Annotated in this window: 100 protein-coding genes and 1 pseudogene (2 of these 101 cut by a window edge); 37 read left to right on the forward strand and 64 right to left on the reverse strand. The window is 66.8% G+C overall.

Features of this window, described 5'->3' with window-relative positions; translation table 11 throughout:
• A protein-coding gene (locus K5K93_RS12335; protein WP_025875432.1) for a 5'-nucleotidase, lipoprotein e(P4) family crosses the window boundary here: on the reverse strand, positions 1 to 387 show its start. Its footprint begins 534 nt before the window's first position; 387 of the gene's 921 nt are visible here — the first part of the coding sequence; its start codon is at positions 385 to 387; its stop codon lies beyond the left edge, outside the window.
• 100 nt (positions 388 to 487) lie between these two features.
• Here K5K93_RS12335 and K5K93_RS12340 point away from each other — a divergent pair, with 100 nt between their 5' ends.
• A complete protein-coding gene (locus K5K93_RS12340) occupies positions 488 to 1,141 on the forward strand; it encodes a DUF480 domain-containing protein (RefSeq protein WP_222388037.1) in 654 nt (217 codons plus the stop codon).
• Between the two features lie 72 nt (positions 1,142 to 1,213).
• Here K5K93_RS12340 and K5K93_RS12345 read toward each other — a convergent pair whose 3' ends face one another.
• From K5K93_RS12345 to K5K93_RS12360, 4 genes are all read right to left on the reverse strand, one after another.
• Positions 1,214 to 1,741, reverse strand: coding sequence for a GNAT family N-acetyltransferase (locus K5K93_RS12345; RefSeq protein ID WP_222388038.1), 528 nt, complete (start codon positions 1,739 to 1,741; stop codon positions 1,214 to 1,216).
• A 91-nt stretch (positions 1,742 to 1,832) separates the two neighbouring features.
• Positions 1,833 to 2,300: a DUF3592 domain-containing protein gene (locus tag K5K93_RS12350; RefSeq protein WP_222388039.1), complete on the reverse strand. Its 468-nt coding sequence runs from the start codon at positions 2,298 to 2,300 to the stop codon at positions 1,833 to 1,835.
• 38 nt (positions 2,301 to 2,338) lie between these two features.
• Positions 2,339 to 3,079 (reverse strand): DUF3592 domain-containing protein, encoded by a 741-nt coding sequence (locus K5K93_RS12355; protein ID WP_222388040.1) that lies wholly within the window; start codon positions 3,077 to 3,079, stop codon positions 2,339 to 2,341.
• Positions 3,080 to 3,186: 107 nt separating this feature from the next.
• Complete coding sequence (locus K5K93_RS12360; RefSeq protein WP_222388041.1) at positions 3,187 to 5,163, reverse strand: UvrD-helicase domain-containing protein; 1,977 nt, start codon at positions 5,161 to 5,163, stop codon at positions 3,187 to 3,189.
• Between the two features lie 102 nt (positions 5,164 to 5,265).
• On the opposite strand from K5K93_RS12360, the gene K5K93_RS12365 reads away from it, so the two are divergent.
• Together K5K93_RS12365 and K5K93_RS12370 are read left to right on the forward strand one after the other, a co-directional pair.
• The gene (locus tag K5K93_RS12365; protein ID WP_025875442.1) at positions 5,266 to 5,886 is read left to right on the forward strand and encodes a thymidine kinase; all 621 of its coding nucleotides are present in this window, start codon (positions 5,266 to 5,268) and stop codon (positions 5,884 to 5,886) included.
• A 98-nt stretch (positions 5,887 to 5,984) separates the two neighbouring features.
• Positions 5,985 to 6,689, forward strand: a complete 705-nt coding sequence (locus tag K5K93_RS12370) for a sel1 repeat family protein (protein ID WP_093820291.1) — start codon at positions 5,985 to 5,987, stop codon at positions 6,687 to 6,689.
• A gap of 37 nt (positions 6,690 to 6,726) precedes the next feature.
• Here the strand turns inward: K5K93_RS12370 and K5K93_RS12375 are convergent, their stop codons facing one another.
• From K5K93_RS12375 to K5K93_RS12400, 6 genes are all read right to left on the reverse strand, one after another.
• The gene (locus tag K5K93_RS12375; protein ID WP_222388042.1) at positions 6,727 to 8,331 is read right to left on the reverse strand and encodes a glucan biosynthesis protein D; all 1,605 of its coding nucleotides are present in this window, start codon (positions 8,329 to 8,331) and stop codon (positions 6,727 to 6,729) included.
• A 48-nt stretch (positions 8,332 to 8,379) separates the two neighbouring features.
• A complete protein-coding gene (locus K5K93_RS12380; RefSeq protein WP_222388043.1) occupies positions 8,380 to 10,845 on the reverse strand; it encodes a serine/threonine-protein kinase in 2,466 nt (821 codons plus the stop codon).
• A 19-nt stretch (positions 10,846 to 10,864) separates the two neighbouring features.
• Complete coding sequence (locus K5K93_RS12385; protein ID WP_222388044.1) at positions 10,865 to 11,431, reverse strand: ECF-type sigma factor; 567 nt, start codon at positions 11,429 to 11,431, stop codon at positions 10,865 to 10,867.
• A gap of 69 nt (positions 11,432 to 11,500) precedes the next feature.
• The gene (gene mutM / locus K5K93_RS12390; RefSeq protein ID WP_222388045.1) at positions 11,501 to 12,313 is read right to left on the reverse strand and encodes a bifunctional DNA-formamidopyrimidine glycosylase/DNA-(apurinic or apyrimidinic site) lyase; all 813 of its coding nucleotides are present in this window, start codon (positions 12,311 to 12,313) and stop codon (positions 11,501 to 11,503) included.
• Positions 12,314 to 12,332: 19 nt separating this feature from the next.
• Entirely contained in the window at positions 12,333 to 12,668 is a 336-nt protein-coding gene (locus K5K93_RS12395) for a hypothetical protein (RefSeq protein WP_222388046.1), read from the reverse strand.
• Positions 12,665 to 13,867, reverse strand: coding sequence for a fatty acid desaturase (locus K5K93_RS12400; RefSeq protein ID WP_222388047.1), 1,203 nt, complete (start codon positions 13,865 to 13,867; stop codon positions 12,665 to 12,667). The genes K5K93_RS12395 and K5K93_RS12400 overlap by 4 nt, the downstream gene beginning before the upstream one ends.
• Before the next feature lie 209 nt (positions 13,868 to 14,076).
• Here K5K93_RS12400 and K5K93_RS12405 point away from each other — a divergent pair, with 209 nt between their 5' ends.
• On the forward strand, positions 14,077 to 14,835 hold the full coding sequence (locus K5K93_RS12405; protein WP_258954377.1) for an ATP-binding cassette domain-containing protein: 759 nt from the start codon (positions 14,077 to 14,079) through the stop codon (positions 14,833 to 14,835).
• 46 nt (positions 14,836 to 14,881) lie between these two features.
• On the opposite strand, the gene K5K93_RS12410 is transcribed toward K5K93_RS12405, so the two are convergent.
• Complete coding sequence (locus K5K93_RS12410; protein WP_222388048.1) at positions 14,882 to 16,081, reverse strand: DUF4785 family protein; 1,200 nt, start codon at positions 16,079 to 16,081, stop codon at positions 14,882 to 14,884.
• An 11-nt stretch (positions 16,082 to 16,092) separates the two neighbouring features.
• Positions 16,093 to 16,971 carry a hypothetical protein gene (locus K5K93_RS12415; protein ID WP_222388049.1) on the reverse strand — a complete coding sequence of 293 codons (879 nt, stop codon included), beginning with the start codon at positions 16,969 to 16,971 and terminating at the stop codon, positions 16,093 to 16,095.
• Between the two features lie 233 nt (positions 16,972 to 17,204).
• Here K5K93_RS12415 and K5K93_RS12420 point away from each other — a divergent pair, with 233 nt between their 5' ends.
• Entirely contained in the window at positions 17,205 to 18,047 is an 843-nt protein-coding gene (locus K5K93_RS12420; RefSeq protein ID WP_222388050.1) for a phosphatase PAP2 family protein, read from the forward strand.
• 145 nt (positions 18,048 to 18,192) lie between these two features.
• Here K5K93_RS12420 and K5K93_RS12425 read toward each other — a convergent pair whose 3' ends face one another.
• On the reverse strand, positions 18,193 to 20,463 hold the full coding sequence (locus tag K5K93_RS12425; protein ID WP_032978438.1) for a TonB-dependent receptor: 2,271 nt from the start codon (positions 20,461 to 20,463) through the stop codon (positions 18,193 to 18,195).
• 160 nt (positions 20,464 to 20,623) lie between these two features.
• Here K5K93_RS12425 and K5K93_RS12430 point away from each other — a divergent pair, with 160 nt between their 5' ends.
• Positions 20,624 to 21,628: a TIGR00266 family protein gene (locus tag K5K93_RS12430; protein WP_222388051.1), complete on the forward strand. Its 1,005-nt coding sequence runs from the start codon at positions 20,624 to 20,626 to the stop codon at positions 21,626 to 21,628.
• A gap of 164 nt (positions 21,629 to 21,792) precedes the next feature.
• The gene (locus K5K93_RS12435) at positions 21,793 to 22,785 is read left to right on the forward strand and encodes a patatin-like phospholipase family protein (protein WP_025875469.1); all 993 of its coding nucleotides are present in this window, start codon (positions 21,793 to 21,795) and stop codon (positions 22,783 to 22,785) included.
• 27 nt (positions 22,786 to 22,812) lie between these two features.
• Here the strand turns inward: K5K93_RS12435 and K5K93_RS12440 are convergent, their stop codons facing one another.
• Positions 22,813 to 24,816, reverse strand: a complete 2,004-nt coding sequence (locus K5K93_RS12440; RefSeq protein ID WP_222388052.1) for a hypothetical protein — start codon at positions 24,814 to 24,816, stop codon at positions 22,813 to 22,815.
• 107 nt (positions 24,817 to 24,923) lie between these two features.
• On the reverse strand, positions 24,924 to 25,406 hold the full coding sequence (locus K5K93_RS12445; RefSeq protein ID WP_025875473.1) for an Lrp/AsnC family transcriptional regulator: 483 nt from the start codon (positions 25,404 to 25,406) through the stop codon (positions 24,924 to 24,926).
• A gap of 125 nt (positions 25,407 to 25,531) precedes the next feature.
• Here K5K93_RS12445 and phhA point away from each other — a divergent pair, with 125 nt between their 5' ends.
• Together phhA and K5K93_RS12455 are read left to right on the forward strand one after the other, a co-directional pair.
• Positions 25,532 to 26,425 carry a phenylalanine 4-monooxygenase gene (gene phhA, locus K5K93_RS12450; RefSeq protein ID WP_059063088.1) on the forward strand — a complete coding sequence of 298 codons (894 nt, stop codon included), beginning with the start codon at positions 25,532 to 25,534 and terminating at the stop codon, positions 26,423 to 26,425.
• 54 nt (positions 26,426 to 26,479) lie between these two features.
• Positions 26,480 to 27,130, forward strand: a complete 651-nt coding sequence (locus tag K5K93_RS12455; RefSeq protein ID WP_222388053.1) for a DUF4375 domain-containing protein — start codon at positions 26,480 to 26,482, stop codon at positions 27,128 to 27,130.
• A gap of 29 nt (positions 27,131 to 27,159) precedes the next feature.
• Here K5K93_RS12455 and K5K93_RS12460 read toward each other — a convergent pair whose 3' ends face one another.
• Positions 27,160 to 28,257 carry a GDSL-type esterase/lipase family protein gene (locus K5K93_RS12460; RefSeq protein WP_222388054.1) on the reverse strand — a complete coding sequence of 366 codons (1,098 nt, stop codon included), beginning with the start codon at positions 28,255 to 28,257 and terminating at the stop codon, positions 27,160 to 27,162.
• Here K5K93_RS12460 and K5K93_RS12465 point away from each other — a divergent pair.
• Entirely contained in the window at positions 28,187 to 28,411 is a 225-nt protein-coding gene (locus K5K93_RS12465) for a hypothetical protein (protein WP_222391143.1), read from the forward strand. The two genes, K5K93_RS12460 and K5K93_RS12465, sit on opposite strands and share 71 nt — an antisense overlap.
• Here K5K93_RS12465 and kduD read toward each other — a convergent pair.
• From kduD to K5K93_RS12505, 8 genes are all read right to left on the reverse strand, one after another.
• The gene (gene kduD / locus K5K93_RS12470; protein WP_033832661.1) at positions 28,360 to 29,115 is read right to left on the reverse strand and encodes a 2-dehydro-3-deoxy-D-gluconate 5-dehydrogenase KduD; all 756 of its coding nucleotides are present in this window, start codon (positions 29,113 to 29,115) and stop codon (positions 28,360 to 28,362) included. The genes K5K93_RS12465 and kduD overlap by 52 nt on opposite strands.
• Before the next feature lie 82 nt (positions 29,116 to 29,197).
• On the reverse strand, positions 29,198 to 30,046 hold the full coding sequence (gene kduI / locus K5K93_RS12475) for a 5-dehydro-4-deoxy-D-glucuronate isomerase (RefSeq protein WP_025875483.1): 849 nt from the start codon (positions 30,044 to 30,046) through the stop codon (positions 29,198 to 29,200).
• 187 nt (positions 30,047 to 30,233) lie between these two features.
• The gene (locus tag K5K93_RS12480; RefSeq protein WP_093820319.1) at positions 30,234 to 31,292 is read right to left on the reverse strand and encodes a LacI family DNA-binding transcriptional regulator; all 1,059 of its coding nucleotides are present in this window, start codon (positions 31,290 to 31,292) and stop codon (positions 30,234 to 30,236) included.
• 38 nt (positions 31,293 to 31,330) lie between these two features.
• Positions 31,331 to 32,929, reverse strand: a complete 1,599-nt coding sequence (locus tag K5K93_RS12485) for a family 43 glycosylhydrolase (RefSeq protein WP_261311842.1) — start codon at positions 32,927 to 32,929, stop codon at positions 31,331 to 31,333.
• Between the two features lie 17 nt (positions 32,930 to 32,946).
• Positions 32,947 to 34,230 (reverse strand): TRAP transporter large permease, encoded by a 1,284-nt coding sequence (locus K5K93_RS12490; RefSeq protein WP_025875489.1) that lies wholly within the window; start codon positions 34,228 to 34,230, stop codon positions 32,947 to 32,949.
• 3 nt (positions 34,231 to 34,233) lie between these two features.
• Entirely contained in the window at positions 34,234 to 34,767 is a 534-nt protein-coding gene (locus K5K93_RS12495; RefSeq protein ID WP_222388055.1) for a TRAP transporter small permease, read from the reverse strand.
• 10 nt (positions 34,768 to 34,777) lie between these two features.
• Entirely contained in the window at positions 34,778 to 35,782 is a 1,005-nt protein-coding gene (locus K5K93_RS12500) for a TRAP transporter substrate-binding protein (protein ID WP_093820323.1), read from the reverse strand.
• 39 nt (positions 35,783 to 35,821) lie between these two features.
• A complete protein-coding gene (locus K5K93_RS12505; protein WP_222391064.1) occupies positions 35,822 to 36,631 on the reverse strand; it encodes a 2-keto-4-pentenoate hydratase in 810 nt (269 codons plus the stop codon).
• Positions 36,632 to 36,806: 175 nt separating this feature from the next.
• On the opposite strand from K5K93_RS12505, the gene K5K93_RS12510 reads away from it, so the two are divergent.
• From K5K93_RS12510 to K5K93_RS12520, 3 genes are read left to right on the forward strand one after another with little or no spacing between them, the layout of a single operon-like run.
• On the forward strand, positions 36,807 to 37,790 hold the full coding sequence (locus tag K5K93_RS12510) for an alpha/beta hydrolase (RefSeq protein ID WP_222388056.1): 984 nt from the start codon (positions 36,807 to 36,809) through the stop codon (positions 37,788 to 37,790).
• Complete coding sequence (locus K5K93_RS12515) at positions 37,787 to 39,409, forward strand: carboxylesterase family protein (RefSeq protein WP_222388057.1); 1,623 nt, start codon at positions 37,787 to 37,789, stop codon at positions 39,407 to 39,409. The genes K5K93_RS12510 and K5K93_RS12515 overlap by 4 nt, the downstream gene beginning before the upstream one ends.
• A 51-nt stretch (positions 39,410 to 39,460) precedes the next feature.
• Positions 39,461 to 40,048 carry a cysteine dioxygenase family protein gene (locus K5K93_RS12520; protein ID WP_222388058.1) on the forward strand — a complete coding sequence of 196 codons (588 nt, stop codon included), beginning with the start codon at positions 39,461 to 39,463 and terminating at the stop codon, positions 40,046 to 40,048.
• 92 nt (positions 40,049 to 40,140) lie between these two features.
• Here K5K93_RS12520 and K5K93_RS12525 read toward each other — a convergent pair whose 3' ends face one another.
• Together K5K93_RS12525 and K5K93_RS12530 are read right to left on the reverse strand one after the other, a co-directional pair.
• Complete coding sequence (locus K5K93_RS12525) at positions 40,141 to 43,944, reverse strand: LamG-like jellyroll fold domain-containing protein (RefSeq protein ID WP_222388059.1); 3,804 nt, start codon at positions 43,942 to 43,944, stop codon at positions 40,141 to 40,143.
• A gap of 136 nt (positions 43,945 to 44,080) precedes the next feature.
• Positions 44,081 to 46,843, reverse strand: coding sequence for a TonB-dependent receptor (locus tag K5K93_RS12530; protein ID WP_222388060.1), 2,763 nt, complete (start codon positions 46,841 to 46,843; stop codon positions 44,081 to 44,083).
• Positions 46,844 to 47,127: 284 nt separating this feature from the next.
• On the opposite strand from K5K93_RS12530, the gene K5K93_RS12535 reads away from it, so the two are divergent.
• Positions 47,128 to 48,147, forward strand: coding sequence for a sugar kinase (locus tag K5K93_RS12535; RefSeq protein WP_222388061.1), 1,020 nt, complete (start codon positions 47,128 to 47,130; stop codon positions 48,145 to 48,147).
• Positions 48,134 to 48,772 carry a bifunctional 4-hydroxy-2-oxoglutarate aldolase/2-dehydro-3-deoxy-phosphogluconate aldolase gene (gene eda, locus K5K93_RS12540; protein WP_208082060.1) on the forward strand — a complete coding sequence of 213 codons (639 nt, stop codon included), beginning with the start codon at positions 48,134 to 48,136 and terminating at the stop codon, positions 48,770 to 48,772. Before K5K93_RS12535 ends, eda begins: the two co-directional genes overlap by 14 nt.
• Before the next feature lie 51 nt (positions 48,773 to 48,823).
• On the opposite strand, the gene K5K93_RS12545 is transcribed toward eda, so the two are convergent.
• Positions 48,824 to 50,674 carry a sigma-54-dependent Fis family transcriptional regulator gene (locus tag K5K93_RS12545; protein WP_261311844.1) on the reverse strand — a complete coding sequence of 617 codons (1,851 nt, stop codon included), beginning with the start codon at positions 50,672 to 50,674 and terminating at the stop codon, positions 48,824 to 48,826.
• A 222-nt stretch (positions 50,675 to 50,896) separates the two neighbouring features.
• On the opposite strand from K5K93_RS12545, the gene adh reads away from it, so the two are divergent.
• The 3 genes from adh to K5K93_RS12560 all read left to right on the forward strand — a co-directional run bounded on the left by adh (position 50,897) and on the right by K5K93_RS12560 (position 54,023).
• Entirely contained in the window at positions 50,897 to 52,426 is a 1,530-nt protein-coding gene (gene adh / locus K5K93_RS12550) for an aldehyde dehydrogenase (protein WP_222388063.1), read from the forward strand.
• A 74-nt stretch (positions 52,427 to 52,500) separates the two neighbouring features.
• Entirely contained in the window at positions 52,501 to 53,529 is a 1,029-nt protein-coding gene (gene adhP / locus K5K93_RS12555; protein ID WP_093820343.1) for an alcohol dehydrogenase AdhP, read from the forward strand.
• A gap of 104 nt (positions 53,530 to 53,633) precedes the next feature.
• The gene (locus tag K5K93_RS12560) at positions 53,634 to 54,023 is read left to right on the forward strand and encodes a hypothetical protein (protein WP_222391066.1); all 390 of its coding nucleotides are present in this window, start codon (positions 53,634 to 53,636) and stop codon (positions 54,021 to 54,023) included.
• 32 nt (positions 54,024 to 54,055) lie between these two features.
• On the opposite strand, the gene ligD is transcribed toward K5K93_RS12560, so the two are convergent.
• The 3 genes from ligD to K5K93_RS12575 all read right to left on the reverse strand — a co-directional run bounded on the left by ligD (position 54,056) and on the right by K5K93_RS12575 (position 58,007).
• Entirely contained in the window at positions 54,056 to 56,533 is a 2,478-nt protein-coding gene (gene ligD, locus K5K93_RS12565) for a DNA ligase D (protein ID WP_222388064.1), read from the reverse strand.
• Positions 56,534 to 56,536: 3 nt separating this feature from the next.
• Positions 56,537 to 57,463: a Ku protein gene (locus tag K5K93_RS12570; protein WP_222388065.1), complete on the reverse strand. Its 927-nt coding sequence runs from the start codon at positions 57,461 to 57,463 to the stop codon at positions 56,537 to 56,539.
• 145 nt (positions 57,464 to 57,608) lie between these two features.
• Complete coding sequence (locus K5K93_RS12575) at positions 57,609 to 58,007, reverse strand: hypothetical protein (protein WP_025875521.1); 399 nt, start codon at positions 58,005 to 58,007, stop codon at positions 57,609 to 57,611.
• A gap of 141 nt (positions 58,008 to 58,148) precedes the next feature.
• On the opposite strand from K5K93_RS12575, the gene K5K93_RS12580 reads away from it, so the two are divergent.
• Positions 58,149 to 58,475, forward strand: coding sequence for a hypothetical protein (locus tag K5K93_RS12580; RefSeq protein ID WP_222388066.1), 327 nt, complete (start codon positions 58,149 to 58,151; stop codon positions 58,473 to 58,475).
• Positions 58,476 to 58,560: 85 nt separating this feature from the next.
• Here the strand turns inward: K5K93_RS12580 and K5K93_RS12585 are convergent, their stop codons facing one another.
• The gene (locus K5K93_RS12585; protein ID WP_222388067.1) at positions 58,561 to 60,675 is read right to left on the reverse strand and encodes a TonB-dependent receptor; all 2,115 of its coding nucleotides are present in this window, start codon (positions 60,673 to 60,675) and stop codon (positions 58,561 to 58,563) included.
• A 171-nt stretch (positions 60,676 to 60,846) separates the two neighbouring features.
• On the opposite strand from K5K93_RS12585, the gene K5K93_RS12590 reads away from it, so the two are divergent.
• The 3 genes from K5K93_RS12590 (at position 60,847) to K5K93_RS12600 (ending at position 64,165) form a co-directional block, all read left to right on the forward strand.
• Complete coding sequence (locus tag K5K93_RS12590) at positions 60,847 to 62,049, forward strand: amino acid aminotransferase (protein ID WP_222388068.1); 1,203 nt, start codon at positions 60,847 to 60,849, stop codon at positions 62,047 to 62,049.
• Between the two features lie 280 nt (positions 62,050 to 62,329).
• Positions 62,330 to 63,346, forward strand: coding sequence for a class 1 fructose-bisphosphatase (locus tag K5K93_RS12595; protein ID WP_093820351.1), 1,017 nt, complete (start codon positions 62,330 to 62,332; stop codon positions 63,344 to 63,346).
• A gap of 108 nt (positions 63,347 to 63,454) precedes the next feature.
• On the forward strand, positions 63,455 to 64,165 hold the full coding sequence (locus tag K5K93_RS12600; RefSeq protein WP_222388069.1) for a 2OG-Fe(II) oxygenase: 711 nt from the start codon (positions 63,455 to 63,457) through the stop codon (positions 64,163 to 64,165).
• A gap of 30 nt (positions 64,166 to 64,195) precedes the next feature.
• Here the strand turns inward: K5K93_RS12600 and K5K93_RS12605 are convergent, their stop codons facing one another.
• From K5K93_RS12605 to dnaA, 15 genes are all read right to left on the reverse strand, one after another.
• A complete protein-coding gene (locus K5K93_RS12605; protein ID WP_222388070.1) occupies positions 64,196 to 65,308 on the reverse strand; it encodes a PA0069 family radical SAM protein in 1,113 nt (370 codons plus the stop codon).
• Between the two features lie 301 nt (positions 65,309 to 65,609).
• Entirely contained in the window at positions 65,610 to 66,353 is a 744-nt protein-coding gene (locus K5K93_RS12610) for a pyridoxine 5'-phosphate synthase (protein ID WP_222388071.1), read from the reverse strand.
• Positions 66,354 to 66,362: 9 nt separating this feature from the next.
• Positions 66,363 to 66,623: a hypothetical protein gene (locus K5K93_RS12615; RefSeq protein ID WP_093820363.1), complete on the reverse strand. Its 261-nt coding sequence runs from the start codon at positions 66,621 to 66,623 to the stop codon at positions 66,363 to 66,365.
• A 40-nt stretch (positions 66,624 to 66,663) separates the two neighbouring features.
• Entirely contained in the window at positions 66,664 to 68,124 is a 1,461-nt protein-coding gene (gene cls, locus K5K93_RS12620; protein WP_093820366.1) for a cardiolipin synthase, read from the reverse strand.
• A gap of 150 nt (positions 68,125 to 68,274) precedes the next feature.
• On the reverse strand, positions 68,275 to 68,688 hold the full coding sequence (locus K5K93_RS12625) for a biopolymer transporter ExbD (protein WP_025875547.1): 414 nt from the start codon (positions 68,686 to 68,688) through the stop codon (positions 68,275 to 68,277).
• Positions 68,689 to 68,691: 3 nt separating this feature from the next.
• On the reverse strand, positions 68,692 to 69,117 hold the full coding sequence (locus K5K93_RS12630) for a biopolymer transporter ExbD (RefSeq protein ID WP_025875550.1): 426 nt from the start codon (positions 69,115 to 69,117) through the stop codon (positions 68,692 to 68,694).
• Between the two features lie 56 nt (positions 69,118 to 69,173).
• Entirely contained in the window at positions 69,174 to 69,935 is a 762-nt protein-coding gene (exbB, locus tag K5K93_RS12635) for a TonB-system energizer ExbB (RefSeq protein ID WP_093820368.1), read from the reverse strand.
• Between the two features lie 94 nt (positions 69,936 to 70,029).
• Complete coding sequence (locus K5K93_RS12640) at positions 70,030 to 70,587, reverse strand: energy transducer TonB (protein WP_025875553.1); 558 nt, start codon at positions 70,585 to 70,587, stop codon at positions 70,030 to 70,032.
• A 254-nt stretch (positions 70,588 to 70,841) separates the two neighbouring features.
• On the reverse strand, positions 70,842 to 72,029 hold the full coding sequence (locus tag K5K93_RS12645; protein ID WP_222388072.1) for a tetratricopeptide repeat protein: 1,188 nt from the start codon (positions 72,027 to 72,029) through the stop codon (positions 70,842 to 70,844).
• 131 nt (positions 72,030 to 72,160) lie between these two features.
• Positions 72,161 to 72,967, reverse strand: coding sequence for a M48 family metallopeptidase (locus K5K93_RS12650; protein ID WP_099786346.1), 807 nt, complete (start codon positions 72,965 to 72,967; stop codon positions 72,161 to 72,163).
• Between the two features lie 71 nt (positions 72,968 to 73,038).
• Positions 73,039 to 73,884 carry a CPBP family intramembrane glutamic endopeptidase gene (locus K5K93_RS12655; RefSeq protein WP_032978482.1) on the reverse strand — a complete coding sequence of 282 codons (846 nt, stop codon included), beginning with the start codon at positions 73,882 to 73,884 and terminating at the stop codon, positions 73,039 to 73,041.
• Between the two features lie 67 nt (positions 73,885 to 73,951).
• On the reverse strand, positions 73,952 to 76,411 hold the full coding sequence (gene gyrB, locus K5K93_RS12660) for a DNA topoisomerase (ATP-hydrolyzing) subunit B (RefSeq protein WP_093820374.1): 2,460 nt from the start codon (positions 76,409 to 76,411) through the stop codon (positions 73,952 to 73,954).
• 112 nt (positions 76,412 to 76,523) lie between these two features.
• A complete protein-coding gene (gene recF / locus K5K93_RS12665; protein WP_222388073.1) occupies positions 76,524 to 77,618 on the reverse strand; it encodes a DNA replication/repair protein RecF in 1,095 nt (364 codons plus the stop codon).
• A 931-nt stretch (positions 77,619 to 78,549) separates the two neighbouring features.
• Positions 78,550 to 79,650 carry a DNA polymerase III subunit beta gene (dnaN, locus tag K5K93_RS12670; RefSeq protein ID WP_005411731.1) on the reverse strand — a complete coding sequence of 367 codons (1,101 nt, stop codon included), beginning with the start codon at positions 79,648 to 79,650 and terminating at the stop codon, positions 78,550 to 78,552.
• Between the two features lie 276 nt (positions 79,651 to 79,926).
• Positions 79,927 to 81,258 carry a chromosomal replication initiator protein DnaA gene (gene dnaA / locus K5K93_RS12675; RefSeq protein ID WP_025875573.1) on the reverse strand — a complete coding sequence of 444 codons (1,332 nt, stop codon included), beginning with the start codon at positions 81,256 to 81,258 and terminating at the stop codon, positions 79,927 to 79,929.
• Positions 81,259 to 81,512: 254 nt separating this feature from the next.
• Here dnaA and rpmH point away from each other — a divergent pair, with 254 nt between their 5' ends.
• From rpmH to K5K93_RS12705, 6 genes are all read left to right on the forward strand, one after another.
• Positions 81,513 to 81,653 (forward strand): 50S ribosomal protein L34, encoded by a 141-nt coding sequence (rpmH, locus tag K5K93_RS12680; RefSeq protein ID WP_006404565.1) that lies wholly within the window; start codon positions 81,513 to 81,515, stop codon positions 81,651 to 81,653.
• 5 nt (positions 81,654 to 81,658) lie between these two features.
• On the forward strand, positions 81,659 to 82,153 hold the full coding sequence (rnpA, locus tag K5K93_RS12685; protein WP_025875580.1) for a ribonuclease P protein component: 495 nt from the start codon (positions 81,659 to 81,661) through the stop codon (positions 82,151 to 82,153).
• Entirely contained in the window at positions 82,153 to 83,868 is a 1,716-nt protein-coding gene (gene yidC / locus K5K93_RS12690) for a membrane protein insertase YidC (RefSeq protein ID WP_093820380.1), read from the forward strand. The genes rnpA and yidC overlap by 1 nt, the downstream gene beginning before the upstream one ends.
• A 129-nt stretch (positions 83,869 to 83,997) precedes the next feature.
• On the forward strand, positions 83,998 to 86,667 hold the full coding sequence (locus tag K5K93_RS12695) for a polysaccharide deacetylase family protein (protein ID WP_222388074.1): 2,670 nt from the start codon (positions 83,998 to 84,000) through the stop codon (positions 86,665 to 86,667).
• Between the two features lie 3 nt (positions 86,668 to 86,670).
• On the forward strand, positions 86,671 to 88,020 hold the full coding sequence (gene mnmE / locus K5K93_RS12700; RefSeq protein WP_222388075.1) for a tRNA uridine-5-carboxymethylaminomethyl(34) synthesis GTPase MnmE: 1,350 nt from the start codon (positions 86,671 to 86,673) through the stop codon (positions 88,018 to 88,020).
• A 69-nt stretch (positions 88,021 to 88,089) separates the two neighbouring features.
• Positions 88,090 to 88,677 carry a sce7726 family protein gene (locus tag K5K93_RS12705; protein WP_222388076.1) on the forward strand — a complete coding sequence of 196 codons (588 nt, stop codon included), beginning with the start codon at positions 88,090 to 88,092 and terminating at the stop codon, positions 88,675 to 88,677.
• Here the strand turns inward: K5K93_RS12705 and K5K93_RS12710 are convergent.
• A complete protein-coding gene (locus tag K5K93_RS12710; protein WP_222388077.1) occupies positions 88,625 to 89,719 on the reverse strand; it encodes a beta family protein in 1,095 nt (364 codons plus the stop codon). The genes K5K93_RS12705 and K5K93_RS12710 overlap by 53 nt on opposite strands.
• A gap of 208 nt (positions 89,720 to 89,927) precedes the next feature.
• On the opposite strand from K5K93_RS12710, the gene K5K93_RS12715 reads away from it, so the two are divergent.
• Entirely contained in the window at positions 89,928 to 91,043 is a 1,116-nt protein-coding gene (locus K5K93_RS12715; protein ID WP_222388078.1) for a glycerophosphodiester phosphodiesterase, read from the forward strand.
• An 87-nt stretch (positions 91,044 to 91,130) separates the two neighbouring features.
• Here K5K93_RS12715 and K5K93_RS12720 read toward each other — a convergent pair whose 3' ends face one another.
• Positions 91,131 to 91,901, reverse strand: a complete 771-nt coding sequence (locus K5K93_RS12720; protein ID WP_093820386.1) for a rhomboid family intramembrane serine protease — start codon at positions 91,899 to 91,901, stop codon at positions 91,131 to 91,133.
• 106 nt (positions 91,902 to 92,007) lie between these two features.
• On the reverse strand, positions 92,008 to 92,964 hold the full coding sequence (locus K5K93_RS12725; protein ID WP_025875596.1) for a TerC family protein: 957 nt from the start codon (positions 92,962 to 92,964) through the stop codon (positions 92,008 to 92,010).
• 350 nt (positions 92,965 to 93,314) lie between these two features.
• Here K5K93_RS12725 and K5K93_RS12730 point away from each other — a divergent pair, with 350 nt between their 5' ends.
• Entirely contained in the window at positions 93,315 to 94,484 is a 1,170-nt protein-coding gene (locus K5K93_RS12730; RefSeq protein ID WP_093820390.1) for a class I SAM-dependent rRNA methyltransferase, read from the forward strand.
• A gap of 72 nt (positions 94,485 to 94,556) precedes the next feature.
• On the opposite strand, the gene K5K93_RS12735 is transcribed toward K5K93_RS12730, so the two are convergent.
• Both K5K93_RS12735 and K5K93_RS12740 read right to left on the reverse strand, forming a co-directional pair.
• Positions 94,557 to 95,423: a hypothetical protein gene (locus tag K5K93_RS12735; RefSeq protein WP_222388079.1), complete on the reverse strand. Its 867-nt coding sequence runs from the start codon at positions 95,421 to 95,423 to the stop codon at positions 94,557 to 94,559.
• On the reverse strand, positions 95,420 to 96,238 hold the full coding sequence (locus tag K5K93_RS12740) for a protein klaA (RefSeq protein ID WP_222388080.1): 819 nt from the start codon (positions 96,236 to 96,238) through the stop codon (positions 95,420 to 95,422). The genes K5K93_RS12735 and K5K93_RS12740 overlap by 4 nt, the downstream gene beginning before the upstream one ends.
• Before the next feature lie 156 nt (positions 96,239 to 96,394).
• Here K5K93_RS12740 and K5K93_RS12745 point away from each other — a divergent pair, with 156 nt between their 5' ends.
• Positions 96,395 to 97,636, forward strand: a complete 1,242-nt coding sequence (locus K5K93_RS12745; protein WP_222388081.1) for a dipeptidase — start codon at positions 96,395 to 96,397, stop codon at positions 97,634 to 97,636.
• A 58-nt stretch (positions 97,637 to 97,694) separates the two neighbouring features.
• Here K5K93_RS12745 and K5K93_RS12750 read toward each other — a convergent pair whose 3' ends face one another.
• From K5K93_RS12750 to K5K93_RS12760, 3 genes are all read right to left on the reverse strand, one after another.
• On the reverse strand, positions 97,695 to 99,122 hold the full coding sequence (locus tag K5K93_RS12750) for an amino acid permease (RefSeq protein WP_093820395.1): 1,428 nt from the start codon (positions 99,120 to 99,122) through the stop codon (positions 97,695 to 97,697).
• 154 nt (positions 99,123 to 99,276) lie between these two features.
• Positions 99,277 to 99,690: a hypothetical protein gene (locus K5K93_RS12755; protein ID WP_222388082.1), complete on the reverse strand. Its 414-nt coding sequence runs from the start codon at positions 99,688 to 99,690 to the stop codon at positions 99,277 to 99,279.
• Between the two features lie 46 nt (positions 99,691 to 99,736).
• Positions 99,737 to 100,825 carry an aldo/keto reductase gene (locus K5K93_RS12760; protein WP_222391068.1) on the reverse strand — a complete coding sequence of 363 codons (1,089 nt, stop codon included), beginning with the start codon at positions 100,823 to 100,825 and terminating at the stop codon, positions 99,737 to 99,739.
• A 99-nt stretch (positions 100,826 to 100,924) separates the two neighbouring features.
• Here K5K93_RS12760 and K5K93_RS12765 point away from each other — a divergent pair, with 99 nt between their 5' ends.
• Positions 100,925 to 101,893, forward strand: a complete 969-nt coding sequence (locus K5K93_RS12765) for a LysR family transcriptional regulator (RefSeq protein ID WP_222388083.1) — start codon at positions 100,925 to 100,927, stop codon at positions 101,891 to 101,893.
• Here the strand turns inward: K5K93_RS12765 and leuE are convergent.
• Both leuE and K5K93_RS12775 read right to left on the reverse strand, forming a co-directional pair.
• The gene (leuE, locus tag K5K93_RS12770) at positions 101,831 to 102,460 is read right to left on the reverse strand and encodes a leucine efflux protein LeuE (RefSeq protein WP_025875614.1); all 630 of its coding nucleotides are present in this window, start codon (positions 102,458 to 102,460) and stop codon (positions 101,831 to 101,833) included. The two genes, K5K93_RS12765 and leuE, sit on opposite strands and share 63 nt — an antisense overlap.
• 12 nt (positions 102,461 to 102,472) lie before the next feature.
• On the reverse strand, positions 102,473 to 103,447 hold the full coding sequence (locus K5K93_RS12775; protein ID WP_222388084.1) for a LysR family transcriptional regulator: 975 nt from the start codon (positions 103,445 to 103,447) through the stop codon (positions 102,473 to 102,475).
• 90 nt (positions 103,448 to 103,537) lie between these two features.
• Between K5K93_RS12775 and K5K93_RS12780 the strand changes: the two genes are divergently transcribed.
• Positions 103,538 to 104,545 carry a zinc-binding alcohol dehydrogenase family protein gene (locus K5K93_RS12780; RefSeq protein WP_222388085.1) on the forward strand — a complete coding sequence of 336 codons (1,008 nt, stop codon included), beginning with the start codon at positions 103,538 to 103,540 and terminating at the stop codon, positions 104,543 to 104,545.
• A 342-nt stretch (positions 104,546 to 104,887) separates the two neighbouring features.
• Here the strand turns inward: K5K93_RS12780 and K5K93_RS12785 are convergent, their stop codons facing one another.
• Entirely contained in the window at positions 104,888 to 105,493 is a 606-nt protein-coding gene (locus K5K93_RS12785; RefSeq protein WP_222388086.1) for a glutathione S-transferase N-terminal domain-containing protein, read from the reverse strand.
• Positions 105,494 to 105,538: 45 nt separating this feature from the next.
• On the opposite strand from K5K93_RS12785, the gene rmuC reads away from it, so the two are divergent.
• From rmuC to K5K93_RS12800, 3 genes are all read left to right on the forward strand, one after another.
• Positions 105,539 to 107,086, forward strand: coding sequence for a DNA recombination protein RmuC (gene rmuC, locus K5K93_RS12790; protein ID WP_222388087.1), 1,548 nt, complete (start codon positions 105,539 to 105,541; stop codon positions 107,084 to 107,086).
• 71 nt (positions 107,087 to 107,157) lie between these two features.
• The gene (locus K5K93_RS12795; protein WP_033832628.1) at positions 107,158 to 107,559 is read left to right on the forward strand and encodes a hypothetical protein; all 402 of its coding nucleotides are present in this window, start codon (positions 107,158 to 107,160) and stop codon (positions 107,557 to 107,559) included.
• Positions 107,560 to 107,695: 136 nt separating this feature from the next.
• Positions 107,696 to 108,241: a glutathione peroxidase gene (locus K5K93_RS12800; RefSeq protein ID WP_093820410.1), complete on the forward strand. Its 546-nt coding sequence runs from the start codon at positions 107,696 to 107,698 to the stop codon at positions 108,239 to 108,241.
• A gap of 87 nt (positions 108,242 to 108,328) precedes the next feature.
• Here the strand turns inward: K5K93_RS12800 and K5K93_RS12805 are convergent, their stop codons facing one another.
• From K5K93_RS12805 to K5K93_RS12830, 6 genes and pseudogenes are all read right to left on the reverse strand, one after another.
• A complete protein-coding gene (locus tag K5K93_RS12805; RefSeq protein WP_222388088.1) occupies positions 108,329 to 109,330 on the reverse strand; it encodes a VacJ family lipoprotein in 1,002 nt (333 codons plus the stop codon).
• Position 109,331: 1 nt separating this feature from the next.
• Positions 109,332 to 109,643: an STAS domain-containing protein gene (locus K5K93_RS12810; protein ID WP_093820414.1), complete on the reverse strand. Its 312-nt coding sequence runs from the start codon at positions 109,641 to 109,643 to the stop codon at positions 109,332 to 109,334.
• Complete coding sequence (locus tag K5K93_RS12815; protein ID WP_222388089.1) at positions 109,633 to 110,295, reverse strand: ABC transporter substrate-binding protein; 663 nt, start codon at positions 110,293 to 110,295, stop codon at positions 109,633 to 109,635. Before K5K93_RS12815 ends, K5K93_RS12810 begins: the two co-directional genes overlap by 11 nt.
• Positions 110,296 to 110,351: 56 nt before the next feature.
• Positions 110,352 to 110,816: pseudogene (mlaD, locus tag K5K93_RS12820) on the reverse strand (outer membrane lipid asymmetry maintenance protein MlaD); the annotation flags it as partial.
• A gap of 58 nt (positions 110,817 to 110,874) precedes the next feature.
• Positions 110,875 to 111,624 (reverse strand): MlaE family lipid ABC transporter permease subunit, encoded by a 750-nt coding sequence (locus tag K5K93_RS12825; protein WP_006404088.1) that lies wholly within the window; start codon positions 111,622 to 111,624, stop codon positions 110,875 to 110,877.
• Positions 111,624 to 112,412, reverse strand: a complete 789-nt coding sequence (locus K5K93_RS12830; protein WP_025875633.1) for an ATP-binding cassette domain-containing protein — start codon at positions 112,410 to 112,412, stop codon at positions 111,624 to 111,626. Before K5K93_RS12830 ends, K5K93_RS12825 begins: the two co-directional genes overlap by 1 nt.
• 194 nt (positions 112,413 to 112,606) lie before the next feature.
• Between K5K93_RS12830 and recC the strand changes: the two genes are divergently transcribed.
• On the forward strand, positions 112,607 to 113,596 hold the beginning of the coding sequence (gene recC / locus K5K93_RS12835; RefSeq protein WP_222388090.1) for an exodeoxyribonuclease V subunit gamma. 2,352 nt of this gene lie beyond the right edge of the window; the window shows 990 of its 3,342 coding nt (coding positions 1-990); the start codon lies at positions 112,607 to 112,609; its stop codon lies off the right edge, out of view.

The following is a 113,596-nucleotide window of genomic DNA, read 5'->3' on the forward strand; positions in this document are numbered from 1 at the left end:
CACCAGGCGGGCCTGGTAGGGCGAGTTGTCCAGCACGGTCTCGTCCACGTCCAGCACCACGGCCGGCTTCAGGCCCTTGGCTTCGTTGCCGCGCTCTTCCGGTACCAGCGCGTCCCAGTGGGCTTCCTTCAGCGCAACGTCCAGATGGTCGGCGGCGGCACGGTAGGTCTGCTCGGTGATCGCCCTGTATTCCTGCGCGCGCTGCATCCACAGCACGGCATTGAGGTTGTCGTTGGCGGTCGCGTCGAGGGCACCGTCGGCCTTGGCGGCGGCGGCCGGGGCTTGCGGTGTGGCGGCTTCGGCAGGCGCTTCCACGCGCTTGCAGGCGGACAGGCCCAGCACCGCGGTGGCGAGCAGGGTCAGGGACAGGGAAACGGGACGACGCATGGATTCACCGGCAATCAGATATACCGGCCCATTTTACCGGCAAAGGCGCCGCAGGGACGGCTATGCTTGGCGGTTGACACGTTGTCTTCCGGAAGCCGCCATGACCGACCCTGCCCAGACCCCCGACGTTCCGCTGCTGGATGCCGTACAGGCGCGCCTGCTGGGCTGCCTGGTGGAGAAGGAAGCCACCACCCCGGATACCTACCCGCTGACCGTCAACGCCGCACAATCGGCGGCCAACCAGAAGACCGCCCGCGAGCCGGTGATGAACGTGAGCGCCGGCGGGGTGGAGCATGCGCTGCGCCAGCTGGAGACCCTGGGCCTGGCGCGCCAGCACTTCTCCTCGCGCGCCGACCGCTACGAGCACCGCCTGCAGGCCGCGCTGGACCTGACCCGGCAGCAGACCGTGCTGCTGGCCCTGCTGCTGCTGCGCGGCCCACAGACCCTGGGCGAGCTGGTGTCGCGCAGCGAGCGTCTGTACCGGTTTGCGGATATCGACGAAGCCCGCCACGCCGTCGAGCGCCTGCAGCAGCGCGCGCTGCTGGTGGTGCTGCCGCGCGCCAGCGGCCAGCGCGAAGACCGCTACATGCACCTGCTGTGCGGTGAAGTGGACGGCGCGGCGTTGGCAGCAAAGTACGCCAGCAGTGGCGGTGGCAGCGGCGATGCGGCCGATCCGGGCCTGGCCGAGCGCGTGGCCCAGCTGGAAGCGGCCGTGGCCGAGCTGCAGGCGCAGCTGGACGAACTGCGCGGCTGAGCGTCCGCATGCGGTAGTGCCGGCCGCTGGCCGGCAACCCGGTGATGCCTGGATGCCGGCCAGCGGCCGGCACTACCCGACCTGCGCCGCCCCCGGCGTGGCATACAAGCGGCTGGCGCTTTCGATGCCCGGCAACTGGATCACCCCGCGCTCCTGCATGCCCAGGCCCAGCAGGATCTTCCCGGACACCACGTTGTCCAGGTCGGTGATGCCGTACAGATCGTGCAGGCCCAGCGCTCCGCGTGCATGCGCGAACACCGCCCGTGCCGCCTCGCTGGCATAGCCCTGCCCCGCGTATGCGGACAGCACCGCGTAGCCGATATCCGGTGCCGGCAGGCCATCACGCCGCACCAGGCCGGCATTGCCCAGCCAGGCGCCATCGGACAGCCGCTCGATGGCGTACATGCCGAACCCGTTCAAGGCATAGCTGTGCAGCACGCGCAGCGCGATGTACTCCCGCGCCTGTTCCTCGCTGTGCACGTTGCGGTCGCCGATGAAGCGCACGAAGCCTGGATCATTGAGCAATGCCAGCATCGGCGCAGCATCCCGGTCTGGTTCCAGGCGGCGCAGCCGCAGGCGTTCGCTTTCGATGGGATGCATGGGTGGGCTCCGGAAGGAATACCTCGATTTTGCAACGCCAGCGCCCGCCGTGCAGCACGCTCAGGCCAAGTGGGCCACTACGATGCCCAGCCTAGCCACATGCCCCGTCACGCTGGCCGAACAGGATCGGCCAGTAGCGCACGCACAGGCGATGGACGCATGCGGCGATCAGGCAGAACCCCATGCCCATCAGCGCCAACAGCAGCGGTGCGCCCCAGCGCAATCCCGGGTGCTGGATACGAGCCTTGGAAGGCATGCCGCCGGGATATAGCACCTGTACCTGTTCGCCGACCACGTACAGTGGTGCCCCGGTAGCAAAGGACGCAGTGAACTGAATCATCTGCCCCTGTGCGGTCTGGAACCTCACCACCGGGCGATGCAGGGTGATGTCACGTGTGGGCATCCCCTCCATTTCCGACCGGGCATCCTCTGCCTGGACGGCCACCACCGTTCCGGTTACGGAAACGGCCTTGCGCGCGAAACGCTGGACGTCCACGAACAGCCAGGCGGCGGCCAGAAGGATCAGCAGGCCCACGGCAAAGAAAACAGCAAAAAACATCTGAGGAGGGTGGGCATGGTGCTGGCCGGGTTGATCGATCAGCGTGCAGGTGCCGGCGCTGATCGAATGAAGGAGATATCGACATGGTAGTAGCGCGGATTGCCCGGCATGACATGGACATCCAGTTCACGCCCACTCACCTGTGCACGGGGATCGGCCCAGAGATACGCGCTGTGGAAGACATGCCATCGAGTGGTTTCAGGATCGCGCCAGGCGCAGACGATGACGAACGGATGCCTTCCCCCCGAGAATACTCCGCGATCGCGCTTGATCGCCCGGACCTTGGCTTGCACCCGTGTCCCGTGGCGAAGGAGCTGCCTGCGCCGCCATGCCCTCGCCGCCTGCGGCAGGTGCAGAATTCCCACCCCCAGCAAGAATGGGCCGCCGGTCACTCCCAGTATGACGCTCAGGCCCCAGGGTGATGAGAGCGAACGCACCAGGGCCTTGTCCGGGCGGTCCGGCAGGTACAGCACATCTACATGATCGCCCGTCATGTAGGCACGATGGCGGGTACGACCTGCGAAGAACCGCATCACTTGCCCGCTGCTGGTAGTGAAGTCCACCCAGTACAGGAACTTCACCCCTGAAGTGCGCGAACCACCGCGATCAACGCTGACGGCATCCACATGGGTGATCCTGCCATCGGCAATGACCGCCCCATCGAGGAAGCGCCTGGCACCAACGTAGGCCAGAAGCGCTGAAACAAGCAGGACCAGGCCCAGCCCGAGGAAGGTATGAGTGAGAACAGCAGGGATGTCGTTGGACACGATGAAGGACACGGCGCGCACTTCGGGTGCGCTCACACTAGGCCTTAACCCGATGCAGGCTCAAGGCCAGAAGCGTCAATCGGACGGATTGGAATACCGCTTTAGTGGCTTTTCGATCCTCAATCGAACAACGCCTCGATCGCCGCCAACCCCGCCGTCGCCCGCTCCTTCTTGCGCGCCGCATCCGCCACCGGATCGGCGCCATCGCGCTGGATCTCCTCGGCCGGGATCTCCTCGAAGAAGCGGCTCGGCTTCAGCCGCACGTGCTCGCCGAACTTTCGGGTCAGCTTGCTGTAGCTCATCCACAACTGGATCTTGGCGCGGGTGATGCCCACGTACAGCAGGCGCCGCTCTTCCTGCAGATTGCCCTCGTCCAGGCTGACCTGGTGCGGCAGCACGCCATCCTCGCAGCCGACGATGAACACATAGGGGAATTCCAGGCCCTTGGAGGCGTGCATGGTCATCATCCGCACCTGGTTGCCGCCTTCGTCCTTGTCGCTGCGCGACAACAGCGCCAACTGGCCGGCCAGATCGGCAGCGGTGGCACCACGCGGGCCACCCTCGAACCACTGCGCCAGTTCTTCGATGTTGTTGGCGCGACGCTGGTAGCTGGCTTCTTCCTTGGCCTGCTGCCGCAGCTCGCTGAGCAGGCCCGATTCCTTGGCGACCTTGCGGATCATGTCGCCGGAGCTGATCTGCCGCGTCTGCGCGCGCAGGTCGCGCAGGATGTCGGTGAAGCGCGCCAGGCTGTTGGCCGCGCGCGGTGGCAGCTGCTGCAGCGCGCCGATCGCCTCGGCGGCCTGCGCCATCGGCATGTCCTTTTCCGAGGCCAGTTCGGCCAGCTTGGCCAGGGTGCCGGCGCCGACCTCGCGCTTGGGCGACTGCACCGCACGCAGGAACGCGGTGTCGTCGTCCGGGTTCACCAGCAGCCGCAGCCAGGCCAGCGTGTCCTTCACTTCCTGGCGCTCCAGGAACATGGTGCCGCCGGTCAGGTGATAGGGGATGCGCAGCAGCTGCATCGCCTTTTCCAGCGGACGCGACTGGAAGTTGCCGCGGAACAGGATGCAGAAATCGCTCCACGGCACGTTGCGCGTCTGCGCTACGAACGCGATCTCGGCGGCGACCTTCTCGGCCTCGTGCTCGCTGTTGCGGCACTCCCACACACGGATGCGCTCGCCGTCGGCCTGGTCGCTCCACAGCTTCTTCAGGTGTTCGTGCGGATTGTTGGCGATCAGCGCGTTGGCCGCGCGCAGCACGCGGTTGGAACACCGGTAGTTCTGCTCCAGCTTGATGATTTCCAGCGCCGGGTAATCGCGCCCCATCTGCTGCAGGTTTTCCGGGTTGGCACCGCGCCAGGCGTAGATCGACTGGTCGTCATCGCCCACGCACGTGAAGTTGCCCTTGTCACCGGCCAGCTGCTTGAGCAGGCGGTACTGCGCATCGTTGGTGTCCTGGCATTCGTCGACCAGCAGGTAGCCGATGCGCTCGCGCCAGGCCAGCGCGATCTCCGGGTTCTCTTCCAGGATCTGCACCGGCAACCGGATCAGGTCGTCGAAGTCCACTGCGTTGAACGCGCTCAGGCGCAACTGGTAGCGCTCGTAGATGCCGGCCGCTTCCTTCTCGCGGTTGCTGCGCGCAGCGGCCATCGCCTGCTCCGGCGACAGGCCGGCGTTCTTGGCGCGCGACACCAGGTTCTTCATGTCCTCGATGTCGTCCGGTTTGGCGCCGTACATCAGGTCCTTGATCTGCGCGGCCGCGTCATCGGCATCGAAGATCGAGAAACCGCGCTTGAGCCCGACGGCGGCATGCTCGATCTGCAGGAACTTCAGGCCCAGCGCATGGAAGGTGCAGATGGTCACTTCATCGGCATCCTGCTCGCGCAGGCGCTTGGCCACGCGCTCGCGCATTTCCTTGGCCGACTTGTTGGTGAAGGTGATCGCGGCGATGCGCTTGGCCGGGTAGCGGCCACAGCTGATCAGGTGGGCGATCTTTTCCACGATCACGCGTGTCTTGCCGCTGCCGGCGCCGGCGAGCACCAGCAGCGGTCCTTCAATGTGGAGGACGGCGGCAGCTTGGGGGGGATTGAGACCGTGCATTGGGGTGCGATTGTAGCGGGCGTTGGTGGCGGCCACAGCCGCCGGCCGGTGGGCTTGCTGAACGGCTTCGGCCGGCGCCGGGTGGCGTCGTACAATCGGCCGATGGCCAAGCTCTATTTCTACTATTCGGCGATGAACGCCGGCAAGACCACCACCCTGCTGCAGAGCGCGCACAACTACCGCGAGCGCGGCATGCGCGTGGCGATCCTGACCCCGCGCCTGGACGACCGTGCCGGCGCGGGCGTGGTCGCCTCGCGGATCGGCCTGCGCGCCGACGGCATGGCCTTCGAACGCGACACCGACCTGCAGCAGTGGGTCAGCCAGGATCTGCAGGCCAACGGGCCGCTGGGCTGCGTGCTGGTGGACGAGGCGCAGTTCCTCAGCCGCAGCCAGGTCTGGCAGCTCAGCGAGGTGGTCGACCAGCTGCGCATCCCGGTGCTGTGCTACGGCCTGCGCACCGATTTCCGCGGCGAGCTGTTCGAGGGCAGCCAGTACCTGCTGGCCTGGGCCGACGAGATGCAGGAGATCAAGACGATCTGCCACAGTGGCAAGAAGGCGACCATGACCGTGCGCGTGGACGAACATGGCCATGCGGTGCAGGACGGCCCGCAGGTGGAGATCGGCGGCAACGAGCGCTACGTGTCGGTCAGCCGCGCCGAGTTCAAGAAGATCACCCGTGGCGAGGGGCGGATCGATCCGGCGCAGGCACCGCTGCCGCTGTAGGGCATGGCCCTTCACGGGCCATGACGTCCTGCGGTTTACAAGGCCGCGTGGTCGGGCCTAGGCTGCGGCACTACCTGCTGCCGAACTGGATGTCCGTCATGCGCCCCGCCCTGCTGTTGCTTTCCGTGTTGTTCCTGCCCCTGTTGGCCACTGCGGCCGAGCGCCCGTCCGGTGAAGAGGATGCGGCCGTGATCGGCGCCGGTTTCATGGACAGCCATCCGGACATGATGTACCGGCAGTGGGGCGTCAACGCCCTGCGCCGCAACGACGTCAATGGCGCGATGGACAACTTCCGGCTGGCCGCACGCTATGCCGACAAACCCGCGCAGGGCTACCTGGGCGAGATGTACTGGTATGGCGTTGAACAGCCGCGCAATCCGGTCATGGCCTATGCGTGGATGGAAGTGGCAGCCGAGCGCGGCTACCCGCTGTTCGTGGACCTGCGCAACGAGTACTGGGCGACCCTGCCGCTGGAACAGCACGACGCCGCACGGGCGCAGGTGAGCGCGCTGCGTGCAGAGTATGGCGATGAGGTCGCCCGCCCGCGCATGGCCGAAGTGTTGAGGAAGGGACGGCGCGAGATGACCGGCAGCCGCGTAGGCTCGATGTCCAACAACGTGGACATCGTCTACATGGACGGCGGCATCTCCCGCACGATCAAGGCCGACCGCCTGTATGACCCCAAGTACTGGGATCCGAAGCAGTACGAGCGCTGGCAGGACGAAACCTGGATGAAGATCCGCCGTGGCACGGTGGAAGTGGGCGTGCCGACCCAGTCGCACGCGACCGACAGCAAGCCCTGAATCAAGGGTGCCGGCGCTTGTCCGGCACCGCTCTGCGTCAGTACAGCGTGCGCTCCGGCGCACCAGCCGGCGGCGGGCTGTACTGGTACAGCCAGGTTTCGGTGAGGGTCTTGCCGCCACTGCGCAGGTACAGGCGGATGTCGATCTGCTCGCTGCTGCCCTCCGGCGGCACCAGGTCGAACATCGCGCGGTAACCCTTGATCTCGCGCAGCGGCCGCGCCGAGACGATCTCCACCCGGCCACGGCTGGTTTCGACAACCGCTTCGACGTCGGCCTTGTCGATCAGGCTGGCCAGTTCGCCGCCTTCGAAATCAACCGCAAAGCGCCACGAGAAGTACTCGCGCTTCTTGCCGATCACCCCGCCCAGGCCGGTGCGGCTTGCCACGCAGTGGGCCAGCGGCGTGTGCGCCGGCGGCTGCGCGCCCCAGTACAGGCGGTAGCCGACCAGCAGTTCCTGGCCCGGCTGCGGCTTGTCCTTCGGATTCCAGAAGGCCACGATGTTGTCGAAGGTTTCGTCGACGGTGGGAATCTCCACCAGCTGCACCGAGCCCTCGCCCCAGTCGCCCTTCGGTTCCACCCACAGGCACGGACGCTTCTCGTAGAACACGCCGTCGTCCTGGTAATGGTCGAAGTTGCGGTCACGCTGCAGAAGGCCGAAGCCACGCGGATTGCGGTCGACGAACATGTTGAAGCGCAGGTTGCGCGGGTTCACCAGCGGCCGCCAGATCCATTCGCCAGCGCCGGTCCACAGCGACAGGCCGTCGGTATCGTGGATTTCCGGGCGCCAGTCCCAACCCATGCGGCGGTCGTTTTCGCCCACCTGGTACATGCTGGTGCAGGGGGCGATGCCCAGCCGCTCGATGGTCTTGCGCGGGTACAACGCGCTGTCGATGTCCATCAGCAGCACATCGCCGTTGGTGACGGCGAAGCGATAGGCGCCGGCCACGCTGGGCGAGTCCAGCAGCGCATAGACGATGATGGTGTCCGAGTCGGCCGCAGGCTGTTCCAGGTAATAGGCGATGAAGTCGGGGAATTCCTCCGGCTTGCCCATGCCGGTGTCGATGGCCAGGCCCCGCGCGGACTGGCCGTACTGGCCTTCCTTGCCCACTGCGCGGAAGTAGCTGGCGCCCAGGAACGCGGCGAAATCGCGGTCGGTGTCCTTGCGCGTGTTCAGCCGGAAGCCGGCAAAGCCGAGATCTGCCGGCAGCTCACCGTTCTTCAACCCGCTCTTGCCGTAGTTGAACGCGGCACCGTCGTAGGCCAGCTCCTGCGCCTTGCCGTCGACCACGTCGAACATGCGCACCGGCGAATGGAAATACAGGCCCAGGTGGAAGAACTTTGCCTGGAATTTTCCCGGCTGGTCGGCCCACAGGGCATGGTCCTGGCGGTAGCCGATCGACTGGTACTGATCCCAGTCCAGCGCCTCCAGCTTGCCCGGCAGCACCCGCTTGTGGCTCTGGTAGGGCGCCTGTGCCAGCGCGCGCGCCTGGCCCTTCAGGGTGGCGAAATCGAACGGCTGCGGCTGGCCAAGCCGGCGCAGCCCAAGCTGGCCACTCTTGCTGGCCGCGCAGGCCGGCAGTGACGGCAGGCCGAAGGCGGCCAGGGCCAGGGAGGCATTGCGGATGAAGTCGCGTCGTTGCATGCAGGCGCGGGAGCAAAGGGAAGGTCGGCCATCATAGGCAGACAAACGTTAACGGGCAGCGGTGGACTCGATACCTTGTTCAGCCTGCGCCAATGCCGCAAGGCGGGCATCAAGCTCCTGCAGGGCCGGTGCCTGCGGACCACGCTGGGCCAGCAGCAACTGCCGTGCCTCGGCCAGCACGGTGCGTGCCTGCGCGATCTGGCCGGCCTGCTGCAGGACCTGCCCCTGTGCCAGCAGCGCCTGCGGCAGCAGGGCGACGTGATCCGGTTGGCGCCAGATCGCCACCGCGCGGGCATAGTGCGCTGCTGCTGCCGAGGGATCGCCGCTGGCGCTGGCCCACTTCCCCAGGGCGAACTCGCCGTAGCCGATCTCGCGATGATCCGGGCCCAGGACGCCGAGGAGCTGTGCCTGCACCTGCCGCAGTTCCTGGCCGGCCAGCGCGTGCTGGCCGCGCTGCAGGGCCAGCAGCGCGCGTGCGCGGCGGACCACCAGTGCCTCCGGGTGGCGCGGCCCCCATGCATCCTGTGCCGCCTGCCAGGCCAGCTCCAGCTCGGCCGCTGCCGCCTGCGTGTCGCCCTGCCGGGCCAGCACATCGCCCAGCTGGCGATGCAGGCTGATCACCTGCGGGCTGCTGGCATCGGCGCGTTGGCCGAGCAGGGCCAGCGCCTGCCGGTACCCGGCCAGCGCGGCCGGCAGGCGCCCGGCAGTAGCGTCCAAGGCGGCCAGATCGGCCAGTGACTCAGCACGCCCGAAGCGCTCGACCATTCCCTGGTGGCGCAGCGCCAGCGCCTGCTGGAACGAACGTCGCGCCGCATCGGCGTCACCCAGCTGGGCCTGGCACCGCCCAAGCTGGCTGTGGAATTCGGCAACGGCCGCCGGCAATACCGCCGCCTGGCTGGCCGCCAGCGGTTGCAGTGGCTGCAGGTGCGCCAGGCACTCGCGTCCGCGCCCGAGCATGCGCAGTGCGCGCCCGCGCTGGGTCACCGCCTCGATCTGCAGCGCCGGCGGCACCTCGCCCACCTCCTGCAGCAGCTGGCGCTGCTGGTCCAGGGTCTGCAGCGCCAGCTGGTAGTCGCCCAGGCCGATGCGCAGGCGGCCAATCACCCCTTGCAGCTCGGCCAGCGCCAGCGGCTGGTCAGCCAGTTCGGCTTCGCCCCGTTGCTGGCCGGTGGCCAGCAGCTGCGGCACGTCAAAATGACCGTGGCGCTGGCTGGCCGCCTTGTCGAACAGGCCGACGGTGAAATCCTGCATGGCCTGCGCACGCGCCATTTCCGCCCGCGCCTGGCGCAACTGCCACAGTGCGAAGGACGTGGTCCCCAGCAGGGCCAGGGCAGCCAGCCCGGCCAGCGCCACGCCCCAGCGATGGCGGCCGATGTACTTGTGCACCCGGTAACCCACGCCCGGCGGTCGCGCCTGGATCGGCTGCCCCTGCAGGTAGCGGCGCAGGTCGCCGGCCAGTGCTTCGGCCGAGCTGTAGCGCTGCTCCGGGTCTTTCTGCAGGGCCTTTTCCAGCAGCAGGTCCAGATCGCCACGCAGTCGCTTTGCCTGCCGCAGCAGCGCCCGTCTCGGTGCCCCCGGCTCGGCGGCCAGCCGTTGCAGCAGCGCCGAGGCACGCGGTGCCTGCACATCCAGGATCGAGCGCTCCCATTCCGCATCGCTGTGCCGGCGCAGGCGATAGGGCTTGTGCCCGGTGACCACCTCGAACAGCACCACGCCCAGCGAATAGACATCGGTCAGGGTCGTCACCGCCTCGCCACGCACCTGCTCCGGCGCGGCGTAGTGCAGGGTGAACGCGCGGATTTCGGTAGCCGGATGGGCCGCGTTCGGATCGTCGTGGTCGAGCAGCTTGGCGATGCCGAAGTCGAGCAGTTTCACCGTGCCATCGGCGCGTACCAGGATGTTGGAGGGCTTGAGGTCGCGGTGCACCACCAGGTTGGCATGCGCATGGCTGACCACCGCGCAGACCTGCAGCATCAGCTGCAGCCGTGTTTCCAGCGGCGGTTGCAGGCGCCGGCAGTAGTCGCTGATCGGCTCGCCTTCCACGTAGTCCAGCGCCAGGTAGGGCTGCCCGTGCTGGTCCACCCCGGCGTCCAGCAGCTGTGCCAGGTGTGGGTGCTGCAGGCGGGCCAGGATCTGCCGCTCGCGGCCGAAGCGCTGGCGCAGGCCCGGATCGGCCACGCCACTGCGCAGCAGCTTCAGCGCAACCTGGCGCTGGTACAGGCCATCGCAGCGCTCGGCCAGCCAGACCTCGCCCATGCCGCCTTCGCCGAGCGGATGCAGCAGCCGATACGGCCCGACCTCGCTTCCGGCGCGGCCTGGCGGTGTAGCGGTCCACAAGGGCTGGGCCATGAACTCGTGGCTGTCGGCCTCCTGCTGCAGCAGGTATTCCAGCTCGCGGCCCAGCGTCGGGTCCTGCGCACTCAAGCGCTGCAGGCGCAGCTGGCGGGCGGCGGGTGCCAGCTCGAGCAGCTGGTCCAGCCAGGACGACAATTGCTGCCAGCGGGCGGCGTCCATCGTGGGGTTCGGCCCGGGGTCAGTCGCTGCGCATCGCGGCCAGCAGGAACAGCCGCGCTTTCTGCCAGTCGCGGCGGATGCTGCGCTCCGAGCGCTGGCTCAGTTCGGCGATCTCCAGTTCGGACAAGCCGGCGAAGTAGCGCAGCTCCACCACCCTGGCCAGGTGCGCATCGACGGCCTGCAGGCGTTCCAATGCAACATCGAGGGCCAGCAGATCCTCGTCCAGGCGCACGCCGCTGCTGCTGTTCTCGGGAATCTCGGCCACCCGCTTGAGGTCGCCACCGCGCTTGCGCGCCAGCCGGTTGCGCGCGTAATCGACGACCACGCTGCGCATCGCCGACGCCGCATAGGCGAAGAAGTGCGCACGGTCCTCGAAGCGCGCCGCACCGCGGCTGCCCAGCAGTTTCAGGTAGGACTCGTGGACCAGCGAGGTCGCATCCAGGGTGCGTCCCTGCTGCCCGGCCAGCTGGCGCCGGGCCATGCTGTGCAGTTCCTGGTACAGGGTGGTCAGCACGCGGTCGAGCGCGGCGCGGTCGCCACCGCGCGCAGCATCCAGCCATACGGTGATATCCGGGCCTTCGTCCATCGCCAACGCTCCCCCGCAGCGGATGTCGGCTGGACTATAGCGCTGCGCGTGTGCAGCGCATGAAGACGTTCAGCGCTGGCAGCGGCTGCACCACACGCTTGCCCGCTGGCCGATCATGGCGTGCTTGAGCGGGCGGCCGCAGCCGGGGCACGGCAGGCCATCGCGGCCATAGACCAGCAGTTCCTGCTCGAAGTAGCCCGGCGCGCCGTCGGGGCTGATGAAATCGCGCAGGGTGGTGCCGCCGCGGGTGATGGCGTAGTCCAGCGTTTGCTTCACTGCCGTGGCCAGCCGCCGATAGCGCTCGCGGGTGACCTTGCCGGCCTCGCGCAGCGGGCTGATCCCCGCCTTGTACAGGCTCTCGGCGGCATAGATGTTGCCCACCCCGACCACCACCGCCTGGTCCATCAGGAAAGTCTTCACCGGTGCGCTGCGGCCGCGGCTGCGGGCAAACAGGTAGTCGCCGTCGAAGGCATCGTCCAGCGGCTCCGGGCCCAGCCCCTGCAGCAGCGGGTGGATCTCGCCGGCCGGCTGCCAGAGCAGGCTGCCGAAGCGGCGCGGGTCGTTGAAGCGCAGCAGGCGGCCGTTGTCCAGGCTGATGTCCACATGATCATGCGCGCGCAACGGGGTGTCGCCGGGCAGCACGCGCAGGCTGCCGGACATGCCCAGGTGCAGCACGGCGCTGCCGATGGCGGTATCCAGCAGCAGGTACTTTGCGCGGCGGCGCACCTCTTCGATGCGCTGGCCGGGTAGCAGCTCGGCCACTTCCGCTGGAATCGGCCAACGCAGGTCGGCACGGCGCAGGATCACCCCGTGCACGCGGCGGCCCTGCAGGTGTGGCGCCAGGCCACGGCGGGTGGTTTCTACTTCGGGCAGTTCGGGCATGGGACGATTCTATGCCCGCTCAGCGCGGCGGTGCAGCCAGTTCCCGTGCATCCAGGAACCCGTCACCGTTGGCGTCCTGCTTGTGGAAGCGCTGCATGATCACCTGCCGCTGCTGCTGGCGGGTGATGTCCCTGCCCTTGCCGCCGGGCAGTTCGTCGGCGGTCAGCACGCCATCGCCATTGCGGTCCATGCGATCGAAGGCGTACAGCATCCACTGCAGGTACTCGGCTTCACTGACCCTGCCGTCGCCATCGCTGTCCATGCGCTGCAGGTAGCTGGCAGTGTCGCTGACCTGGGCCTGCACGGCAGGTGCGCACACGGCGGCCAGCAGCAATGCCGTCAGCGCAGCCCTCATCCGCCCACCAGGGTGTAGCCCTTCAGTCGCGCGGCATAGGCCTGCAGCGCGGCAATGCCGCTTTCCTCGGCCTCGCGGCACCAGGCCTGCAGTTGACGCAGGCGCTCGGCGGCATCGTGGCCGCGTGCTTCCAGCAGCGTCGCCAGGCGTGCGCGGTAGTCCACCAGGGTGCGGATGCGCGGGCGCTGGGCGACCCATTCGCTGAGCTGGGCGCGGCTGTCCGGCTTCAACCAGCGGCCGTCGTTGACCAGGCCACGGCGCAGCCGGCGCGGCAGCAACCGGCGCAGCTTGGCACCCGCGTATCGCGCTTCTTCGCGCAGTGCGGGCATGAACACGTTGCGCTGGTAGTCGGTCATCGCCTGGAAGCGATGCGACAGCAGTGCCTTCAGGGTATCGGCGTCGGGCACGGCGATGTTCGGGCGCACGTCCATGGCCGGCGCGACACGCAGGACCTTGGCCAGGCGCAATGCCTGCAGCAGGCGGATCGCACTCCAGCCGATGTCGAATTCCCAGCGCCGCATCGCAAAGCGCGCCGAGCTGGGGAACGCATGGTGGTTGTTGTGCAGTTCCTCGCCACCAATCCAGAACGCCCACGGCGTCAGGTTGGTGGAGGTGTCGGCCGACTCGTAGTTGCGATAGCCCCACCAGTGGCCCAGGCCATTGACCACGCCGGCGGCCCAGAACGGGATCCACGCCATCTGGATCGCCCACAGGGCGACGCCCGGCAGGCCGAACAGCACCGTGTTGATGGCAAACAGCAGCACCGGGCCGAGGGTTGCATACGGGGTGTAGAGGCGGCGCTCGATCGCGTCGTCCGGGGTGCCGCGGCCGTACTGTTCGATGTCCTCACGCATGCCGCGTGCTTGGCGGTAAAGCTCCACGCCGCGCCAGAACACCTGGCCGATCCCGCGGGTAACCGGGCTGTGCGGGTCGTCCTCGGTTTCCACCTTGGCGTGGTGCTTGCGATGGATCGCCACCCACTCCTTGGTGATCATCGAGGTGGTCAGCCAGGTCCAGAAGCGGAAGAAGTGCGCGACCACCGGGTGGAAGTCCACGCCCCGGTGCGCCTGGCTGCGGTGCAGGTAGAGGGTGACCGAGAAGATCGTGAGCTGGGTGAAGACCAGCAGCACCAGGGCCAGCTGCCACCAGCCCAGGCCCAGTACGCCACCGGTCAGCAAGGACATCAGGGCATCAGGCATGGCGGCGCTCCAGAGCAACACGGGTATGGAAGACATCATGGGCGCTTGCGTTGCAAACTGCACCTCGCACCGCCGGATTGGCAGCGCCATTCCGTGGCTTCGTTCACAGTTGGGGACCCGTGTTGTCGAGCCTTGATCCGCGCACCCGCGCCGCAGCCCCGTCCGCCGGGGACCTGCCACCCTTGATCGAACTGGACCGCGCCAGCGTGATGCGCGGGCAGGTGAAAGTCCTGCACGGGCTGAGCCTGCGCATCGCGCAGGGCCAGCACACCGCCCTGCTCGGCCCCAATGGCTGTGGCAAGTCCACCTTCATCAAGCTGATCACCCGCGAGCTGTACCCGCTGGCGCAGGCCGACGGCACGGTGGCGGTGAAGGTGCTGGGGCAGAACCGCTGGCAGGTCGACCGGCTGCGTTCGCAGCTGGGCATCGTCACCGGCGACCTCAGCAGCAACCTGGCCGACATGCCAGGGCTGACGGTGGAGCAGGCGGTGCTGTCGGGGTTCTTCGCCAGCTACGTGGTGCCGGCCTTCCGCGAAGTCACCGCCGATATGCGCACGCGGGTGGACGAGACGCTGGCGATGACCGGTGCGTCGGGCCTGCGCGAACGTGCCTACGCCGAGTTGTCGGCCGGCGAGACCCGCCGCGTGCTGATCGCCCGCGCGCTGGTCAACCGGCCGCAGGCGCTGTTGCTGGATGAACCCTCCACCGGGCTGGACCTGGTGGCCCGCCAGCAGTTGATCGCCACCATGCGCGTGCTTGCGCAGCAGGGCATCACCCTGGTGCTGGTCACCCACCACATCGAGGAAGTGATTCCCGAGATCGAGCGGGTGGTGCTGCTGCGCGACGGTCGGGTGCTGGCCGATGGTCCACGGGCCGAACTGCTGCGCGATGCGCCCCTGTCGGCGGTGTTCGGCGGTGCGATCACGGTGGTGGAACAGGAAGGCCGGCTGACGGCATACGCAGGGTGACAACGCACCTGTGGCGGGCCGGACATCCGGCCCGCCACGCCTTCCTTCAGAATCGCAACGCCAGCGCGCGCGACTCGATCGGTGCCATCCGGCTCTGGTCCTGCAGCTGCAGGTCGCGAAGTTCATACGGCGCGCCGAAACCGGCAGGCAACGCGGCCTGGTCGAAGGGCAGCACCAGCGCGCCGCGGCCCGGGCCATCGAACCACGCTGCGGCATGCGCCTGCGCCACCGGCTGCAACTGGCCGTTGGCTGCGGTGGCATACAGGGTGCCGCGCGCCTCGTAGCGGCCGGCGGCGGCCACCTGCAACGGCAGGCTGACCTGGCGGCTGGAGGGATCGGGCATGGCCTGGCCGACGAAGCGGGCAGTCGGCCTGGCCACTGCGAAGGCGACCTTGCCATCGCGCAGCACGCCGTCAGCCTGGGCGAACACCTGCAGTTCCCACAAACCCTGCGAGTTGCTGGCCTCGGCCGGAATCCTTACCTGTGCACGCAGACTGCCATCGGTGGTGCGCAGCAGGCGCTGCGGCCAGCTGCGCCCATCGGGTGCGACCAGCAGCGCTTCACCGCCGAGGCTGCCACGCCGCGCGCGCAACGTCGCCGCGCTGGCACCGTCTTCCAGCAGATGCGCCTGCAGCTGCACGTAGCCACCGGCCAGCACCTGCGTCTGGCTGGCCTGCACTTCCAATCGCAGCGGGCTGTTGGGCTCCAGCACCTGCACCACATAGCGGCCCTGCGCCTGCGCGCTCTGCAGGCGGTAAACACCGGCCGCGCTGGTGGTACCGGTGCGCAGCATGCTGCTGCCATCGCCGACCGGCATGCCCGCATCCTGCAGCTGGCGTGCATCGACACTGCGCGCGACGCTGCTGCGCCCCGCCGGGTCACGTACCTGCAGCGAGCTTGCCGGCAGCGCGCGGGCGCCCGGCGCCGGGCTGAGCTGGATCACCGCATCCGGTGCGCTCAGGGGCAGTTCCAGGCCGCGCTGCAGATCGGCAGCGTCGACCTGCTGCCAGTAGCTGCGGCTGATCGCAGCCTGGGGACCGGGAGTTTGCAGTGGCTGTGCCGGGTCCAGTGCCCAGGCGAAGGCCAGCGGCGCGTGCTCGCTTTCATCGGCAGGCAGCGGCGCGGCAACCAGGCCGGCGGGAATCTGGTCGCCAGCGGCAACACGCAGCGGCTGCGCGGCCTGCGCCGATGCAGTGGAAAGGACCGTCAGCACGGCGGCAGCCAGCAAGGTGGAATGGATCGTCATGGTCATCTCCCTCACTGGGTCAGGTCGTTGCGCAGGATGCCGCCGAGGCCGAAGCACTCACGGCGGCTCTGGTTGTGGCTGAGCGGCTCGGCGCCCTGGGTACGCGCCTTGTCGGTGAACCACAGGGTGCCGGCCGCCTTCTGGCTGCTGCACTCCAGGAAACCGTCCGAGCACGACGACAGCCAGTTCTGGGTGAACTCCAGGCCGACATTGGCGGAATAGCCGCCGCAGTAGCTGTTGCTGTCCCATACCGCCGATTCGACATCGCTGCCGACCACTGCGCGGAACGGCCTGGGCAGGGCCGGACGGCCGGCGGTGCCGTACAGGTTCTGCGCGTTGTAGGTGGCCATGTGTCCCACCTGCTGCATGCGCACGGCATCGTTCTTGTAGCCCAGCAGCCAGCCCAGCGAGGTCTCGAAGGTGTTGCCGTTGAGCACGGCGTCGGCCAGCGGCGTACCTGCCGAGGAGGGCGCCAGCGCAGTGACCTTGCGCAGCCGGTTGATGATCTTCGGGTAGCGGCTGTCGTAGGTGGGATTGGACAGGATCCAGCGCATCACGTTGCCGCCGTTGGAATGGGTGATCACCACCAGCTGGGTGATGCCCCGGCTGTCGATGAAGCCGGTGAGCTGGTTGGCCAGGCAGCCGGCCGCTTCCGGCTTCCACATGTACTGGGTGAAGTCGCAGTTGATGACCACGTAGTTGCTGCTGTTCGGCAGGCCCTGGCGGACGGTGTCGATGATCGCCGGCTGCCAGTAGTCCTGCGTGGCATTGGTCTGCGCGCCGGTGCCGTGGACGAAGGCGACGCCGTACACATCGGCGGCCTGCGCCGGTACGGTCGCCACCCCAAGGAGCAGGCCCAGAACGGTACTTCCTGTTGCGGTGCTGCGCATCGCGTCTCTCCCTTTCAGCGGATCCCCCCGGCCCGGCTGTGACCTGATGCTCATGGCGGCAGCGCGTGAAAGTCCGTGCGCTGCGCCCGGATTCAGCAGATTGCCGACAATTGATGACCGTTTTCATCCAGTGCAGCGGGACCATGCCGGGTCTGGCCGTATGACCGATGGACGCTGCGGCCGGCAAGCGAGGCTGCGATCATGGCCGGCGAGTTCCCTGCCCGAGTCTGCCCATGTCGTCGATCCTCCCCCCTGCCCGGCCGCTGCTGGGCCTGGCCATCGCGTTGTCGCTGGCCGGCTGCGCCACCACCACCGCCAGCAAACCGACCGCCGTCGAAGCCAACGTCACCACCAAGGCCGTGGGCTACCTGGACAAGACCGCGGTGCCGGCCAGCATCGATCTGGTGCCGGCACCACCGGCCGCTGGCTCGGCGGCCTTTGCGCTGGACGAGCAGGTCAGCCGCGAGGCACGTGCGCTGCGCGGCAGCCCGCGTTTCGCCCAGGCCGGCGTCGATGCCGAACTTGGCTTTCCGGAAGGTGCCAACCATTTTTCCTGCGCCGCCGACATCGACGTGGATGCAGTGAAGACCCCGGCCCTGTATCGCCTGCTGGAGCGCAGCCGGATCGACGCCAGTGCTGCCACCAAGGCTGCCAAGAACACGTACCAGCGCCCGCGTCCGTTCATGGTCAACGGCGAGCCGACCTGCTCGCCGAAGGATGAGGAGGGGCTGCGCAGCAACGGCTCCTATCCGTCCGGCCACACCTCGATCGGCTGGGCATGGGCATTGATCCTGTCGGAGATCGCACCGGACCGCGCCGATGCCATCCAGGCGCGCGGCCGCAACTACGGCGAGAGCCGCCTGGTGTGCAACGTGCACTGGCAGAGCGACATCCTCGAAGGCCGCTTCATGGGCGCCGCCGCCGTGGCCCGCCTGCATGACAACGCGGCGTTCAACAGCGACCTGCTTGCCGCGCGCAGGGAGATCGCTGCTGCGCGCAAGGCCGGCCTGCATTCCAGCCACGACTGCGCCACCGAGAACGCCGTGCTGAAGGTGCGCCCGCAGAGCGCCTTGTAATCCACCGCCGCTGCGCTCGCCGGGCATGGCCCGGCGCTACCGGGCGCGACGCATGGGTAGCGCCGGGCCATGCCCGGCGGACGCGAAATACAGAAGGGCCGGCATTGCGCCGGCCCTTCGTCATTGCATTACTGCTGCAACCGCATCAGAACTTCGCGGTGAACTCCACGCCCCAGGTACGGGGCTCGTTGAGGAAGCCGGTCAGGTTGTTGAAGTCGATCGCGCCGACCACCCGGGTCTGGTTGGTCAGGTTGCGGCCGAACACGGCCACGTCGTACTGGCCGTAATCCCAGTTGTAACCCAGGCGCAGGCCACCTTCCAGCGAACTGCGGCCGCGGAATTCCGGCGACTCGTAGATGAAGAAGTTGACCGCACTGCGGTAGGCCCAGTCGGTGTAGGCATACAGCTCGCTGCCATCGCTGAGCGGGAAGCCCACGCGCAGGGTCGCGTTGTGGATCCACTTCGGTGCCTGCGGCAGCGGATTGCCGTTGACCAGCGCGTAGGTGCCGCCATTGATGACCGTGGTCGGGTCGGTGATGGTGCAGCCGCCGCCACAGACCGCCACCGCCAGGTTCTTGTCCTTGATCTCGGTGTCGTTGTAGCTGCTGCCGAAGGTCAGCAGCACGTTGTCGGCCAGGTAGGCTTCCAGGTCCAGCTCCACGCCCTGGCCGATGGTCTTGTCGGCGTTGAGCAGGGTGGCGGTGTTGTTGGTGCCACCGACGGCGATCAGCTGCTGGCCGTCCACGTCATAGCGGAACACGCTGAAGCCCAGGCGCGCACGACGTTCAAACAGGTCGGCCTTGATGCCGGCTTCGTACGAAATCACCTTCTCCGAATCGGCCTGCGACAGGCCCGGTGCGAACGCCAGGCGACCCTGGATCGACGGTGCGCGGAAGCCCTTGGCCACGCGTGCGTAGGCATTGACGTTGTCGGTCAGCTTGTACACGCCGCTGACATCCCAGCTGACGTCGTTGACGTCGGTGTTGGCCAGGTACGGACCGCTGACCGGGGTGCCGAACGGCACGGCCTGCAGCACGCTGGCGCTGAAGTCCTTCTTGTCCTGCGTATAGCGCACGCCGGCACGCAGCTTGAAGCGGTCGGTGACATCGAAGTCGCCCGAGGCGAACACCGCCCATGCCTTGTTGCGCTGCTGCTGCACGACGTGGCCGGTCTGCGGGTTGCCCGGGGTCAGCGAGTCGTAGTTGAAGTTGTTGATGGTGACGTCTTCATCGAAGTAGAAGACGCCGGCCTGCCAGTCGAAGCGGCCCCATTCGTTGGATTCCACGCGGAATTCCTGGGTCCACTGGCGGTGGTGCGGCAGGCCGTCGGCCGACTCGGACGAGAACGGAATCAGGCCCGGGCCGGAGTTGCCTGCACCCAGGAACGCGGCGCCGTAGCCACCGTCGATGTCGCCGCGGTTGAGCGATTCGGCGGTCTCGTAGCCGGTGATCGAATGCAGGGTCACCGAACCGAGGTTCCACTGCAGGCGCGCGCTGCCGCCCCAGGTTTCCAGGTCGGAGAAATTGACGCCGTCGTTGGCGACCTTGTCGCGGTCGAAGTTCTCGACCAGCGCGTTGCCGCCCTTCTCGATGATGTTGGCGCGGAACAGGCGCGCGGTGCCGTTGAGCTTGCGCTTGTGCAGGTTGAACAGCGCTTCGAAGTCATCGCCTTCGTACAGGAACTGCACGCGGCCGGCAGCTTCGTCATAGCCTTCGAAACCGCTGTTGGGCGCACCGGCACGGGTGTTGTCGACCCAGTCGTCTCGACGCTGGTAGATGGCCGACACGCGTGCGGACCAGCGGTCGGTCAGCGGGCCGCCGTAGGCGCCCTGCACGTTCCAGCTGTTGTAGCTGCCGTAGCCCACGCGCACGTAGCCATCGGCATCCTGCGACGGCCGCGCCGAATCGAACTTGACCACGCCAGCCGGGGTGTTGCGCCCGAACAGGGTGCCCTGCGGGCCGCGCAGCACTTCCACGCCGGCCAGGTCGAACAGCGGGAAGCCCTTCAGCAGCGGGCTTTCCTGCACCACATCGTCGTACACCAGCGAGACCGGCTGCGATGCATTGAGGTCGAAATCGGTATTGCCCAGGCCGCGGATGTAGAAGCGCGGGAAGGCACGGCCGTAGGACGACTCGATGTTGAGGCTCGGCACGCGCGCAGCAAGGAAGCGGATGTCATCGCCCGCCGAACCGAGCACATCGAGCTTTTCGCCCTGGATCGCGCTGATCGCAACCGGCACGTCCTTGGCGTTCTCGACACGACGCTGTGCCGTCACCTGCAGCGCATCGAGGGCGACCGGATCCTTGGCGGCGGGGGTTTCCTGGGCGGCTGCTACCAGCGGCAGCAGGGCGGAAAGAGCGACAACGAGCGGGCGCGCGACCGGAGAGCGGCCACGGGAAGTACGGGTCGGAGACATGGCGGTAGGCTGTGTTTGGAGGGGTGGTAAAACGGCGCTACCAGATAATTGTTGCAATACAGCACCTCCCTCGCAAATGCCGATCGTTCATGGCCGCCTCGCGCGCCGCCGGACGCTGCCGCTAGACTCGGGGTTTTCCCCCCGCAACGGACCTGCTGCGATGACCCAGTGGTACTTCCATGCTCCCGGCCAGGCCGACCGTGTAGGTCCGTTCGACGAGGAGGCTGCGCGCCGCTTCGCCCAGGCCAATCCGCGCGCGCTGGCCTGGTGCCAGGGCATGACAGGGTGGACATCGGTGTCCGAAATCGCCGCGATGCAGCAGGCCGGCACCGGCACCGCGGCTCCGCCGCCGATGCCTGCAGTCACCCCTGCAGCCGCAGCAGCGTCAACCGGTGGCCGCGCCGACCGCATCGACTTCCGCATCGTCGGCCATGAAATGCAGTTCGTGGAAATCGAGCTGGATCCCGGCGAAGGCGCGGTGGCCGAGGCCGGCGCGCTGATGTTCAAGGATGCCTCGGTGCAGATGGACACCGTCTTCGGCGGCGGCGCGCGCAGCGGCCAGAGTGGCGGTTTCATGGACAAGGTGATGGCGGCCGGCAAGCGCGTGCTGACCGGTGAAAGCCTGTTTGCCACCGTCTACACGCAGACCGGCCAGGGCCGCGGCAAGGTCGCTTTCGCCGCGCCCTATCCCGGCACCGTGCTGGCGATGAAGCTGGACCAGCACGGCGGGCGCCTGATCTGCCAGAAGGACAGCTTCCTGGCGGGCGCGCGCGGCGTGCAGATCGGCGTGCAGTTCCAGCGCAAGATCATGACCGGCCTGTTCGGCGGCGAGGGCTTCATCATGCAGAAGCTTGAAGGCGATGGCTGGGTGTTCATCCATGCCGGCGGCTGCGTGGTCGAGCGTGAGCTGGCCGCCGGCGAACGCCTGGACGTCGATACCGGCTGCATCGTCGCCTACCACCCGACCGTGGACATGGACGTGCGCCGGGTCAAAGGCATCCGAAGCGTGCTGTTCGGTGGCGAGGGCGTGTTCCTGGCCACCCTGACCGGGCCAGGCAAGGTCTGGCTGCAGTCGCTGCCGTTCTCGCGCCTGGCCGGCCGCATGTGGATGGCCGCGCCGCAGGGTGGCGGCAAGAGCCGCGGCGAGAGCTCGCTGCTGGGCTGACCAGCCGTCGGTATCCCACATCGCATCGGTAGTGCCGGGCCATGCCCGGCGAGCACAGCGGCAGCTGAACCATCCGCCGGGCATGGCCCGGCGCTACCCACGAATTTTGTGCGTTCGGTATGCTGGCGCCCTTTCCTGAATCCGGCGCCGCGAGCGCACTGCCGATGAGCCTGTTCCGCCCCCGCGTGCTGCTGTCCGTCGCCCTGCTCGGCCTGCTGGCCGGTTGTGGTGGTGAAGAAGTCCGCCCCACCCCGCCCGCGCAGCCCACCGTGGTTCCGCAGGCCAAGCCGGTGAAGATCGGCATCGCGCTCGGCGGCGGCGCGGCCAAGGGCTTTGCGCACATCGGCGTGATCAAGATGCTCGAGGCCAACGGCTTCGAACCGGTGGTGGTGTCCGGCACCAGTGCCGGCAGCGTGGTCGGCGCCCTGTATGCCAGCGGCATGGACGCCTTCCAGATGCAGAGCAAGGCGGTGGCGCTGGATGAAGCCAGCATCCGCGACGTGCGCCTGTTCTCCGGTGGCCTGGTGCAGGGCCAGAAGCTGCAGGACTACGTCAATGAACAGGTGGCCAACCGCCCGGCCGAGCGCCTGAAGAAGCCGTTCGCCGCCGTCGCCACCCAGCTGGAAACCGGCGAGCGTTCGATCTTCGTGCGCGGCAACGTCGGTCAGGCGGTGCGCGCGTCCAGCAGCATCCCCGGCGTGTTCGAGCCGGTGAAGATCGGTGGCCGCAACTACATCGACGGCGGCGTGGTCAGCCCGGTGCCGGTGGATGCCGCACGACAGCTCGGTGCCGAGTTCGTGATCGCCGTGGACATCTCCAGCAAGGCCAGCGGCAAGGCACCGACCGGCATGCTCGGCATCGTCAACCAGTCGATTTCGATCATGGGCCAGCGCTTGGGCGAGCAGGAACTGGCACGCGCCGACATCGTGATCCGGCCGAAGGTGCTGGACATCGGTGCTGCCGATTTCAGCCAGCGTGGCACGGCCATCCTGGAAGGCGAGAAGGCCGCGATGGCGGCGATGCCGCAGATCCGCGCCAAGATCCAGCAGCTGCAGAAGGCCCGCGCCGCCGCATTGGCACCGGCACCGGTGGCTGCGCCCAAGTGCGACGAGCCTTCGCGCCTGGGCAAGCTGATGGGCCGCAAGGAAAAGTGCTGACGCGCGGCGCTTGAACGGCCGCCGCGGTCAGCGCCGCGGTGGTGGGTAACCACTGGCCAGGCGTCGCTGCCGGCGCCGCTCATCCACCGCCCGGTCATGCCGCTGTGCGCTCAGCTGCAACTGCTCCATCGCGTCCCCCGGCAGCCACAGCTGTTGCCGGGCACGGGTGATCGCCACGTAGGCCGCGCGCACCGGGCTGTGCAGCGCGCGCGCATCATGGCCGCTGTCGAAGCAGCACGGCGCCATGGACACGGTAGCGAACTGCAGGTTCTTGGCGTGCTGGGCCAGGCACAGCACGACGCTGGCCTCGTCCGCATCGACCAGTTGCCCGAGCAGGCGCTGCAGCGCCGCAGCATCGAAGCCACCGGCAAACAGCGCGGGGATGTCCGCCTGTCCACGCTTGGCACAGACCTGCACGAAGCTTTCCCAGCGTTGTCCGGGGCCGCCAGCGGCGGCGCTGCGCCAGGCGTCGATCGGACCGTCCACCTCTTTCAACAGCGCCTGCCGCGACGCAGGATGCAGATGCACGCGCGCGCCGCGCGCGACCAGCGCGTTGGCTTCCAGCAGCATCCGCCACAGGCTGCCGTACAGGCGGGCGCCGGTGCTGGGCACCGCCGACCAGTCGTCATAGCGGCGCAGGCCGGTGGCGCGGTCGCTGGCCCCCACGAAAGGCGCCGGCTCACCGAGATCGTCCAGCGCCAGTGACTGGTTGACCAGCGCATCGACCTGCCGCCCCTGCCGCACCGACTGGTGCATCTCCAGCGTTTTCGCCGATGACCAACGCTGTACGCGTCCGCTCAGCCGCTGATGCGGATCGCCCAGGCTGACCACGCCGGGCGCGTGGGTGGCCAGCAGCTGTTTCCATGCAGGGCTGAGATCGTGCGCCTCATCGACCAGCACCATGCCCAGCGACACCGGCAGCGGCACAGCACGCAGGGCCAGCCATTTGCCGATGTGTCCGGCATCCAGGCGCAGGCAGCCACCCTTCTGCACCACCGGATCGAACATGCAGCGCCAGACGAACTCCGCAGCCGCGATGAACGGCGTGGCTTCCAGCTGCGCTGCGCCCAGCGAGCGCTGGAAGTGCCAGGCCTGCAGGTTCGGCGCTGACGACGCGCACCACCGGTTGATGGCGTCCAGGGCGATCATCAGGACCTGGTCCGGCCGGCGTGCACCGATGGCCGGCAGGCCGAGGCGGGCAGCCGCCTCGCGCAGGGTCAGCGTGCTCTGCCGGTAGGTCGGTACGAAGCCACCGGTCAGGCCGTTGGCGGCGGCATGACGGGCGATCGCATTGGCGAACTCGATCTGGGTCAGCAGGCGCGTGCCGGCGTCGGCCGGCAGCCGCGCGCGGAATGCCTCGACCTGGCCACGCGTGGGCGCCACGTAGGTATAACGGCCCGGGCGAGCCTGCAGCAGCGCCAGCACCAGATGGCCCTTGCCGGTGCCGGCATAGGCCTGCAGGTCGATCAATTCATCGGGATTGGCCGCGATCGCACGCAGCACGCGTGCCTGTTCGGAAGTGAACAGGCCGTTGTGCTGGGTTGCATGCGTTGTCTGTTCGTCATCGCCGGTGTCTTCGTCATCGCCTTCGGCCAGCGATGTCGCCGGAAAGTGGATCGTGTGCTCTTCCAGGGTGATCCTGCACGCCGCCTGGAAGTCCGCGCCGGGATACGCATCCGGCGATACAGCCAGCACCGCCTCCATCACCTCGTCCGGTGCCAGCAGCACGTCCTGCGCGGCCAGCACGCCCAGCCACGCCTCCAGCGCCCGCGCGTCCTGTCCAGCGCTGGCCGCCAGCTGCGCCTGCGCAGCAGGGCCATCATCGGCGGCGAACAGCGCACAGGCGTCGTGCAGCAACCGCTGCAGCTGGGTGGCCGGTGGCCTCTGCCGGCGGCACAGCATGGCCACCAGCAGGCCGGCCTGCTCCAGCGGTGTGTCCGGCGGCGTGCCTTCGCTCAGGTGCCGCAGCAGGCTCTGCTCGCGCAGCGGAAGGAACAACGGGGAAGACGTCGGGGATGGGGTATCAGACATGCCGGAGCCAGAGGGAATCACTGCGCGGCCTGCATGTGCACGGCCGCCGCGGGCCACGATGCTCGGCCAGCGCACGCGCGCCGTCAAACATCACCGCGGCCGCCGGTTCATTCCAGCTGCGACAACGGCAACGCCTGGAAACCCTTCACCGTACGCAGCACGAAGCTGGAATTGGCATCGGCCACGCCACCGGCGTTGAGCAGCCTGTCCAGCAGGAAACGCGAGAAGTGCTCCAGATCGCGCACATACACATGCAGCAGATAGTCCATGTCGCCGGTCAGGGCGTGGCAGGCCACCACTTCATCCCAGGCCTGCACGCTGTCGACGAAGTGCCCGATCGCGGCCTGGTCATGCTTTTCCAGCTGGACGCGCACGAACGCCTGCAGCCCCAGACCGAGCCGGCGTGGCTCCAGGCGCGCGCCATAGCCGACGATCACTCCTTCGCTTTCCAGCCGCTGCAGGCGGCGCAGGCAGGCCGACGGCGACAGGTTCACCCGCGTCGCCAGCTCCGCGTTGGTGGCGCGACCATCACGCTGGATTTCAGCCAGCAGACGTATATCCGTGCGATCGAACTGGACTTCTCCGGCCATTGTTGCCCCGCAACATGGTGAGTACGCAAGGATATTGCGCCAACAAGGTCAATCCGCGCAACTTTTGCAACCCTGTTGCGCGCCCCCTGCCCTAGCATCGTGGGTATCCCGTCAAGGAGTCTTCCATGGACCTCGCCCAGCCCCGCCGCGTCGAACACCAGCAGACCGACAAGGGCTACGTGCCGGTGTACACCACCGCGCTCGTCGAGCAGCCGTGGGACACCTATACCGCCGACGACCACGCCACCTGGAGCACGCTGTACCAGCGCCAGCGCGAACTGCTGGTCGGCCGCGCCTGCCAGGAGTTCCTGGATGCGCAGGACGAGATGGGCATGAGCGCGCACATGATCCCGCGCTTCGACCAGCTCAATGAAGTGTTGGGCGCGGCCACCGGCTGGACCCTGGTCGGCGTGGAAGGCCTGCTGCCGGAACTGGATTTCTTCGACCACCTGGCCAACCGCCGCTTCCCGGTGACGTGGTGGATCCGCCGCCCCGACCAGATCGACTACATCGCCGAACCGGACCTGTTCCACGACCTGTTCGGCCACGTGCCGCTGCTGATGAACCCGGTGTTCGCCAACTACATGGAGGCCTACGGCCGCGGCGGCGTCAAAGCACATGCGATCGGCCCGGAGGCGCTGCAGAACCTGACCCGTCTGTACTGGTACACGGTGGAGTTCGGCCTGATCGACACGCCCGAAGGCATGCGCATCTACGGTGCCGGCATCGTCTCGTCGAAGGGCGAATCGCTGTACTCGCTTGAGTCCGCCGCACCGAACCGCATCGGTTTCGACCTGCAGCGGATCATGCGCACGCGCTACCGCATCGACACCTTCCAGAAGACCTACTTCGTCATCGACAGTTTCGAGCAGCTGATGCAGGCGACGTCGCCGGACTTCACCCCGATCTATGCCGCGCTGGCCGACCAGGCGCACCTGCCGGCGGGCGATGTGCAGGCTGAGGATCGCGTGTTCCAGGCCGGCACGGGCGAGGGCTGGGCCGACGGCGGCGACGTGTGAGCCCACAGGCGGGTCCGCTATCCTGACCCGCATGACCGACGCTTTCGCTTCCCCATGACCGACGCTTTCGCTTCCCTGCGTGTCATCGACATCAGCTTCGATGACGACTTCATCCTGTTGACCCTGGCCGACGGCCGCCGCACCCGGCAGCCGTTGCGCTGGGCGCCTGCGCTGTTCGAGGCCACGGCTGAACAGCGCGCGCAGTGGGTGCTCACGACCGATGGGCTGGGCGTGAACTGGCCCGCGCTGCTGCCGGCGCAGGAACGCGGCGTGGTCGATGTTCCGAACCAGGTGTGGGATGACCGCTATGAAGCCGCGCTGGCGCGCCTGAAGGCGGCCGCATGGTCGCTCGATGCGCTGTCCGATGAAGACCAGCAGCTGGTGGCGCTGTGGCGGATGGAAGCGGACATCAACAACGGCGGCTTCATGCAGTTCCTGTGCAACTGGGGCGACCCCACCTGCCAGCTGGCACTGCGTGCATTGCAGGCGATGGGGGCAGTGCAGACGCACGCGATCCTGGCCGGCATGCGCGGGCTGCTCGATCGACTGGAAGACGACCCGGCGATCAAGGAACTGACCGACCTGTATGGCGCGATGAGCGAGGACGAGCAGCAGGCGCTGGAGGCGTTCGATGACGACTATTACGCCCGCCCGGAAGATCTGGCCCGACTGGGTTTGAAGCATTTCGGCCCGGAGCCGTTGTAGAGCCGAGCGCACGCTCGGCTGCGTTTCAGCTACCGCGGATACGCCAGCAGCACCACCAGATCCTCATCACCCACCTGCTGCAGCGCATGGCTGCTGCCCTTGCGCGTCAGCAACGCATGCCCCGCACGCACGTCGTGCTGTTTTCCATCCAGCACATAGCTGCCCTGCCCGCTCACGATGTAGTAGATCTCATCCTTGTGCTGCGGATGCAGGCCGATGCCCGCGCCCTTGTGCAGCACGCGCTTGCGCAGCACGAACGGCAGGCCCTGCGCATCGGCGAAGAACGGGTACGCCGTGGTCGGCCCGGCGCCGCCATGTGGGCCCGGTTGCGCGCGCGCCAGCGTGTCTTCGTGCACCACCTGCGAGGCACGCGCAGGATCGCCGCCCTGCCCCACCCCCATCACATCACAGTCGATATCGCGCACCAGTGCAGGCTGCAGCGCCGGCAGAACCTGCACCGCCTCGCGCAGCACCAGGCACGCCACCGCGTTGGCGCCGGCCACGCTGAAGTGGGTGCCGTCGGCCTTGTGCTGTTCCGGCACGAACAGGAAGTACGGGCGTGCACCCTGCTCGCCCAGCGCCCGGATCCAGCGCATGCTGCGGTCATTGAGATCGATCAGTGCAACGTGCTCGCGTGTGGCCAGCTGCTGCATCGCCAACGTGTAGCGCGCGTGCGTATCCAGCAGCGAACCGAAGTCGTACAGCAGCCGTGCCACCGGCGTGACCAGCACCGGCGTGGCACCCTTGTCACGCGCCACCTGCACGTAGCGCATCAGCATCCGCGGGTAGTCACTGTCCGGATCGGTGTAGCGCGTTCGATCTTCGAACTTCGCATCGTTATGGCCGAACTGGATCAGCAGCACATCGCCACGACGCAGTTCGCGCCCAATGGCATCCAGGCGTCCTTCGTCGATGAAGCTGCGCGTGCTGCGCCCCCCCTTGGCGTGGTTCCGCACTTCCAAGCGCGCCGGATCCAGGTAGCTCTGCAGCGCCTGGCCCCACCCCGCCTGCGGCGCACGCTCGGGCCCGTATTCGGCCGCAGTGGAGTCACCGGCAATGAACAATCGCACCGGCGCCGCATGCGCGGCGGCGCTCGACAGCAGCAACAGCAACAACAGCTTCCGCATGGCCGGGCCCTGGTGGTGCCGGCCGCTGGCCGGCAACTTCATGGATGCGTTGAGCGTCGGTGGAAATGCCGGCCAGTGGCCGGCACTACCGAAAACCAAGCATTACCGCGCCAGCCAGCCACCATCGACCGGCAGCACCGCGCCGTTGATGTAATCCGACGCCGACGAGGCCAGGAACACCGCCGCGCCGGCCAGATCTTCCGGCGTACCCCAACGGCCGGCCGGAATGCGCTCGAGGATCGCCTTGTTGCGGTCCTGGTCGGCGCGCAGCGCGGCGGTGTTGTCGGTGGCCATGTAGCCAGGTGCGATCGCGTTGATGTTCACGCCCTTGCCCGCCCACTCGTTGGCCAGCAGGCGGGTGATGCCGGCGATGCCGCTCTTGCTGGCGGTGTACGACGGTACGCGGATGCCGCCCTGGAACGACAGCATCGAGGCGATGTTGATGATCTTGCCGCTGCCCTGGGCGATGAAATGGCGGCCGGCGGCCTGCGAGATGAAGAAGGCCGACTTGATGTTGACGTTCATCACGTCGTCCCAGTCCTGCTCGCTGAAGTCCACTGCGTCGGCGCGGCGGATCAGGCCGGCGTTGTTGACCAGGATGTCCAGCCCGCCCAGGCCCTCAAGGGTTTCGCGCACCACGCGCTCGACCGGTTCGATGCTGATCAGGTTGGCTTCCACCGCCAGGCAGCGGCGGCCCAGCGCGGTGATCTTCTCGATGGTTTCGGTGGGCGGGGCGATGCCGGCCACGGCGACATCGGCGCCTGCGGCAGCCAGCGCCACTGCGATGCCCTGGCCCAGGCCGGTATTGCCACCGGTTACCAGAGCGACTTTTCCTTCCAGGCTGAAGGGATTGGTCATTGCGTATGCGTTCCTTGGTAGAGGCGTGCGTGATGCGGGGCAGGTGGCCACCGGCACGGCGTGCGCGGTGGCCGCCCGGCGCTTACTTGAGCTGGCAGATGTCCAGCACGTGCATGTCGGTGTAATCCAGGTTCTCGCCACCCATCGCCCAGATGAAGGCGTAGTTGCTGGTGCCGGCGCCCATGTGGATCGACCATGGCGGCGACACCACCGCTTCGTTGTTCTGGATGACGATGTGGCGCTGTGCGTCCGGCTCGCCCATGAAGTGGTAGACGCGGTCGCTGTCGCCCAGGTCGAAGTAGAAGTAGACCTCGCTGCGGCGGTCGTGCAGGTGCGGCGGCATGGTGTTCCAGACGCTGCCCGGCTTGAGCACGGTCAGGCCCAGCAGCAGCTGCGAGGACTGGCAGGTGGCCGGCACGATGTACTGGTAGATGGTGCGCTCGTTGCTGGTTTCCAGCGCGCCGCGATCCAGTGCCACCGCGTCCTTGATCGACAGCTGCCTGGTTTCAAAGCGCGCATGCGCCGGGGTCGAGGCCAGGTAGAACTGCGCCGGGTTGGCGGCGTCCTGCGAGGCGAAGACGACGTCCTTGCTGCCCATCGCCACGTACAGGCCATCCTTCGGCCCCAGCGTGTACACGGTGCCATCGACGGTGACCGTACCGGTGCCGCTGCCGACGTTGATGATGCCCAGCTCGCGACGCTCCAGGAACGGATGGCCTGCGGCCGACGCCGGTTCGGTCTGCGCCGGCAGCGACAGCGGGCCATTGACCGGCGCCGCACCGCCCAGCACGAAGCGCTCGTAGTGGGTGTACTTCAGGGTCACCGCGTCGGCGTTGAACAGGCCATCGAGCAGGTACAGCTCGCGCAGCTGATCGTTGCTGGCGCCCTTGATGGCGTCGGGATGGGTGGCGTAATGGGTCTTGCAGTACATGGCTTCTCCAGAGCAGGGGGCGGGCCGATGGGTTCGGCCCCGGCACGGTTCACGGTCGATTCTAGCCAGACAGGAAACCGGTGTCATTTTGCGCTGCACGATGCGGGTCGGACGGCATCGGCAGGGGGGGCAACGTGAAAGGTGTCACGACCAACGGTCGTGACCTGCAGGATTGATCCCTGCGGGATCAATCCTCGGGAGGTTGGCAGGAATCGCGCACGATCAGGTGCGGGCGCACGCTGGCGATCTGCAGCGCCGGCTGGCCTTCGGGCTGGATCAGCATGGCCGCAGCGGTGCGGCCGGTGTCGCGGGTATGCCGCCGCACCGAGGTCAGCGACGGCCACAGGCGCGAGGCCAGCGGGCTGTCGTCGTAGCCGACGATCGACAGCTGGCGCGGAATGTTGATGCCCGCACGCAGCGCGACCTTGTAGATGCCGGCGGCCATTTCATCGTTGCCGGTGAAGATCGCCGTCGGCCGGCGCTTGCCCAGCAGCAGTTTCTCGGCGGCGGCCACACCCGATTCGAAGGTGTAGCCGGCCTCGATGATGCGATCCTTCGGCAGCTCGATGCCGCGCTGCGACAGCGCCTCGATGAAGCCGGCGGTGCGTTCGTGCGCCGAGCGGTATGCACTGGGGCCGGTCACCAGGGCGATGTCACGGTGGCCCAGCGAAAGCAAGTAGTCGGCCGCTTCGGCGGCGCCATCGCGGTCGTGGGTGACCACCATCTGCGAGGTTTCATCCAGCGGCAGCGCAGCCACGCGGGTGAAGCGGCAGCCGATCTCGTCCAGCATGTCCGCCAGCGCCTGGTCCTCGGATGCACGCGGCACCAGGATCACCCCATGCAGCTTCTGCTGCTGGGCGAAGCGGCGCACGCCATCGATGTAGCCCGGGCTGCGGCTGTCGCAGGGGTGCACCACCAGTTCGAAGCTGGAGCCACGCAGCGCATCCAGCGCGCCGTACTGCATGTCCACGATGTACTGCGCGGTGGGGTTGTCGTAGACCATGCCGATCAGGAACGAGCGGCGGAAGGCCAGGCCACGGGCCAGCGGGTCGGGGCTGTAGCCGACTTCGCGCATCAACGCTTCCACCTTGTCGCGCGTGTCCTTGCGCACCAGCGGCGAGTTGTTGATGATCCTTGAAACCGTTTTCTTGGATACACCCGACAGTCGCGCGATGTCGTTGATCGTGGCTGCCTTGCCCTTTGCCAATGCCGGCGTAGCGGCATCGTTCTTGTTGCGCACTGACATGTAGTGAACCCGATAAGCCTGGGGATTCCAGCGCGCGCTCAGTCCAGCGCGCGATAGCGGAAGCTGCGGAAGGTTACCGCACCGTTGCCGGCCGCATACAGGGCCGGTTTCAGTGCCAGGAACTTGCCGGCCACATTGTGATGGTAACCGGACACTTCCATCTGAACCGGATACTTCTGCCAGGTCTGGCCATCGGCACTGGAATGGATGGTGACGATGTGGCGGTTGTTGGTCACCCGCAGCCAGAGCCGGCCGCCCTTGGCGCTGGCCGCCAGCCGGGTGGGGCGTTCCTCGCCGTAGCGGTGCATGACGAACTGCTCGCCGTTGCTGCCCACGCCCACATACAGGCGGTCGCTGTAGAACAGCAGGGCACCGCCCACCGCGCCGGGGGCGATCTCCATCTGCACCTCGAACTGGTAGGCCGGGTCACCGGCAATGGTGGTCAGCGGCGAGGCGTCGCGCGGCGTGCTGCCCTTGCCCTGCAGCACCAGGCCGTCGCCGCTGAAGCGCAGGCGCCGGTATTCATCCAGCGCCGGGTTGAAGAACGCCCACTGCGGGCCCAGCGTACGGCCGCTGAAAGCATCGGACAGGGCCATGCCGTGCGGTGCCAGCGCGCTGCCCGATGGCTTGCGCAGCGGCTGCCCGAGATCGCCGCCCTTGGCCACGAACCAGCCATCGGCGGTCCATTCGATCGGTTCCAGCAGCGCCTGCCGGCCCAGCGTCCAGAAGCCGTTCTCGTAGCCGTGGTACATCATCCACCAGCGGCCGTCGGTGCCTTCGATCACCGTGGCGTGGCCACGCGACCACCATGGTTCAGCGGCCGACCGGGTGCGCATGATCGGGTTGTTCGGCGCGTTCACCCACGGGCCGTGGATCGAGCGCGAGCGCGCGGTGATCACCATGTGCCCGGTCGGCGGGCCGGCGGTGCCGCCCACCGCAGTGGTCATGTAGTACCAGCCATCGCGGAAGTGGATCTTCGGGCCTTCCTGCGCGTAGGCCTCCACGTCCCAGCTTTCCGGGTAGCGCCAGCCGTCGTACACATGCTTGGGCGTACCCGCCACGCTCAGGCCGTCATCGGCCAGCTGCACGTAGTCGCCGCCGCTGAGGAACAGGTAGCGCTTGCCGTCCTCGCCAACCGCGTGGCCGGGGTCGATGTAGCCGCCCAGGCCGATGTCGATCGGCGCACTCCACGGGCCCTTGATGTCATCGGCCCAGACCACGAAGTTGCTGCGGCGCTCACCGGTGCGCGCCGGGAAGTAGATGAAGTAGCGGCCCTGGTGCCTGACGATGTCCGGCGCCCAGATCGCACCTACGTTCTGCGTGATCGCATGGCCGAGCGGCTGCCAGTTGACCAGGTCGCGCGAGTGCCAGATCGGCAGGCCGGGGTAGGCGTCGAACGAAGACAGGGTGAGGTAGTAATCCTCGCCGTCCTTCAGCACCGACGGATCGGGCCTGTCACCGGCCAGCACCGGGTTGAGGAAGGTACCGTTGCCAAGGTCGCCCTGGCGCTGGTGCTCGATGCCGCGCTTCCACTGCGCGGGCGCGGGCTCGGCAGCCAGGGCAGCCAGGGCAGGCAGCGCGGCCAGCAGCAGGCCGAGCAGGACGGTTGCAGCAGTGCGGTGCAGCGTCGGTGTCATGGGATTTCCTCCGGTCATCAGGCGCGCAGCGCGGCGGGCAGCCACAGCGACAGCGACGGGAAGAAGGTGACGATCAGCAGCACGCCCAGCGCGGCAAACCAGAACGGCCAGATCGTGCGCATGCTCTGGCCGACGCTGATCTTGCCGATGGCGGTACCGATGAACAGCACCGAGCCCACCGGCGGTGTGACCAGGCCGAGGCCACCGGTCAGCACCAGCACCAGGCCGAAGTGGATCGGATCGATGCCATAGGCCTTGGCCACCGGCAGGAAGATCGGCGTGCAGATCAGGATCATCGGTGCCAGGTCCATGAAGGTGCCCAGCAGCAGCAGCATCACCACGATCATCAGCAGCACCATGAACTGGCTGTGCGCGAACGACTGCAGGAAGTCCACCGCCGCCGCAGGCACCTGCAGGTAGGCCAGCAGCCAGCCGAACACCGCCGCGGTGGCGATCACGAACAGGATCACGCCGGTGCTGCGCGCGGCATGGATGACGGTGTCGAAGAACTCACGCCAGCGCAGCTGCCGGTACAGCACGGTGGTGACCAGCAGGGCGTAGACCACGGCGATGGCCGCGCTTTCCACCGCAGTGAAGATGCCGGCGCGGATACCCACGAAGATCAGCGCCACCAGGCCCAGGCCGGGCAGGGCGGAGACGATGCGCAGCAGTACCGCGCGCCAGCCCGGGAACACTTCCACGCCATAACCACGGCGACGCGCGACCACGTAGCCGGTGATCATCAACGCCAGGGTCATCAACAGCGCCGGTACGATGCCGGCAGCGAACAGGTCGGCGATCGACAGGCCACCACCGGCGGCGGCCGAGAACAGGATCAGGTTGTGCGACGGCGGCACCAGCAGCGCCACCAGCGCAGCGGTGATGCTGACGTTGACCGCGAAATCGCGGTCGTAGCCACGCTTGACCATCTGCGGAATCATCGTGCCGCCCACCGCCGACACATCGGCGATGGCCGAGCCGGATACACCGCCGAAGAACAGCGAGGACAGGATCGAGACCTGGCCCAGGCCGCCGCGCATGCGCCCGACCAGCGATGACGCCAGGGCGATCAGGCGTTCGGAGATGCCGCCGCGCATCATGATCTCGCCAGCGAAGATGAAAAGTGGAATGGCGATCAGCGAGGCCGAACCGGTACCGGCGGAGATCTGCTGGACCAGCACGATGCTGGGAATGTCCAGGTAGAGCAGGGTGGCCAGCGCGGCGGCGGCCAGCGCGTAGGCCACCGGCACGCCCAACAGCAGCAGCGCGGCAAAAACAGAGAACAGGATGGTGATGCCCATGGATCAACGATCTCCTTCAGCGTCGTCGGCATCGGCTGCCGTGGCATGCAGCGCTTTCCACGCACGGTTCAGCGCGAACAGCAGCATCAGCGCACCGCCCACGGCCAGCGGCAGGTAATTGATGCTCTGCGGCAGGTTGGCGCCTGCGGTCTTGATGTCCATTCCATCGAGCAGCAGGTCGGCCGACCAGAACGCGATGAAGCCGCCCAGCACGGCCACCACCAGCTGGATGAACACATCCACCGCCCGGCGCAGGCCGGCGCCCATGTAGGCGTGCAGCAGGAAGAAGCCGAAGTGGCGATTGGTGTGCACGCCGCAGGCCGCGCCCAGGCTCATGGCGGTGGCCAGCAGCAGCAGGGTCACCGGCTCGGTCCAGCTGGGCGAATCGTTGATCACGTAGCGGGCGAACACCTGCCAGCCCTGCACCACCACCAGCCCCAGCAGCGCGGCCACGGCGACATGGATGGCGATGTCGGCGATGCGGTCCAGCAGGCGTTGGCCGGGGCCGGGGCCGGCGGAAATCGTCGTCTCGGTCATGGCAGTGTCCTCAGGCGGCGGCACGGATGCGGGCGACCAGCGCAGCCAGCTCGGGTTGCTGCAGGTACTGCTGCAGCAGCGGCTGGGCGGCGGCGCGGAAGGCGGGCAGGTCCACCTCGTTGGCTTTCACGCCAGAGGCCAGCACCGCGCGGCGCGCAGCATCTTCGGACGCATCCCATTGCGCGCGCATCACCTTCACCGAGGCGCGCGCGGTCTCCAGCAGCAGCTGGCGGTCGGCCGGCTGCAGGCGCTCGAAACTGGCGCGCGACATCAACAGCACGTCCGGCGCATACGAGTGATCGCTCTGCGACCAGTAGTGCGCGGCCTCGAAGTGGCGGCTGGAATGGAAGCTGCGCATGTTGTTCTCGGCGCCATCGATCATGTGCGTCTCCATGCCGGAGAACGTATCGCCCAGCGACATCGGCGTCGGGTTGGCGCCGAGCAGGCGCATCAGCTGGATGAAGATGTCCGAGGACGCCACACGCAGTTTCAGCCCGTGCAGATCACCGGGCTGCACGATCGGATGCTTGGTGTTGTAGAAGCAGCGTGCGCCGGAATCATAGATGGCCAGGCCGACCAGGTCACGGCTCTCGAAGCCACGCAGCACCGCATCGGCAATGCCGCCATCCAGTGCGGCGCGCTGGTGCGCCACCGACTCGAACACGTACGGCAGGCACAGCGCCTGGGTGAGCGGGAAAGCGTTGTTCAACGCACCGGCATACACGCGGGTGATGTCGATGGCACCGAAACGGGCCATGTCGATCGCTTCCGATTCGCGACCGAGCTGGCCCGAATGGTATTGCCGCAGGCGCAGGCGACCGTTGCTTTCGCGCTGCAGGGTTTCGCCGATCCACTTCACCGCGGTCACGGTGGGATAGTCGGCCACGTGCACGTCGGTGGCCGTCAGCAGCTGGCCGCCGTCGATGGCATCGGCGGGCCCGCGGCCACAGGCCGCGAGCATCGGGGTGGCCAGCGCAGCAGCGCCGCCGGCCAGGAAATGTCGTCGTGTGATCATCTGCGCCCTCCCGCGCGTGTTCACCGGATCGTGCGGCGGTTACCCGGCCGGCACGGCCCTGCAGGCAATTTCGCCGAAGCCGGCAAACCGCACCAGCGCCGTCTGCCCCACGGTGATGTCATGGATGCCGGTGGCGTTGCCGGTGGCGATCAGGTCACCCCGTCGCAACGGCCGGCCGCGCAGCGCCGAACGCGACAACGCGAACGCATACGCCGCGCGCAGGCCGCCGGGCAGCCGGGTGGCACCACCCGTGCCGACCACCTCGCCCTCGATCAGGGTTTCGGCGCGCAGGTCGGTTTCGTCGCGGGCAGTCCAGTCGGCGATCTCCGGCCCCAGTACCAGGCCGTTGTTGTTGCCGAAGTCGGACACCACCACGCGCGGGCCGAGTTCGTTGATCGTCGCCAGCGGGCTGCTGGCCACTTCCACGCCGATGTACAGCCGCGCCGGCAGCGCTTCAGCCTGCTCGGGGGTCCAGTGCAGCTGTGCGGCCGGAGCGTCCTCCAACAGCTCCAGCACGTACTCCGCCTCGACCGCACCGAAGCCGCCGACGAACACCGGAATGTCCACTGTTCCACCGGTAGCATTTTTCAGCTGACGTGAGAAAACCGGGCCCAGCAGGCGGTCGTCCCCGGACGCATCGCGGCGCTCGGCGGCGATGTAGCCGACCTTCCAGCCCACCACCTGGTCATCCCAGCTGGCAATGGCCAGATCCTGCACCTGGTAGGCAGCCACCAGGTCAGGCGGGACAACGCCCGGGAAGCCGGGCAGGGCCTGGCCGCCGCGGCGCGCGGTGGTGAAAGCGCGGGCGATCGCGGCCGCATCGTCCGGCGCCGGCGTCTGCCCATGTATGCCGTGTTCGTTGCTCAAGAACGGTCTCCCTCTGGCGTTGTTGCACTGCCCATCGACAGCGTCTGCAGGAGGTGTATATGGTAAACCGGTGTCATCGTGCAAGCCGCAGCGCATCACGGGCGCTTGCCGGTGGCCTCGGCCACTCTGTTGTCTCCCCGTTGGAGCCCTTTCCACCATGCGTTTTTCCCGTGTGCTGTTGTTGCTGTCAGGCCTGCTGCTGACCGTCCCCGCATCCGCGGCCGATATGCCGTTGCGCGCAGGTGAACACCTCGGCCAGGAGCTTGCCGGCGAGCAGCTGCCGCTGTGGCCGGCGGGGCAGGTCCCCGGTGAAACGGGCACGGCGCGGCCGGCGCGCGTGGTCGAGCGCAGCGATGATCCAGCCCACCCCGATCGCTTCATCGACCAGGTTGATGCGCCCTACCTGCTGGTGCACACGCCGGCCCGTGCCAACGGCCGCGCGTTGCTGGTGATTCCCGGTGGCGGCTACCAGCGCGTGGTGATCGACAAGGAGGACAGCGCACTGGTGCCGGAGTGGGTGGACCGTGCCGGCTACACCCTGTTCGTGCTGCGCTACCGCCTGCCGCAGGCCGGCCGCGACCGCCAGGCGGCACTGGCCGACGCGCAGCGCGCACTGCGCGTGGTGCGCGACCAGGCCGCACGGCGCAGGCTGGATGCCGGCAGCGTGTCGGTGATGGGCTTCTCCGCTGGCGGCCATGTGGCCGCACGGCTGGCCACCGGTTTCGATGCCCCGGTCTACCCGCCACGCGATGCCATCGATCGCCTCAGCGCGCGTCCTGCACGCGCGGTGCTGGTGTATCCGGTGATCGACATGGGCGCGCATGCACACAGCGGCTCACGCGGACGCCTGCTGGGCGAGCAGCCCGATGCGACGCTGGCTGCGCAGTATTCGATGCAGCAGCACGTACGCACGGACATGCCGCCGACGCTGTTGATCCATGCCAACGATGATCGGGTGGTCAACGTGCACAACAGCGAGATGATGGCGCAGGCACTGGCCAAGGCGGGTGTCGAACACGAACTGCACCTGTTCGCCCATGGCGGCCATGGCTTCGGCATGCGCATGCCGCCTGATTCAACGCTGGCCGTGTGGCCGCTGCTGGCACAACTCTGGCTGCAGGCGACGGAGGCAGCACAGTGAACCAGGGGGATGCCAACCTGCAGCGCCGCCGTTTCCTGCGCGACAGTGCACGCTGGGCGCTGGCCACGGCCACGCTCGTGGCACTTCCTGCCGCCGCGGTGCCTGGGCCACGTGATGACACACAGGTGGTGGCACGCCTGCGTGGCGGCCGCGTGCGTGGCCAGCGCGAGCACGGCGTGCACGTGTTCCGTGGCCTGCGTTATGGCGCTGACACCTCCGCCTACCGTTTCCAGCCGCCACGGCGCGAGCCGGGATGGCGTGGTATCGCCGACGCCCTGGAATACGCCGCGTCTGCGCCACAGACCGGAGCGGACGGACCGGGCAGCGAAGATTGCCTGTTCCTCAATGTCTGGACGCCAGCATTGGGCGACGGCGGCAAGCGGCCGATCCTGGTCTACATCCATGGCGGTGGCTTCAACAACGGCTCCGGCAGCGATCCGCTGTACGACGGCAGCGCATTGTGCAGACGCGGCGACGTGGTGGTGGTCACCGTCAATCATCGCCTGAACACCTTCGGCTACCTGTACCTGGGCGCGCTCGGCGATCCGCGCTATGCGGCCTCCGGCAACGTGGGCCAGCTCGACCTGGTGCAGGCGCTGCAGTGGGTGCGGGAGCATGCGGCGGTGTTCGGCGGCGACGCCGGCAACATCACCGTGTTCGGGCAATCCGGTGGCGGCGCCAAGATCGCCACGCTGATGGCTATGCCCGCAGCGAAAGGCCTGTTCCAGCGCGCGTGGACGATGAGCGGGCAGCAGGTGACCGCCGCCGGTCCACGTGCGGCGGCGCAACGGGCTTCGATTGCGATGGAAGCCGTGGCCGCGCGCGACCTGCAGGCGTTGCTGCGACTGCCGGCGACCGAGCTGCTGGCCGCCACCCGCGCACGCGATCCCTCGCGGGTGGAAAGCAGCGCGCTGTACTTCGGCCCGGTACTGGATGAGGTGGTGCTGCCGGTGCACCCGTTCTGGCCACAGGCACCGGCGCAGTCCGCGTCGATTCCGATGGTGATCGGCAACACCCGCGATGAGACGCGCGCGTTCCTTGGCAACGACCCGGCCAATTTCACGCTGACCTGGGAGCGTCTGCCGGCGCAACTGGAGCAGCAGCAGTTCGTCGATCTGCTGCCCTCGGTGGTGATCGCAGAATATCGACGCCTGTATCCGCACTACACGCCTTCAGAGGTGTTCTTCGCGGCGACCACCGCCGGCCGCTCGTGGCGCGGTGCGGTGGAGGAACTGGAAGCACGCGCCCGGCAGACAACCGGGGCCGCACCCACCTGGGCCTACCAGCTCGATTGGCCATCACCGGTGGAAGACGGACGCCTGCGTGCCTTCCATACGCTGGATATTCCGCTGGTGTTCGACAACGCCGGCCTGCCGGGCGCGCGTACCGGCGGTGGTGAAGACGCCCGGGCACTGGCAGCGACGATGAGCGATGCGCTGATCGCCTTTGCGCGTGTCGGCGATCCCAATCACGCGGGAATGTCGCAGTGGGCTCCCTATGGCGTGCCACAACGGCAGACGATGGTGTTCGATCGGCACAGCCGCGTGGTTGACGATCCACGTGCCGGCGAGCGTGCGCTCTACGCAAAAGTGCCGTTCGTGCAGCGCGGCACGCAGTGATGACACCGCGGTGCAAACATTCTGTTAACCCGCCTCGGCTAGAGTCGGTTCATGGAAGCGATGTTCACGCCACCGCCGTTCACCGGCCGCGAGCGCTTGATTGCACGGATTGATGCCGCCGTCTGCCTGGTCGATCCGCAGGCGATCACCGGTGCGCTGCAGCGGGTGCTGCGTGAAGCCATCGTCGATCCGCTGATCGAGCTGCCGCCCTGCGTACGTCGCCCCGTGGACGGCCATTACGCACGCCGTGAACTGTACCGAAGCGCCACGCTGGGCTACAGCGTGATCGCGATGTGCTGGGGCCCGGGGCAGGGCACGCCACTGCACGACCACGATGCGATGTGGTGCGTGGAGGGCGTCTGGCAGGGCGAGCTGATCGTGACCCCATACGCGCTGCTGGAACAGCGTGGCGAGCGTCACCGCTTCGCTGCGCAGGACACGCTGTACGGGCACCGTGGCAGCGCCGGCAGCCTGATTCCGCCGCACGAGTACCACACACTGCGCAACGCCAGCGACGAGGACGTGGCAGTGTCCGTGCACGTCTACCAGGGCGTGATGGAGCGCAGCGCGGTGTTCGATCCGCTGGATGACGGCTGGTACCAGCGCCGGGTGAAGGTGATGGAGACCGAGGCGTCCTGATTGCGTTGCGCCGGGCATGGCCCGGCGCTACCAGGGCTTGTGGCCCACCGATTCATCGGTAGCGCCGGGCCATGCCCGGCGGAACGCGGAATTCATCGCGGCACATCCACCACATTGTTGAGCCGCGTGACTTCCTCTCCGCCATCGGCCAGCGCAACACGCACGCGCAGGCCGCCGCGTTCCCCTGCCGGCAACGGCAACGACACCACCGCCGTCTTCGGCAGCAGGTCGGTCGGTGCCGCCATCGCCGGCACTTCGGTACGTGCGATCTCGCGGCCCCGCGCATCTTCCAGTATCGCCACGCCCACACCGCTGGCCACATGCCCAAGGCTGTGCACGGTCACGTGTACCTGGCGCCCGTCCACCCGCACATCGCCACGGCCCACGCCCAGGTCCGGACGCATTTCCACCGGCGTGCCCGCAGACACACGCTCGAATTCGAAGACCTCGGTGCGACCCGGCTGGAACTGCATCGGTACCGACACACTCGTCTCCAGCTGTACCGTGCGCTCGCGCGGCCTACCGTCAATGCGGCCATCGCCATCGGCATCCACGCCACTGCGCACGCGCCAGGAACCGCTGCCCACGTTCCAGCCGGTCATGTCGGCGGCGATCACGCGCGCGCCGAGGTTGTGGCTGGTGATCGTGAAGCGCTCACGCGAGGGCGCATGCACCAGCAGTGCCACCTGTTCCGCAGCGCCCTCACGATCGAAGCGCCAGCTGACGGTGTGCCCGGGCCAGCTCTGGTTGCGCTTCAGGGCGATGCCGCCCAGCCGCGCACGCTGCAGGAACTCGCTCGGTGCTTCCACCCGGTCGGACCACCAATGGCCCTCGGTGTTCATGTACGCGCGTTGTGCCTTGGCCTGCAGGCCCTCGGCATGCAGCGCGTCGATGTACTTCCGCTCGCCGCTGGCCTGCCATGCCATCAGGCTGGCGAAACCGGTCTTTCCGGCGTCGGCCTCGGCGGTCAGCAGCGGGTACCAGTCCTGCTGCCGGCCAAGTGCCTCTACATAGTTCTCGCCAAGGTTGGCCAGCGCCCCGGGGCCGCCGCGCTGCACGCGATAGTCCAGTGCCTGCAGGTACTTCGCATCACCGGTCCAGCGCCATGCCGCCCAGAAGGTGTGCATCGTGTCACCGCTGCCGGAGCCGTTGTTGAGTTCGCCGCCACGGGTCTCACCCGTGGCCCAGTTGATCTCGTTGGGCAGGGTGAAGCGGCCCTTGTCGTCGGTGCCGGCGTGGGCCAGATAGCCATCGGCCAGGCCGATCACCAGCCGGCGCCCGGTCGGGTCGGCGTTGTACCGGCCCAGCAGGAACGCCGGGTGCAGCACCGGGAACGAGTACGGCTTCTGCCACTGCCAGTTGGGTTCGCGGTAGACCTTGTTGCCACCGAACCAGTTGCTGGAGAACAGCACATGGCCCTGCGGGTTGCGCAGGATGATGCGCTCGTCGAACGCCTTCACCGTTTCCATCAGCCGTTCCAGGGTCAGCGGATCGCCCCAGTTGAGGTACAGCATCGCGCTGTTGGTGTTGATGCCTTCCTCGTAGGCATGCAGCTCGTCGGTCTCGATGGTGCTCAGGCCATTGCTGAACATGCCGTTGCGGTACACCGCGTCGGACAATGCGGTCAGCGAGGCATTCAGGCGGTCCGGCTGCACGCCCATCAGGGCAAGGCCGGGCCACTGCTGGGTCAGGTCGGAATCATCGGAGATGCCACCACCGAAATCGCCGTAGGCCACCTGCCGCTGATCGATCCACCAGTCGACGAACTGCCGCACCTGCGCCAGGTCCTGCACCTGGTGGAAGGCCCACGCCGGTACGCCCCTGGGCACCTCCGGCGCGGTGTACGGCGGGCGGCCCTGGCTGTTGTAGCTGATGTAGTTCCAGTACAACCGGCCCAGCTCATGGTCCGGGTCGACCCGCAGCAGATCGCTCAGGTCCGCGTAGACGCGCGCATACAGGCGCTGGCGCTTGGAGGTGGTGTGTTCCTCCACGAGGAAACCCCAGTTGTCGCGCACCTGGTTGAAGCGGTCGGCCACGTGCTCCTTGAGCGCATCGGCGCGTGGCTTGAACACCAGCCGCACCTGCGCACCGTCCAGTGCCTTGGCGTCGAAGCCGGGCGCAGCCGAGGCGATGCTCAACCACAGGCTGTCGGTGGTGAGGATGCGGTCGCGCAGGTCCAGCCACAGCGTGCGCTTCTGCCCCGGCTGCACCGAGACCGATACATCGATCATGTCGCGCGCCGGCCAGATCGGATCCTTGATGCGGATGTTCAGCGGGATCAGGCCATCGTGCGTGGCCGGCAGGTCCAGCGCGGGAATATCGATGGCCACGCCGTCCAGGCCGTCATGCATGTTCTCCCAGCTGTAGGCCCAGCTGCGGATCAACGGCTGGTTGGCCGGCGCATCGCCCACGCCGGAGGGAATCAGCACGTGCACGATGGGCTTGGGCTGCGTTGGCAACGAATCGGCCGGGCGCCGGCGCGAGCCCGCCCCCTTGGGCAGCGCCATCACCGTGCTGCGTTCGGCCGCCGGGTAGCGGCCTTCGATGTAGCGGCGCAGTGTGTCCAGGTTGGTGTAGTCCGGCAGTGCCTGGCTGTCGATGACATAGGTCTGCTTGACCGTGCCGTCGGGCTCGGCACCTTCGCTCACGCCATACGCCCAGATCTCCTGGATCGGCGTTTCCTGTTCAACGTTGCTGAAGCGCAGCACGCCACCGGTCTGTGCCGGGATGTCGTCCACGCTGCGCACCACACCCTGCGGACGCGTGGCCAGCACCTGGGTGGCGTGCGCGGCATCGCGGCCATGGGCCAGCGTGCCGAAGGCCGCGCCGCGGATCTCCACCCGGTTCACGGTCTCGCCGGCCGGCACGGTCAGGTCCAGATGCTGGCCGCTTTCCACATACGTGTTCCAGTCCGGCAACTGGAAGTAGTCGTTGCGGCCGGGCAGGCGCGAGCGGTTGTAGACACCCGGCCAGGTGGTCTCGGCGATGCCGTCGGTGGCCTTCCACATCCACGCCTTGAGGTCGCGGGCATCGTCGAATTCGATCTTGCGGATGCGCGTGCTGGCTGCGGTCAACGGCGGCGGCGGCGCGCCTTCCCAGCCGAAGCGATGGCGCCAGGCACGGTCATCGGCAGCGCTGGCAACGGCGCTTTCGGCGGCCTTGCCGCGCGCGAGCGCACTGACGGCCGCAGCATCGAGCATGCGGTCATACACGCGGATGTGCTGGAAATCGCTGCCACGCAGGAAGTTGTAGCGGCTCTGCACCTGGTAGGGCGCCATCACCCGCCCGGCCAGGCCGAGCTGGTCCAGCGCGGCATCGTAGTCACCGCTGGCCTGCACCCGCGCCACCTCGCGGCCATCGACGAACAGGCGTACACCCTGGTCTTCGTCCCAGGCGAAGGCCAGGTGCAGCCACTGGTCCGCACGTGGCGGCGTGTCCATGCGGAACGACACGCGCGTGCGGGCGAGGTTGGCATCGGTGACGAACGCATCGAAACCATGCCCGTTCCAGTCGATCCGCAGCCAGGCCATGTCCCAGCTGCTGTGGTCGGCATAGCCGACGCGGAAGATCACGAACGGCGCTTCGCCCACCGCGTAGCGCGCGCGCCAGTCGAAGGCGAGGGTGCCCCGCTGGGCGAGGATGTTGCCGGGTGCATCCCAGGCCAGCACGCCGTCGTCCTGCCACTGGATGGCCTTGCCGCGCGCTCCGTCGTCGACGATGTCGACCTTGTCGCGGAAGTTCGGCACCGCCTCACCCTGCGCCACCACGGCCTCAAGGCCTTTGCCGGCATCGACATGGAACAGCAGCGTGGGCGCATCGGCGGCGGCCATCGCGGGGCCGGCAGCCAGGGCCACCGCCAGCAACAGGCAGCGGGACAGGGTCGAGCGGTGCGGCATCAGGCGTTTCCTTTCAACGGGCGACGGCCGGCGAGGGCCGCCGGACCGTAGCAAGGCCACGCCGCGACGGCACCTTGCGGCGCAGCAGCGGTCGTGGCGAACGACGGCGTGCCGGATGGCACGCCGTCGGCGTTGCTCAGAACTTGTAGCGCAGCCCCAGCAGGTACTGGCGGCCGGTCTCGGTGTACTGCAGCGGCAGGCGACCGGTCAGCGGCGAGTACACCCACTCGTCGGACGCTTCGTTGGTCAGGTTGATGCCTTCCAGGCTCAGTTCCAGCTGGTCGCTGATCTTGTAGCGGATGGATGCATCGAACACCGTGGTACCGGTCATGCCGTGGTAGCCATCGAGGTTGAAGCCGGTTTCCTGGCCCGGTGCCTGGGTCAGGTAGTCATCGCGGTTGGTGGCCGAGATGCGCCCGGCGAACTTCTCGCCTTCATAGAACAGCGTGGCGTTCCACGAGGACTTCGACAGGCCGGTCAGGTCGGTCTTCATCACCGGCTGCCCGGCCGCGTTGATGTACTGGATCTTCGATTCCACCCAGGTGTAGTTCAACTGCATGCCCAGGTTGGCCCACTTGCCCGGCAGGAAGGTGAAGGGCTGGGTGTAGTTGGCCTCCACGCCGTGCAGTTCGCCGCCCGGGGTGTTGACCGGCTTGCTGTAGGTGAAGTCATCGGTGGCCGAGGCGCCGGTGCCGACCAGCAGCGAAGCCGGCAGGCCGCTGTCACTGTACGGACGCACTTCGCGGGTGGTCTGTACGAAGCTCTCGATGTCCTTGTAGAACAGGCCGATGCCGGCCATTGCGCCCTCGGCGAAGTACCACTCGAAACCAAGGTCGACATTGGTTGCGCGGATCGGATCCAGCACCGGGTTGCCGCTGGAGATGGTGCGTGCACCACCGGCCACGGCCACCGTCGCGCCCGGGGTCAGGCTGCCCAGCCCCGGACGGCTCATCACCTTGGCCGCACCCAGCCGGATCAGGAAGTCCGGGGTGACTTCGGCCACCAGGTTGAACGAGGGCAGGGTGTCATCGTAGGTACGGCTGACCGTGGTTTCGACGGTGCCGTTGGCCAGCGTCGACTGCCCGGTGGACGACTGCTTGGTGCGCACGTAGCGCACACCGAAATTGCCCGACAACGGCAGCGAGCCCAGTTCGGTGGAGAACTCGCCCATCAGGTAGGCGCCTCGGTCCTTCTCTTCGACGCGGCGCACATTGTTGGCGCGCGGGGCGACGGCGAAGGTGCCGCTGTTGCTGTAGATGTCGAGCTGTTCGGCGATCGCATCCAGGTCCGGCACGACCCAGTTCGACGGACTGCCGTTGATGCCCTTCAGTCCGGCCTGCTCGGTCAGGTTCACCGGCACGATCTTTGTGCCGCCGGCGAAGTTGGGCACGGCCAGTTCGCTGGCGCGGCGCAGTTCGACGGTCTTGAACGTGTAGTCCTTGGCCAGCACGCCGCCCTTCAGGCGGAAGCCCGGGCTGATGTTCCAGTTGAAGTCGATCTGGCCGGTGTCGAAGTCGTTGTCCACGTACTGCGGACGCAGGCGGATCTCGGCCAGTTCCCAGCCGTTGGGATTGGTCGGGTCGATGCCGTAGTTGAGGATCGGCGCACGGCTGTTGCCGCGGTAGTCGTAGCTGTAGCCCTTGACGTCGTACTTGTCCATGATGACGGTGGTCTGCACCGGGTTCTCGTGCTTGGACCGCGAGATGCCGATCTTGCCGGACAGGGTGAAGTCATCACCGAAGCGGTGCTGGCCATTCAGCGCGATCTGCTTGAACTCGGTGCTCCACTCGTCGTGGCGGTTCTCGGTGCGGATGTCGACGTTGTCGAATTCGCCGTAGAGCAGTGCGTTGTCGCGGATCTCGCCGTTCTTGACGATGGTGGTCGGCTTGCCCGACAGGCGTGCGCTCGCATTGGCGCCACGGCTGAAGGAAATCGCCTCGATGTAGTGCTCGTCGCGCGTTGCATCGATCTTCGAGTACAGCGCATCCAGCGAGATCTCGGTGGCGTCGTTCGGCTTCCACTGCAACGAACCGGTCACGCCCAGACGCTTCTGCTCATGCTCCATCTGCACGTAGCGCGGGAAGCGCGGATGGAACACATCGGCGCCACGGGCGGCGGCGAACGGCGAGGACGCGGCGAAGTTGCCGTTGCTCGGGCCGTTGGCCCAGCGACCGGTGTTGGAGCCTTCCTCCAGCGCCTGGCGCTCGGAATAGGCCACCGACAGCAGCGCGCCGAACGTGCCATCGGCGAAGGTGTTGGAGACCAGTGCGGCAATGCGCGGGTCGGCCTTTTCGGCCATCGCGTTGTAGCTGGCCTGGCCACTGGCGGCGAAGGTGAAGCCGTCGTAGTCGAACGGGCGCGCGGTGCGCAGATCGACAGTGGCGCCCAGCGAGCCTTCCTCGACATCGGCCGAGGCGGTCTTGCGCACCAGCAGCTGCGAGAACAGGTCCGAGGCGAACACGTTGAAGTCGAAGCCACGGCCGCGGTTGGTGCCGCCGCTCTGGTCACCGGCGCCGACCGTGGTCAGCGCTTCCATGCCATTGATGCGTACGCGGGTGAATTCCGGGCCGAGGCCACGCACCGAGATGTTGCGGCCTTCGCCGGCCTCGCGGGTGATGACCACGCCCGGGATGCGCTGCAGCGACTCGGCCAGGTTCAGGTCCGGGAACTTGCCGATGTCCTCGGCAACGATGGCATCGACCACGCCGGCTTCGCCGCGCTTGATGTCCAGCGCCTTCTCCACGCTGGCGCGGTAGCCGGTGACGGTGACCGTATCCAGGTCGGTGGCGTTCGGGTTGGCGCTCTGCTGCTGCGCGCCGGCGTTGCCTGCCAGGGCCAGTGCGACGGCCAACGCGAGCAAGGTAACCGGTGTCTTTTTTTCATGGTTCCGAGAATGCATGCCTTTCCCTCTCCCAAAGGTCTGGTATCGCGGCTGTTTCAGCGGGATGACACCGCTGGTCAGGCCGGACGTTAACAGCACGTTCCCGATCCGGCATCTTGCACCGCAACAGATCTGAAATGTCTCCAAGACGCTTGCAGGACAATGCTTCCAACAGTTTGGTAGGCTAAGGGCAAGGATGGGCGGGATTGAAATGACACCGCTAGCCAATTCCACGCCCCACGCGTGGTCCACTACCACGCCGCCCAGTGTCACATGCGGGCGGCACGCGTGAAGGAGCAGAAATGGGTCGTATCGTGTGTTTCGGGGAACTGCTGCTGCGCCTGGGTGCGCCCGGTCGCGAACTGCTGCTGCAGTCGCCGCAGCTGCAGGTGCATGTCGGCGGCGCCGAGGCGAACGTGGCTGTCTCGCTGTCCCGCTTTGGACATGACGTGGCCATGGTCAGCACCGTCGCCGGCAACGCGCTCGGCGCGCATGCGCTGGCCGAACTGCGCCGGCATGGGGTCGATACGCGCGGCGTGCGCGAAGATGCCGAAGGCCGCATGGGCCTGTACTTCCTGACCACCGGCGCGGTGCAACGGGCCAGCGAAGTGGTCTACGACCGTGCCGATTCGGCATTCGCCAACAGCACCGCCGCCGACTACGACTGGCCCGCACTGCTGCGGGGCGCGCAGTGGCTGCACCTGTCCGGGGTCAGCCCGGCGCTGGGCGCGGACGTGGCACAGGCCACCCTGGCCGCAGCGCGCGCCGCGCGTGCACTGGGCGTGCGCGTGTCCTTCGATGGCAACTTCCGGCCGAAGCTGTGGCAACGCTGGGGTGGCGATGCGCGGGCGATCCTGCACGAACTGTTCGCGCAGGCCGACATCGTCTTCGCCGACTACCGCGATATCGAAGTCATCCTCGGCCAGCGCTTCGAACAGGCCGACGTGGTCGCGCGTGTGGAAGCGGCGGCCGCGGCCGCGTTCGAAGCGTTCCCGCAGCTGCAGTGGATGGCCTGCACCCAGCGGCAGACGCTGAGCGTGGACCACCATGCGCTGGGCGCGCTGCTGCTCGGCCGCGATGGCACCCGCGCACAGGCCCCGGTACGCCAGCTGCAGGGCATCGTCGACCGCATCGGCGGCGGTGATGCCTTCGCGGCAGGCATCCTGCATGGCATCCTGTCGGCCTTCGATGCCGACGCCACCGTGCGCTTCGGCCTGGCCGCCGGGGGCCTGAAGCATTCCATTCCCGGCGATTTCAATCCCGTCAGCGAAGCTGATGTGTTGGCCCTGGTGGGCGAGGAGCGATTCGATGTCCGGCGCTGATCCACGCGTTCGTGCGGTACTGAAACTGGCACCGGTGATTCCGGTGTTCACCCCCGATGACATCGACGATGCGGTACAGGTCGCGCAGGCGCTGTTCCGTGGCGGCCTGCCGGTGATCGAGGTGACCCTGCGCACGCCGCGTGCGCTGGACGCCATCAAGGCGATGGTCGAGGCCGTGCCGGATGCGGTGATTGGTGCCGGCACCGTGCTCGATGCCGCGCAGATGCAGGCGGTGAAACAGGCCGGCGGCCGCTTCGCGGTGTCGCCCGGGGCGACCCCACGGCTGTATGCCGCCGCGCGCGATGCCGATCTGCCCTACCTGCCTGGCGTGGCCACCGGTTCGGAGCTGATCGTCGGCCTGGAACACGGCCTGGATACCTTCAAGTTCTTCCCGGCGGTGCAGGCCGGTGGTGCCGCGATGCTGTCGGCGTGGCACGGCCCGTTCGGCGATGTGCGCTTCTGCCCGACCGGCGGCATCAGTGCGCAGACCGCCAGCCAGTTCCTGCATCTGCCCAACGTGCTGTGCGTGGGCGGTTCGTGGCTGACCACCGCCGCGCTGATGCAGACCCGCGACTGGGACAGCGTCGAGCGCCTGGCACGCGAGGCCGCGGTGCTGGCGGGCTGATCCCTCGGCCCCTGCTGGGGCCGGGCACAGACCCGGCGCCAGCGCATCCGTTCAGCCGCGTGGCGTACCCAGCCGGCGGTACAGGGTGCTGCGGTTGATCCCCAGCCGCCTGGCGGCCGCGCTGACGTTGCCCTGGCACTCGGCCAGCGCCTGGCGCATGGCCGCCTCGGCGATCTCCTCCAATGCCCCGCTGGCAGGCACTGCGGGCGCGGTGGAGCTGCCAGCACGCACGTCCGCGGGCAGCAGCTGCGGGCCCACCGGTTGCCCCGGCTCAGCCAGTGCGGCCAGCGTGCGCAGGCAGGCACTCAGCTGGCGCAGGTTGCCGGGCCAGGCATGGGCGGCCAGCGCCGCGCGGGCCTGCGCCGACAACGCATGGCCCTGTCCCAGCTGCTGCCACAGGGCATCCACCACGGCAGCGCGATCGGGGTGCTGCCGCAACGGTGCCAGGGTCACCACGTGGTCGGCGATGCGGTAATACAGATCCGCACGGAAGCGACCGGCATCCACCGCCTGCGGCAGTTCGCAGTGGCTGGCGCAGACCAGTGCGAAATCCAGTTTCACCGGCTTGCCGCCGCCCAGCGGTGACAGCTCGCGTTCCTGCAGCACGCGCAGCAGGCGCGGTTGCAGCGCCAGCGGCATGTCGCCGATCTCATCGAGGAACAAGGTACCGCCCTCGGCCTGCCGCAGCAGGCCCGGGCTGCCCTGCCGGCGCGCGCCGGTAAAGGCACCCTCCTCGTAGCCGAACAGCTCTGCTTCGATCAGGCCTTCCGGCAGCGCCGCGCAGTTCACCGCGACGAAGGGCTTTCCCGCACGCATGCTGCGTGCGTGCAGTTCCCGCGCGAAGACTTCCTTGCCGGTGCCGGTCTCGCCCTGCAGCAGCACTGGCAGCCCGGCCTGCAGCACGCGTCCTGCGGTGGCCAGCTGCTGTTGCTGTCCAGCATCGAAAAGTGGGTCCTGCGCACGGGCCGGCAGCGGCGCGGTCGGCCCAGGCGCAGCTGCACTGCGTCGCGGCGCACGGGCCTCGCGCACGCCGTACAGACGACGGCCCTGACGATCAAGCAGCACGCCGTCATCGGCCAGTCGCGACAGCGGTTGTTCGAACAGGGCTTCGTACGGCGTGCGGCCGATGTCCTGACGATCCAGCCCGAACAAGGCAAGGCCGGCACGATTGGCCGCCACCAGGCGACCACCGCGGAAGCCGAGCACGCCTTCGCGCGCACTGCCCAGCAGCGCGGGTTGATGATGCACGCGCAGCAGCTCGCAGTCGGCCAGGCCGTCGGCGAAACCGCGGTGCTCGATCTGCGCTACCGCCTGCCGCACCAGCGCCAGCGCGTGCACGTGTGGCAGCCGCGCGTCGCCGGACACATCGAGCACCCCCAGGCATTGCCCGTAGGGATCCAGGATCGGCACGGCCGAACAGGTGAGGATGCCGTGCGGGGCGAAGTAGTGCTCGCCGCCACGCACCTGCAGCGCGCGCCCGTCGACCAGCGCGGTGCCGATCGCGTTGGTGCCGACCGTGCCCTCGTCCCAGCGCATGCCCGGCATCAGCGCGACACGACCGGCCTTGTCGAGGAAACCGGCACTGCCTTCGGCGTCGAGGATCCAGCCGTCTTCATCGGTCAGCAGCACGATGCTGCCGCTATGGGTCATTTCCGCCGCCAGTCCATCCAGCTCCGGGCGCGCTTGTCGCCACAGGCGCTCGCGGCGCTGGCGCAGTTCGCGCAGGCGGTTGTCGGTCAGTGGTTCGGCGGCCGGCTGCGCATCCACCAGCAGGCCGTGCCGTTGGCAACGTTGCCAGGAATGCAGGATCGCCTCGGGCACGGCACCGACCGGGGCAGCGCCACGCTCGAAGAAACTGCGCCGGGCACTTCCCAGGCGGGGATCGGGAGCAAGCGGGGACACCGACAGCCTCCTGTGTCGCACATTGCGACAGTTGTTGCGGGACCTGTCCCGATTAACAGCACACCCGGCGTCGGCCTGCAACGACCACGCCTGCTGCACTGCCGCAGGGTGCGCGACAGGATGACCGACGGCCGGGCGATGAAGGCGTGATGCAGCGCAGCAGGCCAATGTTGGCATCGTCTTTGCGCCTGTGGATGCACCATGCCCACCACAGGAGCCGCCATGAACGCCGTACCGTCCACCCGCCCGCATGCCACCGATCCGCGCTCCCTGTTCAAGCCGCGCTATGGCAACTACATCGGTGGCGAATGGATCGCCCCGCGCAGCGGCCAGTACTTCGACAACATCTCGCCGGTGAACGGCCAGGTGTTCACTGAAGTTGCCCGCTCCAACGCCGAGGACATCGACGCCGCACTCGATGCCGCCCACGCCGCAAAGGACGCCTGGGGCCGCACATCGGCCGCCCACCGTGCGCTGCTGCTCAACCGCATCGCCGATCGCATCGAACAGAACCTGGAACTGCTGGCCCACGCCGAGACGTGGGACAACGGCAAGCCGATCCGCGAGACACTCAACGCCGACGTGCCGTTGATGGCCGACCACTTCCGCTACTTCGCCGGTTGCCTGCGTGCGCAGGAGGGCAGCCTGTCGCAGATCGACGACGACACCGTGGCCTACCATTTCCACGAACCGCTGGGCGTGGTCGGGCAGATCATCCCGTGGAACTTCCCGCTGCTGATGGCGGCCTGGAAGCTGGCGCCGGCGCTGGCCGCCGGCAACTGCGTGGTGCTCAAGCCTGCCGAGCAGACCCCGGCGTCGATCCTGGTGCTGATGGAGGTGATCGGCGACCTGCTGCCGCCGGGCGTGCTCAACGTGGTCAACGGCTTCGGCCTGGAGGCGGGCAAGCCGCTGGCCAGCAGCCCGCGCATCGCCAAGATCGCCTTCACCGGTGAAACCTCCACCGGCCGCCTGATCATGCAGTACGCCAGCCAGAACCTGATCCCGGTGACGCTGGAACTGGGCGGCAAATCGCCGAACATCTTCTTCGCCGACGTGATGGCCGAAGACGATGATTTCCTCGACAAGGCGGTGGAAGGCTTCGTCATGTTCGCCTTCAACCAGGGCGAGGTCTGCACCTGCCCGTCGCGCGCACTGGTGCAGGAATCGATCTACGAACGCTTCATGGAGCGTGTGCTCGAACGCGTGGCGGCGATCCGCCAGGGCAATCCGCTGGACCCGAACACCATGGTGGGTGCGCAGGCATCGGGCGAACAGCTGGAGAAGATCCTGTCCTACATCGCCATCGGCCGCGAGGAAGGCGCCGAGGTGCTGATTGGCGGTGACAGAGCCGCGCTCGGTGGCGACCTGGCCGGCGGCTTCTATGTGCAGCCGACCGTGTTCAAGGGCCACAACGGCATGCGCGTGTTCCAGGAGGAGATCTTCGGGCCGGTGGTGTCGGTGACCACGTTCAGGACCGAAGAAGAAGCACTGCAGATCGCCAACGACACGCTGTACGGGCTGGGTGCCGGCGTCTGGAGCCGCGATGCCGCGCGCCTGTACCGGGTGGGCCGCGCGATCCAGGCCGGGCGGGTATGGACCAACTGCTATCACGCCTACCCGGCGCACGCCGCGTTCGGCGGCTACAAGCAGTCGGGCATCGGCCGCGAGAACCACCGGATGATGCTCGACCACTACCAGCAGACCAAGAACCTGCTGGTCAGCTACGCACCGAAGAAGCTCGGCTTCTTCTGAGGATTGATCGGGATCAAGGCGCGGGCATGGGGCCGGCGCCATCCTGTCTGCAAGCGCACTACGGAGAAGCACGCATGAACAGAACCATGAAGGCCGCCGTCGTCCGTGAGTTCGGCAAGCCGCTGGTCATCGAGGAAGTCGTGGTACCGCGCCCGGGGGCGGGCGAGGTGCTGGTCAAGATCGAGGCCTGTGGCGTCTGCCACACCGACCTGCACGCCGCCGAGGGCGACTGGCCGGTGAAACCGAACCCGCCGTTCATCCCCGGCCACGAGGGCGTGGGGCACGTCGTGGCCGTGGGAGGCGGGGTAGGGCACATCAAGGAAGGTGACAGGGTCGGCATCCCCTGGCTGTACTCGGCGTGTGGCCATTGCGAACACTGCCTGGGTGGCTGGGAAACGCTGTGCGAAACGCAGCGCAATACCGGCTACTCGGTCAACGGCGGCTTCGCCGAGTACGCACTGGCCGATGCCAACTATGTCGGCCTGCTTCCGAAGGAAGTGGGCTTTGTGGAGATCGCGCCGGTGCTGTGCGCCGGCGTCACCGTGTACAAGGGCCTGAAGGTCACCGACACCAAACCCGGTGACTGGGTGGTCATTTCCGGTATCGGTGGCCTCGGCCACATGGCCGTGCAGTACGCCCGCGCGATGGGCCTGAACGTGGCAGCGGTGGATGTGGACGACGCCAAGCTGGCCCTGGCCAGGCGCTTGGGCGCACAGGTCACCGTCAACGCGCGCACCACCGATCCGGCCGCGTTCCTGAAGAAGGAGATCGGTGGCGCGCATGGTGCGCTGGTCACTGCGGTTTCGCCCAAGGCCTTCGAACAGGCACTGGGCATGGTCCGCCGCGGCGGCACGGTCTCGCTCAACGGCCTGCCGCCGGGCAACTTCCCGCTGGACATCTTCGGCATGGTGCTCAACGGCGTCACCGTACGCGGTTCGATCGTCGGCACCCGCTTGGACCTGCAGGAATCGCTGCAGTTCGCCGCCGACGGCAAGGTTGCCGCCACGGTCAGCACCGACCGCCTGGAGAACGTCAACGAGGTGTTCGCACGCATGCACGCCGGCACCATCGAAGGTCGCGTGGTGATCGACTTCGCAGCCTGACCCCCTGTGCATGGCCGCCGTGCCCGTTTCCCTCTCCCACGGGTGCGGCGGCCATGCCGATCTGCCTGCAGCGCCGGACGCGCTGGCGGCCGTACAATGCGCGCATGCCCGGCACGCTCAAGACCGTCTTTCTCTCACTGCTCGCACTGATCGGCGCGCTGCTCGCGCTGGCCCTGGTCAGCAGTGCCGCGGGCTGGCTGCCATCGCTGCTGGGCATGAGGCCGGCAAGCGAGGCCCAGCTCGGCTGGGACCTGGCATTCACCGTGCTGGGTGGCATCGCCGCCATTGCCTTCGCCACCTATTACGCGCCGTGCTGGCCACGCGCGCATGGCACTTCGATCTGGTCACTGCTGGTGCTCGGCGCGGGCTATGGCCTGTGGGTGATGGGCGGCGATTTCCCGCACTGGTTCGTCATCAGCCTGCTGGTTTCGCTGCCGGTGCAGTTGCTGCTGGGCTGGTGGTTCGGCCGCCGCGCGTCGCGCGATCGGCGCTGAACGGATACCGGTGCGCCGGCCGCTGGCCGGCACTACCGCTGCAGCGTCGGCAGCGTCTGCTTCAGCGCGTCGATGCCCTGCCACGGATCCGCCTTCAAACGCTTGGCCCGTGCCAACGCCTTGTCCATCGGAAACGCATCGGCCGCGCTCACCCGCGCCAGCTCTTCCCAGCGCAGCGGCACCGCGACTCCCGCGCTCTCCCGCGCGCGCAGCGACCATGAGCACACGCTGGTCGCTCCCCGTGTATTACGCAGCCAGTCGATGAAGATCACTCCGCTGCGCTTGGCCTTGCTCATCGTCGCCACGTAACGGTCCGGCGCATGTTCGGCCATCGCCTGCGCGAACGCTTCGCAGAACGCTTTCGCGTCGTCCCAGTCGGCTGCGGGTTGCAGGGGCACCACCACATGCACGCCCTTGCCGCCCGACAGCCGCACGAAGCTCTGCAGCCCGGTTTGCTGCAGTCGATCGCGCACATCGCGCGCGCCGCGCTTCACGTCGGCCCAGCTCACGCCCTCACCCGGATCAAGATCGAACACCAACCGGTCGGGGTGCTCGGGATCGGCCACCGTCGCCCCCCAGGGGTGCAGTTCCAGGGTGTTCATCTGCACCAGCTGCAGCAGGCCGCGTTCGTCATCGATATAGACGTAGTCCTCGCGCCCGCTCTTCTGCTGCAGCGGCACCGCATGCACCGCATCACCCAGGCCCTGGCCATGGTGCTTCTGGAAGAAACACGCCTTGCCTACGCCGTCGGGACAGCGCAGCAGCGACAGCGGTCGCCCACTGATTTCCGGCAGGATCCAGCGCGCTATCTGCCGGTAGTAGTCGGCGACATCACCCTTGCTGAGTTTCTTCTTCGCAAACACCACGCGCTCGGGATGGGTGATGGCGACGTCACCGCCGTCGTCGGAAACCGTCTCGCCCATCGCCAGGTCCTCCTTCTTCTTGTCACTGCGCAGTCGCTTGAAGCTGGCCTGGCGCAGCAACCCTTCCTTGCCCCAGCCGCGGAACGCGACCTCGGCCACTGTCACCGGCTTGACCCAGCGCACGCTGGGCGCACGCAACGGCACGTGCGCCGGCAGCTCCAGCACCGCCTCCTTCACCGCCAGCGGCGCGAGCGTGGCCGCCAGCGCGCGCAGCCCCTCATCGTCGAAGCCGGTACCGACGCGGCCGACATAGCGCAGGCCGCCTTTGTCCGGCGTGGCCAGCAGCAGCGAACCGAATCCCACCCGCGAGCCTTTGGGTGCGGTGTGGCCGATGATCAGGAATTCATCGGTGTCCTCGTGCTTCACTTTCACCCAGCTGCGTGCGCGGGTGTTCACGTAGGGCGCATCGACCTGCTTGCTGACGATGCCTTCGAAACCCGCCTTGCCGCTGGCCTCGAACACGGCAGGTCCGTGGTCGATGACGTGCTCGCTGAAAGCCAGCGTGCCCGGCTTATCGCCGATCAGCTCCTTCAGCAGTGCCTTGCGTTGCAGCAACGGCGCGCGGCTGATGTCGACCCCGGCCACTCCCGGCAGGTCGAACACGATGTAGCGCAGCGGTTGTTTCGAGCTGCCGTCGATCACCCGCTGCAGCGCGGCGAAGTCGCTGCGGCCGTTGTCGTCCAGCACCACCAGTTCTCCGTCCAGACGCGCATCGCGCACCGGCAGCGCCTGCACCGCCTGCACCACTTCGGGAAAATCGGCAGTCCAGTCCAGTCCATTGCGCGAGCGCAGCGTCACCTCACCTTCGTGCACATCGGCCAGCAACCGGTAACCATCCCACTTGATCTCATGCAGCCAACGCTCGCCATCGGGCGCGGTGTCGCGGTGATCGGTGAGCTGTGGCTTGAACTGGTGCGGGTAGGTTCTGTCGCGCGCCCCGTCCAGCTGCAGCGCGCGCGCATGCCAGCGTGCATCGGCCTTGCGTGGCTGTGCGGCACGTGGCGCTGGAGCCGTCTTCTTCGCTGAAGCCCGGGACGTCTTCGCGGATTTCAGCGCTGGCGTGTGCAGCAGATCGTCCGCCTCCGCATCCCGTGCCTGCGCGTCATCGCGCTTGATCAGCAGCCACTGCACCTGGCGGCCCTTCATCGCCGTGCGTACCAGTTTCCAGCCACCGGCCAGGCGCTGCCCGTGCAGCACGAAGTCGATCTTGCCCGCAGCCAGTGCCTGCAGCGGATCACCTTCGCAGGCCCAGCTGCCGTGGTCGAACACATCGACGTGGCCGGCGCCGTAATGGCCTTGCGGAATATCACCTTCGAAGCCGGCATAGGAAAGGGGGTGGTCTTCCACCTCCACCGCCAGGCGCTTCTCACCCACCCGCAGCGACGGCCCCTTCGGCACCGCCCAGCTTTTCAGCACGCCATCCATTTCCAGGCGGAAATCGTAGTGGCGGCTGCTGGCGTGGTGCAGTTGGACCACGAAGATCGGCCGCCGCTTCGGATTGCCTCGTGCCGGTGCATCGTCCGGCTCCGGGGTCTGTCCGCTCCCCCCGCCCAGCCGACGCTTGCGGCGGTACTGATGCAACGACATGGCTCATCCCGCCTTGCGTCGCGCAGGGGTCTTCCTGGCGGCCTTCTTTGCGACCTTTTTTGCCGGTGCCTTCTTCGTCGCTGCCTTCTTGGCTGGAGCCTTGCGCGCGGCCGCCTTCTTCGCCGGCGTGCGCTTGTTGGCATCCAGGCTCTTCTGCAGCAGCGCCATGAAGTCCACCACGTTGGTGGTCGCATCCTCTCGCGGTGCCGGCTCGTCCTCCACCTGGGTGGTGCCGCCCTTGGACTTGATGCGCTTGTTCAGCACCTGCTGCAGGCGTTCGCGGAACTCATCGTGGTACTGCGAAGGATCCCAGTCACCGGCCATCGACTCGATCAACTGCTCGGCCATCGCCGTTTCCTTGCTGGTGATGCGGTAATCGGCAAGCTTTCCACTGGGCAGCTTGTAGTCGTCAGGCTCGACCAGTTCCTGCGGATAGCGCAGGATCATCAGCACCAGCGCGTCATCGTTGGGCATCACCGCGCACAGGTATTCGCGCGTGCGCACCACCACCCGCGCGATACCGACCTTGCCAGTGCTGCGCAGCGTTTCCCGCAGCAGCACGTAGCCCTTCTCGGCCTTCTTACCCGGCACCAGCAGATAGGGCTTCTCGTAGTAACGCGGGTCGATCTGGCTGGCGTCGACAAAGGTTTCCACCTCCACCGTTTCATGGCTTTCCGGCGCCGCCGAACGGATATCGTCTTCCTCCAGCGCGACGTAGCTGCCCTTGTCGTACTCGTAGGCTTTGACGATGTCCTTCCACGGCACTTCCTCGCCGGTGTCGGCGTTGACCCGTTCGAAGCGGATCGGTTTGCGATCGCGCGAATCCAGCATGCGGAAGTGCAGGTCGACCTTGCGCTCGCCGGACATCAGCGAGACCGGTACGTTGAGCAGGCCGAAGGAAAGCGTACCGGTCCAGATCGGGCGGGCCATGAGGCGCACCTGTGTTTCAGCAGGGGTAGCCAGCTTCAGCCGGCTACCGTGAAACAACCGTGTCGGCCACGTGCAGACCATGCGGTAGTGCCGGCTGCTGGTCGGCAGCTCCTTGAATCCTGGCGATGCCTGCCAGCGACCGGCACTACTGCAGCAGCGGCCTCACCGCAGCGGCGGGGATATGGTCCAGCGCGCGCCAGGCATCTTCCACCACCGGCTGCGCCTGTGCCCAGTTCAGGCGCGACTGTCCGCGCATCTGGTCCCAGTGCTCGGCCAGTTCGCCACTGGTATCGGCCTCACCGCCACGCGGCCAGTCAGCGGCATGGGTGGTCAGCGCGAAGGCGTACACCGGGCACAGATCGCGCCAGTTGCGATGCCCCTGCCCGCGGCGTTCCTCGTAGTCGCTCAGCATGTACTGCAGGTAGTCCTGCGCCACCGCCTGCGGATCCTCCAGGCGGCGCGTCCGGCGCTGCGTGCTGCGCTGGCCAAGCGGATCCAGCAGGGCGTTGAACACGGACGGGGCGGGGCGTTCAAGACGGGGCATGGCCGGCTCCTGCTGCAGGGCGGGTGGGCAGGAATACGCGCGCCGCCGTTATCCAGTCGTGACAAAGATGTTCATGACGCCAGGTTCGCAGTGGCTTTACTTCGTCCGCGCTCTAGTGGAGGCCTACCGGAGGAACGCCCCATGACCACCACCCGTGACCCCCTGCGTGAGAACCACACCCCCGAGCCGGGCGAGCAGCGCGGCAAACACGATCTGGCGGACGCCGAGGACCGTGGCGCCGGCATGTCGACACCGGACGAGGGCGTACTGCCCGTCGTGCGCCGGCCTGAACAGGCCGCCCAGGACCGCAAGGACTGCGGTGACCGCAATCGCGGTGGCCAGGAAAGTCCGCTGAAGCGGCGCGAGCGCAAGCAGCACGCCAGCGACAACCAGGACCAGGCGCTGGAAGAGACCTTCCCGGCCAGCGATCCAACCTCGCCGTTCGTGCCCGCCAAGGCCCCGGATTGATCGGTAGCGCCGGGCCATGCACGGCGGATCCGTCACGTCCGCGCTGCGCGATCGCCGGGCATGGCCCGGCGCTACCGGGGCCCGCCTAACGCCATGACCACTGCAGGCCAACGCTGGCGCGGCGGTCCGGCCCCGGTTCAAAGAACCGGCCGTTACCGTCATTGACGATCACCGAGCCGATGTAGCGCTGGTCCAGCACATTGTCGATCCGCGCGAATGCGCGCAGGTCACCGGCCTGCAGCGTCCAGCTGTGGCCGGCCTCCAGGTTCAGCAGCGCGTATCCCGGTGCGCGCTCGGTGGCGATGTCGTTCACCACCACATCGCTGCTGGCGGCCGCTTCCAGCGCCCACTGCCACTGTCCCGGCGACCACTGCAGGCGGGCATACGCCTGCTGCCGGGGCACGCCGGGCAGGCGGCTGCCAGCGGCAACCACGGTGTCTGGCACTGCGCAGTTGCTGGCCGCACAGGCCAGATAGGGCGAACGCACCTGCGCCTGCAGCCAGGTCCAGGCCAGCTGCAGCTCCAGCTGCTCGGCCAACGGCTGCCGGTACTGCAGCTCCACACCCTGGCGGCGGGTACGGCCGATGTTGCGGTACGTGCTGCGACCATTGGTGTTGCTGGCAACGGCCAGTTCATCGTCGGTATCTGCACGGAACAGGCTCACATCGAGCTGCTTTCCATCCTGCGCGTGCCACTTGCTGCCCACTTCCAGGCTGCGGCTGCGGGCGGCCGCCAGATCCAGCGCCAGCCCGGCCTGGCCGTCGGCGCGGTAGCCCAGCTCGTTGAACGTCGGGGTTTCAAGGCCACGCCCGATCGCCGCGTGCAGGCGCCACTGCGGGCTTGCCTCGAAGCTGACACCCGCCACTGGCGTGGTGGCCTGGTAGCGACGGCGGCCACTGTCGTCCGGGTTGCGCCCGACGATGTAGCGATCATCCGATTCGAAGCGCACCGCGCTGTGGCGCACCCCGGCCAGCAGCGACCAGCGCGGGCTCCATTGCCACCACGCCTGGGCGAACTGGTCCACGTTCTGCACGATGTCGATCTGGTCGCGACGCAGGCGGCCGCGTACCCCCACGGTGGTGCCGACGAAGTTCTCGTAGCCGGTGCGGTGCTGGCGCTGGCGATCGGCATTCACGCCCACCACCAGGTCCAGCGGGCGCCCCCACAGATCGCCGTTCCAGCCCCAGCGCGCGTCCAGCCCGCCATAACCGCCATCCAGGTCGATCACGCCGCCGGCATGCAATGGGTTGGCCTGCGGCCCCGGCGGAATCGGCAGGTACTGGGTCACCGCGCGCTGCCCGGCATAGCCCATCAGCTGCCAGCGCTGCGCACCGGCTTCACGGGTCCAGCGCAGGCCTGCCTGCTGCTGGCGCACCGATTTGCGGGTGTTGTACTGCTCAGCCACCGCCGTGGCCTGGCGCGGATCGGCCGCCACCTGAGCGCGGGTCAGGCCCAGCGGGTCCTGCGCGTTGGGCGCGTGCAGCGCATTGAGCAGCAGCTCCAGGCGGCCGCCAGCGAGCTCGGTGCCAAGGCGCGCGTTGAGCGATTCACGCCGCGCGCGGCTGTGGTCACGCCAGCCATCGGTGCTGAAATGGTTGGCGGCCACGTTGTAGTCGACGCCAGGGCCCGCCCCGCGCAGCTGAGCGCCGACGCTGAGCGTGTTGTCGGCACCGGCACTCACCCGCAGCCGCCACGGGTCACCGGCCTGGCCCTGCGCGCTCCACACCTGCAGCACGCCCCCGGACGAATTTCCATACAGGGCCGAGAACGGCCCGCGCAGCACCTCGATGCGCTCGGCACCGAGCAGGCTGGCGTGCGACAGCTGGCCCTGACCATCGGGCATGGTCGCCGGCACCCCATCGATCAGCACCCGCACCCCGCGCACGCCAAAGGTCGAACGGGCGCCGAAGCCACGGATCGACAGCTGGGTGTCCTGCGCGAAGTTCTGCCGGTCCCGGGCCAACAGGCCCGGCACCCCGCCCAGCGCCTCGGACAGCTGCGTGCCCGGGCCGGTACGGTCGGCGTCGATCCACACCGTATCCAGGCTGGCGGGCAGGGCGAAGGGGTCGACGCCGGGCACCCGCGCGGCCTGCACCTGCACCGTCGGCAGGGCGGTCGGCAATGACTCGGCTGTCACCGCCAAAGGCAGCAGCAGCAGGGCGGAAAGCGGCAGGCATGGGCGTCGTGCGCTGGGATTCATGATTCAGGTTGATGGATAGGGCGGCAACGCACGCCATGGTACGGGCAGGCGGATGACGATGGCGGCGGCCAGCCCCGGCAGGCTTTGTTACGATGGGTCGGTTTCGGCCGACAGGCCGCAAGCCGCGTGGCGCAATTCCTCCCCCTTTCCGTCTACCGAACGAGTACCGCCGTGTCCTTCTTTGCAAACGTGGAACTGGTCCCAGGCGACCCGATCCTGGGCCTGACCGAGGCGTACAACGCCGACAGCCGCCCGACCAAGGTCAACCTGGGTGTGGGCATCTACTACGACGAGAGCGGCCGCATTCCGCTGCTGCGCGCCGTCAAGCAGATCGAGCAGCAGCTCGCCAACGAAGCCAAACCGCGCGGCTACCTGCCGATCGATGGCCTGCCGGCGTACACCCAGGCCACCCGTGAGCTGGTGTTCGGCAAGGACTCGCCGCTGCTGGCCGCCGGCCGTGTCACCACCGCCCAGACTGTCGGTGGCAGCGGTGCGCTGCGCGTCGGCGCCGACGTGCTGAAGAAGCTGCTGCCGCACGCCACCGTCGCACTCAGCAACCCGAGCTGGGAAAACCACCGCGCCGTGTTCAGCGCCGCTGGTTTCGAGGTGGTCGATTACACCTACTTCGACCCGACCACCCATGGCGTCAACTTCGACGGCCTGCTGGCCGACCTGGGCAAGCTGGAAGCGGGCACCGTGGTGCTGCTGCACGCCTGCTGCCACAACCCCACCGGCGCCGACCTCACCGTCAGCCAGTGGAAGCAGGTCGCACAGCTGCTGAAGGACCGCCAGCTGTTCCCCTTCATCGACATGGCCTACCAGGGCTTCGACAAGGGCATCGAGCAGGACGGTGCCGCGGTGCGCATCATCGCCGAGGCGGGCATCGACAGCTTCATCGTCGCCAACTCGTACTCCAAGTCGTTCTCGCTGTATGGCGAGCGCGTGGGCGCGCTGTCGATGGTCGCGCCGACCGCCGCTGACGCCAAGGCCGTGCAGTCGCAGGTCAAGCGCGTGATCCGCACGATCTACTCCAGCCCGTCCACCCACGGTGCTGCACTGGTTGCCGGTGTGCTGAACAATCCGGAACTGCGCGCGATGTGGGAGCAGGAGCTGACCGAGATGCGCGAGCGCATCCACGCCCTGCGCCAGGGCCTGGTCGAGAAGCTGGCCGCTGCTGGTGCCCCGCAGTTCGGCTTCATCAACGAACAGGCCGGCATGTTCTCGTACTCCGGCCTGAGCCGCGGACAGGTCGAGCGTCTGCGCGACGAGTTCGGCATCTACGCCGTCGGCACCGGCCGCATCTGCGTGGCCGCGCTGAACCAGAACAACCTGGAATACGTCGCCAAGGCCGTGGCCACCGTCGCCAAGGGCTGAAGCACCACTCCAGTGGTTTGAAGACAAAGGCGCCGCAAGGCGCCTTTGTTTTTGCACCTGCCTTGCCACACCCTCCGCGCTCGCGGCACACCCTGAAGCGCAGTGAGCGGGGCACCGTGGCCAGGACCGTGAGGCGCATGGATGCGCCGATCGAGCCCCCATGGGTGAGGGCGCCACGACCGCAACGCCTCTGGAAACGATTACGCCTACCCCCGCTCACCCACGCGCAAGTCAGACCAGCGACAATAGGCGTTTTCCCGTTGCCGAGACCTGCCCGCCCATGTCCCGTACCTCGTTGACCCGCTTCCTGATCCAGCAGCAGCACGCCGGCCGCATCAACGCCGACCTGCGCCAGCTGATCGCGGTCGTCGCCCGCGCCTGCACCAGCATCTCCATCGCCGTCAGCAAGGGCGCCCTCGGTGGCGTGCTCGGCGAGGCCGGTACCGGCAACGTGCAGGGCGAAGCGCAGAAGAAGCTGGATGTCATCAGCAACGAGATCCTGCTGGAGGCCAACGCCTGGGGTGGCCACCTCGCCGCCTGCGCATCGGAGGAGATGGACCACAGCCAGCCGGTGCCGGACATCTACCCGCGTGGCGATTTCCTGCTGCTGTTCGATCCCCTCGATGGCAGCTCCAACATCGACGTCAACGTCTCCGTCGGCACCATCTTCTCGGTGCTGCGTTGCCCGACCAACGTCGAACTGCCCGGCGATGACGCCTTCCTGCAGCCGGGCAGCAAGCAGATCGCCGCCGGCTACTGCATCTACGGGCCCAGCACGCAGCTGGTGCTGACCGTCGGCCACGGTACCCACGCCTTCACCCTCGACCGCGAAACCGGCGAGTTCGTGCTGACCACCGAGAACATGCAGATCCCGGCGGCCACCCAGGAGTTCGCCATCAACATGTCCAACCAGCGGCACTGGGAAGCGCCGATGCAGGCCTACGTGGAAGATCTGCTGGCCGGCAAGGAAGGCCCGCGCGGCAAGAACTTCAACATGCGCTGGATCGCCAGCATGGTCGCCGACGTGCATCGCATCCTGACCCGCGGCGGCATCTTCATCTACCCGTGGGACAAGAAGGAGCCGGGCAAGGCCGGCAAGCTGCGCCTGATGTACGAAGCCAACCCGATGGGCCTGCTGGTGGAGCAGGCGGGCGGCGCTGCCTGGACAGGTCGCGAGCGCATCATCGACGTGCAACCCGACCAGCTGCACCAGCGCGTGCCGGTGTTCCTCGGTTCGCGCGAAGAGGTCGCCGAGGCCGTGCGTTATCACCAGGAGCATGACGCGAAGAGCGTCTGACAGCGGCCATCCCTACAGCGGTCATGGCAGATTGGTGACATGACCGCAGGGTGACAGCAGCAGCTGCAAACGGCACCATCAAGCCCTTGCCGTCGAAGGAATGCACGCATGCACGAGCCGGGCCCTGTCGATTTCATCGAGGTCATCCACAACGCCGTCCCCAGCGACGTGTGCGCCGCGATCGTCGCGCGCATGCGTGCAAGCCAGGGCTTGAAACCCGGCGCAGTGGGCAGCGGTGTGTTCCCGGAACTCAAGCACAGCAAGGATCTGCGGATCAGCGGCGTGGATGGCTGGCAGGATGTGGACCAGCAGCTGCAACAGGCGGTATTTGCGGGTCTGCAGACTTATCTACGCCGTTATCCACAGGCATTGATCGCGCCGTTGATGTTGCAGATCCAGGACAGCAGCGGCCAGCCGCGACGCCTGTCGGCCGAGGATTTCCCCGACATGGCGCCGGAGCAGCTGGCGGATCTGGCGCGCACCTGCCTGCGCCCGGGCGCGATCAACCTGCAGTGGTATGCGGCGGGCGAGGGCGGTTACCCGTACTGGCACTGCGAGCTGTACCCGAAGGACGCGCAGGCCGAGACCCTGCACCGGCATGTGCTGTGGACGCTGTACCTCAACGACGACTTCGACGAAGGCGAAACCGAGTTCCTGTTCCAGGGCCGGAAGATCGCACCGCGCACCGGCAGCCTGCTGATCGCGCCGACTGCGTTCACCCATACCCATCGCGGCAACCGGCCGCAGGGCGGCGACAAGTTCATCGCCACCAGCTGGATCCTGTTCCAGAGTGCGCAGAAGTTGTTTGGGGGGGGTTGAGGCACAGCACCACGGCGCGACCGCGACGACCTAGAACAAACTCCCCTGCGGCGTATCCACCTTCGGCGGCAACGGCTTCTCGAACCGGCTGCAATCCAGCTTCGGCCAATGGCTGTTCTGTGCGTTGAAGCCCAGCCGCTTGCGCGCCAGCTTGAAGCGGTTGTTCAGCAGCTCTGCGTAAACACCCTGGCCGCGCATGCGCGTGCCGAACTGACTGTCGTAATCCTTGCCGCCGCGCAGCTGCTGGATGGTGCTCATCACATGCGCGGCGCGATCGGGATGATGGGTGTCCAGCCAATCGCGGAACAGCGGCGCCACTTCCAGCGGCAAGCGCAGCAGCACGTAGCCTGCAGTGCTGGCGCCGGCGTCGTGCGCGGCTTCCAGCACGGCTTCCAGTTCGCTGTCGTTGATCCACGGAATCACCGGCGCAACCATCACGCCCACCGGAATGCCCGCTTCGTGCAGGCGTTTCATCGCACGCAGCCGCGCATGGGGTGCCGAGGCGCGCGGCTCCAGCTTCGCCGACAGACGCGGATCCAGCGATGTCACCGAGAAATGCACGCTGACCAGATTCTCCGCCGCCAGTGGTGCGAGCAGATCGATGTCGCGCTCGACCAACGCGTTCTTGGTGATCAGCGAGAACGGATGCTTCGTCTCCAGCATCACTTCGATCAGCTGGCGGGTCAGCTTGAACTTGCGTTCAATCGGCTGGTAGGCGTCGGTGTTGATGCCCAGCGCGATCGGCTGCGGCACGTAGCCCGGCTTCGACAGTTCCTTGCGCAGCAGCTGTGGCGCGTTGGTCTTGGCAAACAGCTTGGTCTCGAAGTCCAGGCCAGGCGACAGGTTCAGATAGGCATGCGAAGGGCGGGCGAAGCAGTAGGAGCAGCCATGCTCGCAGCCGCGATACGGATTCACCGATTGGCTGAAGCCGACGTCCGGGGAGGTGTTGCGGCTGATGATGCTGCGAGCGGTCTCCGCGCGTACTTCGGTACGCAGCCTCGGGGCGAGGAACTCCTCGCTGTCATCCACTGCCCAGCCGTCGTCCACCGCTTCGCTGACGGTGCTTTCAAAACGCCCCGCAAGATGGGACGTGGAACCTCGGCCCTTGATGGCGGCCTGGGCGTTGCGAGGGGGGTGCTGCATGTTGCCCTCCGGCCGTTACGGGCTATTAGTATTATTGCTAACCACAGGCAGCGCAAGCGGCCAGGATTCACGTAGCTGTAGGCGCGCAGGCGCATTGGGCGACATGTTGACCCCAGACTTGTCCACAGGGTCTTCTGGCTTGGGACCGGGCGCGCGGCATCGCCGCGGCAGGCCAGCATGGGCCACGGGTATCTCAACAGCTGCGATGGGAAGATCGGCTAAGGGGCGCTTGCCAGGCCGGAATACGGGGACCTGCCGCACGTCTTCGGGCTTCAACCCCGTGGGGAAGTCCCATGCACTGCTACAGCAGTGCCAGGTAGCCCTTCACCGTGGCATCCAGGCCGTCGTAAAGCGCCTCGCCGATCAGCGCGTGGCCGATCGACACCTCCAGCACCGCCGGCACGGCGGCCAGGAAGTCACGCAGGTTGTCCTGCGACAGATCGTGCCCGGCATTCACACCGAGGCCGACGGCCTGTGCACGGCGCGCGGCCGTGGCGAACAGTTCCAGCATGGCGCGGGCGTCGCCGGCGGCATGGGCCTCGGCATACGGGCCGGTGTACAGCTCGACGCGGTCGGCGCCGACATCGGCGGCCTGCTCCAGCAGCGGGTTGCCGGCATCCACGAACAGGCTCACCCGGCATCCCATCGCTTTCAGCTCGGCCACCAGCGGGCGCAAGCGCTGCGCATCGCGTTCGAAGTCGAAGCCATGGTCGGAGGTGATCTGGCCATCGCCATCGGGAACCAGCGTGGCCTGCGCCGGGCGCACCTGCGCGCACAGCGGCAGCAGCCCGGGGTAGCCCTCACGCGGCGGCGCGAACGGGTTGCCTTCGATGTTGAACTCCACGCCACGGGCACGGGTCAGCGCCGACAGCGCCAGCACGTCCTCGGCGGTGATGTGCCGGCGGTCGGGCCGCGGGTGCACGGTAATGCCATGCGCGCCGGCATCCAGGCAAGCCTGGGCGGCACGCACCACGTCCGGTTCGGCACCGCCACGCGAGTTGCGCAGGACGGCGATCTTGTTGACGTTGACGCTGAGCTGGGTCATGGAACGGGACTACGGGGAGTGAGAGGGAGCGTCGCTGCCGTCGGCCGGAGCAACCTTGGCCTGCTCGCGCAGACGCCTGAGTTCATCGCTGTCCACCAGTGTCGCCGGATCACGCTGAAGGTCGCCGAAGCGTGCCGCGTATCGACCGCGCACCCATGCCAGCAGGAAGGCGAGGGTGCCCAGCAGGGCCAGTGACATCAGGCCCATGTTCGGCGTTTTCAGCGCAAAGGCGAAGCAGCCCAGCGCCAGCAGCAGGTACAGCCAGTACATTGTCAGTCTCCCCGGGCCACCGCCGCAGTGTAGCGCTGCCTCACAGCAGCGGCGAGGCCAATCGCGCGAAGGCTTCGGGCAGCCGGTGCAGCCACAGCGAGCGGCCTGCCTGGTCGTGCACGCGGGTGGCACGCTCGAATTCGGACTGCAGCAACGTGGACAGTTCCGCCACCCGGCCACGATCGCTGATCATCATCGACAGCTCGAAATTCAGGCGGAAGCTGCGGTGATCGAAGTTGGCGCTGCCGACGATGCAGACATCGTCGTCGGCGATGAACGCCTTGGTATGCAGCATGCGTGGACCGTACTCGTAGATCTTCACCCCCGCATGCAGCAGTTCGTCGAAATAGGAGCGCGCGGCCTGGGTCACGAACCAGGAGTCGCTCATCTTCGGCACCAGCAGGCGCACGTCCAGGCCACCGAGTGCGGCCGAGGTCAGCGCCATCCGCGCCGCTTCGCCGGGTACGAAGTAGGGGGTGACCAGCCAGACCCGCTCACGTGCTTCCTGGATGGCGGCCACGTGCAGGCGATGGATGGTCTCCCATCCCGAATCCGGGCCGGACACCAGCACCTGCGCGTTGATCGCGCCGTCGCCGCGCAGGGGCATGTCGCTGGGCCACAGCCGGGCGATATCGAACCGCGAGTGGTCCTGGCCACTGGCGTACAACCAGTCCTCTGCGAACACCAGCTGCAGGCTGCGCACCACGTGCCCGCGCAGGCGCATGTGCAGATCGCGGTAAGCATCCGGGTTGCGGCTTTCGTCTTCGTCGTCGGTGATGTTGATGCCGCCGGTGAACGCCAGCCGGCCATCGACGATCACCAGCTTGCGGTGCGTACGCAGGTTCAACCAGGGTCGCTTGAATGGTTTCAACAGCTGCCGAGGATGGAACCAGACTACTTCCGCGCCGGCATCCAGCAGGGGCTGCAGGAAGCGCTGGCGCACGGCCGAAGAACCTACCGCATCCAGCAGCAGCCGCACCTGCACGCCGGCGTTGGCCCGTTCCACCAACGCATCCCGCAACGCGGTGCCGGCGTGGTCGGGATTGAAGATGTAGTACTCCAGGTGCACATGGTCCTGCGCCTGTGCCACCGCTTCCAGCAGCGCGGCGTAGGTGGCCGCGCCGTCGACCAGCCAGGTCACTTCGGTGGCTGTGCTTGGCGCCAGCCCGGTGGTCGCCTGCGCGATCTTGGCCAGTTCGGTGCAGTCGGCATCGGGCGGGCAGACATCGCTGTAGTGCTCCATGCCCGAGCGCGCGCGACCGCGCCGCAGCCGTTGCCGCTTCACCTTCTGTGGGCCCAGCAGGTAGTAGATGAAGAGGCCGAGGTAGGGCAGCAGCGCCAGCGACAGGATCCAGCTCAGCGTGGCCACCGGCTCGCGCTTCTGCAGCATGATCCAGCCCGTCAACGCCAGCAGATACAGCAGGTAGGCCACCGCCAGGATCGTTCCCAGGTGGGCGATGCCATCAAGCCAATGGCGCACGGAATCGAAGAGGGCGAGCATCCGCCGATCATAGCGGGGACAGGCACCGGCCAGAGGCATTCATTGCCAACGGCGTTGCCGGGAAGACGCCTGCACGCACAAAAAAAAGACGCCCCTGTTTCCAGGGGCGCCTGCAGTCGCGTCATGACTGATGTATTGCGGTGTAGCGATTTACTGCTGCACGAAGCCGATCTTCTTCATCTGAGCATTCTTCGCGGCGGCCAGAACCTTGGCCATCACGTCGTACTCCGAATCCGGGCTGGCATCGATCCGCAGTTCCGGCTGGTTGGTCGGGTCACGCTGGACCTCCTGCTCCATCCGCTGCTGCAGTTCATGCGTACCGATCGGGCTGTTGTTCCACGAGACCTGGTTGCTGGCGTCGATCTTCAGCTCGATCGGCGGCGGCGGTTCGACCAGCTGCGGCGGTGGGTTGAGCACGCGCTGCGGCAGGTCCACGGCGATCGGGTACGTCATGATCGGCGCGGTCACGATGAAGATGATCAGCAGCACCAGCATCACGTCCACGAGGGGCGTGACGTTGATGTCTGCCATGGGGCCCTTGCCACCACCACTACTGAATGCCATGGCTTATTGCCCCTTCTCTTTGGTCGCCACGAAGCCGACGTCCAGCATGCCCTGTTCCTGCGCGACCTTGGTCATCTCGTTGATGACACGCATCTTGGTGGTGCGGTCACCACGCAGGTTCAACGGCGGCTGCGGGGTCTGCTGGGCGGCGGTCGCCAAGCGCGACTCGAGGGTCTGCTTGTCGATCTCTTCGTCATTCCAGTAGATCGAACCGTCTTCCTTGACTGCCAGGGTGATGGGACCCTTGCGGTCGTTGGTGTCGTCCGGCTTCTGGACCAGATTGGCCTCCGGCAGATCCACCTTGACCTTGTGGGACATCAGCGGCGCCGTGATGATGAAGATGATCAGCAGCACCAGCATCACGTCCACGAGGGGCGTAACGTTGATGTCGGCCATGGGGCCGCCGCTGTTACCACTACTGAAAGCCATAACGGGCTCCGTCTAGATCTTGGTGACTACGTTCTCGCGGGTACAGCGCGTCGCAATTAGCGGACGCGCGAACCGGTGGCGAAGAAGTCGTGCAGGTCGTGCGCGAAGGTATCGAACTTGCTGATGGTCGCGCTGTTGATCTTGCTGAAGAAGTTGAAGGCGAACACGGCCGGGATCGCGACGAACAGACCGATGGCGGTCATGATCAGTGCTTCACCCACCGGGCCGGCAACGGCGTCGATCGAAGCGGAGCCGGTGGCACCGATCTTGATCAGCGCGCCGTAGATGCCCCACACGGTACCCAGCAGACCGACGAACGGAGCGGTTGCACCGACGGTGGCCAGCAGGGTCATGCCCGACTGCAGCTTGTTGCTTTCGCGGGTCACGGCCTGGCGCAGAGCGCGGTCGACGAACTCCGAACGGCTCAGGTTCTCACCCACGCCGCCGGCAGCGCCGCCTTCAGCACGCTGGTGGTGCGCAGCAGCCTGGGCAGCGTCCAGCGCGATCTTCGAGAACGGCTCCGAAGCCGGCTGCTCTTCCATTGCACGGATGGCGTCCTGCGCGTTCGGGGTATCCCAGAACAGGCTGACGACGCGATCGGCGGCGCTCTTCAGGCGGGTAGCGCGGAAGATGTTGATGACGGTCCAGTACCAGGACATGGCCGACATGACGACCAGGGTCAGCAGCACGACCCAGGAAACCGCGAAATCACCCGGCTTGGTGGTCATTTCGTGGATCAGGTGCTCGAAGCCCATCTGCGACAGGGCGTTGGACGGATTGCCCCCGGCAGCAGCGGCGATGAAAATTTCCTGCAGCATGACGCTTACCTTTGTTGTGTGTGGTGATAAAGGGTGTAGCTAAGCTAAACAATCGAACTGGAGGCGAGGGTGGCCAAGCGGCCACCCGGGCGCATCAGTTCAGCGCAAAGTTGACCGGGACGCGGACGCGGCCAGCAGCCTTCTTACCGCCAGCTTCGGCGGCGTTGAAACGCCACTTGCGGGCGGCTTCCATCGCAGCACGGTCCAGATCGCGGTTACGGCTGGACTTTTCCACCGTGACATTGGTGACGTTGCCGCTGGCATCGACATCAATGATCAGGATCACTTCGCCCTGGATACCAGCGCGGAAGGCGGCCGGCGGATAGCGCGGCGGATTCATGGCCTTCGACGAGATGTCCACGCTGGCCTCGATCGAGGTCGGCGGTGCCGGCGGCGACGGCGGCGACGGCGGGGTGACGATATCGTTCGGGCGCGGTTCCGGCACGTCGACGACCGGCGCCTGCGGCGGCGGCGGGACGGGCGACGGCTTCGGCGGCGACAGATTCTTCACCGGCGGCGGCGGGGTGTCCTGCGGCGGCGGCGGCGGCGGCGGCGGTGGCGGCGGCGGCGGTGCGTCGACGATGGTCACCATGACGTTGCGCTCCTTCTCCGCCACGGCCTTGGGAGCCACGGCAGGAATCAGGAGCATCATGAAGGCGGCCAGATGCAGGGCGATTACAAACGCGATACCGACGATGCGAGGCCAGCTCAGCCCCTTGTCATCGGGTTGTTCGTACCGGTGAACGACTAGTTGTTCCGTCATGCGCCAAGAGCTCAATAGTGGGGCCGGAATCCCGGGGGCGGGATCCCTGATCAGCGGTGCATGACACCGCAGGAACCTCCAAGCTTATACCAATCCTGAGCGCTTGCGCATCAACTGGGCAGGCGTTCAGGCGTTATTCCTACTTACTTCAGGTTGATGATTTTCTTGGCATCCGCCTGGTTCTTCACGCCCTTCGCCAGCGCCTGCTGGGCGGCCTGCTTGGCCTCCGGGACACGACCTTCACTGTGCAAAACGCGTGCCAGATTCAGGTAGGTCTCACCGTCCTTGGAGAGCGGGGCGGCCTTCTGCCACGCATCGATCGCCTGCGGCACCTGGTCGGAGTAGTAGTAGGACTGGGCCAGCGCCAGGTAGACCTGGTAATCCGGCTTCAGGATGCCCTTCTGCAACCCTTCGTTGATGACCGCGATGACGTCCTTTTCCTTGTTCTCGGTGTTGGCATAGATCGAGTACAGCTGCTTGTACTCGCGCTCTTCGGTGAGCTGGCCGCTGCTGCGCAGCTTGTCCATCACCGCGGCGGCCTTCGGCATCTGGTCGGCCTGCATGTACATGTTGGCCAGGTTCAGCTGCGCTTTCTTGTCGTTCGGGTTCTTGGCCGCCAGTGCCTCGGCGGCCTGCACGGCCTCACCGGTCTGGCCGGCTTCGGACAGTGCGGCCATCAGCAGCTGGTTCCAGTTGTCCTTCGGCTCGGCAGCGCCGGCGATGGCCTGCTTCAGCACCGGGATCGCTTCCTGGTAGCGCTCCAGCTGGTACAGCGCCTGGCCCTTGATGATCAGCTCTTCCGGCTTGGTCGACTTGCTCTCGGCGAAGTACTTGTCCAGGGTCGCCAGGCCTTCAGCGGTCTGGTCTTCCTGGATCTGCAGCTGGCCCAGCATCAGCATCGACTGGAAGTGGCCGTTGTTGTCCAGGCCGTTGAACTGCAGCACCTGCTTGAGGTAGGCGATGGCGGCTGCGGTGTCGTCAGTCTGGTAGGCGGCCTGGGAGGCGAGCTGCGCGGCCAGCGACTTGTCGTACTCGTTGGCGCCTTCGGTGGCCAGGATCTCGTCGGCCAGCGTGCGGGTCTCCGGGAACTTTTCCTTGTTGTAGCTGTCAATCATCTTCTGCAGCTTGCTGCCCAGCTTGGCCGACGACTTCGCTGCCGGTTCCTGGCGGGTCGCGTTCGGGAACAGCACTTCGGCCTTGGCCTGCTTGCCGCCACGGTTGCCACGCTCGGACGAACGCGAGGACTGCGCGAACGCGTCGGTGACCACGGCGCCGGTCAGGGCAGTGGCGATGAGGACGGAAAGCACAGCTTTGTGGTTACGGAAAATCATCGTTCACCTCGATCGAACCGCCGGTAGCGGCAAAGTCGGACTGTCAGAAAAATCTGAGCCGCCAAACGTATCAGAAACAGATGGCGTGAGAAATCGTTTTATGTGCTGCAATACAGCATGAATCTGCGCACTCAGCCACACTTTGGTCGGCGTCCGGCCGCCTGCGCCTGCTGATAGACGGGCCCCAGCGTCGGCACATCACGCTGCAACTCCCTGATCCGATTGGCTGGATCGGGATGGGTCGACAACCATTGCGGGCTGCGACCGCCACTGGCGGCCATCATGTTCTGCCACAGATCGACGGCCTGGGCGGGGTTGAATCCGGCCTCGGCCATCAAACGCTGACCGATCACGTCAGCCTCGCTTTCCTGGGTGCGTGAGCCGGGCAACAGGAACGCGGTCTGCGCCCCCATCCCGCCCAGCTGGTTGACCGTACTGGCTGCACCTTCGCCGCCATAAGCGCCGGCCAGCGCGCCCAGCACCGCCAATCCGGTCTGCGCGCCCATCTGCCGGGTGATGCGTTCTTCGTGGTGGCGGGCGATCACGTGGCCGATTTCATGGCCGATCACCGCTGCCAGCTGATCCTGGTTCTTGGCAACGCTGAAGATGCCGGTGTTGACCCCGACCTTGCCGCCGGGCAGGGCGAAGGCGTTGGGTTCCTTGTCGACGAACACCGCCGTTTCCCACCGTACGCCACGGTACTGAGGCGGCAGCTGTGCAACGAGCGCGTTGACCACGCATTGCACGTAGCCGTTCTGGCGGCCGTCGCTGCTGATCTTCTCTTTCTGCTTGGTTTCGGCGAACGCCTGCGCACCCAGCTGATCCAGCTGCGCCTGCGACACACCGCCCACCATCTGCCGACGGCCGGTGGGTGAAGTGGTGGTCGCGCAGGCGCTGACCAGAGTGGTGATGACGATAGCCAGCAGCAGTTGTTTCATGGACCCACCCCCGTGTTCAGAAGCCCAGTGTGTAACGGGTCTGCTTAATCTTTCGTCAAGCGGACAGCGCCTTACGTTGCCCCGAAAAACACCAGCGCCGCAAGCGCCACCGCATTGTTCAGCGCATGGGCGGCGATCGCTGCCCACAAGGTGCCGGTGCGGCGGTACAGCCAGCAGAACGCGGCGCCCATGCCGCCATAGACCAGCCATAGCTGGGCGATCTCGGCCGGGCCATTGGCGCTGGTACCGGGAATTTCATGGATGAGCGCGAAGGCCAGGCTGCTCAGGATCATCCCCAGCCACGGCCGCCCGGCCTGCCACAGGCGCCCGAACAGGACCCGGCGAAACAGCAGTTCCTCGTAGGCGGGTGCAAGCACCACGGCAAACAACGTCAGGAACAGCGGAAAGCGGGCAACCGCGTTCTGCATCAGTTCGAGGTTTGTCGGTACCGGCTCGATACCCATCTGCTTGGCCACAAAGGCGATGCCGTTGCTGCCGATCACGATCGCGCTGGCCACCAGCAGGGTCCAACCCCAGGTGGAGGGGCGACGGAGCGCGTCGCGCGAACGCTGGCGTTCTGCAGCGTTGGCCGGTCGGCGCCAGAAGTACACCAGCAGTGCTGCGCCGCCGGTAGCGACCAGTGCCATCAGGATCTGCCCAAGAGCACCGGGCTGGCCGAGCTGCTGGGTGACCGCTGCCGGGTCAGGCGTGCCACCGCCGGATTTGGCGCTGGCGTATCCCACAACGATGCCGCGATAGAGTCCCCAGATCAGCCCGCCCACCAGGCTCAGCCCGAACAGGGTGACGGCAGCGATTCCCAGATCGATGAAGAAGCCCGCCAGCGGCGAGGAGGCGCGGGGCGTGACAGTAGCCGGTGGAACCGGCGGCGGAGCGGAAACCGGGGCGGAAGCGGACATCGATTACCTGCGATCAAGGGACAAAAGCCGGCGCGCCTCCCCGCGCGCCGGCCACCATCCGATTGTGTCAGATATCCAGGTTGGCGACCTTCAGCGCGTTGTCTTCGATGAAGTCACGACGCGGTTCGACCACATCACCCATCAGGGTGCTGAAGATCTGGTCAGCGGCGACCGCATCTTCGATGCGCACCTGCAGCAGGCGGCGGGTCTCCGGGTTCACCGTCGTATCCCACAGCTGTTCCGGATTCATTTCGCCCAGACCCTTGAATCGCTGGATCTGACGGCCGCGCTTGGCTTCGTCCAGCAGCCAGTTGCGAGCCTGCGCGAACGAGTCGATCTCGATCGACTTGGCGCCACGGGTGATGACCGCGCCTTCGCGGACCAGGCCGTGCAGCAGCTGCGCTGCCTGGTGGATGCCACGCAGCTCGCCGCTTTCAAGCGCCGACAGCGGCAGCACCTGGATGTGCTGTTCGCCCATGTGGCTGCGCGTGACCAGCACCGCAGCCGGACGCTGCTCGTTGGGTTCCTGCAGCTCCAGGGTGAAACGGGCGCTGCCGAGGTTGCCCTGGTTGAGGTGCTTGGCCAGCGCGTCCAGGCCCTCACCGGGACCTGCGTTGCGCAGGTTTTCCAGCTCCAGCGGCATGAAGTCGACCAGCGCTTCGAGCAGGTTGCGGTCGTAACGGTGGGTATTGCGGTTGATCGTGTCCTGCGCGGCAGCGTAGGCGAGCAGCAGCTTTTCCAGCGCCACGCCATCGATAGGCGGCTCGCCGCTGGCCGGCACCAGCCCGGCGTTCTCCACTGCGCTGCTGGCCAGATAGCTGTCCAGCGCCGGATCGTCCTTCAGGTACAGCTCCTGCTTGCCCTGCTTGATCTTGTACAGCGGCGGCAGGCCGATATAGACATAACCACGCTCGATCAGCTCCGGCATCTGACGGTAGAAGAACGTCAGCAGCAGGGTGCGGATGTGCGCGCCGTCGACGTCGGCGTCGGTCATGATGATGATCTTGTGGTAACGCAGCTTGTCCGGGTTGTACTCGTCGCGACCGATGCCGGTGCCCAGCGCGGTGATCAGCGTACCCACCTGGTCGGACGCCAGCATGCGGTCGAAGCGTGCACGTTCCACGTTGAGGATCTTGCCGCGCAGCGGCAGCACCGCCTGGTTCTTGCGGTTGCGACCCTGCTTGGCCGAGCCACCTGCCGAGTCACCCTCGACGATGAACAGTTCGGACAGTGCCGGATCCTTTTCCTGGCAGTCGGCCAGCTTGCCCGGCAGGCCGGCGATATCCAGCGCACCCTTGCGGCGGGTCAGGTCGCGGGCCTTGCGCGCGGCTTCGCGGGCACGGGCAGCGTCGACGATCTTGCCGGCGATGGCCTTGGCTTCGTTCGGGTTTTCCTGCAGGAACTCTTCCAGGCGCTGGCCGAACGCACTTTCCACGGCCGGACGCACATCCGAGCTGACCAGCTTTTCCTTGGTCTGGCTGGAGAAGCTCGGGTCCGGCACCTTCACCGACAGCACCGCGATCATGCCTTCGCGCATGTCATCGCCGGTCAGGTTGATCTTGGCCTGCTTGGCGATGCCGTTCTGCTCGATGTAGTTGTTGAGCACACGGGTCAACGCGCCACGGAAGCCGGCCAGGTGGGTACCGCCGTCCTTCTGCGGAATGTTGTTGGTGAAGCAGTACATCGTCTCCTGGTAGGAGTCGGTCCACTGCAGCGCCACTTCCACGGTGATGCCGTTGGATTCGCCGGTTACCGAGATCACGTTCGGGTGCAACGGCGTCTTCAACTGCGCCAGATGCTCCACGAAGCTGCGGATGCCGCCCTCGTAATGGAAGTCGTCGCGGCGGCCATCACCACGCTCGTCCACCAGCACGATCTTGACGCCGGAATTGAGGAAGGACAGTTCGCGCAGGCGACGGGCCAGGATGTCGTAGTGGAATTCCACGTTGTCGTGGAAAGCCTTTACCGACGGCCAGAAGCGCAGGGTGGTACCGCGCTTGGTGCTGGGACCGACCTGCTTGAGCGGATGCAGTGCTGCGCCGTCGGCGTATTCCTGCTGGTAGTGGAAACCGCCCTGATGGATATCCAGGACCAGCTTCTGCGACAGCGCGTTGACCACGCTGACGCCCACGCCATGCAGGCCGCCGGAAACCTTGTAGCTGTTGTCGTCGAACTTGCCGCCTGCGTGCAGGACCGTCATCACGACTTCGGCTGCAGACACGTCGCGGTCGAGCTTCTTGCTCATCTGCTCGTGCTTGCCCGTCGGAATGCCGCGACCGTTGTCGGACACTCCGACCGAGCCGTCGGCATGGATCGTCACCGACACGTGGTCGGCATGGCCGGCGAGGGCTTCGTCGATCGAGTTGTCGACGACCTCGAACACCATGTGATGCAGGCCGGTGCCGTCATGGACGTCGCCGATGTACATACCTGGGCGCTTGCGGACAGCCTCCAGGCCTTCCAGGGCCGTAATGCTGTTGGCGTCGTAGTTGCCGTTGTTTGCCGGGGTGTTCTGTTCGTCGGTCATTGCGCTTGCCGTAGGCTCCGCAGGTCGGACACCGCTTTGAGCGATGTGCCGAGAATGAAGGGATAGCAGCCTGAATTATACCAGCCGGGGCTGAGCGGCCTTGCCGTGCCCACTATGGCACAGCCACGATCTGTGCATGTTCCACGTGGAACCGGGTGATGTTGCTCAGAGTCTCCAGTGCTGCAGGCGTTTCTGTTGCAGTGATGAATATCTGCGCCGGTGCCGCCAACAGGCGGTGCAGTACCCGGGCCTGGTGTGTGCGATCCAGCTCCGAGGCCAGATCGTCGAGCGCGATGACGGGCCACTCGCCACGCTGCTCGGCGTAATCCTCCGCCTGGGCCAGTAGACAGGCGAGGGCGGTGAGCTTGGCCTGGCCGCGTGACAGCGCATCGCGCCCCGGGATGCTCTGGAACGCCACGCTCCAGTCCGCCCGGTGTGGGCCCAGCGAGGTGTAACCCGCCTGACGGTCGCGATCGCGCGCCAGCAGAAGGGCATCTGCCAGCGGAACCTCGTGCCGGCGCCAGCCGGGACTCAGATTCAGGCCCACGATTCCCAGTTGCGGAGCCAGTGCCTCGGCCAGGGCGATGGTTCGGGACTGCAGTCGCTCCAGGTAGTGCTGCCGACGACTGGTCAGCGGTTCTCCCGCCTCGGCCAGCTCGTGATCCCAGGTATCGAGCATCCGCGACGGCCCGCCCTGCTTGAGCAGGGCATTGCGCTGCTTCAACGCGCGCGAATAGCGCCGCCACAAGGAAAGGAAGTCTGGTTCCACGTGGAACAGGCCCCAATCCAGAAAGCGCCGTCGCGGCTCGCCACCACCACTCACCAAGGCGTGACTGCCCGGTTCAAAGGTCACCACAGCGAGGGCGGCACACAGGTTTCCGAGTTGGGCGACGTCTTCGCCATCCAGCCGCCCCTTCCACTCCTGCCCGCTATGCCGCAGCCCGGCTTTTCGCCTCTGCACGGACAGATCACCGCGTTGCTCGTCCCATTCCACGAAGACTTCCAGAGCTTCATGGCCCTGACGCACCAGTCCATCGCGTACCCGCCCGCGGAAACTGCGCCCATAGGCCATCAGATGCAACGCTTCCAGGACGCTGGTCTTGCCAGCGCCGTTGTCACCGGTCAGCAGATTCACCCCTGGCTGGGGCGACAGCTCCACCGCATCGAAACGACGCAAGTGGTGGAGGGCAAGACGACAAATCTGCATGGGATGCGACAGACCATCCGCACAGGGCGGTAGAGGGGCGGGGAATCACCCAGCTTACTGCATTGGTCAAGCCAGCCAGCGTGGATCGGACGTGGACCGGCATCAGCGGGGCGTTGCAGCCTTGGAGAACACCGGTTCCACGTGGCGGAGGCCTGCCGGCATGCAGGCGGCCGGAGACAGTGGCCGAAATCGTTCAAATCCGGCAGGAAGCCAAGGCTCAAGGCGTCCAGATCTCGCCATTCCGAAGACGGTTTCCCCGGCTCATGGCCTGACTCCACACCGAGATTGCAGTCAGTGCTCCCCAGATTTCTTGAAATCTGCGACCAACGCCCCTGCCAGGTTCCACAGATTTCAAGAAATTCAAAGTGGCAGTTCCACGCCATCCACAGCGGGCCTGTATGACTTATACACAAGGTGTGGGCGAACTGTGGATAAAAAAGGCACTTTTCCTCGGCTGTAAAACTATCCACAGGTTCCCCCCCAGGCTTGATCGCCTATATACAGGGGGTTTCAGCCCTATAAAATCTTGTTGAATCATACACATAGCCTACTTTTACATGAAATCTGGCCCTACCATCACCACCAAGCTTTTGATTTATACCCAGATTTAGAAGCTAGGGAGGTGCCGAATTCCTACGAACGAGGCCTGTGGACAGAGAGGTCAGCACGCAGGCGGAAGCCGCTTGATCCGATCCCGCTGCGCGCTCATATCCAACGTGTCTCGTCATCTCAGCATGTGGATTCCACCGCTGGATTCCCGGGACCGTGGGTTCCCTGCGCCGACAACCCATCAGGGCAACGCGGATGGTCACATCGGAACGAGCCACAAAGGGCGACGGTAAGCATTCGCAACGATGCTCCACGTGGAACAAAAAAAAAGACGCCCGGAGATCCCGGGCGTCCATGTGTTCCACGTGGAACGGCGCAGCTGTCAGAGACGCAACGGCATCACCACATGACGCGACTTCTCGCTGCTCGATTCACGCACCAGCGCCGAGGAGTTGGAGTCGCGCAACTGAATGATCACTTCTTCGTCGCGCAAGGCGGAGAGGGCATCCAGCAGGTAGTTCACGTTGAAGCCGATGGCCAGGTCGCTGACCGTGGTGTCGGCCTCGATCTCTTCCTGGGCTTCTTCCTGCTCCGGGTTGTGCGCGCTGATCTTCAGGTTGCCCGGCGAAACTTCCACGCGGATGCCGCGGTACTTCTCGTTGGACAGGATCGCAGCACGCTGCAGCGAGGCACGCAGCGCTTCGCGATCAACCTTCACCTCGCGGTCGGCACCAATCGGAATCACTGCCTCGTAATCCGGGAAGCGACCGTCGATCAGCTTCGAAGTGAAGGTGACATCGTCGCGTTTTACACGAACGTGGCTGCGGCCGACTTCCAGTTCGATCTCGCGATCACCGCTTTCCAGCAGGCGCTGCAACTCGGTCACGCCCTTGCGCGGAACGATGATCTGGCGCTTGGAACCGCTGGGCTTGGCCAGATCGGTTTCGCACAGGGCCAGCCGATGACCGTCGGTAGCGACGGTGCGCAGCGCGTCGCCGCGCAGGTCGAACAGCAGGCCGTTGAGGTAATAACGCACGTCCTGCTGGGCCATCGCGAACGCAGTGCGCTCGATCAGCTCCTTCAGCGTGGCTTCGCCGATCGCGACACGCTCGGTGGCTTCCACTTCGTCCACCGACGGGAAGTCGTTGGAGGGCAGGGTGGCCAGGGTGAAGCGGCTGCGTCCTGCCTGCACGGTGATCTTGTCACCGGTCTGCGAGACGGTGATCCGGCTGCCATCAGGCAGGGCGCGGATGATCTCGAACAGCTTGCGGGCGGGAATGGTGGTTTCGCCGTCCTGGGCATCTTCAACCGCGATCCGCGACACCATCTCCACTTCCAGGTCGGTACCGGTCAGCGACAGCTGGCCGTTCTGCACCTGCACCAGGAAATTGGCCAGAACCGGAAGGGTCTGGCGGCGTTCGACCACGTTGACGACCTGTGCCAACGGCTTGAGAAAGGCTTCGCGCTGCAGTGTGAAACGCATGTGGTTCCGTGCCCCTATGCTTTAAAAAAATGTGGAATAAATCAAAAGCTTGGTGGTGCTGGTAGAGCCAGAATCGCTGGAAAACACAGCTAAGTCTTTGTAAAAAAAGGGGTTTCAGGCTTCGAAACCCTCTGCATTACCAGCCCCCAAGGGGTGGGGAAAGCTGTGGATAAATCTTCCGGGAAATCCAACGGCATTTTTATCCACACCCTGTCCCGCGCTTGCTACCGGATTCTGCACCGTTTTATGCGGTGACGCCTCATCGGCGTACGTGCATCATTCGCTCAGCTTCCGGATCAGCTTGTCCCAGTCCTCGCGGAGCTTGCCGTCGGCTTCCATCAGGGTGCGGATCTGCCGGCAGGCATGCAGCACCGTGGTGTGATCGCGACCGGCAAAGGCGTCGCCGATTTCGGGCAGGCTGTGTTCGGTCAGTTCCTTGGTCAGCGCCATGGCAACCTGGCGCGGACGGGCCAGCGACCGGGTCCGACGCTTGGACAGCAGATCCTTGATCTGCAGCCCGTAGTAATCGGCAACGGTTTTCTGGATGTTGGGAATGCTGATCGCCTGCTGCTGGGCGCGCAGCAGGTCGCGCAGGGTTTCCTGGGCGAATTCGGTGGTGATCGCACGGCCGGTGAAATTGGCGCGGGCGGTCAGGGTATTCAGCGCACCCTCGAGGTCGCGCACATTGGAGCGCATCTTCTTGGCAATCAGGAACGCAACGTCATCGGGAATCTCGGCACCACGCTCGCGGGCCTTGGCCAGCACGATCGCAGCGCGGGTCTCGAAGTCCGGCGGCTCGATGGCGACCGACAGGCCCCAGGCAAGCCGCGACTTCAGGCGCGCTTCCAGGCCTTCGACCTCGCGCGGATAGCGGTCGCAGGTCAGGATGATCTGCTGCTTGCCATCGAACAACGCGTTGAAGGTGTGGAAGAACTCTTCCTGGGTGCGATCCTTGCCGGCGAAGAACTGGATGTCATCGATCAGCAGCGCGTCGACCTGCTGGAACTGGCGCTTGAACTGATCCATGGTCTTTTCCTGCAAGGCCCGGATCATCGCGCTGAAGAACTGTTCCGAACGCAGGTACAGCACCTTGGCGGCCGGATTGGCCTGACGCATCGCGTTGCCGGCGGCGAACATCAGGTGGGTCTTGCCCAGGCCGGTGCCCCCGTACAGCAGTAGCGGATTGTGCGCGCGGTCGCCCGGCTTCTGCGCCGCCTGGAATGCTGCGGCCAGGCCCAGCTGGTTGCTGCGGCCTTCCACGAAGTTGGCGAAGGTGTAGTGGTTGTCCAGGTTGCCGGCGAAGGGAACCTGCGGCTGCACCGGCGCCTGCGCCGAATGGCTGGAAACCGGCGCGATCTGCGCGTCCACGGGCCGCGGACGCGAGCCGATTTCAAGAAATACGTCGCCGAAACCGGCAAAGTGGGTGACCAGCTCGCGGATCCGCGGCAGGTACAGTTCGCGCACCTGATCGACAATGAAGGCATTCGGTGCATACAGCACAAGGCTGTCAGCGCGCAGATCTGCCTGCAGCGGCTTCAACCAGGTGTGAACATCCTCGGGCGGGAACTCCGCCTCGAGTCGCTCGAGACTACGTGACCAGGCATCCATCAGCAATAATTGTCCGGTGGCCGATGCATAGGCGCGAAAAGGCGCCCAAACACAGGCCTGAAAGGGGGGAAATGGATGGCTCAGCCTACCACCGAGCGCCCGCCTTCGGAATGCTTGTCCCCTACTTATTCACAAAAAGATCCACAGCTATTGCACAGCCCGGTGAATTGGCGTAGCAGACAGGGGTTGACGGGAGGGGGGGCACCTCTCTAAAATTTCCGGTTCTTTCCGTCCCATTCATACGAGAGGCCCACATGGCCACCAAGCGCACCTTCCAGCCCAGCAACCTCAAGCGTAAGCGCGACCACGGCTTCCGTGCCCGTATGAAGACCGCTGACGGCCGCAAGATCCTGTCGCGTCGCCGCGCCAAGGGCCGCAAAGTCCTGAGCGCCTGATTGCCATGCCGCATCCAGCGGCAGACGCAATCCATTCGACAGTGAATACTGCAGACCCGCGCAAGCGATTCCCTCGCTCTGCGCGGGTTCGCACGCGTGCCGAATATTCAACGGTCTTCAACGGCGCCCGCCGTGTGTCCGATCCGCTGATGACCCTGCACTGGCTACCGGCTGACCGGCCGGCCAGGCTGGGTCTGGCGGTTTCCCGCAAGGTCGATCCTCACGCCGTTGGGCGTAACCGGATCAAGCGCGTCCTGCGCGACGCCCTGCGTCAGACACGAACCGACATACAGCCAGGCGACTTCGTCGTCGTGGCTCGTACTGCTGCGCGTCATGCCAGCAACGAAGATATCCGCCAGGCCTTCCTGCGCCTGCTGCGGCGCCTGCGCGCATTGCCCGCGCCGGGCGTGGACGGCACAATGCCGCCGCCTGATGGCATTGCCATTTCCTCCGTCACCGAGCCGGCACCGCGTCCCGGCCCCGCTGAGCCTGCCTGCTGATGAACCAGACCCGTGTTTTCCTGATCTTTGCCTGGCTGATGGTGGCCGTGCTGCTGTGGATGGAGTGGAGCCGTGAAAAGTCCGCCCCGACCCCGGCGCCGACGACCAGCTCGGCCCCGGCCGCCGCCCAGAGCGTCCCCGGTGCGTCCCCGGGCAGCATCCCCAGCGCGCAGGTTCCCGGTGCCCCGGGTCAGGCCGCTGCACAGGCCCAGGCCAGCGCCGCCCCGTCCGCACAGACCGTGACCATCACCACCGACGTGCTGCGCCTGAAGCTCGATGGCGGCCGCGTGCTCGACGCCGAACTGCTGCAGTTCCCGCAGAGCAAGGACGAAGGCAGCCCGCCGGTGCGCCTGCTGACCGAAGATCCCGCCCATCCCTACAGCGCGATCAGCGGCTGGGCCAGCGAGGACAAGAACACCCCGGTGCCGGGTGCCGACGGCTTCAAGCTGGTTGGTGAGACCCGCGACTTCGTGCTGGCCAAGGGCCAGAACGAACTGCAGGTTCCGTTCGTATGGACCGCCGACAACGGCGTGACCATCAAGCGCACCCTGATCGTGGGCCGCAACGAGTATGCGATCCGCTTCAAGGATGAAGTCAGCAATGCCGGTGCCGCGCCGTGGAACGGCTACGTCTACCGCACCCTGGACCGCAGCCCGACGATCCTGTCGCGGAGCATGACCAACCCGGACTCGTTCAGCTTCAACGGCGCCACCTGGTACGACAACGACAAGAAGTACCAGCGTCGCGCGTTCAAGGATTACCTGGACGATGGCGCGCTGAACCAGAACATCACCGGCGGCTGGCTGGCGATGCTGCAGCACCACTTCTTCACCGCGTGGATCCCGCAGAAGGACCAGACCGCACACTACGTGCTGTCGCAGGTGGCAGGTCGTGACCTGATCGAAGCGCGTGGCCCTGCCTTCACCGTGGCCCCGGGCCAGTCCACCAGCACCGAGGCCCGCCTGTGGGTCGGCCCGAAGCTGGTCAACCTGATCGCCAAGGAAGACGTGCCGGGTCTGGACCGTGTGGTCGACTACAGCCGCTTCTCGATGATGGCGGTGATCGGCCAGGGCCTGTTCTGGGTGCTCAACCAGGTGCACAAGCTGGTGGGCAACTGGGGCTGGGCCATCGTCGGCCTGGTGGTGCTGCTGAAGATCGTGCTGTACCCGCTGTCGGCGACGCAGTACAAGAGTGGCGCGAAGATGCGTCGCTTCCAGCCGCGCATCGCACAGCTGAAGGAACGCTATGGCGATGATCGCCAGAAGTTCCAGACCGCGATGATGGAGCTGTACAAGAAGGAAAAGATCAATCCGATGGGCGGCTGCCTGCCGATCCTCATCCAGATGCCGATCTTCTTCGCCCTGTACTGGGTGCTGGTGGAATCGGTCGAACTGCGCCAGGCGCCCTGGTTCGGCTGGATCCAGGACCTGACCGCCCGTGACCCGTACTTCATCCTGCCGGTGATCAACGTGGCGGTGATGTGGTTCACCCAGAAGCTGACGCCGGCACCGGGCATGGACCCGATGCAGCAGAAGATGATGCAGTTCATGCCGCTGGTGTTCGGTGTCATGATGGCCTTCATGCCGTCCGGCCTGGTGCTGTACTGGGTGGTCAACGGTGGCCTGGGCCTGCTGCAGCAGTGGTGGATGACCAAGCGCCACGGCAGCGACCCGGTACCGGCCACGGCAGCCACCGCTCCGGCCAAGAAGAAGTAAGGCGCGTCTGCGCCGAGGGGTAGAGCCGGCCGCTGGCCGGCTGGCCCAGCAAAGGCCCGCCGCAAGGCGGGCTTTTCGCATGCGGCGTTAGAATCGCCGGCACACCATTCCCCCTTGTTCGAGTCCGCCATGCCGCGTGCGCCGTCGTTCCGCCTGTTCCTGCCCAGCCTGCTGCTGACCCTGCTCGTAGCCGGCTGCGGCGACAAGGACGCGCAGGCACCGACGGCAGTCACCCAGCCGAGCGCACAGGCTGCCGCTACCGCCGACCCGGCCGCCGCGCCGTTGCTCGGCGCATTGCAGAAGCAGCTCGACGGCTATCGCCGGATCATCGTGCTGCTGGCCGATGAGGAACAGCAGTCCGCGGCCGATCGCACCACCTCCACCCGCATCGGCCAGCAGCTGTTCCACGACGGACTGGTACAGCGCGGCGCCATTGCCACGCAGTTCGACACCCTGCTGCGCGGCACCAGCCCGCAGCGCTTCGCTACCCTGGGCACGGTGCTGGATTACATCGAGTCGGCACCGGAACTGTTCGATGCCGATCGCCTGGCGTTCCGCGAGGTGCTGCGTGACCTGCACGAACGCATCGGCGCCGATTCCTCGTTGCCGGCGGTGAAGCTGCACCAGCGCATCGGCGAAGACCTGGAGGCGCTGGACGAGATCGAGCGCAACTACAACCAGGAGCTGACCCGGATCTTCAGCCGCTTCGAGCGCAGCCGTGCCATCGACCTGAAGCGCGAGAAGTGGGACGACTACATCGTGCACCTGCACAAGGACTACAGCCGCGAAGCGATCCTGCGCGACTACGGCGTGATCGAGCCGTACCCGATGTCGATGAAGGACAGCGACCGCGAGATCTTCGGCCGCGACCTGCCACCGAAGACGGTGGTGCTGACCTTCGACGATGGCCCGCACAAGGCCTATACCGATGAAGTGGTGGCAATCCTCAAGCGCTATGACGTACCGGGCGTGTTCTTCGAGGTCGGTCGCAACCTGGGCAAGGTCGACACCGACGGCAAGGTCAGCCTCGGGCCGATGGCCAAGATCAGCCGCAACCTGATGGAAGAGGGCTACGCCGTCGGCAACCACAGCCTGACCCATGCGCAGCTGTCGCGCACCACCGGCGATGCGCTGCGACAGCAGGTGCTGGACACCGACACCCTGCTGAAGGACGTGGACAGCAAGCGCGCGCCGCTGTTCCGCTTCCCGTATGGCGCACGCAACGCCGAAGGCCTGCAGCTGCTCAACGAGGCGGGCCTGAAGTCGATCATGTGGAACATCGATTCGATGGACTGGGCCGACCCGGTGCCTGAATCGATCGTGCAGCGCGTGCTCGACCAGGTGAACAAGGAGCAGCGCGGCATCATCCTGTTCCACGATATCCACGACCGCGCGGTGAAGGCGTTGCCGCAGATCCTCGATCGGCTGATCGCCGACGGCTACCAGTTCGCCGGCTGGAATGGCCGCGACTTCAGCGTCGCCCGACCGCGCAAGGGCAGCGACCGCGATGCCACCGTCACCACCGGCTATGAAAAATCGTGGGCGATCGTGGTCGGCATCGACAACTACGCCAAGTGGCCGAAGCTGGAATATGCCAGCCACGATGCCCAGGCCGTGGCCGATACGCTCACCGGACAGTTCGGCTTCCCGTCCTCGCAGGTGATCGTGCTGAAGAACGAGCAGGCCACCCGCAACAACATCCTGGCCGCCTTCCACGACCGCCTGGCCGACGACCGCACCGGAAAGAACGACCGCGTGTTCGTGTTCTTCGCCGGCCACGGCGCCACCCGCCAGCTTGCCTCCGGGCGCGACCTCGGCTACATCATCCCGGTGGATTCGGACCCGAAGGAATTCGCCACCGATGCCATCGCGATGACCGACATCCAGAACATTGCCGAGAGCATGCAGGCCAAGCATGTGATGTTCGTGATGGATGCCTGCTACAGCGGTCTCGGCCTCACCCGCGGCGGGCCGTCGTCGTCGTCGTTCCTGCGCGAGAACGCGCGCCGCAGCGCGCGGCAGATGTTGACCGCCGGCGGTGCCGACCAGCAGGTGGCCGATGCCGGCCCGAACGGCCACTCGGTGTTCACCTGGGTGCTGCTGCAGGCATTGGCTGGCAAGGGCGATCTCAATGGCGATGGCCTGATCACCGGTACCGAGCTGGCCGCCTATGTGGCGCCAGCGGTGTCGGCGGTGTCGCAGCAGACGCCGGCGTTCGGCAGCCTGCCCGGCTCGCAGGGGGGCGAGTTCGTGTTCCAGGTGCCGGACAGCCAGGAATACCTCAACGCCGATACGCGCCAGCTGACCGCCGATGCGATCGCCCTGAACAACAAGGTCGACGCTGCCCAGGACGCCAAGAACAATGAAGCGCCAGTGACCGTGGCCGACCTGCAGGGCGGCAAGGCCAAGCTGGTGGTGCCGACGGCCGGACCGGCCTCCGACCGCCAGCGCTCGCAGCAGGCCAACGACCGTGGCCTGCAGCTGTACCGCGAGAAGCGCTACGACGAAGCCGCCGTGCAGTTCGCCGAGGCACTGAAGCTGCGCCCGGATTTTGCCCAGGCGGCCAACAATCTCGGCTTCGTCTACTACCGCCAGCAACGCTACGCCGAAGCGGCGCGCTGGCTGGAGAACACGCTGAAGATCGATCCGTCGCGCGCGGTGGCCCATCTCAACCTGGGCGATGCCTACTTCCACGTTGGCGACAAGGCCAAGGCGAAGCACGCCTACACCACCTACCTCGCGCTGCAGCCGCAGGGTAGTGGAGCGGCGCAGGCGCGCGCGCAGCTGGAGAAGCTCTGAGCGATGAACGATATGAAGCGCACCGAGACCATCGTGGCCATTGCCAGCGCGCCCGGCGCGGGCGGCGTGGGCCTGCTGCGCCTGTCAGGCCCGCGCGCCGCAGCGATTGCCAACGCGCTCGGCGCACCGACGTTGCGCCCGCGCCACGCGCACTACGCGCGACTGCGAGATGCAGACGGTGAGGTGATCGATGATGGCATCGTGCTGTGGTTCCCGGCGCCGAACAGCTTCACCGGCGAAGAAGTGGTGGAACTGCAGGGCCATGGCAGCCCGGTACTGCTGCAGCAGCTGGTCGCACGCTGCATCGCGCTCGGCGCGCGGCAGGCGCGGCCCGGCGAGTTCAGCGAACGGGCTTTCCTCAACGGCAAGCTGGACCTGGCACAGGCCGAAGCCATCGCCGATCTGATCGCGGCCGGGGACAACCGCGCGGCACGTGCTGCACGCCGTTCGCTGGATGGTGTGTTCTCGCGCCGCATCGAGGCAGTGGTCGAACAGCTGGTGCTGCTGCGCATCCACGTGGAAGCGGCCATAGATTTCGCCGATGAGCCACTGGACACACTCGGCGGTGCACAGGTGCGGCGTGGCCTGGAACAGGCGCGCAGCGATCTGGCCCTGCTGCGTCGCGACGCAGAGCGTGGCCGTCGTCTGCGCGATGGCCTGCATGCGGTGCTGATCGGCCCACCGAATGCCGGCAAGAGTTCGCTGTTGAACGCGCTGGCCGGCAGCGAGCGTGCCATCGTCACCGACATCGCCGGCACGACCCGTGACACGCTGCGCGAGACCATCCGCCTGGATGGGCTGGAACTGACCCTGGTCGATACCGCCGGCCTGCGCGACGGTGGCGATGCCATCGAACGCGAAGGCATGCGTCGCGCACGCGCGGAGATCGAGCGCACCGACCTGGCGTTGATCGTGCTGGATGCACGCGATCCGGCAGCCGGCGAAGCCGCGATCGGCGAAGCGGTACTGGCGGTGCCGCACAAGGTCTACATCCACAACAAGTCGGATCTGCTGGATGCGATGCCGGTGCGGGACGACCCGGACCGCGTGTTCGTCTCCGCTGCCAACGGCGCGGGACTGGACGAGCTGCACGCGCGCCTGCGTTCGATCGCTTCGGCCGGGGCAGGGGAGCAGGTGGAGGGCGAATTCTCCGCACGCACCCGCCATGTGGATGCAATCGAACGCGCGCAGGAACACGCGCAGCGGGCCGATGGCGAGCTGGTGCACGAGCACCTGGAGCTGGCGGCCGAGGAGCTGCGTCTGGCGCACGACGCGCTGGGCGAAATCACCGGGCAGATGAGTGCCGATGACCTGCTGGGAAGGATCTTCTCCAGCTTCTGCATCGGCAAGTAGTGCCGCGATGAACTGCGACATGCCTGGATTTCATGCAGTACAGCGACTCCCTCTTGGTACGATTCGACAATGGACCCGATAACCGACAGCGACGTCAGATCCGCGCTACTTCGGAAGGTGATCGCTGAGCACGTTGCCAATCCCAATACGCTGGTCGTGGAGGAGATGGGGCTTGCTCGCGGTGCCTGTCGGGTTGATGTCTGCGTCATCAACGGTCACCTGCACGGCTACGAGATCAAGAGCGACGTGGACACGCTGCGCAGGCTTCCCATGCAGCAGCAGTTCTATTCAAACGTTCTCGACAAAGCGACGATTGTTGTGGGGCAGCGGCATCTTGACCACGCGCTGGACGTCCTGCCGGAGTGGTGGGGCGTTCGCACTGTATCGCGCGGCGCGCGTAATGCGGTGCGAATGGAGCTTTTGCGACCCGCCAGGCTCAATCCGTCGGTCAATGGGATGGACGTTGCCGCCCTTCTCTGGCGTGATGAGATCACGACACTGATCTGTGCAAGGAACCCGGACAAGGCAGCGCTGCGCGGCAATCGCACAGCGCTGTGTGAGCGGCTTGGAGAGGTATACAGCCTCGCCGAGATCCGCACGCTGGTCAGGGAACAGTTGAAGCGCCGGACAGATTGGCGAGGTCGCGAACAACCTTAGTCAGGTGGTGATTGGTCGCCACCGTTGGCCAGGTCGAACTTCCGCCCGTACTGGCGACGTTGTTGGCGCAATCTTCGATGTACTCGTCGCCAGCACTGTAAGTTCGTCCCATGAATACCACCGGGGGATCAGAAATCAGGTGCCTGCACAGGTCGCGATACTGGTCGCGGCCATTGCGCTTGACCTGGGTGCCGACGATGATCCGCCATTGGTCATCGATCGTGTACTTGATCTTTGCATTCGGGTCGAACAGGCGTGGGTCCATCATCTCCGTCTGTGGTGACGCGCATCCGTAGTCACCGAACCATGGCTGACGCTGCAGGGCACCGGCTGTCAGTCGGGTGTACCCCCGCCATTCGCGACGGTGAACGTCACCATGAGGGCGATAGCCTGCTGACGGGCTCAGGCTTGCAGGGAAGCTGCCACCGGCCACGGTGAGCGATCTCCATCGGCTGATGTAGGGCAATCCAGCGATCCATGCCTGCCAGATCGATGCCTGGAGGGTCGGAGAATCTGCGACATCTGCCGTACTGTCCAGGACGATGTCCACTTGCTCCGGGGCTACACCCAGGAGATGCAGCAAGCCGTCGATCTTCGCCACAGGACTACCTTCCAGATCATCGGGAACCAGGCGCAGTCCGCACCCACGATCATCCTGGGCGATGATGCTGGCAACTGCCTGCTGATACGCCAGATGCCGGCCGATACCGGTTACCGGAATGGCCTGGCAGCCCGCCGCCCGCGCGAGATCGAAGACGCGCGCGAGGTGATGGTCTCCATTGGCCATCGTGTCGTCGCCGCCAAGATGCGGTGAATCGAACAGGCAACGGCGTTTCTTCCAATTGGTGCTCAGTCGCTTGCCGACATTCTTCAGGTGGTCATCGAGCGACTTGGCGGGCGTCTCGTTCTCGAAGTCCCACTGTTCGACCGGGATCTCGAACAGGGGATACATCCAGTCCTTTATGGTCTCGCGTGTACGACCTACCGCGAGGTACTCACCTTGTCGCCATTTCAGGATAGGCACGTACATTGTCTTCTCCATGGTCCGATCCTCCGCCAACATCGGTGTTGGTCAGTCGAGGCTATGACCCATCGTTTCCGCGGTTCAATCGGAAAAATTGCAGAATCCAATCCGAATGGCGGTCACCGAGATCATTGGCCAACCGCAGGCAGCCGGCCCCCAGCTCCCCCAACCTGTCACATTCCCGCCGCATACTGACGCCCATCACAAACCGCTTGGGGAAGTTGCAGTGAAGTCGTGGGGTCGTGCGTTGCTGTTGTCGCTGGCCGTGGCACCATCGGTGGCCATGAGTGCTGAATCCTCCCCTCCGGCCGCGCCCAAGGCGTCGGTCTATGGCCACCGCGGTGCAAGCGCATTGTTGCCCGAACACACGTTGGCGGCCTATGCGCAGGCCATCGCCGATGGCGCCGACTACATCGAACCGGACCTGGTGATGACCAAGGACGGGGTGATGGTGGCCCGCCATGAGAACGAGATCGGTGGCACCACCGATGTGGCCGAGCACGAGGAATTCGCCAAGCGGAAGACCCGCAAGGTCATCGACGGGCAGACGGTCGAAGGCTGGTTCACCGAAGACTTCACCCTGGCCGAGCTGAAGACGCTGTACGCCCGTGAGCGCCTGCCGGAGTTCCGCAGCACCGCCTATGACGGCCAGTTCCGGATCGCCAGCCTGGACGAGATCCTGGCGTTCCTGGTCCAGCAGGCCGGTCGTGCCAACCGTGGCATCGGCCTGGTGCCGGAGATCAAGCACCCGACCTACTTCCAGTCGATCGGCCTGCCGATGGAAGACACGCTGCTGGCCGCGCTGCGCGGCAACGCCTATACCAACGTCGGCCCGGTCACCATCCAGTCGTTCGAGACGGGCAACCTGCGCTACCTGCGCGGCAAGATCCCGCGCGGCAGCAACCTCCGCCTGCTGCAGCTGCTGTGGAAGGGCGACACCCAGCCGGCCGATGTCGCCAAGGCCGGCGGCGCGCTGACCTATGCGCAGATGATGACTCCGGCGGGACTGAGGGACATCGCGGCCTATGCCGACGGCATCGGCCCGGAGCTGCGCTCGATCATCCCGCTGGATGCCAACGGTGCGCTGGGCACGCCGACGGCGCTGGTGCGCGATGCGCACGCGGTGGGCCTGATGGTGATTCCGTACACCTTCCGCCCGGAGAACCACTTCCAGGCCAGCAACCTGCGCAAGGGCGCGGACACTGCGCGCAACGCGGAGGGGTCGATCGCGGAGATGCGTGCCTACCTGGCGACCGGCATCGATGCCTTCTTCACCGATGACCCGGCATTGGGCCGGCAGGCGGTGGATGGAACGGGCGCGGCAGCGAACGCGGCGAACTGACCGGCGTCAATGCCGCCGGGCATGGCCCGGCGCCACCAGATGCTCCACAAGCGGTAGCGCCGGGCCATGCCCGGCGTATCCACCCGATCAACCGCGCGGGTCTTCCGGCCGGCGGAACGGGATCACCACATAGTCCTGCCCTTCGCGTGGCTGCCACAGCACCGGAACGCGCTGCGGCGATGGCGGTTCGAGTTCGTCATCGGCCAGCGGCTCGACCTCGTCCTCCTCGTCCTCCCAGCTGTAACGCGGGCGCGGCGGCAGCGGATCGGCGTTGCGGAACAGCAGCGCGGCGATGATGCCGGCGAAGGCTCCGCCCATGTGCGACTGCCAGGACACACCGTCGGCATGCGGCAGCACGGTCATCAGCATGCCGCCGTAGAACAGCATGCCGATCAGCCCGGTGGCGATCGCCGCGCGGTCGCGGCGCAGCAGGCCAAGGCTGGCCAGCAGGAACATCAGGCCGTGGGTGACGCCACTGGCGCCGAGATGGAAGCTGCCGGGGTTGCCGAGCATCCACGCACCGATGCCCGAGCCCAGCCACAGCAGGGGCAGGGCGCGCAGCGTGGCTCTGGGATAGACGCTGCCGGCCAGGGTGCCGAGGATCAGGATGGCGAAGCTGTTGGCGGCGATGTGTTCGACCGAGCCATGCAGCAGCGGTCCACCGATCAGGCCAAGCAGGCCCTTGGCTTCCAGCGGTGCGACCGCCCAGGGCCGCCAGTCGAAATGGTCCTGCAGGGCGAACACGGCCACCAGCACCAGCACGGCGGCCAGGCTGGCATTGAAGGCGCGCAGGATGCGCGTGCGGTCGTTGCGGGCGGCCGGCGCGTCGCCGGCGGGCAGGGGCGCGTTCGTGTTCATACCCTCAGCAATGGCGGTGGCCGGCGCGAAACCAAGGCCACCGCCGCGGGAGAGTGGCTGCGACCGGCGGGACAATCCACCGGCCGCAGCGTTCAATCGGCCAGGATCAGGCGCCGCCTTCCTTCGGCGGGTTCTTCAGGCTCAGCACCACCGTGGCGGCGATGATCACCGCGACCACGCCCAGCGAGATCGGGGTCGGGATCTTGAACAGGTCGATGATCATCATCTTGATGCCGATGAAGGCCAGCACCAGGGCCAGGCCGTACGGCAGCAGGTGGAAGCGGTCGGCCATGCCGGCCAGCAGGAAGAACATCGCACGCAGGCCGAGCACCGCGAACACGTTGGAGGTCAGCACGATGAACGGGTCGGTGGTGATCGCGAAGATCGCCGGGATGCTGTCCACCGCGAAGATCACGTCGGTCACCGCGATCAGGATCAGCACCGCGAACAGCGGGGTGAACCAGCGCACGCCGTCGCGCTTGACGCTCATCGCGTTGCCTTCGTAGTCCGGCAGCAGGCGCAGGTGCTTGCGCATCCAGCGCAGGGCCGGGTTGGCTTCCAGGTCAGGCTCCTGGCCCGCGGCGAACCACATCTTCCAGCCGGTGAAGAGCAGGAAGGCGCCGAATACGTAGAGCAGCCAGTGGAACTGGGTGATCAGCACGCTACCGGCGAAGATCATGATCGTACGCAGCACGATCGCACCCAGGATGCCGATGATCAGCACCTTCTGGCGCTGTTCCTCCGGCACCGCGAAGTAGCTCATGATCATCAGGAAGACAAAGATGTTGTCCACCGCCAGCGCCTTCTCGACCAGATAACCGGTCAGGAACTCCAGGCCGACCTTGTTGGCCACGACCTGGCCGGCGGTCTCGTTCAGGTAGAACCAGAGGCCGCCGTTGAAGGCCAGGGCCAGCGCGACCCAGCCGATGGACCACCACAGGGCTTCCTTGAAAGTGACCTTGTGCGGGCCACCGTGGCGCATCAATACGAGGTCGACCAGCAGGGCGATGACCACCACCGCTGCGAAGCCGCCCCACAACCACAAATTACCGATCGTCTGCATGGGTTTGTCCGTTGGGAAATGAAAAAAGCCTCAAGCCGGACGGCGAGGATCTGCAACGGAGGATCGGGAGGGGATCCAGGGACAGAGCTTCGCCAGTACGGCGAAGGTCTCGCTCGCAGTTCCGATGGGCCGGAACTGCCGTTGCACCGGAGCCTGCAGGCTCGAATTGACGGCGACAACGTCTGGGAGCTACTCCCCTTCTGCCGCCGATTCTGCGGCCTGGCCGGGCCGGCGTCAAATGCCGGCCGGGGTCGGATCCCCGCAGGGGGCTCCGACCCCATTCCCACAACGACCAAGGGGTCAGAGCCCCTGTGGGGATCTGACCCCGGCGCCCGGTTTACAATAGGTGGATGACTACCCCCCTTCCCGTTGTCCGCCTCAAGAACGCGTGGCGTTCCAGCCACCCGTGGATCTTCCAGAAACTGGTCGAGAAGCCGACCGTCCGGCCCAAGCCCGGCTCCCTCGTCGATGTCGTCGGCGTGGAGGGCGAGTTCATCGGCCGTGGCTTCTACAACGGGCATTCGCGTATTGCCGTACGCATCCTCGAAACCGACCCGCAGATCCCGCTGGATGCCGGCTGGTTCTCGCGCAAGATCGCCCAGGCGGTGTCGCTGCGTCGTGAGGTGCTCAAGCTCGATGCGGTGTCCGACGCCTGGCGCGTGGTGCACAGCGAGGGCGATGGCCTGTCCGGCCTGGTGGTCGACCGCTACGGCGACCTGGTGGTGGTGGAGTTCTTCGCCGCCGGCATGTTCCGCCACCGCGAGTGGATCTACGACGCCCTGCGTGAACAGTTCCCGGGTTGCCGCTTCCACAGCTTCGCCGACGAACACGTGCAGAAGCAGGAAAGCTTCGATTTCCACGGCAATACCACCACCGAAGCGTCGGTGATCACCGAGTACGGCATCAAGTTCCGCGCCGACCCGGCCGGTGCGCACAAGACCGGTTTCTTCGCCGACCAGCGCGAGAACCGTGAATGGCTGAGCCAGCAGGTGGAAGGCAAGAGCGTGCTCGACCTGTGCTGCAACACCGGCGGTTTCGCCGTGTACGCGGCCGCGCGCGGTGCATCGGAAGTGGTCGGCATCGACATCGATGAAGACGTCATCCAGATCGCCAAGGGCAATTCGCGTCTGAACAACGTGCGCCCGAAGTTCGTCCAGTCCGACATCTTCCCGTGGCTGCGCGATGCGGCCAACCGCGGTGAGCAGTACGACGTGGTGATTTTGGACCCGGCGAAGATGACCCGCGACCGCGACCAGGTGATCACCGCGCTGAAGAAGTACCTGGACATGAACAAGCTGGCGCTGGGCGTGGTCAAGCCCGGTGGCCTGTTCGCCACGTTCTCCTGCACCGGCCTGGTGGCCGAGGACCAGTTCCTGGACATGCTGCGTCGTGCAGCGTACTTCTCCGGCCGCACCATCCAGATCCTGAAGGTGGCCGGCGCCGGCCCGGACCATCCGTTCATGGCCCACGTGCAGGAATCGCGTTACCTGAAGGCCGTGTTCTGCCGCGTGGTGGACTGACCTGCGGGGTGTGGAGCCGGGCGATGCCCGGCTCCCCCACACAGCGCCGAAGACTGCCCCTGCGCGCCAGCCTCAGGGCTGCGCGCGTGGCGGAGCAGGAACCGGCTGCAGCTGCTGCAGCAACCCGTTGATCACCTCGGACCTGCGCCGCAGATGGTGGCCGAGCACGATCGCCACCGCGCCCAACGCAAGCAGCGCCGGTACCGCGAGCAGCGCGAGCACCCAGCCGACGTCGAACAGAAGCCAGCCCAGCAGACGCTGCTGATGCCATCGCTGCGACCGATCAGAGCGGGGCAGCCCTGCTGCCTTCTCGAAGCGGGACTGCATTGCCGGCGATACCGGAACACCGATGTCTTCGCCATTGGCCAACGCACGGGCAGTGGCGACCACGGCCGACGAGGCGACGCCGTAGGGAAGCTCCTGCTGTGCACGCAGGTAGGCCTGCCACTGGGGGCTGAAGCCGCTGAACTCTGGACTGGCGATCAGCGCGTCCAGCTGGCGATGGTCGAGGCGATCGCCCTGGCCCATGGCGGGTGCGGTGATGCCCATGCTTCCCCAGGCACCGCACAGCAGCATCGAACCCAGCGCGAATGACCAGGCGAAGCGGCGAAGGCGATGGCGGCTGAGCAGGTCGCGCACGCCGAAGAACATCCACACCAGCAGCAAGGGGCTGATGACCAGCAGGATGAGCAACTGCCTGCCCGTGTCCTTCGCTCCATAGCCGGCCGGCACCTGTGCCCACGACGTGGGGCCCAGCTCGGTGCCGGTAAATGCCAGCGCCATGTAGGCCAGCGCCGTGGCCGCCAGCGGAAGGCAGGCCAGGCCGAAGACCCGCAGCAGCGAGGCCCGCCGGTAGAACGCGCGCAGGCCCGGAACAGCTTCCACCCGCGCCTGCAGGTCTGGCGGGATCTGCAGCGGATCGCGCACCGGCGGGCTCATGCCGGCTCCGCCGATGTGCGCAGCAACTGCTGCAGGGCCTGTTTCAGCTGGTCCTGCGCCTGGGCAGCACTGGCGATCATCTGTGGGCTGGCGTTGTCGCTGTTGTGCAGCGCCTGGATGGTCTGGCGCCAGATCGGCAGCAGGATCTGCACCGTCTCGCTGTAACGGTCCAGCAGGTCGATGGCATGGCTGCGTGCCAGCTGCACCTGCATCCGGCTCATCGAATGGCTGGCCAGCAGCGCGGTCAGGTTGGCTACGCGGCGTTGCAGCCGCTCGACCGGACGGTCGAGCACCGGCGCGCCATCGTCGCTGTCCACGGCCGCTGGCAGCTCCTGCAGGAACTGCACGCCTGCATCGATGTACACCTGCAGTCGCACCCCCTGCACGTCATGCTCGAGCAGCTGCGCATCCAGTCGATCGACGCTGGCCCGCACGGCGATGGCTTCGCGCTCGATCCTGGCCAGGACGTCGCCGTTGCTGCCCATGGCAATGCGACGGCGCAGGCGTTCTTCGATATCGGCACCGGTGAACCGCTCCCACCATCCCGCGCGCTGCAGCAGCGCATTGGGATCATGTTCGGACAGCCGGCTGACCAGTTCGGCAAGCGCCTGGGCCAGTGCGTTGGCGCTGCCATCCTGCCAGGCCGGCTCGGCGCTGGCGCTGGCCAGGTCGGCCGGGCCATAGCGACCGATGTCGGTACGCCCGGCAAACAACGTTGGCAGCACATCACGCTTGAGCTGCTCGACGGTGACCGTGCTGGCGGGGACGGGCGCCTGGCCCTGCGCGGGCAGCGCCGGAGGCTGGGAGTTCGACATCGATGTTTCCATTCCATGGTCGACGCAGCACGCGGTGCTGCACGCTGATTTATCGGCTGCCGGCGAGTGTAATGGAGCTGGCGGATCAATACGGCACTACCGGCGTTGGCCGTCGCGGCGCTATGGTCGTGTCCTTCCCATTGCCGGTGGATGCCCATGCCGTCGTTGCGTCGTCTGTCCCTGCTGCTCGCCCTGGCGCTGAATGCGCCGCTGTCCGCCCATGCCATCGATTTCAGCGCGCAGGAGCTGGCCCGTGCCAAGGCACTGCAGCAGCGCTTGCTGACCTTGGACAGTCATCTGGATACGCCGGCCAATTTCGGCCGCACCGGCTTCGACATCGAGCAGCGGCACGACCGCAACGCACTCTCGCAGGTGGACTACCCGCGCATGGTCGAAGGTGCGCTTGATGGCGGCTTCTGGGCGATCTATACCGACCAGGGCGACCGCACGGCCGCCGCGCATCTGGCCGAGCGCGACCACGGCCTGCAGCGGTTGCTGGAGATCCGGCAGATGCTGGCCGCCAATCCCGAGCGCTTCGCATTGGCGCTGACTGCCGATGACGCGGCGCGGATCAAGGCCGCCGGCAAGCGCGTGGTCTACATCAGCATGGAGAATGCCAGTCCGCTGGTGGCCGACCCCAGCCTGCTGTCGTTCTATCACCGTGCGGGCCTGCGCCTGCTCAGCACCGTGCACTTTGCCAACAACGAGTTCGCCGATTCGGCCACCGATCCCAAGGGGGCTGAATGGAAGGGCCTGAGCCAGGCTGGCAAGGACCTGGTGCGCGAGGCGGTGAAGCTGGGCATCGTCATCGACCAGTCGCACGCCTCCGATGCCGTGTTCGACGATCTGCTGGCGATGATGCCGGTGCCGTTCGTGCTGTCGCACAGCTCGGCCAAGGCGGTTTACGACCACCCACGCAATCTTGATGACGCGCGCCTGCGCAAGGTGGCCAAGGCCGGCGGGGTGATCCAGGTGAACGCGTATGGCGGCTACCTGATCGACACCGGCAAGTCGCCCGAGCGCAAGCAGGCCGAAGAAGCCCTGAGCAAGCAGCTGGGTGGCTGGGAAGGCATGACCATCGAGCAGGGCGTGGCGCTGCAGAAGGCTGAGCAGGCACTGGACCACGAACACCCGGTGCGCCACGCCAGCCTGGACGACTTCTTCGCCCATTTCGAGCACATCCTGAAGGTGGTCGGCCCCGAGCACGTCGGCATCGGTCTGGACTGGGATGGCGGTGGTGGCCTGAGCGACCTGCCCGATGTCAGCCAGCTGCCGAAGATCACCGCGTGGCTGCTGCGCAAGGGGTACAGCGAACAACAGATCGCCGCCATCTGGGGCGGCAACCTGCTGCGGGTGATGCGCCAGGCGCAGGACTACGCGGCAAAGCAGGGCGGCTGACCGCCCTGCGTGCATCCGGGATTCCGCCGGGCATGGCCCGGCGCTACCGGTGATCCGTTTATTTCGCGATCAGCGCGTTGCGACGGCTGTAGGCGAAGTACAGCACCAGGCCGACCACGTTCCACGCCAGGAAGTACAGCTGGGTGGTGTGCGGCAGGCTGATGAACAGGTAGATGCAGCCCAGTGCCGCCAGCGGGCCGACAATGAAGGCCAACGGCGTGCGGAAGGTGCGCTCGCGGTTCGGCTCACGCACGCGCAGCACCACCAGGCAGATGCCAACGGCGGTGAACGCGGCCAGGGTACCGGCATTGGCCAGTGCGGCGATCTCGTCCAGGCGTGCAACGCCGGCCAGTGCCGACACCACCAGGGCGGTGAACAGCGTGGTCGCCACCGGCGTGCCGGTACGTGCGTTGACCTTGGACAGGCCACGCGGCAGCAGTCCATCGCGGCTCATGACGAAGAAGATGCGGCTCTGGCCGTACAGGAAGGCCAGCAGCACGGTCGGCAGGGCGATGATCGCGATCACGCCGATCAGCATCGCGGCGGTGGGCTGGCCCAGCTGGCGCATGATCAATGCCAGCGGCTCGGCACTCTGGCCGAACACGGTGTAGCTCATCGCACCAATCGCAGCCAGCGCCACCAGCACGTACACGATGGTGCAGCCGACCATCGAGCCGATGATGCCGATGGACAGGTCGCGCCCGGGGTTCTTGGTTTCTTCGGCGGCGGTGGAGATCGCGTCGAAGCCGTAGAACGCGAAGAAGATGATCGCCGCCGCCGCCATCACGCCGCGCTCGACGCCATCCGGGCCCAGCGTCTTGGCGAATCCGTAAGGCATGAACGGCTGCAGGTTGTTGGCGTCGAACGCCGGCAGGGCCACCGCCACGAAGATCGCCAGCGCGATCAGCTTGAACACGACCAGGATCGCGTTGAGGGTGGCGCTTTCCTTGGTACCGGCCATCAGCATCAGGGCCACCAGCCAGGTGATGACGATGGCGGGCAGGTTGATCATGCCGCCATCGACGTGCGGGCCTGCCGCGAGCATCGCCGGCAGGCGCAGGTCCCAGCCGAACTGGGTATGCACCCATTCCAGGAAGCCGACGAAATAACCGGACCAGCCGACCGCCACGGTACTCACCACCAGCGAGTACTCCAGGATCAGGCTCCAGCCGACCACCCAGGCAAACACTTCGCCCAGGGCACTGTAGCTGTAGGTATAGGCGCTGCCGGCGGCAGGCATCATCGTGGACAGCTCTGCGTAGGCCAATGCCGCGCAGGCACACACCGCGCCGGCGATGGCGAAGGAGATCAGCACGGCCGGGCCAGCGCGGTCGGCACCCACGCCGATCAGGGTATAGATGCCGGTGCCGACGATGGCGCCGATGCCCAGCGCGATCAGGTGCGGCCAGCTGAGGGTCGGGACCAGGCGCCGGCCGGCTTCATGGACGGTGACGGAATCTAGGGACTTGCGCCGGAGCAGGGACATGCAGGCCTCGGAAGGAGTGACTGAGAACGACAAGTCCCCGAGTGTGACCGAACGCAGCGCAGCATTGCCACTGACGGGGGTCATGGCCGACACAGCGCGCGCTGGACGCTGGGCACTGTGCCGGAAACGGCACAAACGGCCTCAGCGCAGGCGCCTACCAGTGACAGCCGTCGTCCTGGAAGGCGTTGACGTCTTCGTCGAAGTCCGTGCGGCGACCGTCCCGGGCACGCACGTAGCTGAAGCTGTAGATCCGTGCGCCCTGCGTGCTCAGTGTGTAGTGACCGTTGATGCGACCGTCCACGCGCTCTTCCCAGACGGTATCGAACTGGTAGGGGCGGTCCTCATCCAGCACCGTGGTCTGTTCGGAGACCCGGCGCAGCGGCAGGCGCTCGCTGTGCCCGGCATAACGCACATCGGCGCGGCCATCGTCCAGCCAGCGCCATTCCAGGTGGATCGTGTTGTCGCGGCCACCGCTGAGGCAGCGGTGCTCCGGTGCGGCCGTGGCCGGAGCACTGGCAAGCAGCAGCACCAGGGCTGCTGCGACCGCGAGCGTTGGTGTTGCGGCCATGGCGCTTTTGTCCAACGAGGGGCGTCAGCATAGCGCCCCCCCGCTGTTACCTGCCCAGCGCACGTGGCTGCAGACGCGTACCACCGCTCATCAGCATGCGTGGCAGCGGCATCTGCAGGAAGTCGTGCGGGAAGGCAGGCGCCACCGCGCTGATCGCATCCAGCCGTGCCAACGCCTCAGCCGGCAGCGCCAGTTCCAGCGCCGCCAGGTTGTGTTCGAACTGGTCCAGGGTGCGTGCACCGACGATCGGCATGGCCCCGGCCGCGGGTCGTTGCAGCAGCCAGGCCAGAGCGACCTGCGCAGCCGAGTGCGACAGTTCTGCCGCGACGGCAGCGACTTCGCCGGCGATGTTCAACGAACGCGGGGTCAACGCGCCATTGATCAGGGCCACGTTGCGCCGGGAACCGCCCGGCGTAGCCTCCGGCGGCTCGGCCGTGGTGAGATCAGCCGCGCTGTACTTGCCGGTCAGCACCCCGCTGCCCAGCGGCGACCACGCCACCACGCCCAACCCGAGCGCCTCGGCCATCGGCAGCAGCTCCTGTTCGACGCTGCGCTGGATCAGGCTGTATTCGATCTGCAGGGCCACCAGCGGCGCCCAACCGCGCAGGTCGGCCAGGGTCTGCATGCGGGCGATCTGCCAGGCCGGCGTGTCCGAGATGCCGGCATACAGCACCTTGCCGCTGCGCACGAGATCATCGAAACCGCGCATCACCTCGTCCCCCCCGGTGGTGTCGTCCCAAGCGTGCAGGTACAGCAGATCCAGGTAGTCGGTGCCGAGCCGGCGCAGGCTGTCCTCCACCGAGCGCATCATGCTCTTGCGGTGGTTGCCGGCGTTGTTCGGATCGCCGGGCACGGTCGCCAGGGTGTACTTGCTGGCGATCACCAGCCGTTCGCGGCGGCCTTGGGCGAATCGCCCGAGCAGCGTCTCGGCGCTGCCATTGGTGTAGTTGTTTGCGGTATCAACGAAGTTGCCACCGCGTTCGACGTAGGCATCGAAGATGCGGCGGGCCTCGGCTTCGTCCGCGCCCCACCCCCAGTCGGCACCGAAGGTCATCGTGCCCAGCGCCATCGGGCTGACACGCAGGCCGGAGCGACCGAGCAGGCGGTAGTGATCAAGTGACATGTGGCATTCCATCGGAGGAGGCGGGCGTGCCGCCGGGAGGGAAAGCATCCGCCCGATGATCCTGTGGATAAACTGGACACAGCCGAACTGACAATGAAGGAAGGCTTCACAATGGATCCCTCCGCACCGCTGTCGGCGGTGGTCGCGTTTGTCCACGTGGCCGACCACGCCAGCTTTACCCGCGCCGCAGATGCGCTTGGTGTCTCGACCTCGGCACTGTCACAGAGCGTGCGTGCGCTGGAAGCGCGGATGGGCGTGCGCCTGTTGCAACGGACCACGCGCCGGGTGGGGCTGACCGAACACGGCGAACGCTTCCTGCAGCGCGTACGTGGCGGGCTGGCACAGATCGAATCGGCCTTCGAAGACCTGGACAGCGCGCGGACCGTGCCGGCCGGTCGGCTGCGCATCACCCTGCCACGCATCGTTGCCGAGCGCCGGGTCCTGCCGGCGCTGCCGTCCTTCCTGGCCCGGTATCCGCAGGTGGAGGTGGAACTGTGCGTGGAACCGGCGTTGACCGATCTGGTCGCCGAGGGTTTCGACGCAGGCATCCGCCTGGGGGAATCGTTGGCGCAGGGCATGATCGCGGTGCCGATCGGGCCGCCCGAGCGCCAGGTGGTGGTGGCCACGCCGGGCTACTTCGCGCGCCACGGTGTGCCGCAGAGCCCGCAGGAGCTGCAGGGGCACGACTGTATCGTCCATCGCCGCGCCAATGGCCGGCTGATGCCCTGGGAGTTCAGCCGTGAGGGGCGTGACCTGGACGTAGCCGTCGAGGGCCGGCTGGTGTTCAACGATGCCGAACTGGCCTATGCGGCGGTGCTGGCTGGGCTGGGCATGGCGCAGGGGTTCGCCTCACTGGTCGCCGACGACCTGGCTGCCGGCCGCCTGCGCAGCGTGCTGGAGGACTGGCAGCCGCCGTTCCCCGGCTTTCATCTGTACTACCCGGCGCGCGAGCATATGGCGCCCAAGCTGCGGGTGTTCATCGACCACCTGCGCGCGGCCTGCCAGGCCGACGGGATCTCAGCCGTTCAGGCCCAGGCGGATGCCGAAGCCGACCAGGAACAGCCCGGCCACGCGCCGTAGCGCATCGCTGACCCGCGGGTGCTGGATCAACCGGCGGCGGGCCAGGTTGCCGACCCAGATCAGCAGCGAGCAGTAGGCGATGCTGACCACGAAGATGATCCCGGCCAGCGCGGCGAACGTGGCGATGCCCTGGTGGGCCTTCGGGTCGATGAACAACGGCAGGAAGGCCATGTAGAACAGGATCGCCTTCGGATTGAGCAGGCTGACCAGGATCGCCTGGTGGAAGTAGCGTCCGGGCTGCATGCGCACCGGGCCAACGTCGGCACCGTCACCCTTGGGCGTGCGCAGCAGGCTGATGCCTACCCACACCAGATACGCCGCGCCGAGATACTGCACGGCATGGAACACCGTCGGATTGGCCTTCAGCAGCGCAGCCACGCCGGCCAGTGCCAGCCACATCAGGATCTGGTCGCCGACCAGCAGGCCGGCCAGCGCCGTGTAGCCGCCGCGCACACCGCCGCGACCGGTAGCGGTCAGCAGGGTGAAGGTGCCCGGCCCGGGCAGCGCCAGAAACACCAGCACAGCGAGCAGGAAGGTCCACAGGTCCTGGATGCCCATCCACGGCATGGCGCGACTCTCTTACAACGGGGGAGCGCCATTGTCGGCCAGTGCTGGCGCAGGCGACAGGGGCGTGTCGCCAGTGCCGGGCATGGCGGACAGCAGCGGTTGCAGATGCTGGCGCAGCTGCGCGTGCAGTTGCCGCACCGCCGGTGAGAACTGCTTGCGATGGGGGCAGACCAGCTGCAGGGGAATGTGGCTGCCGATGCCATCCAGCAGCACCTGCAGGCGCCCTTCCAGCACGTCGTCGCGGACGTCCAGCCAGGACTTGTAGGTGATGCCCTCGCCGGCGACCGCCCAGCGCCGCACCACGTCGGCGTCGTCGCAGACCAGTGGCCCGCGCACCGGGATCACCACGCGGCGCCCCTCCAGCTCGAACGACCAGCGATCGTAGGCGCGGCCGCCGAGCTGGTAGACCAGGCAATCATGCTCGCGCAGATCTTCCAGGCGGCTGGGCGTGCCACGCCGCCGCAGGTACCCGGGCGACGCAGCCAGCACCCGCCGGTTCTGTTCCAGCAAAGGCAGGGCGACGTAGCTGGCGTCGTCGAAGTGGCCGATGCGGATGGCCACGTCGACCGGGTCGCGGAACACGTCGGCCACTTCGTCGGACAGGCGCAGGTGCAGGCGCAGCCGCGGATGCGCAGCGCGGAACGCGGTCAGCCACGGCAGCAGCAGGTTGCGGCCGAAGTCCGACGGCGCCGACAACTGCAGGGTGCCGTGCAGTTCGGCGTCCTCGCCCTGCACCCGCGCCTGGCCTTCGCGCAGGGTGCTCAGAACCTCCTGTGCGTAGGGCAGGTACAGCGCGCCTTCGGCGGTCAGGCGCAGGCTGCGGGTGGTGCGCACGAACAGGCGCAGGTCCAGTTCGCGTTCCAGCCGTGCCACCGCCGCGGCAACCTGGCCCGGCAGCAGGTCGGCCTCGCGCGCGGCCTGGGAGAAGCTGCCCAGCGCGGCGGTACGGACAAACAGCTGCAGATCGTCGAAGCGGACCATTTTCATTGCTGCAGTGAAAGTGTTGACCGATTCTGCGCCTTTCCGCCCCCCTGCGCACGGCGCACGCTGTGGCCTCTCCTCCCTGGATATTCCCCCATGCGTGCCATTGCCTACACCCAAGCCGGCCTGCCGATCGACAACCCGCAGGCCCTGATCAATCTCGACCTGCCCCTGCCCCAGCCGGGCCCGCGCGACCTGCGGGTGGCGGTGCGTGCGGTGGCGGTGAATCCGGTCGACACCAAGGTGCGGCGCGGCGCCGCCACCGACGGCCCGCGCGTGCTGGGGTGGGATGCGGTCGGCGTGGTCGATGCGGTCGGCAGCGAGGTGACCCTGTTCCAGCCCGGCGATGCGGTGTACTACGCCGGTGTGATCGATCGCCCGGGCAGCAACGCCGAATACCAGCTGGTGGACGAGCGCAGCGTTGGCCGCAAGCCGGCCAGCCTGGACGATGCCGCCGCTGCGGCGCTGCCGCTGACCGCGATCACCGCATGGGAACTGCTGTTCGACCGCCTGCGCATCGCCGAAGGCGGCGGCGACGGCCAGACCCTGCTGGTGATCGGTGCAGCAGGTGGCGTGGGTTCGATCCTGGTGCAGTTGGCGCGCCGTCTGACCCGGCTGACGGTGATCGGCACCGCCTCCCGGCCGGAGACCCAGGACTGGGTGCAGGCGATGGGCGCGCACCATGTGATCGACCATAGTCGGCCGCTGGCCGAAGGCCTGGCCCGGCTGGGCATCACCCAGGTGGACCATGTGGCCAGCCTGACCCACACCGACCAGCACTACGCGCAGCTCGTCGAGCTGCTGGCGCCGCAGGGGCAGCTGGGGCTGATCGATGATCCGGGCCAGATCGATGTGATGGCGCTCAAGCGCAAGGCGCTGTCGCTGCACTGGGAATCCATGTTCACCCGACCGCTGTACAGGACCGCGGACATGCAGCGCCAGCACGAACTGCTGAACCGGGTGGCCGATCTGGTCGATGCCGGCGTGCTGCAGACCACGCTGGGCGAGCACTTCGGGCGCATTGACGCGGCCAACCTGCGGCGCGCACATGCGCTGCTGGAGAGCCACCGGGCCAAGGGCAAGATCGTGCTGGAAGGCTGGTAACGCCGGGCTGCGCCCGGCACCCGCAGAGGCGACAGCAACAGCCAAAGCCAAAGCGGGGCTCCTGCGGGTTGGCGGGACGGTGTGGGCAGGCAGGACACGCCGTAAACCCGTCCTTGGGGGCTCGATGGCGCCTTGCTCGTGTGCGCTGTCCTGCGCGCACGGCAAGACCGGGGTTGGGCGTCCTGCCCAACCCGCCCGAGGCATGCCTCGGGCCCATGGCGCCAACGGTCCTGCCAACCCACACCGCCCCGCCTTCGACGGTTTCCCGCCGCTGTTGGTAGGTGTCGACCTTGGTCGACACAGTAGCTCCACGCCATGCGTGGATGAAGCCAAGCAAGCGTGCTACGCCACGCCGTTGTCTACATGCTCGGCGAAGCCGGGCCGGGGGCGCAGGCGTTCGAACCAGGCGTCTATGTGGGGCAGCACAGGTTTGTTGCCGGGGGTGCTGCGCCAGCGCTGTGTCGACAGGCCGAGGACAATGTCGGCCAGGCTGAAGCCGGTGCCCGCCACGTAGGCATTGCTGGCGGCAAGCTGGTGGTCGAGCACGGTCATCAGGCGGTTCCATTGCTCCACGCTTGCCTCGGCGCGTGCGTCGTCCGCGAAGTCGGGGTGCTGGCGCACGCGGGCCATGAACACGTGGCGCCAGGCGCTGTTGAGGTCGCTGGCCTGCCAGTCCATCCATTGTTCGACCAAGGCACGGGCCTGTGCAGCGCACGGCAGCAGATCGACTCGTCCTTGGCGGGTGGCCAGGTAGCGGCAGATGCTGTTGGACTCCCACAGCAGGAAGTCGCCGTCGCGCAGCACCGGTACCTGTCGGTTCGGATTCAGCGCAGCCAAGCGCTCCGGCGCAGGTGCCGGATCATGTGAGAACGGCAGATCGAGTTCGGCGCACAGCCAAAGCACTTTGCGCACGTTGATCGAGGTGGGCTTTCCGTACAGTACAAACATGGGTTCGTTTCAGCACGTGAGACTGGGCCAGCCTACACTTGCCACATGCAAACCGAATTCCTCCTTGTCGCCGGCCTGCTGCTGGTCGTGCTGATCCTGCAACTGGTGGCGCTGCTGCGCCGCCCGCCCCACGACCGGCTGGAACAGGCCGTGCGTGATGAAGCACGTGCCGGGCGCAGCGAGTTGCGCGAGCAGCTTGATGGGTTCGCGCGCGCGCTGACCGATCTGTCCACCCGCACCGACCAGCGCCTGGACCTGCTGCGTGAAGCGCTGAGCGAAGACGCACGCAAGGCCCGCGCCGAGGCGGCCGACAGCCAGCAGCGCAGTGCCGCCTCACTGGGCGAACGCCTGCAGGAACTGCGCGTGCAGTTGGATGTATTCGGCCAGCAGCAGGAGGCACGTATCCATGCCTTCGGTCAGCAGCTGCAGGAACTGACCGCGCGTACCGACACCCAGTTCGGTGCGCTCCGACAGGCTCTGGTAGAGGATGCCCGCAAGGGCCGCGAAGAGGGTGCGCAGTCGCAACAGCGCCTGACCGAGAGCCTGGGCCTGCGCCTGCAGGAACTGACCCAGCGCAACGAACAGCGCATCTCGGAAATGCGCGCCACCCTGGAAGAACAGCTGCGCGCGCTGCAGGCCGACAACGCGCAGAAGCTCGAGCAGATGCGCCACACCGTCGACGAGAAGCTGCAGTCCACGCTGGAAACACGGCTGGGCAATTCGTTCAAGCTGGTGTCCGAACGGCTGGAGCAGGTGCAGCGCGGGCTGGGTGAAATGCAGCAGTTGGCGACCGGCGTGGGCGATCTGAAGCGGGTACTGACCAACGTCAAGAACCGCGGCAGCTGGGGCGAAGTACAGCTGGAGAACATCCTCGAGCAGACTCTTACCCAGGAACAGTATGCACGCGGTGTGAAGGTACGTCCTGACGGCAACGAGATGGTCGACATCGCCGTGCGCCTGCCGGGCCGTCGCGACGACGACACGCCGGTCTGGCTGCCGATCGATTCCAAGTTCCCGCGCGAAGACTATGAGCGCCTGCTCGATGCGCAGGAACAGGGCGATGTCGAGGGCGTGCGCCTGCAGGGCATCCAGCTGGAACGCGCGATCCGCGTGCAGGCCAAGTCGATCTGCGAAAAGTACATCGTGCCTCCGCACACCACCGATTTCGCGGTGATGTTCGTGCCGACCGAAGGACTATATGCCGAAGTGATCCGGCGCCCGGGCCTGGTCGACCTGCTGCAGCGCGAGCACCGGGTGGTGGTGGCCGGGCCGACCACCGTCACCGCGTTGCTCAACAGCCTGCAGATGGGTTTCCGTACGTTGGCCATCGAACAGCGGTCCAGTGAAGTGTGGACATTGCTGGGCGCCGTCAAAACCGAGTTCGGTAAATTCGGTAGCGTGCTCGACAGCGTGAAGACCAAGCTCGACCAGGCCAGCAAGCAGATTGACCAGACGGGGGTACGCACGCGTGCCATTGCCCGGAAGCTGCGGGACGTAGAGTCGCTGCCGGCCGAACAGAGTCGGCAGTTGCTTCCCGACAGCCTGCTGCCCGAGGAGGGGAGCGAAGAAGGCAATGAGGGCGAAGAGGCCTGAGCGGGGCTGACACGCCGCATGCATGGCGCTGTGCGTATGCTGGCCGGCGCCCACCTCGATCAGGTACCGCCATGCGTTTCCATCTCTTTGCCAGCCTTGCCCTGGGCGTACTGCTTGCCGCCTGCAGTAGCACCCCACCGGCCAGTGAAGACGCAGGCACGGCAGCCACGGTGGCCGACAGCCCTGAAGCCGCTGCAGCCTATGAAGAAGCACGCGATGTGGACTGCCGCGCGGCGGGCGGTACCCTGCAGCCGTTGGGCCGCCTGCAACGGGTGCAGTGCGTGATTCCCTATGCCGACGCCGGCAAGTCCTGCAGCAGCAAGAGCGACTGCAGCGGCCAGTGCCTGGCGTCCGCCGAGGTGACCGCAGGCGCGGTGGCAACCGGCACCTGCCAGCGTGATGTCAGCCAGAACTTCGGTTGCCGGCAACGCATCGACGGTGGCAAGGCACAAGGCACCCTCTGCGTCGACTGACGGTAGTGCCGGCCGCTGGCCGGCAGCTGCACGACCGTTCCCGAAGAGTCATGAGACTGCCGGCCAGCGGCCGGCACTACCGGTCACGTGCGGCGGTATGCTGGTGGGCCTTTCCCCGTTGTAGCCGGAGCCCCGCGTGAGCACCTCGATCCAGGATATTCCCCTCACCACCATCGACGGCCAGCCGTCCTCTCTTGCCGACTATCAGGGCAAGGTGCTGCTGCTGGTCAACGTGGCGTCCAAGTGCGGCCTGACCCCGCAGTACGAAGGCCTGCAGGCGCTGTATGCGGAAAAGCACGCGCAGGGGCTGGAAGTACTGGGCTTCCCGGCCAACAACTTCCTCGGCCAGGAGCCGGGCAGCGAGGCGGAGATCCAGCAGTTCTGCCAGCTGACCTACGATGTGAGCTTCCCGATGTTCGCCAAGATCAGCGTGGCCGGTGAAGATACCCACCCGCTGTACCAGCAGCTGACCGCCGCGCAGCCGCAGGCGATCGGCGAAGGCCCGCTGCGCGAGCGCCTTGCCAGCAAGGAGATTCCGATCCACCCGGCACCGGCGGTGCTGTGGAACTTCGAGAAGTTCCTGGTTGGCCGCGATGGCAAGGTCATCGCCCGCTTCGCCCCGGACGTTGCTGCCGATGACGCGCGCCTGCGCGAAGCGGTCGAGGCGGCGCTGGCGGCCTGAAGACGACGTGCCAACCAAGGTTGGCACCTGCCGGTAAAACAAAAAACCCCGCCGAGGCGGGGTTTTTTCATGCGTTGCCGGCAGCGGTCAATTGGTCCACTGCGGCATCGGCATCGCATCGACCGGGATCGGCGAGTTCGCATCGTCGCTGCCACGCTCGCGCTTGCCACGCAGGTCGTTCTCGATCTGGTAGTTGCGGCGCTGCATCCAGGCATCGCGGACCAGGGCGTACTCGTCCACCGCGGTATCGCGCAGGTCGTCGATCGCCAGCAGCTGCGCGCGGGTATCGACCAGCTGCAGGCCCTGCAGACCGATACGGTATTTGTCGCTTTCGATGCGGCGGATCGGTGACAGCGGGATGTCACCGGCCAGGCCGAACACATCACGCACGGTACGCGGGCCGAAGAACGGCAGTTCCACGTAGCGCGAACGACGCCAGCCCCAGGCCCCCAGGGTCTGCCCGAAGTCCTCGTTGCGACGGGGCACCATCGCCTTGCTGGCCGGATCGAACAGGCCACCGATGCCCAGCGTGCTGTTCATCAGGAACCGGCCCAGGCTGTCCCAGGCGTCGGCCGGGCGGCCCTGCAGCAGCTGGTTGGTGATGGTCAGCGGCGCACGCAGGTTGCTGAAGAAGTTGCTCACGCCGGTACGGGCAAAGCGCGGCACCACGTGGGTATAGGCGGTTGCCAGCGGACGGGCGATACCGCGGTCGACGGCGTTGTTGAACCCGTGCACCTTGCGGTTGAACGGTTCCCACGGGTCGTACGCGGTGGTGCTGGTGGTGCTGCCATTGGCGCCGTACAGCGCGTCGAAGTCGTCATCGCCGCCCGGTGCGGCGGCGGTGGCCTCACTGCCGGTTGCACCCTGCGAGGCGGTAGCCGGTGCCGGCGCGGTTGCCTGCGCTGCCGGGGCGTCGGCTGCGACGCTCGCAGCAGGCGCATCCGCACCAGCAGCGTTGTCGACCGTGGTGGTGTTCGTCGCCGGCACCACGGTGTCGGCGGTCGGCGCGTCGCTGCGCGCCGGCTTGCCGGCACAGGCGCTGAGCGCGGCGGCCAGGAGGATCAGAGGGAAAACGCGCACGACGTTCATGTCAGCTCGCAGCAGAAGTAGCGTTGAAGTCCAGGTCGGGCGACAGCCGGTAGGCCGCGCTCAGCTCGTTGTAGCCGGCGGGGGCGCCGGCGATTTTCAGCGGATGGCCGCCTTGGCGCGCGCGCGCGGCCAGCTCGGCCAACAGCGCCAGGCCGGCGCTGTCCACGCGCTCGACCTCCGCCAGTTCCAGCCGCGACAGCTGCGCCGGCAGGGCCTGCAGTTGCGGCCACAGCGCGATCACCGCTGCACGGTCGAGCACCCCGCGCAGGCGCAGGGTGTCACCTTCCAGCAGCGCCAGCGCCTTATTTGCCATTGCCGGCCGGCCCAGCCTGCATGCTGCCGCTGCGCAGTTCGGCGGCCACCTGCTTGATGCCCTTCTGTCGCAGCGGGGCATCGAACTGGTTGCGGAAGGTCTGCACGTAGGAGATGCCTTCGATGTTCACGTCGAAGATCTTCCACTGGCCGCCTTCGTTGCGCATCCAGTACTCGACCGGCGTCGGCTCGCTGCCGGCACGCACCAGCTCGGTGCTCACGCGCACGCCGCGGTTGCCCGGCAGCGGGCTTTCGCCCTTCAGGCGGAAGCTCGGCTTGCCCTGGATGTTGAGCAGGGTCGAGCCGTAGCGCTGCATCAGGTTGTCGGCCATCGCATTGGCAAACAGCTTGATGTCAGCGTCCGCAGCGCCGCGGGCGTGCGTGCCCAGCACCAGGCGCGCGGCATAGTCGCGGTCGAAGGTGCGGTTGAGCTCGCTGTCAATATAGCTGCGCAGGCTGGTCGGGTTGCCGCTGAACTCGGCGCGGCGCTGCTGCAGGGTGGTGAGGATGCGCGTGCTGGCGTCGATCACCACCTTGCCGGCCTGGCCCTGGGGGGCGGCAGCAGCGGGGGCGGCAGCCTGTGCCTGGGCCAGGAACGGGGTGGCCAGCAGCAGCGACGAGGCGAGCAGGGCCGGGATCAGTTTCATCTTCATGGTTGCGGTTCCGTTGCAGGCGCCTGCGCGCCATCGTTGGGCTTCTGGGCAGCGCCGCCACCGGCGCCGCCACTGAACATGTATTTGCCGACCAGCTGGATCAGGTCCACGGCCGGTTGGGTGAACACGATCTCCTCGCCGGGCTTGAGCACGTCCGGATCGCCGCCGGGCTGCAGACCGATATAGCTCTCGCCGAGCAAACCACTGGTGAAGATGCCCGCCGAGGTATCGGCCGGCAGATCCTTGACCTTGCTGTCCATGCGCAGGGTCACGATCGATTCGAACTTCACCGGGTCCAGATCGATCGCTGCGACCTGGCCGACGGTGACACCACCGATCTTCACCGGCGCCTGCTTGCGCAGCTGGCCGACCTGGGAGAAGCGTGCCTTGAGTTCATAGCCTTCGCCACCCCAGCTCCAGCGCTGGTTGGTCGAGGCCACGGCCAGCACCATCAGCGAGGCCAGGGCCAGCAGCAGGAAGGCGCCGACGGAGAATTCGAGTCTGGGACCGCGGATGGCCATGTGGATTACCTGATCAGTCGTGGTGGCCGCGCGCCGATGCGCACCGCCGATGGAGGGGTTAGGTGAACAACATTGCCGACAGTACGAAGTTGAACATCAGCACCAGCAGCGAGGCGTTGACCACCGCACGGGTGGTGGCGACGGACGTGCCTTCGATGGTCGGTTCGGCGTGGAAACCGACATAGGCGGCCACCAGGGCCGCGGTACCACCGAAGATCGCCGACTTCAGCATCGCAACGCCGAAGTCATCCCAGAAGTCCACGCTGCCACGCAGCGCCGACCAGAACACGCCGTTGTCCAGGCCCAGCACGTGCACGGCTTCGAAGTAGCTGGCACTGATCGCCAGCGAACAGAAGATGCCGGTCAGCAGCGGCACGGTCAGTACCGCCGCCCAGAAGCGCGGCGCCACGGCCTTGGCCACCGGATCGATGGCCATCAGTTCCAGCGCCTTGATCTGGTCGGTGGCGCGCATCAGGCCCAGCTCGGCGGCGATCGAACTGCCGGCGCGGCCGATGAACAGCAACGCGGTCAGCACCGGTGCCAGTTCGCGGTACAGCGACAGGCCGAGCAGGGTGGACAGCGCGTCGGCCGCACCGAAGGTGGTCAGCGTGCGGTAGCCCTGCAGGGTCAGCACCAGGCCGACGAAGGCGCCGCCCACGGCGATGATCGGCAGCGAACGCGCACCGATCTTGTAGATCTCGCGGGTCAGCTCGGCCAGGAAATCACGGGTCGGCAGCGAACCGCGCAGCACGGTCAGCGAGAACAGGCCGGCACGACCCAGCGAGCGGGTGGCTTGCACGAACGGCATCAGGCAACCCTCGCGCGCGGTGCGGCATCAAACGGGATGGGACCATCGGGCTGGCCATGCAGGAACTGCTGCAGCAGCGGGTCCTGGCTGGTCTGCAGCGCCTCCGGCGTGCCCTGGAACACGATGCCGCCATTGGCGATCGCGATTACCTGGTCGCAGATCGGCAGGGTCTCGTGCACGTGGTGGCTGACGATGATACTGGTCAGGCCAAGGCTGTGGTTGAGGCGCTGGATCAGGCTCATGATCACCCCCGAGGCGATCGGGTCCAGCCCGGTCAGCGGCTCGTCGTAGATCATCAGCGGCGGGTCCAGGGCCAACGCGCGGGCCAGTGCCACGCGCCGGGCCATGCCACCGGACAGCTCACGCGGCCAGGCATCGGCGGCGGCCAGCAGGCCGACCGAATGCAGCTTCATCTGCACCAGCCGGCGCAGCACCGGTGCCGGCAGGCGGGTGTGGGTGCGCAACGGCAGGGCGACGTTCTCGGCCACGGTCAGGTCGGTCAGCAGGCCATTGCCCTGCAGCAGTACGCCGACGCTCTTGCGCATCTCCAGAAGCTCGGCGGTACGCTGCGGGATGGGTTTGCCGAACAGGGTGACGTCGCCTGCAACCGGACGCAGTTCGCCGGTCAGCGCCGCCAGCAGGGTCGACTTGCCGCTGCCGGACGGACCGAGCACCGCGGTGATGCTGCCCTTGGGCACCTGCAGCGAAACGTCGCGCAGGATCGTGCGCCCGCTCCGGTCGATGCGGACGTTGGACAACTGCACCAGACTGGGAGTGGAAGCCGACATGGGCACCCTTAACGTTTTTTCGACATTGAAGCATCGGGTCAGACTGCTGAACATAAGCAGACTGGACGGTGCAGTATTGTTGCACGGTCGGACCGTCGCCAGACCGGGACAATGCCGAAAACGACCGGAACAATCCGTCGCGATCACCGTACCCCGGGATTGAATACGGGCGGGTGTGCTGCACACTGTGCACGATGAGTGACCCGGGCAGCGACTTCCGCCTCTACCATTCCAATTCGCTGGACGTGCTGGCTGCCCTGCTGGCGCGCAACGTGCGCGTGCCGGTGCCGGGACAGCCGCTGCTGGCGCCGGAGGTGGTGCTGATCCCGCAGGTGGCGATGCGGCGCTGGCTGCAGGCGACACTGGCCGCCGAGTATGGCGTGGCCGCCAACCTGGAATTCCTGACCCCCGGTGAGTTCGTCGCCCGTGCGTTGAACGCCAATGTCGAGGGCGAAGCCGACGACCTGGACGCGGCCGCCCTGCATTGGCGCCTGTACCAGGCCTTGCGCGATCCGCAGCTGCTGGCGCAGCCACCGATGCGCGCGCTGCAGTCCTATCTTGCCGGGGGCGACGCGCTCAAACCCTGGGCGCTGGCCGGCGAACTGGCCTCGGTGTTCGAGAAGTACCAGGCCTGGCGCCGCGACTGGCTGCTGCGCTGGGAAGCCGGCGCCGACGCGGCCGATCCGCAGGCCATCCTGTGGCGCAGCATCGCCGCCGGCCATGGTTACCGCGCGCGCCGCATCCAGGCGTACCTGGACCGCTTCGAAGGCGCCGGCCATCCGCTGCCGCAGGGCCTGCCGCCGCGGATGTCGGCGTTCGCCACCCTCAACATCTCGCCCGATGTACTGCGGGTGATGGCCACCCAGTCGCGGGTGGGCGAACTGCATTTCTATCTGCCCACGCCGGTGCAGTCCTACTGGGGCGACCTGCAGACCCTGGCAGAGCGCCTGCGCAGCGGTGCGCCGGACCCGTTCGGCGAGGCCGCCGGCGAGAACCGCCTGCTGGAAGCGTGGGGTGCGGCCGGCCGCGATTTCATGGCGGTGCTGGGCAGCTATGAAGTGGTGCATCCGGCCGGCGAGATCGCGGCCTATTCCGATCCGGAGCAAGACACGCGGCCGACGATGGAGCAGGGCGGGCTGTCCGACAGCCTGCTGCATCGCCTGCAGCGCGACCTGTTCCACCGT

Origin of the sequence: Stenotrophomonas sp. DR822, from assembly GCF_019793815.1 — a bacterium.
In the GTDB taxonomy this organism is placed as follows: domain Bacteria; phylum Pseudomonadota; class Gammaproteobacteria; order Xanthomonadales; family Xanthomonadaceae; genus Stenotrophomonas; species Stenotrophomonas indicatrix.

Coding starts and splice junctions, on each gene's coding strand:
- rmuC (WP_222388087.1), top strand. CDS start 105,539: ATGCAAACCGAATTCCTCCTTGTCGCCGGCCTGCTGCTGGTCGTGCTG.
- K5K93_RS12780 (WP_222388085.1), top strand. CDS start 103,538: ATGCGTGCCATTGCCTACACCCAAGCCGGCCTGCCGATCGACAACCCG.
- K5K93_RS12455 (WP_222388053.1), top strand. CDS start 26,480: ATGACCGACGCTTTCGCTTCCCTGCGTGTCATCGACATCAGCTTCGAT.
- K5K93_RS12560 (WP_222391066.1), top strand. CDS start 53,634: ATGCCCGGCACGCTCAAGACCGTCTTTCTCTCACTGCTCGCACTGATC.
- K5K93_RS12825 (WP_006404088.1), bottom strand. CDS start 111,624: ATGCCGTTCGTGCAAGCCACCCGCTCGCTGGGTCGTGCCGGCCTGTTC.
- K5K93_RS12725 (WP_025875596.1), bottom strand. CDS start 92,964: ATGCAGACGATCGGTAATTTGTGGTTGTGGGGCGGCTTCGCAGCGGTG.
- K5K93_RS12340 (WP_222388037.1), top strand. CDS start 488: ATGACCGACCCTGCCCAGACCCCCGACGTTCCGCTGCTGGATGCCGTA.
- K5K93_RS12430 (WP_222388051.1), top strand. CDS start 20,624: ATGACCCAGTGGTACTTCCATGCTCCCGGCCAGGCCGACCGTGTAGGT.
- K5K93_RS12650 (WP_099786346.1), bottom strand. CDS start 72,967: ATGAAACAACTGCTGCTGGCTATCGTCATCACCACTCTGGTCAGCGCC.
- K5K93_RS12510 (WP_222388056.1), top strand. CDS start 36,807: ATGCGTTTTTCCCGTGTGCTGTTGTTGCTGTCAGGCCTGCTGCTGACC.
- K5K93_RS12630 (WP_025875550.1), bottom strand. CDS start 69,117: ATGGCTTTCAGTAGTGGTAACAGCGGCGGCCCCATGGCCGACATCAAC.
- K5K93_RS12580 (WP_222388066.1), top strand. CDS start 58,149: ATGACCACCACCCGTGACCCCCTGCGTGAGAACCACACCCCCGAGCCG.
- K5K93_RS12705 (WP_222388076.1), top strand. CDS start 88,090: ATGGACCCGATAACCGACAGCGACGTCAGATCCGCGCTACTTCGGAAG.
- K5K93_RS12415 (WP_222388049.1), bottom strand. CDS start 16,971: ATGCGCAGCACCGCAACAGGAAGTACCGTTCTGGGCCTGCTCCTTGGG.
- K5K93_RS12370 (WP_093820291.1), top strand. CDS start 5,985: ATGCGCCCCGCCCTGCTGTTGCTTTCCGTGTTGTTCCTGCCCCTGTTG.
- K5K93_RS12830 (WP_025875633.1), bottom strand. CDS start 112,412: ATGTCGGCTTCCACTCCCAGTCTGGTGCAGTTGTCCAACGTCCGCATC.
- K5K93_RS12645 (WP_222388072.1), bottom strand. CDS start 72,029: ATGATTTTCCGTAACCACAAAGCTGTGCTTTCCGTCCTCATCGCCACT.
- K5K93_RS12600 (WP_222388069.1), top strand. CDS start 63,455: ATGCACGAGCCGGGCCCTGTCGATTTCATCGAGGTCATCCACAACGCC.
- K5K93_RS12530 (WP_222388060.1), bottom strand. CDS start 46,843: ATGCATTCTCGGAACCATGAAAAAAAGACACCGGTTACCTTGCTCGCG.
- yidC (WP_093820380.1), top strand. CDS start 82,153: ATGAACCAGACCCGTGTTTTCCTGATCTTTGCCTGGCTGATGGTGGCC.
- mutM (WP_222388045.1), bottom strand. CDS start 12,313: ATGCCCGAACTGCCCGAAGTAGAAACCACCCGCCGTGGCCTGGCGCCA.
- kduI (WP_025875483.1), bottom strand. CDS start 30,046: ATGTACTGCAAGACCCATTACGCCACCCATCCCGACGCCATCAAGGGC.
- K5K93_RS12810 (WP_093820414.1), bottom strand. CDS start 109,643: ATGGCAAATAAGGCGCTGGCGCTGCTGGAAGGTGACACCCTGCGCCTG.
- dnaN (WP_005411731.1), bottom strand. CDS start 79,650: ATGCGTTTCACACTGCAGCGCGAAGCCTTTCTCAAGCCGTTGGCACAG.
- K5K93_RS12575 (WP_025875521.1), bottom strand. CDS start 58,007: ATGCCCCGTCTTGAACGCCCCGCCCCGTCCGTGTTCAACGCCCTGCTG.
- K5K93_RS12365 (WP_025875442.1), top strand. CDS start 5,266: ATGGCCAAGCTCTATTTCTACTATTCGGCGATGAACGCCGGCAAGACC.
- K5K93_RS12795 (WP_033832628.1), top strand. CDS start 107,158: ATGCGTTTCCATCTCTTTGCCAGCCTTGCCCTGGGCGTACTGCTTGCC.
- K5K93_RS12625 (WP_025875547.1), bottom strand. CDS start 68,688: ATGGCATTCAGTAGTGGTGGTGGCAAGGGCCCCATGGCAGACATCAAC.
- K5K93_RS12425 (WP_032978438.1), bottom strand. CDS start 20,463: ATGTCTCCGACCCGTACTTCCCGTGGCCGCTCTCCGGTCGCGCGCCCG.
- eda (WP_208082060.1), top strand. CDS start 48,134: ATGTCCGGCGCTGATCCACGCGTTCGTGCGGTACTGAAACTGGCACCG.
- K5K93_RS12610 (WP_222388071.1), bottom strand. CDS start 66,353: ATGACCCAGCTCAGCGTCAACGTCAACAAGATCGCCGTCCTGCGCAAC.
- K5K93_RS12805 (WP_222388088.1), bottom strand. CDS start 109,330: ATGAACGTCGTGCGCGTTTTCCCTCTGATCCTCCTGGCCGCCGCGCTC.
- K5K93_RS12520 (WP_222388058.1), top strand. CDS start 39,461: ATGGAAGCGATGTTCACGCCACCGCCGTTCACCGGCCGCGAGCGCTTG.
- K5K93_RS12765 (WP_222388083.1), top strand. CDS start 100,925: ATGGATCCCTCCGCACCGCTGTCGGCGGTGGTCGCGTTTGTCCACGTG.
- K5K93_RS12615 (WP_093820363.1), bottom strand. CDS start 66,623: ATGTACTGGCTGTACCTGCTGCTGGCGCTGGGCTGCTTCGCCTTTGCG.
- K5K93_RS12380 (WP_222388043.1), bottom strand. CDS start 10,845: ATGGACGCCGCCCGCTGGCAGCAATTGTCGTCCTGGCTGGACCAGCTG.
- K5K93_RS12440 (WP_222388052.1), bottom strand. CDS start 24,816: ATGTCTGATACCCCATCCCCGACGTCTTCCCCGTTGTTCCTTCCGCTG.
- K5K93_RS12400 (WP_222388047.1), bottom strand. CDS start 13,867: ATGCCTGATGCCCTGATGTCCTTGCTGACCGGTGGCGTACTGGGCCTG.
- K5K93_RS12740 (WP_222388080.1), bottom strand. CDS start 96,238: ATGTCGAACTCCCAGCCTCCGGCGCTGCCCGCGCAGGGCCAGGCGCCC.
- adh (WP_222388063.1), top strand. CDS start 50,897: ATGAACGCCGTACCGTCCACCCGCCCGCATGCCACCGATCCGCGCTCC.
- adhP (WP_093820343.1), top strand. CDS start 52,501: ATGAACAGAACCATGAAGGCCGCCGTCGTCCGTGAGTTCGGCAAGCCG.
- K5K93_RS12490 (WP_025875489.1), bottom strand. CDS start 34,230: ATGGGCATCACCATCCTGTTCTCTGTTTTTGCCGCGCTGCTGCTGTTG.
- K5K93_RS12595 (WP_093820351.1), top strand. CDS start 62,330: ATGTCCCGTACCTCGTTGACCCGCTTCCTGATCCAGCAGCAGCACGCC.
- K5K93_RS12405 (WP_258954377.1), top strand. CDS start 14,077: ATGCGCGGGCAGGTGAAAGTCCTGCACGGGCTGAGCCTGCGCATCGCG.
- mnmE (WP_222388075.1), top strand. CDS start 86,671: ATGAACGATATGAAGCGCACCGAGACCATCGTGGCCATTGCCAGCGCG.
- K5K93_RS12395 (WP_222388046.1), bottom strand. CDS start 12,668: ATGAGGGCTGCGCTGACGGCATTGCTGCTGGCCGCCGTGTGCGCACCT.
- rpmH (WP_006404565.1), top strand. CDS start 81,513: ATGGCCACCAAGCGCACCTTCCAGCCCAGCAACCTCAAGCGTAAGCGC.
- K5K93_RS12750 (WP_093820395.1), bottom strand. CDS start 99,122: ATGTCCCTGCTCCGGCGCAAGTCCCTAGATTCCGTCACCGTCCATGAA.
- kduD (WP_033832661.1), bottom strand. CDS start 29,115: ATGACCAATCCCTTCAGCCTGGAAGGAAAAGTCGCTCTGGTAACCGGT.
- K5K93_RS12500 (WP_093820323.1), bottom strand. CDS start 35,782: ATGATCACACGACGACATTTCCTGGCCGGCGGCGCTGCTGCGCTGGCC.
- K5K93_RS12495 (WP_222388055.1), bottom strand. CDS start 34,767: ATGACCGAGACGACGATTTCCGCCGGCCCCGGCCCCGGCCAACGCCTG.
- K5K93_RS12755 (WP_222388082.1), bottom strand. CDS start 99,690: ATGGCCGCAACACCAACGCTCGCGGTCGCAGCAGCCCTGGTGCTGCTG.
- dnaA (WP_025875573.1), bottom strand. CDS start 81,258: ATGGATGCCTGGTCACGTAGTCTCGAGCGACTCGAGGCGGAGTTCCCG.
- K5K93_RS12435 (WP_025875469.1), top strand. CDS start 21,793: ATGAGCCTGTTCCGCCCCCGCGTGCTGCTGTCCGTCGCCCTGCTCGGC.
- K5K93_RS12760 (WP_222391068.1), bottom strand. CDS start 100,825: ATGGAATGCCACATGTCACTTGATCACTACCGCCTGCTCGGTCGCTCC.
- ligD (WP_222388064.1), bottom strand. CDS start 56,533: ATGTCGTTGCATCAGTACCGCCGCAAGCGTCGGCTGGGCGGGGGGAGC.
- K5K93_RS12345 (WP_222388038.1), bottom strand. CDS start 1,741: ATGCATCCCATCGAAAGCGAACGCCTGCGGCTGCGCCGCCTGGAACCA.
- K5K93_RS12735 (WP_222388079.1), bottom strand. CDS start 95,423: ATGAGCCCGCCGGTGCGCGATCCGCTGCAGATCCCGCCAGACCTGCAG.
- leuE (WP_025875614.1), bottom strand. CDS start 102,460: ATGCCGTGGATGGGCATCCAGGACCTGTGGACCTTCCTGCTCGCTGTG.
- K5K93_RS12465 (WP_222391143.1), top strand. CDS start 28,187: ATGAACAATCGCACCGGCGCCGCATGCGCGGCGGCGCTCGACAGCAGC.
- K5K93_RS12485 (WP_261311842.1), bottom strand. CDS start 32,929: ATGACACCGACGCTGCACCGCACTGCTGCAACCGTCCTGCTCGGCCTG.
- K5K93_RS12815 (WP_222388089.1), bottom strand. CDS start 110,295: ATGAAGATGAAACTGATCCCGGCCCTGCTCGCCTCGTCGCTGCTGCTG.
- cls (WP_093820366.1), bottom strand. CDS start 68,124: ATGCTCGCCCTCTTCGATTCCGTGCGCCATTGGCTTGATGGCATCGCC.
- gyrB (WP_093820374.1), bottom strand. CDS start 76,411: ATGACCGACGAACAGAACACCCCGGCAAACAACGGCAACTACGACGCC.
- K5K93_RS12420 (WP_222388050.1), top strand. CDS start 17,205: ATGTCGTCGATCCTCCCCCCTGCCCGGCCGCTGCTGGGCCTGGCCATC.
- exbB (WP_093820368.1), bottom strand. CDS start 69,935: ATGCTGCAGGAAATTTTCATCGCCGCTGCTGCCGGGGGCAATCCGTCC.
- K5K93_RS12585 (WP_222388067.1), bottom strand. CDS start 60,675: ATGAATCCCAGCGCACGACGCCCATGCCTGCCGCTTTCCGCCCTGCTG.
- K5K93_RS12730 (WP_093820390.1), top strand. CDS start 93,315: ATGACTACCCCCCTTCCCGTTGTCCGCCTCAAGAACGCGTGGCGTTCC.
- K5K93_RS12360 (WP_222388041.1), bottom strand. CDS start 5,163: ATGCACGGTCTCAATCCCCCCCAAGCTGCCGCCGTCCTCCACATTGAA.
- K5K93_RS12710 (WP_222388077.1), bottom strand. CDS start 89,719: ATGGAGAAGACAATGTACGTGCCTATCCTGAAATGGCGACAAGGTGAG.
- K5K93_RS12785 (WP_222388086.1), bottom strand. CDS start 105,493: ATGTTTGTACTGTACGGAAAGCCCACCTCGATCAACGTGCGCAAAGTG.
- K5K93_RS12720 (WP_093820386.1), bottom strand. CDS start 91,901: ATGAACACGAACGCGCCCCTGCCCGCCGGCGACGCGCCGGCCGCCCGC.
- K5K93_RS12480 (WP_093820319.1), bottom strand. CDS start 31,292: ATGTCAGTGCGCAACAAGAACGATGCCGCTACGCCGGCATTGGCAAAG.
- K5K93_RS12605 (WP_222388070.1), bottom strand. CDS start 65,308: ATGCAGCACCCCCCTCGCAACGCCCAGGCCGCCATCAAGGGCCGAGGT.
- K5K93_RS12525 (WP_222388059.1), bottom strand. CDS start 43,944: ATGCCGCACCGCTCGACCCTGTCCCGCTGCCTGTTGCTGGCGGTGGCC.
- K5K93_RS12775 (WP_222388084.1), bottom strand. CDS start 103,447: ATGAAAATGGTCCGCTTCGACGATCTGCAGCTGTTTGTCCGTACCGCC.
- K5K93_RS12445 (WP_025875473.1), bottom strand. CDS start 25,406: ATGGCCGGAGAAGTCCAGTTCGATCGCACGGATATACGTCTGCTGGCT.
- K5K93_RS12745 (WP_222388081.1), top strand. CDS start 96,395: ATGCCGTCGTTGCGTCGTCTGTCCCTGCTGCTCGCCCTGGCGCTGAAT.
- K5K93_RS12350 (WP_222388039.1), bottom strand. CDS start 2,300: ATGTTTTTTGCTGTTTTCTTTGCCGTGGGCCTGCTGATCCTTCTGGCC.
- K5K93_RS12410 (WP_222388048.1), bottom strand. CDS start 16,081: ATGACGATCCATTCCACCTTGCTGGCTGCCGCCGTGCTGACGGTCCTT.
- K5K93_RS12640 (WP_025875553.1), bottom strand. CDS start 70,587: ATGATGCTCCTGATTCCTGCCGTGGCTCCCAAGGCCGTGGCGGAGAAG.
- recF (WP_222388073.1), bottom strand. CDS start 77,618: ATGCAGATTTGTCGTCTTGCCCTCCACCACTTGCGTCGTTTCGATGCG.
- K5K93_RS12695 (WP_222388074.1), top strand. CDS start 83,998: ATGCCGCGTGCGCCGTCGTTCCGCCTGTTCCTGCCCAGCCTGCTGCTG.
- K5K93_RS12535 (WP_222388061.1), top strand. CDS start 47,128: ATGGGTCGTATCGTGTGTTTCGGGGAACTGCTGCTGCGCCTGGGTGCG.
- K5K93_RS12375 (WP_222388042.1), bottom strand. CDS start 8,331: ATGCAACGACGCGACTTCATCCGCAATGCCTCCCTGGCCCTGGCCGCC.
- rnpA (WP_025875580.1), top strand. CDS start 81,659: ATGCCGCATCCAGCGGCAGACGCAATCCATTCGACAGTGAATACTGCA.
- K5K93_RS12460 (WP_222388054.1), bottom strand. CDS start 28,257: ATGCGGAAGCTGTTGTTGCTGTTGCTGCTGTCGAGCGCCGCCGCGCAT.
- K5K93_RS12570 (WP_222388065.1), bottom strand. CDS start 57,463: ATGGCCCGCCCGATCTGGACCGGTACGCTTTCCTTCGGCCTGCTCAAC.
- K5K93_RS12655 (WP_032978482.1), bottom strand. CDS start 73,884: ATGTCCGCTTCCGCCCCGGTTTCCGCTCCGCCGCCGGTTCCACCGGCT.
- phhA (WP_059063088.1), top strand. CDS start 25,532: ATGGACCTCGCCCAGCCCCGCCGCGTCGAACACCAGCAGACCGACAAG.
- K5K93_RS12385 (WP_222388044.1), bottom strand. CDS start 11,431: ATGGACGAAGGCCCGGATATCACCGTATGGCTGGATGCTGCGCGCGGT.